Raw genomic sequence first — 102,890 nt, 5'->3', positions numbered from 1 at the left:
AGCGGAGCTGGCGCTTTTTGAACTGCTTGCGCCGTGTGACATATTCGTCGGCAACAGCCTGCACCGATTGGCTGTGCAGTCCCAGGTCTTTGCCGGCCCCGTTGGTGTACTTGTGAATGTCGAACGCTGACAGAAAACGACCACGCTCACGAATCGAGCGACGGCTCAACTCGTTTACGTAGTTCCACACAAAATTCACGGCACGAGAAGCTTCACGCAGCTGCGCTGCGTGCTTGTCTCGCACTCGAACCTTGAGGGTTTTGGTCGCTTTCATTTCAGTCATGACACACAGAATAGGGGCGATTTTTGGGATCTTAACCCCTATGACCGCTTCGCGGTGGCGCTTTCATCCCCCACCTGAAGGAAGGGGCTTTTCGCGCCAGCTTGGTAAACCAGCCGCCCCGCTTTTACAGCGGGGCGGTTCTGCCGCCCACATCCTTATTCTAGAATCTCTTATATCGCCTCCCGGACCTTCTCCGGTAACTGGTCGACGTAGCGACTCGCCGGGTTGGATTTACACCGGGCAATGATATTTGCACGCGCCTCCAGTAACGCCACCACCAGATCCTGACGCTGTGCGTCAGAGAGGTAAGTACGGATCACCGGATCGTGAGACAGGTAGCGCTCAGTCTGTTCAAAAACGCTGGGGTCACTCGAACGGCGAGGCAGCCACCAGGCGTTTCTTTTACGCACTTGTTCGTTGAGCTGATGACAAAGCACCTTCTTGAGCTTGACGTTGTCAGCAAGCGACTGCCGCTGACTTTCCGTCTCCCCATAATTCACAGTGACTCTTACCACCTCGCCCTCTGGCGATGAGGCAGGCGGGGTCCAGGGCTGGAAGCGCCACTGTTCAACGGCCTTGCGGGCAATCGCGATGAACTCCGGATCAGTGCCTTCGACCACTTCGACAAACTGCACCGAGCCATCGCGCCGCACAAGGATGCGAACGGAGATCTGCGCTGGCCAAGGCGCGTCCCGTAGCGATTGGGGACGCTCGAAATCCGGCATATGCAACGGTACGGGCCATGAATTGGCGGCCATGACCTGATTCGCCAACAGGCCGGCAACCATCACAAAAATGCAGACAATCATCTTGCCAGGCATTTACAACCTCTCCTGCGGCTCAGCCGCCGTGACCAGCATCCTTGTGATCGGTAGGGGCAAGTAATCGCCATAACGACGCTCAGGATTACGCCGGCAGCTTCTTATGATCCGGGGAATGGCCGCTTCCAGCTTTTTGAGCATGTTGCGGCGTTCGGCTTCGCTGTGTTGCGAAGCCGCATAGCTGCTGTGCAAGAATTGACCGGTGTACCAGAACAGGTCTATCTGAGTCAGTGACGCATTGGGAAACTGCCGCATCTGGGCCTGGACCTCATAGTTGAGGTAGGCGCAGCGAACATTGCCAAGGCCGATGTTGATCTCGGTATTGAAGCTGGCCAGACCGTGAGAGCCAAAGATCACCGGCAAGGTAAAGGCGACCCGCGCCGGGGCGCCGACGGTGCCGACCCAGGGTCTGAACTGCCAGCGGCTCAGCGCCTGCTGTGCAGCCTGCGCCAGTGCCGGGTGGCTGCTTTCGATCACCTGGACCTCGACCACCGTACCCTGGGCGTTGACCACCATCAGCGCGCGCACCTTGCCAGCGTGCCGCGCCTGGACCATCGGCTGCGGAAAGTCCGGCGCCGGGGTCCGTACCGGCACCAGCAGCCCTGGCGCACCCTCGGCCGTACACGCGAATAAACATACAACCATCATCAGCCATTTCATTTGGGTGCCCGCCAGTCAAGCGCTTGAGCGCAATGCAGGCGATGCTAGGCGCAGCTGGCAGGGGCTAGAAGTTCATGGCTTCCGAGGGTTGTGTAGGAACGCTCTGAAATAACTGGTATGCCAGTGAACAATTCTGCAATAGCCCACCCTACTGAACCCTTGGGTTTGGCTCAGGCCTGGCCGGTAATATTCACAAATGAACGGAAAACATTAGTTTTTTGCGATTTCTTTGTATCAGGATGCTGCTTTTTTCTGTAACGAAAATGTAAGATTCATTTTCGCAAAAGAACAAGAACCGGAGCATCCCCCAATGTTTGCGTTTTTCCGTCCTGCCCCCCACAAGGCCCCGCTGCCTGAAGAACAGATCGACAGCACCTATCGGCGTCTGCGCTGGCAGGTCTTCGCCGGCATTTTCATCGGTTATGCCGGTTACTACCTGCTGCGCAAGAACTTCTCGCTGGCCATGCCCTACCTGATCGAGGAAGGCTACACCCGTGGCCAACTGGGCGTGGCGATGTCGGCCATTGCCATTGCCTATGGTCTTTCCAAGTTCCTCATGGGGCTGGTGTCTGACCGCTCCAACCCACGCTACTTCCTGCCGTTCGGCCTGCTGGTCTCGGCGGGTGTCATGTTCGTGTTCGGTTTCGCACCTTGGGCGACGTCCAGCGTGACGATCATGTTTATCCTGCTGTTCATCAACGGCTGGGCCCAGGGCATGGGCTGGCCGCCCAGCGGGCGGACCATGGTGCACTGGTGGTCGCAGAAAGAACGCGGCGGCGTCGTGTCGTTGTGGAACGTGGCGCACAACGTCGGGGGCGGCCTGATCGGTCCGCTGTTCCTGCTCGGCCTGGGCTGGACCAACGACTGGCATGCGGCGTTCTATGTGCCGGCGGCGGTGGCTCTGCTGGTGGCAGTGTTCGCGTTCGCAACCATGCGCGACACCCCGCAATCGGTAGGTCTGCCGCCGATCGAGCAATACAAGAACGACTACCCCGAAGGCTACGACGCCAGCCATGAACAGGAATTCAGCACCAAGGAAATCTTCGTCAAGTATGTGCTGCGCAACAAACTGCTGTGGTACATCGCCTTGGCCAACGTGTTCGTCTATCTGCTGCGCTATGGCGTACTGGACTGGGCACCGACCTACCTGAAAGAAGCCAAGCACTTCACCGTCGACAAAACCTCGTGGGCCTATTTCCTGTACGAATGGGCGGGTATTCCGGGCACCCTGCTGTGTGGCTGGATGTCAGACAAGATCTTCAAGGGCAATCGCGGCCTGACCGGCATGGTGTTCATGGCGCTGGTGACCGTCGCTACCCTGGTCTATTGGCTGAACCCGCCGGGTAACCCGACCGTAGACATGATCGCTCTGGTCTCGATTGGCTTCCTGATCTACGGCCCGGTCATGCTGATCGGTTTGCAAGCCCTTGAACTGGCGCCCAAGAAAGCTGCCGGTACCGCGGCAGGTTTTACCGGGCTGTTCGGCTATCTGGGCGGTTCGGTCGCAGCCAGTGCCGCGATTGGTTACACCGTGGACCACTACGGCTGGGACGGCGGCTTCGTGCTGTTGATCGGTGCCTGCATCCTGGCCATGGCGTTCCTGGCGCCAACCCTTAAGCACAAACAGGTCGCCAGCACCTCGCGCGAAAGCAAGGCCTGAATCAGCCTGATTCAGGCGCGTGCGGCACAGCGCTTGAGCCGCGCCTCCAGATTAAGATCTGGCATGGCGTGGCTGCGCAGCGCCTGAACGGTCTGCTGCACATAATCGTGAGTCGTTCCTGAGCGCCCACAGGCGCTGGCCAGCACCTGGCTCAGGACGCTGTCGGGCAGATTGCCTGCGTAGCTGGGCAAATGCCGCTCCAGCACAAACCCTAACGCCTTGATCTTGCGACCATCCTCCAGTCGGCAACTGAGCCAGTGCGGACGATAGGAGGGGTAAGGCATCTCGCGCTTCCACAGCGCCAGCAACGACTCTTCCAGACAGTGCTCAGGTAAACGATAGGCAACCCCAGTGCACGAGCCACCACGATCCAGGCCAAATACCAGCCCGGGAGCTGCCGGCGTGCCACGATGCTCGTGGGACCACAGGTACAGCCCGCGGTGATAACCGTGCACCCGCGCGCGCTGACGCTCCACGGTAGAGCATTCCGGACGCCAGATCAGCGAACCATAAGCGAACAGCCAGACCGGCCCGCCCTGGTGCTGTTGCAGCGTGGCGTGCATCGAGGCCAGCAGTTGCTCGTGGGTCAACTGCGGACCGAGGTCAATAACCGGAGGGTAAGTCAGCCCCAGGCCGTCGTGTACGGCTGCGGCGAGATCGTTGATTGGATTGCCCATGTATCCCCCTGGCGGGGTCAGCGCCAGTCATGGCCGGCCTTGCAGTGCGATGAAACGCTTTCTCCAGGCCTGCCGATCGTGCAAAAGCGAGTACCAAACGAATAAGGCGGCCAGCGATGAAACGATTCTGGCCACCGCTTCATACTGGCACGAAGCAATTTTTAATCCAACCGCACGAAGCTGCAAAACAGGTCTATATACACTGCAAACCAAGAACTTTTAGGAATAACTGACCCTGCACCCGTCATATGCCGCACGCCACAGCCTGGCGCCGTCAGCGTGGCGCGTAGGCAAACACATCGGCGCGCATGTGACGGGCATCCATGCCCGCTTCGACCAGCGCATCAAGGGTTGCATAAACCATCGCCGGTGAGCCGCTGGCATACACATAAACACCTGAGAGGTCGGCAATGTCTTCGCGAACAGCCTCGTGCAGCAGCCCGCAGCGCCCGTCCCAGCCACACAGGTCGCTGACCACCTTGTGCAGATACAGGTTGGGCAGGCTCTGCCACTGCTCCCAATGCTCGATACCGTAGAAGTCCTCCGGACGGCGCACCCCCCAGTACAAATGCACCGGATGCTTGAAGCCGTTAGCCCGACAATGCTCGATCAGGCTATGCATCTGCGCCATCCCGGTACCGGCGGCGATCAGCACCAGCGGGCCATCGGGCAGCTCGGCCAGATGGGTGTCACCCAATGGCAGCTCGACACGGGCGATGCCGTCACGCTGCAGTTGCTCAAGCAATGCCCGGGCGCCCGCCTCACGGACCAGTACGTGCAATTGCAGGTCGCGGCCGCTGTGCGGTGCGCTGGCCAGCGAGAACGCCGACTTGCCGCCGCCGTCACGCTCGATCATCAGGTACTGGCCGGCGTGATAGCGCGGCAGTTTGCCCGCCGGCGTGCGCAGGCCGATACGCCAGACATCGCCACCGACCGCAACGCACTCGCTGAGCTGGCAGGCCAGCTTGCGCACCGGCAGTTCGCCCAAGGCCAGCACGCCGTCCCATAACACGATGCAGTCTTCCAGCGGCTCGGCCACACAGGTGTAGATCTCGCCGTGGTCGTGCTCCATGCCCGCCTGCGCGACCCGGCCTTCGACCAGCAGGGCTTCGCAGACATGACAGTTACCGTTGCGGCAACTGTTCGGGCATTCATAGCCCAGCCGCTGGGCCGCCGCCAGAATGGCCTCGCCGGGCAAGGTATCGAGAACGGCGCCCGAAGGCTGCAAGGTTACGCGCATCAATCTATTCCCAGCTGATTCCAGATCTCGTCCACACGGCGTGTGACCGCCTCATCCTTGACGATAACCCGGCCCCACTCGCGACTGGTTTCACCCGGCCATTTGTGCGTGGCATCCAGGCCCATCTTCGAGCCCAGGCCCGAGACCGGCGAGGCGAAGTCCAGGTAATCGATCGGCGTGTTGTCGATCATCACCGTGTCGCGCTTGGGGTCCATGCGCGTGGTGATGGCCCAGATGACGTCGTTCCAGTCTCGCGCATTGATATCGTCGTCGGTCACGATAACGAACTTGGTGTACATGAACTGTCGCAGGAACGACCACACACCCAGCATCACGCGCTTGGCATGGCCGGGGTACTGCTTCTTCATGGTCACCACCGCCATGCGGTACGAGCAGCCTTCAGGCGGCAGATAGAAGTCAGTGATCTCCGGGAACTGCTTTTGCAGGATCGGCACGAATACTTCATTGAGCGCCACCCCGAGAATCGCCGGCTCATCCGGTGGCCGGCCGGTGTAGGTGCTGTGGTAGATCGGCTTTTGCCGATGGGTGATACGCTCGACGGTGAACACCGGGAAACTGTCGACTTCGTTGTAGTAACCGGTGTGATCGCCATACGGGCCTTCGTCGGCCATCTCGCCGGGATGAATCACCCCTTCCAGAACGATTTCGGCAGTGGCCGGCACTTGCAGGTCGTTGCCCCGGCACTTGATCAGTTCAGTACGACTGTCGCGCAGCAGACCGGCGAACGCGTACTCGGACAGGCTGTCCGGTACGGGCGTGACCGCGCCGAGAATGGTGGCCGGGTCTGCACCCAGAGCCACCGACACCGGGAACGGCTGGCCGGGGTTCTTCGCACACCATTCCTTGAAGTCCAGCGCGCCGCCGCGATGGCTGAGCCAGCGCATGATGACCTTGTTGCGGCCGATCACCTGCTGGCGATAGATGCCCAGGTTCTGGCGCTCTTTGTTCGGCCCGCGAGTGACGGTCAGGCCCCAGGTGATCAGCGGCGCGACATCGCCCGGCCAGCAGGTCTGCACCGGCAGCATGCCAAGATCCACGTCATCACCTTCAATGACCACTTCCTGGCAAGGCGCATCCTTGACCACTTTGGGCGCCATGGCGATGACTTTCTTGAAGATCGGCAGCTTGGACCAGGCGTCCTTGAGCCCCTTGGGCGGCTCGGGCTCTTTAAGAAAGGCCAGCAGTTTGCCGATCTCGCGCAGCTCGTCAGTGGACGATGCGCCCATGCCCATGGCGACCCGCTGCGGGGTGCCGAACAGGTTGCCCAGCACCGGAATGTCGAAACCGACGGGCTTTTCGAAGAGCAGGGCCGGGCCCTTGGCTCGCAGGGTGCGATCACAGATCTCGGTCATTTCCAGTACGGGGGAAATGGGCATCTGGATGCGTTTCAACTCTCCGCGCTGCTCAAGCTGCTGCACGAAGTCCCTTAGATCCTTGAATTTCATTGACCCGGCCACTTTTACAAAGAGGTGCACATCGTACCTGCTCTGTGCAGACGCGCCAGCGTGCAGGCAAAAAAAATGGCGCCGCGAGGGCGCCATTTTCGATGAGACTGTCCGTTACTTGCGTTTCATGGACAGGAAGAACTCATCGTTGGTCTTGGTCGTCTTGAGCTTGTCGGTCAAGAACTCGATGGCGGCGATTTCGTCCATCGGGTGCAGCAGCTTGCGCAGAATCCACATGCGTTGCAGTTCGTCGTCGGCGGTCAGCAACTCTTCGCGGCGGGTGCCGGAACGGTTGATGTTGATGGCCGGGAAGACGCGCTTCTCGGCGATCCGACGGTCCAGGGGCAGTTCCATGTTGCCAGTACCCTTGAACTCTTCGTAGATGACTTCGTCCATCTTCGAACCGGTTTCGATCAACGCAGTCGCGATAATGGTCAGCGAACCGCCTTCTTCGATGTTACGTGCAGCACCGAAGAAACGCTTCGGCTTCTCCAGGGCGTGAGCATCGACACCACCGGTCAGGACCTTGCCGGAGCTCGGGATCACGGTGTTGTAGGCACGCGCCAGACGGGTGATGGAGTCGAGCAGGATGACCACATCCTTTTTGTGCTCGACCAGCCGCTTGGCCTTCTCGATCACCATCTCGGCAACCTGCACGTGACGGGTCGGCGGCTCGTCGAAGGTCGAAGCGACGACTTCGCCGCGCACGGTGCGCTGCATTTCGGTCACTTCTTCCGGACGCTCGTCGATCAACAGCACGATCAGGTGGCATTCAGGGTTGTTGCGGGTGATATTGGCCGCGATGTTCTGCAGCATGATGGTCTTGCCCGCTTTTGGCGGAGCGACGATCAGGCCACGCTGACCTTTACCGATGGGTGCGCACAGGTCGATGACCCGGCCGGTCAGGTCTTCGGTGGAACCGTTACCGGCTTCCATTTTCAGGCGCTTGTTCGGGAACAGTGGGGTCAGGTTCTCGAACAGGATCTTGTTCTTGGCGTTTTCCGGGCGGTCGAAGTTGATCGAGTCAACCTTGAGCAGGGCGAAATAACGCTCGCCTTCCTTTGGAGGGCGGATCTTGCCGACAATAGTGTCGCCGGTACGCAGGTTGAAGCGGCGAATCTGGCTTGGCGAGACGTAGATATCGTCCGGGCCGGCCAGATAGGAAGCATCTGCGGAACGCAGGAAACCGAAGCCGTCCTGGAGGATCTCCAGCACACCATCACCGGAGATTTCTTCGCCGCTCTTTGCGTGCTTCTTGAGCAGGGCGAAAATCACATCCTGCTTGCGCGAACGGGCCATATTTTCTATGCCCATCTGTTCGGCCATTTCGAGCAGATCGGTAATCGGCTTTTGCTTGAGTTCAGTCAGGTTCATATGGGAATGAAGTAATCGTATATGAGGGGAAATTAAGCCTCTGGCTTAATGAGACCGCGCCGCAGAGATGGCGAAAGGATCGCGTACTGAATCGAAAGGAGAGCGTCGGCGACGGCTTGCAGGGGGCAACGGAGAAACCGTTGCGGGGCCGAATGTAACACCTGGATTTTCAGGCGTCTAGTGCGCGTCCTGAAAAAAACCCCGCATTTAGCGGGGTCTTGAACAGCCCGGCCTTACAGGTGGGCGTCGAGGAAAGCCGCCAGTTGCGACTTCGACAGGGCGCCAACTTTAGTGGCTTCAACGTTGCCGTTCTTGAACAGCATCAGGGTCGGGATACCACGTACACCGTGCTTGCCAGGGGTATCGGCGTTTTCGTCGATGTTCAGCTTGGCGATGGTCAGCCGGCCTTCATAGGTCGAAGCGATGTCGTCCAGAACCGGAGCGATCATCTTGCAAGGGCCGCACCATTCTGCCCAGTAATCAACCAGCACGGGGCCCTGAGCCTGAAGAACTACTTCTTCGAAGGTGGCGTCAGTGACGTGTTTGATCAGGTCGCTCATGGAATTCTCCGGGTTGCTAGGCTAAAAACGTCGTTCATCATAGCGGGCCTGCTGGCATTCAGGAAGTAATCGATCATTGACTCTGTCTATGATGGCGCATCACTGTGGTTATAGCTCAGCACCTGAGCGCAAGCGTGCTGAACGGATATCCGGCCACTCAGCTTTGTGAAAGCACCGCTTCATGCGGCTTTTGCGGGCCTGACAATTGGACCGGTGACCGGCTTTTTCAGCACGCCATGACGCCGCATCGCACAGCTTCGCGTTGGCGTGCGCCATGGTTCGTGGCAGGATGTTGCGGTCATTGACCGGAATCTCCTGACCATGCCTCACACCAAAGCCAAGAATCTTTCTCTGATCGCTGCCATCGACCTGGGCTCAAACAGCTTCCATATGGTGGTGGCCAAGACCAATCAGGGCGATATCCGCATTCTTGAGCGGCTGGGCGAGAAAGTACAGCTGGCGGCCGGCATTAATGAAGAGCGGCAACTGACCGAAGAGTCGATGCAGCGCGGCCTGGACTGCCTCAAGCGCTTTGCGCAACTGATCAACGGTCTGCCACTGGGCGCGGTCCGGATTGTCGGCACCAACGCCCTGCGTGAAGCCCGCAACCGCAATGAATTCATTCATCGCGCCGAAGCCATTCTCGGCCACCCCGTAGAAGTGATTTCCGGCCGCGAAGAAGCGCGCCTCATTTATCTGGGCGTCTCGCACACCCTGGCCGACACCCCCGGCAAGCGCCTGGTGGCGGATATCGGCGGCGGCAGCACCGAATTCATCATTGGCCAGCGCTTCGAGCCATTGCTGCGCGAGAGCCTGCAGATGGGCTGCGTCAGCTTCACCCAGCGTTATTTCCGCGATGGCAAGATCACCCCGGCGCGCTATGCCCAGGCCTACACTGCAGCTCGTCTGGAGTTGATGAGCATCGAGCAGGGCCTGCACCGCCTGAAATGGGACGAGGCTATCGGCTCTTCCGGTACCATTCGCGCCATCGGCGCGGTACTGAAGGCCAATGGGCATGGTTCCGGCGAGGTCAACGCTGAAGGTCTGGCCTGGCTCAAGCGCCGCCTGTTCAAACTGGGCGATATCGAAAAAATCGACTTCGAAGGCATCAAGCCCGATCGTCTGGCGATCTTCCCCGCCGGGCTGTCCATTCTTGAGGCGATCTTCGATGCCCTGGAACTGCAGCGCATGGATCACTGCGAGGGGGCGCTGCGTGAAGGCGTGCTCTACGACCTGCTGGGCCGCCATCATCACGAAGACGTCCGCGAACGCACCCTCAATTCCCTGATGGAGCGCTATCACGTCGACATGGAGCAGGCTGCACGGGTTGAGCGCAAGGCACTGATGGCGCTGGAACAGGTCGCCGCAGCCTGGGACCTGGAAGACGAAAGCTACGCCGAACTGCTGAGCTGGGGCGCCAAGGTGCATGAAGTGGGGCTGGATATCGCCCACTATCATTACCATAAGCATGGCGCCTACCTGATCGAGCACTCCGACCTGGCAGGTTTCTCCCATGAAGACCAACAGAAGCTGGCCCTGCTGGTACGCGGCCATCGCCGCAACATCCCCAAGGACAAGTTCGCTGAATTCGGTGATGAAGGCATCAAGCTGATTCGCCTGTGCGTGCTGCTGCGCTTCGCCATCCTGTTCCACCACATCCGTGGCACTCAGGAAATGCCGCAGGTGGTGCTGCGCGCCGACGGTCCGAACCTCGACGCGCAGTTCCCGGATGGCTGGCTGGAAAACAACCAGCTGACCCAGGCCGACTTCGCGCTGGAAGCGGAGTGGCTGACCCGGGTCGGGATCGTCTTCAGCTCACGCTGATGATCGGCTTGCTCAGGCGCTCCAGCAGGGTCGCCTGGGCACTGCGGGCATTCTGGTTGCCGGTCGGGCTGGTACGGATGTAACGGCCGTCGGACTGCAGAATCCAGCTATGGGTGTTATCGGTCAGATACAGCTCCAGCTCTTTCTTGACCCGCAAGATCAACTTCTTGCTGTCCACCGGGAAGCAGGTCTCGACGCGCTTGTCGAGGTTACGCTCCATCCAGTCGGCACTGGACAGGAACATCTGCTCATCACCGCCATTGAGGAAGTAATAGACCCGGGTGTGCTCCAGGAAGCGACCGATGATCGAGCGTACCTGAATATTGTGCGACACCCCCGCAATGCCCGGTCGCAGGCAGCACATGCCGCGCACCACCAGATCGATCTTCACCCCGGCCTGGCTGGCCTTGTACAACGCGCGGATGACTTTCGGGTCGGTCAGCGAGTTGAACTTGGCAATGATATGCGCCGGCTTGCCTTCCGCGGCAAACTGGGTTTCCCGGGCAATCATGTCCAGGATGCCCTTCTTGAGGGTGAACGGCGCATGCAGCAGCTTCTTCATGCGCAGGATCTTGCCCATGCCGATCAACTGGCTGAATAGCTTGGACACGTCTTCGCACAGCGCATCATCGGACGTCAGCATGCTGTAGTCGGTATACAGCCGCGCGTTGCCGGCATGGTAGTTACCGGTGCCCATGTGCGCGTAACGCACGATGTCGCCGTTCTCGCGGCGCAGGATCAGCATCATCTTGGAGTGGGTCTTGAAGCCGACCACACCATAGATCACTACCGCACCTGCCGCTTGCAGGCGGCTGGCCAGTTGCAGGTTCGACTCTTCGTCAAAACGTGCCCGCAGCTCAATGACCGCCGTGACTTCCTTGCCGTTGCGCGCCGCATCCACCAGCGCATCGACGATCTCGGAGTTGGCACCACTGCGGTACAGGGTCTGGCGCACAGCCAGCACATGCGGGTCTTTGGCGGCCTGGCGCAGCAGGTCAACAACCGGCGTGAAGGACTCGAACGGGTGCAACAGCAGGATGTCCTGCTTGCGGATCACGCTGAACAGGTTTTCGCTGTTCTGCAGCAATTTGGGAATCGCCGGGGTGAACGGCGGGTATTGCAGCTCTGGATGACTGTCCAGACCGGTAATGCTGAACAGGCGCGTCAGGTTGACCGGGCCGTTGACCTGATACAGCTCCGACTCGTTCAGGCTGAACTGCTTGAGCAGGTAGTCCGACAGGTGTTTCGGGCAGGTATCGGCCACCTCCAGGCGTACCGCGTCACCGTAACGACGCGAGAACAGCTCGCCGCGCAGGGCACGGGCCAGGTCTTCGACGTCCTCGGAGTCCAGCGCCAGGTCGGCGTTACGGGTCAACCGGAACTGATAGCAGCCCTTGACCTTCATGCCCTGGAACAGGTCATCGGCGTGGGCGTGAATCATCGACGACAGGAACACAAAGTTGTCGCCAGGCCCACCGACCTCTTCCGGAACCTTGATGACCCGTGGCAACAAGCGCGGTGCCGGGATGATCGCCAGACCCGAATCGCGACCGAAAGCGTCGACGCCTTCAAGCTCGACGATGAAGTTCAGGCTCTTGTTGACCAGCAGCGGGAACGGGTGGGTCGGGTCCAGGCCGATCGGAGTGATGATCGGTGCGATCTCATCACGGAAATAGCGGCGTACCCAGGTCTTGAGCTTGACCGTCCAGTAACGGCGACGAATGAAGCGCACCTGATGCTTTTCAAGCTCCGGCAACAGGATGTCGTTGAGGATCGCGTACTGGCGATCCACCTGCTCGTGGACCTGCTCGCTGATACGCGCCAGCGCCTGGTGCGGCTGCAAACCATCGGCGCCGGCCAGCTCACGGGCAAAATTGATCTGTTTCTTGAGGCCCGCCACGCGGATCTCGAAGAATTCATCCAGGTTGCTGGAAAAAATCAGCAGGAACTTCAGCCGCTCCAGCAGCGGATAGGACTCATCCAGCGCCTGTTCCAGCACCCGGATGTTGAACTGCAACTGGGCCAGTTCACGGTGGATGTACAGGCTGCTGTCGTCCAGGTTGGTAACGACAACTGCAGGAGCCGCGGCAACAGGGGCCTCGACGACCTGCTCAGGCTCAATGGCAGGCTCAACCACAGGTGTAGCCTCCTGAACACTGACTTCTACGGTGGCTTGGGTGAGTCCTTCGGTATTCATGAACGTTCCTGTGAGGGAGGCTATTGCCCTTTTAAAAGTTGAGCGGCACGCACGGCAAAGTAAGTCAGGATACCGTCGGCACCGGCACGTTTGAACGCGGTGAGCGATTCGAGAATCACGCCCTCGCTCAGCCAGCCATTCTGGATCGCAGCCATGTGCATCGCGTATTCGCCGCTGACCTGATAAACAAAAGTCGGAACCTTGAACTCGTCCTTGACCCGGTAAAGGATGTCCAGATACGGCATGCCCGGTTTGACCATCACCATGTCGGCACCTTCAGCCAGGTCCGCTGCCACTTCATGCAGCGCCTCATGGCTGTTGGCCGGGTCCATCTGGTAAGAGGCCTTGTTGGCCTTGCCCAGATTGGATGCCGAACCGACCGCATCGCGGAACGGACCATAATAGGCGCTGGCGTACTTGGCCGAGTAAGCCATGATCCGCACATTGACATGCCCGGCCAGCTCCAGCGCTTCACGGATCGCCTGGATCCGGCCATCCATCATGTCGGACGGGGCAACCACCTGAGCGCCGGCAGCGGCATGCGACAGTGCCTGTTTCACCAGTGCATCAACGGTAATGTCGTTCTGCACATAGCCCTCGTCATCGAGGATGCCGTCCTGACCATGGGTGGTGAAAGGGTCCAGTGCCACATCGGTGATGACGCCCAACTCCGGAAACCGGTCACGCAGGGCGCGGGTGGCGCGCTGGGCGATACCGTCGGGGCTCCACGCCTCGGCAGCATCGAGGGACTTTTTCTCGGCCGGGGTAACCGGAAACAGAGCCAGCGCAGGAATACCCAGCTCCACCCAGTGTTCGGCTTGCTTGAGCAGCAGGTCAATCGACAGCCGCTCGACACCCGGCATCGAAGCCACTGACTCACGACGGTTTTCACCGTCGAGGACAAACACCGGAAGAATCAGGTCGTCGACGGTCAGAACGTTTTCACGTACCAGCCGTCGGGAAAAATCGTCGCGCCGGTTACGACGCAGGCGAGTGAGGGGGAACAGGCGGTTTGCGGGGGTAAAACTCACGGCAATACTCCTGAGCCCGCATACGCGGGCAAGCGCGACAGTTATAAGCCGCCATTATGACCAAAGTGTGACAATTTAAGTGCAGTCTGCGACCCGAGGCCGCAGCAGAGCCTCTGGCGCGATTTTCAGCGCTGTGGTTGTAACATTCTTTAACGCTGCGACGCACATGGGTGCTTTCCAGTTTCTCCTGCGCGAGTTAGGCTGCGGTCCTCATTTCGCCAGCATCCAGACAATGCTCCAGAATTTTCTAAACGACTTCGGCTATCTGGCCCTGTTCATCGGCACCTTCTTTGAAGGCGAGACCATTCTGGTGCTTGCCGGATTCCTGGCGTTCCGTGGATACATGGACCTTAACATGGTCATGCTGGTCGCATTTTGCGGCAGCTATGCAGGCGACCAGCTCTGGTACTTCATGGGGCGCCGGCATGGCCGCAAGCTGCTGGCCCGCAAACCGCGCTGGCAGGCGATGGGCGACCGGGCGTTGCGCCTGGTGCGCAAGCATCCCGACCTCTGGGTGCTGAGCTTCCGCTTCGTCTACGGCCTGCGCACCGTGATGCCAGTGGCCATCGGCCTGTCCGGCTATCCGCCGGCGCGCTACCTGATCCTCAACGGCATCGGTGCAGCAGTCTGGGCCGTGGCCCTGGCCTCGGCGTCCTACCACTTCGGCTCGGTCATGGAAGGCCTGCTGGGCAATATCAAGAAGTACGAACTGTGGGTCCTCGGCGGTCTGCTGGTGATCGGTCTGGCACTCTGGGCGCGCCGCCGCTTCAAGAACGCCCGCCTGGCCCGGGAAGAGAAACTCGCTGCCGTCTCCGCCGGCGAAGCGCCTCTGGATCCGGCCGACAAGAAAGCCGACTGACCCCGCACCCGGTCCGGGCAGCCAGTGCCCGGACTGCATTGAACATCGCGCTCCTGCTACGATCCGATCTTTTGCATGCCCGCTGATTTTCAGCGCGGCAGGCACAGGCATACCCGGCGCCCGACCGGGTTCATGATGGAGAGTGTTCGACATGCACAAAAAAGTAGCCGTTATCCTGTCTGGCTGCGGCGTCTACGATGGCGCCGAGATCCATGAAAGCGTCCTGACCCTGCTGCGCCTGGATCAACGCGGCGTGCAGGTGCAATGCTTCGCACCGGATATCGCGCAACTGCATGTCATCAACCACCTCACCGGTGAAGTCAGCGCAGAGTCGCGCAACGTACTGGTGGAGTCGGCACGCATCGCCCGCGGCGCCGTCCAGGACGTCCGCGAAGCCCGCGCCGAAGACTTTGACGCGATCATCGTGCCTGGCGGCTTCGGCTCGGCCAAGAACCTCTCGAACCTGGCCAGCGAAGGGGCCGCCTGCCAGGTGCAGGAAGACGTGCTGGCGCTGCTCAAGGCCTTTGTCGAGGCAGGCAAGCCGGTCGGGCTGATCTGCATCACCCCCGCACTGGCCGCGAAAATCTACGGCCCGGGCGTCATCAGTACCATCGGCAACGACCCGGACACCGCCGCAGCGATCATCCAGATGGGCGGCGTGCACCAGGACAGCCATGTCGAGGACATCGTCGAAGACGCCGAGCGCAAACTGGTCAGCACCCCGGCCTACATGCTCGCCCGCAGCATCAGCGAGGCCGCTGCAGGGATCAACAAGCTGGTTGACCGGGTCATTGAGCTGACCCATGAGGACGATGCGGCCTGATAGCCGCGATCAGCCTGCGGCGCGGCGCTCCTGCAAACGGCTGCGCCCGTACAGCAAGGCAATCGCCAGCAACGCCACTGCCTGAGCGCTCAGCGACCAGGCATCGGCATGCACACCCAGCCAGTCGAACTCGAAGAAATTCACCGGATGGGTGCCGAAGATGCCGGCTTCCTGCAGCGCTTTGACACCATGTCCGGCGAACACCACCGACAGTGCGCACAGCAATCCAGCATTGATCGAGAAGAACAGCGCCAGCGGCAGTTTCGCCGAGCCGCGCAGGATGATCCAGGCCAGCCCCAGCAACAGCACCAGCGCGGTGCCCGCCCCTGCCAGGACGGCGTTATGCCCGGCGGGACCGGCCTGCAGCCACAGGGTCTCGTAAAACAGGATGACCTCGAACAACTCGCGATACACCGAGAAGAATGCCAGCACAGCAAAGCCGAAACGGCCGCCACCACTGACCAGGCTGCTCTTCACATAATCCTGCCAGGCGGCGGCGTGGCGGCGATCATGCATCCAGACCCCGAGCCACAGCACCATGACACTGGCAAACAATGCCGTGGCGCCTTCGAGCAGTTCACGCTGGGCACCGCTGACATCAATCACATAAGCCGCCAGCGCCCAGGTCGCCAGCCCCGCCAGCAATGCCAGGCCCCAACCAACGTTGACGCTGCGCACCGCCGATTCCTGACCCGTGTTGCGCAAGAACGCCAGGATCGCCGCCAGCACCAGAATCGCTTCCAGCCCTTCACGCAACAGAATCAGCAGGCCGGAAATGTAGCTCAGGGACATGCTCAGGCCATCACCGCCCAACGCCTCGGCAGACGCCTTGAGCTTGACCTTGGCCACGTCCAGACGCTGAGCCACCTGCTCCTGAGGCAGGTTGTCCTGCACCGCTTGGCGATACGCCATCAACGACTTTTCGGTGTCCTTGCGCAGCGCGGTATCGACGTTGTCCAACGAGCTTTCGACCAGTTCGAAACCTTCCAGATAAGCGGCAACCGACAGGTCGTAGGCCTGGTCGCGGTCACCTGCCGCATAAGCGGCCAGGCTCTTGTCCAGGGTGCTGCGAGTGTAATCGAGCAACTGCGCGGGACCCCGCTGGACCTGCGGCGGCTTGGCGCGCTGGGCCCGGAAGGCGGCGGCCGCTTGCGGCCCCTCGGCAGCCTCGACCTCTGCGGGGGTCATACGCGCCAGGTCGGCCAGGTGCCAGGTCTTGTCCGAGCTGGCCCCAGGCTGGGCGGTAAAGCCTGCGATATAAACCGCCAGGTCCCAACGCTGACGCTCATCGAGCAGTTCACCGAAGGCCGGCATGTCGGTGCCCGCCACGCCAAGCCCGAGGGTGTTGTAGATGCCGTACAGGCTTAACCGATCGAGGCGTACCGCATCGCGCAGATTGGCCGGTGGCGGCTCCAGGCCGATACCGGCCGGCCCGTCGCCGGCGCCGCTGGCGCCATGGCACACCGAGCAGACCTGCGCATACAGCGGTGCGCCACGGGCCGGGTCCGGGGTAATCAACGGTGCCTGGCTGACCTCGTAAGCGGCGGCCAGGCTGGCGCCCAACTGGCGGGCCTGACGGGCCACGGCGCTGCCCTCATCGCGGCGCTGCACCGCGCTCAACAACTGCTCAACACCGTGCTCCAGACTGTCGCGCCCGGCCCGCTGTGGCAAACCGACCACCAGCCCCTGTAACGCACCGAGGAATTCGACCTGCTCGCGGTACTCGCCATCATCGATGACCTTGCCGTCGGCCACCGTCGCCGGGTAGTCGGCAGCAATGTAGTCGAGCAAGTGCAGCGCCTGGGCGGCGCCTTCAACAGGCTCGGCCAACAGCACAGAGCTGCACAGCAGCAGTACAGGCATGAGCAGCCAGCTCAGAACACGGGCAAGGGAAGGCATGAAACGATTCTCAACAGACTACAAAGCCGTGCATTGTTCCCTCACACCATCACAGGCTCAATACTCAAAGCGGAAATTTGTGACAAAAAATTACATTTTATTTTAGAAAGTAACACCTGCCTGAGCCATCGCTGCAGCATCACCCTTCCACAGCCGATTGGCGCGACAAAGAGGTGCGCAAGTTGGCAATTTGCGTGCCCCATTGCGCATGTGTGCTGGAACAACGGCAAATATCCGTTGTCATCGCCGCCTTCGGCCTTATAATTTCGCGCCCTCCGCACATACCGGGACATACTTTTCCCACCGGATGGACTCATTCAGGCAGCCCGCAGCGCCTGGCCATTGGACTGGCATAGCGGGTTATCCCTGAGACCCGAACAGACTTCAGGGAATGGAACGCACATGTCTTCTCGTGCCTTGACCGCGCTCACGCTGGTCGCTGCCGTACAACTGGCCGGCTGCTCCGCCTTTCGCAGCTACGACAACGAGCTCAAGGAAACCAACCAGCATATGACCTCCGGCAACATTGTCGGGGCGTTGGCCACGCTGGAAAAAAACAATACCAGTGCCGACAAGGACCTCCTCTACTACTTCGAGAAGGGCGAACTGCTGCGTGCCAGCGGTGACCTGGACGGCAGCCAGACCGCCTGGCGCTCGGCCGATAAAGTCATTTACACCTGGGAAGAGTCGGTCAAGCTCGATACCGACAAGTACCTGGCCCAGTTCGGCAGCTTCCTGGTCAACGACAAGGTGCGTCGCTACGAAGGCTACGACTACGAAAAAGTCATGCTGACCACCCAGATGGCCTTGAACCTGCTGGCGCGCAACGACTTCGACGGCGCCCGGACCGAAATCAAAAAGACCCATGAACGCGAAGCGGTCATTGCCGATCTGCGTGACAAGGAATACCTCAAGAGCGAGCAGGAAGCTCAGGAGAAAGGCGTCAAGACCCAGTTCAAAGACCTGCAAGGCTACCCGGTGGCCTCGCTGGATGCGCCCGAAGTGGTCGGCCTGAAAAACAGCTATCAGAGTGCTTTCAGTCACTATCTGTCTGGCTTCGTGTATGAAGCGCTGGGCGAGAAGGGTCTGGCCGCGCCGGGTTATCGCAAGGCGGTAGAGCTGCGTCCGAATACGCCGCTGCTTGAAGACGCACTGAAAAAACTCGATGGCGACGCCAGCAAAAGCGGCGAAAGCGAAGTGCTGCTGGTGATCCAGAGCGGCTTTGCGCCGGCCCGTGACTCGGTGCGCATTCCATTGCCACTGCCAATCAGCGGTAACCTGGTCATCACCCCGCTGTCGTTCCCGGTGATCCGCGCCGACACCAGCACCGCCTCGTTCAATCAGGTGACCCTGGACGGTAAAGCGGTCAACCTGACCCTGCTCAACAGCACCACTGACATGTCGCGTCGTGCACTGCGCGATGACATGCCCGGCATCATCCTGCGCACCACCGTGCGCGCCATTACCCGAGGCGTGGCGCAGAAGCAGCTCAACGACGTCAACCCGCTGGCCGGCCTGGCCGTCGGGATCGCTTCGGCGGTCACCGAAGGTGCTGACACCCGCACCTGGCGCACCTTGCCTGACCGCACCCTGGTTGCCCGCATTCGCCTGCCACAGGGCCAGCATCTGGTAAGCCTGCCCAACACCTTGGGTAGCTCGCAGGTGCAGTTCAAGGTTGATAAGCCCTACCAGGTCGTATCCGTACGCGCGCTGGGCAACCAGGTGTTCGCCGACGGCCAGATGGCCCAGGTCATTCCGACCGGTGTGCCCCAAGCGATTGCCACTTCTGCAACTGCCAAATGACCCTTTGACGGAGATTCTGTAATGCGTATCAAGATTCTCGGCGCCCTGGCCCTGGCCCTGCTCGCCGGCTGTGCCACCCCACCGCCACCGGCTCCCGGCAGCGCAGCCAGCAAGATCGTGCAGATGGGCGATTTCAAGAACATCGAGGTCGGCGCCATTCGGGTCGCCCGCGAGAACGGTTTCCTGACCGTCAAAGCCCAGCTGAGCAACACCAGCAGCCGTAACAAGACCCTGTACTACCGCTTCGCCTGGCTGGGCAACGACGGTTTCCCGGTGGCCGATGAAGAAACCTGGAAAACCCTGCCCCTGTATGGCTCGCAGAGCACCGTGCTGTCAGGTATCGCGCCGGTCCCCAAGGCCACCGACTTCCGGATTGAAGTCAATACGCCCTGAGTGCAGCGTTGATCCGTTTTCCTTTTTGCCAAGTTAAAGAGAACCCCTGTATGTCCTTTATCCGTCTTTGCTCCATCGCTGCCATCGCTGTACTGGCCACCGGTTGCGCCAACAACTCGCCGACCCTGGGCAGCAAGAACATCAGCTACGGCGACACCAAGGCCGTGGAAACCGTCACCAACGAGTTCGGCTCCACCGACCTGCAGATGATCGCCGAGAGCATGACCCGCTCGCTGGCCCAGTCCGGCATCCTGCAAGGCCGTCCAGTGGTTCAGGTCTACGACGTGAAGAACAAGACCAGCGAGTACATCGATACCCGCGAAATCACCACCTCGATCAAGACCCAGCTGATGAAGAGCGGCACCGCCCGTTTCGCCAGCGACAATACCCAGATGCAAAGCCAGGTCGACCAGCTCAAGCTGCAAAACCAGAGCGGTCTGTACAAGAACTCCACCGTCGCCAAGACCGGCAACATGATCGCTGCCAAATACCGCCTGGAAGGCGCGATCAGCTCGATCGTCAAGCGCAGCAGCGACTACAAGGACGTCTACTACAAATTCAGCCTGCAACTGATCGACGTTGAAAGCGGTCTGGCCGAGTGGATGGACGAGAAAGAAATCCGCAAGACCACGGAGCGCTAAGCAATGCGTGCATGGATCGGCATCATCGGCCTGCTGTGCGCCTTCGGCGTGCAGGCCGCCCCCAAGGTGGCCGTAGCAGACATGGCGTTCCAGCAGCGCGTCGAGCAGTACATCCGTATTGTCTCGGCCCGCGCCAGCGAAAGCGCCCATGCCAATGCCTACAGCGCAGGCTATCAGGGCTCGGCCAGCTACGACTCCTATGAGTCGCGCAACAGCTACATCGAGCAGGGCGAGCTGCGCAAGTTCAGCGGCGACATCAAGGGCGAGATTCTCAAGTCCGGCATGTTCCAGCTGGTTCAGGGCACGCCCTACACCTCCAGCTCCAAGGAGGATGTCTACGACGTGATCCGCCGGATCAAGAATGGCAGCTTCAAGGGTGCTGACTACGTGTTGTTCGGCACGGTGTCGGATATCGACTTCCGCGAAGACATCAACGAGCTGGCCCATACCGATAGCTATTCGGCGGTCATGGGTATCACCCTGGTGGCCGACTTCAGCCTGATCAACACCCGTACCTTCGAGATCACCTCGGCGTTCACGGCGATGGGCGAAGGCCAGGACACCAAGCTGGTCAACAGCCGTGACATCAAGGTCTCGCTCAACCGCGGCCGGGTGGTGCGTGAAGTGTCCAAGTCGATCGGCGTGGATGTCAGCCGCCAGTTGCGCGAGCAACTGCGTGGCGAGGTGGAATGGGTTGAACAACCCGTACAGCACAACAACCTGCCCCGCGACGAGGCTCCGCGCATCCTGCGCTGAGTCTTGGCTTGCGAGCCGTGCCGACTTGACTGATCGGTACGGCCTGCTCGCGACGCTCTTTCGAGTGATGGAAAATCCCTAATCGAGTTGTCTGAGCCGCAGGTTTCGCCCTGCTGGGCGACCCGATTTTGTCTTGGCAAAACCGGGGAAAACCGCTTGCTCCTGGTTTGGGTCCGCCCTGCGGGCAGACTTCCCTCCGTCCGGCGCCGATTCGGGGGCCGGCGCGATGGGCATCCCTGCCCAGCGCACCTGAAACTGGCTTCCCTGCCAGTTTCTCCCCCGAATCGACGCCTACCCTCGGCCTGCACCCAAGTCGCGTTCGGCGTCGTCTGTACCATCTCGGCTCAAAGATCAAAAGCAACGGCAACTGATGAGCCAACTCTCTTGACTGATCGGTATTACCCCGTAGGAGCTGCTTCAGCAGCGAATCCCGTTCGCTGCTGAAGCAGCTCCTACGGCGGGCAAGCCATCGGGTGTCAGGCAGTGCCGCGATGCAGGGTCGCAAGAAAGCCCGCAGCACCGACGAACAGGCTGGCAAAGGTGCGATTCAGGCGCTTTTGCTGACGTGGGGTCTTGAGCGCGCGCAAGACGCGAGAGGCCAGCCCGGTGTAGCCAGCCATCACGGTCAGGTCCACCGCCACCATGGTCAGGGTGATGATCACGTATTGCGCCAGTAACGGCGCGCTCGGGTCGATGAACTGCGGCAGGATCGCCAGCATGAACACCAGCGACTTGGGGTTGCTCATGTTCACCAGAAAGCCACGCAGCACCAGGCTCAGCGGCTTGCCGATCGGGCGCATGGCCGGGTCTTCGCTCAGCTCAGTAGGCTGCGCACGCCATTGCTTGACGCCCAGGTAGATCAGGTACAACACACCGAACCATTTGATCACCGAGAACGCCAGGTCCGAGGTCGCCAGTACCGCACCGAGCCCCGCCGCAACAATGCCGATCTGCGCCACCAGTGCCAGTTGCAGGCCCAGAGCGTTCCAGTAGCCACGCCAGAAGCCGTATTGCAGACCGCAGGACATCGAGGCGATCGCCCCGGCACCCGGTGACAGACTGATTACCCAGCACGCGGCAAAAAATGCCAGCCATGTTTCAAACGCCATCGCACACCTCGAATTGATTCAACTGGGCGTTACGGTATGCGTTATCTCCAAATGTGACCAGATGGGCACCTCTAAAAACTACCTGCGTTGCCATCGCTGCGTTGAAAACAGGCTCAAAATGCTCATTTACAACTTGTAAACTGCGCTTTTTCGCCGGTTTTCGCCTTGCGCTGGCTGCCTCGCCTACGTTTTTTGAGATACCCAGATGTTTATCGAGGCGTGGCCGGTCGGGGCAAATCCACCGCCGGAAAACGCTCCCAACTGCGACGATCAATCACATCGGCGCTGTCCAGCAACCAGCGCAGCACCCGTTGGGTCAGGTGCTGCTCGACCGCAGCATGCTCGGTGCGCCCGGCCAGGTTGTGCTGTTCATGAGGGTCGCTGGAACGGTGATACAGCTCGGCGGGTTCGTACAGGCGCCAGATGTAGGTCCATTCACGGTTGCGCAAGGCGACGACCTTGCCCACCAGGTCAGTGCGTTCGTGTTGCAACTGGCTCTTGATGTCGTAAGGAAACGGCCCGCGCTCCAGCAGGTCGGCTTCTTCGAGGCGAAAGCCGCCCTCGCTGAACGCTTCGTCGCGATGCTGCGCCGTCGGGTCATACAGGCAGGCCGTGAAGCTGCGGCCGAAATGCGCATGCTCCACGGGCGCGTCGGCCAGCTCCAGCAAGGTCGGGAACACGTCGATCAGTTCCACCAGCGCATCACTGTACCCGCCACCGGCCAGCCCCGGCCCCGAGACAATCAACGGGGTGCGTACCAGGCACTCATCGACGCCGGCCGGCCATTTTTCCAGCAGGCCGAAGTCGCCCAGGTATTCGCCATGGTCGGCAAAGAAGGTGACGTAGGTGTTGCCTGCACTGCCATTGGCTTGCAGGCCATCGAGCAAGCGCCCGACCTGGCTGTCCAGCCGCGAGATCATGCCGTAATACACCGCGCGTATCTCGCGCCACTGCTCATCGCTTAACCGGTCCCAGCCATGCCGGCGAGCCAGTTCGCGGTAGTAACCGGCGCGTGGTCCCGTGAATTCACGCGGTGCCTGCACATCCGCACGCGGGTACATCGAGAACCAGGGTTGCTCGACGGCAAACGGCGGATGCGGGAACACCAGCGGGATGTAAAGCACCCAGGGTTTGTCCGGCGGCTGCCTGAGCCATTGTTCAGCGGTGCTGATGGTCGCCTCGTCAAAGTCCATGACACCCTCGGCGCGCTCACCCCGGTAGTGCGCACGCGCCATCAGATCGTCGGCCTGACCATGATTGCGGCCGATGAAGTCCGCAAAGGTAGTGAGCGCCGGGTCGGCAAACCCGTGCTCATCCAGCGCCAGCTCGGCGGCACCGGCGGCGAAGGTATCGCCCCGGGCACCGGCATGGACCACGTGATAACCGTTGTCTTTGAAGCAGCGCAGAAAGTTGGGCTGCTGCGGGTCGAGCAGGTATTGCAAAAAGCGATGGCCATTCACGTGCGGGTAACGCCCGGACAGAAATGACACCCGCGACGGCGAGCACACACTGTGCTGGGTAAACGCCTCGCCAAAGCGCACTCCGCCCGCCGCCAGACGCTCCAGATGCGGCGTGCGCACCGGGCTGGCCGGGTTGAAGCCGGGCAGGCAATCGACCCGCAACTGGTCGGCGACGATCACCACGAAATTGGGCCGGCTCATCAGAAGTCCTTGCGCAATTGCACGCCGAAATAGCGCTGGTCATCACGCGGCACCATGCGATTGATGCCGTTGGTGCTGGACATCAGCAGCGGTGCATAGGAGCGGTCGGTGAGGTTGCGCGCCAGTAACGCGACCCGCCAGCCTTCGCTGTAATCGGCCAGGGCCACACTGGCATTCCAGATACCGTAGGCGCCCTGTTTGGTGTCGACGTTCTGGTCGAGGCTGTACTGCACTTCGCTCTGCCAGCTGTAATCGGTGCTCAGCTCGATATCCAGGCCGTTTTCCAACGGGATGCTGTAGTCGGCGCGCACGTAGCTTTTCCAGTCCGGGGAAAACGGCAGCGGCTTGCCATTGATGTTGCAACTGGCGGCCGCGCCCGGTGGGCATTGAAAATCCTCGACCCGTGCGCGGGTGTAGGCCAGCGCGGCACTGAGTTTGAGTTGCCGGGTGGCCTGCAGGCTCAGGTCCAGCTCGGCACCTTCGCTGCGCACCGAGCCTGCGTTGATCAGGCGGGTGACCGGCGAGCCGCCGACCTGATCGAAGAAGTTGGCCTGATAGTTGTCGTAATCGCTACGGAACAGCGCCAGGTTGGCGGTCAGTCGCTGGTCCAGCGCCGTGCTTTTGAGACCGACTTCCCAACTGTTGGAGGTTTCCGGGTCCAGTGCCTGAGTGTCCAGCTCATACATCTGGAAATACACGTTGTACGCCGGGCCTTTGTAGCCCCGCGAATAGGTCACGTAGCCGGTCAGGTGGTCATTGAAGTCGTGTTGCAGGCCCAGCCGGCCCGACACCCCGGTATCGCTGTGCGAGCCGCTGGAGGCAAAGGACGGGCGCATCGAGCGCAAGGTCAGCGGCGAGCTCGAAACCCGCTGGTGATCGTATTCCAGTTCATCGCGGGTAAAGCGCAGGCCGACGATGCCGCGCCAGTCATCGGTGAAGTTCAGCGTGCTTTCACCGAACAGCGCATAGCTGTCGTTGGTGGCGCTGAATTTGCCACGCGCCGACTGGGCATCGCCGAGCGTTACCAGTTGGCGCTGATAAGCTTCTTTCGATTCGCCGTGATACAGGTAAGCGCCCACCACATACTCAAAAAACTGCCCGGTAGGGGACGCCAGCCGTACTTCCTGGCTGAACTGGTCGTAATCGACCTGACCGGCATCGTGCAAGGCATCCACCGGCAGACCGGCCAGCCGATCCTGATCCTGATACTGCTGGTTATCCCAGCCGCGCCAAGCAGTGATCGAGGTCAGGGTATGCCCGCCGAGGCGCCAGTCGACCTGGGCCGACAACCCCTTGTGGGTATCTTCGGCATAGGTGCGGTAGTCGTTTTCCACATCACGGTTGCTGGTGGCGGCCCGGTTCGGCGCAAAGGCGCTGGAAAACGCGGCGTTGGTTTTATACGGCACACCATTGGGATTGGTGTTGCCCGATTCGCTGTAATCACCGATCAGGGTAATGCGCAGGTCTTCGTTAGGGTCGAACTGCAGCTTGCCGCGCAGGCCCTTGGTGTCGTAACCGTTGACCTTGTTGCCGTTGAAGGTATTGCGCACATTGCCGTCGTAGTCGCCCCACAGGGTGCTGAGCGAGCCTTTGAGGTTGTCAGTCAGCGCGCCGCCGATGCCGAACCGCAGGCGCTGTTCGTTACCTTTGCCGAACAACGAATAATCCGCATAGCCACGGGTCTGCCCGGGAATCTCGCGGCTGACCACGTTCAGCACCCCGGCCGAGGCGTTACGGCCGAACAGCGTCCCCTGCGGGCCGCGCAATACTTCAACCCGCTCGACTTCCATCAAATCCAGGGTGGCCTGGCCTGGACGCCCATAGACCACACCGTCGATCACCGTCGAAACACTCGGCTCGACGCCCGGCGAGGTCGAGATCGTACCGACCCCGCGCACGAACAATGAGGTGTCCTTGCTCGATGCTGCGGTCCGAAAATTCAGGGTCGGCACACGCTGGGCGATGCTGGCGACACCGTTGCGGTTTTCCCGCTCCAGTTGCTCGCCGTCGATCACCGACACGGCAACCGGCACTTTCTGCAGGCTCGCTTCACGGCGGGTGGCCGTAACAGTCACGGTCTTGAGCGCAGTGTCGGCCTGGGCCTCACGCGGCGGGCTGGAGGCGTCAGCGTCGGCCTGGCAAACCAGCGGCAACAGGCTCAGAGCAGCAAGGGGGAGTAACGAAAAAGGCGGTTTCATGGCGAAGGCTCGTGCAGTGCGTCGGCGAAACCTCCAGCGGTGGTGGTGGCGGAGCGTGTGGCCCGGACGCGGCTAAGGTTATTCGTTTTTGGTCTTTTGGCACTGACGGTTAGAACCGGATAATGCAGAGCCTTTGTAGCAATCGGCATCGGCAGCGGGAAATTCATTAATCGCATCACAGACATGACTCAAAGGTCTGACCCATGGATTTACGCCAACTCCGGCATTTCCTGGCCTTGGCCAGGCACTTGAACTTCACGCGCGCCGCCGAAGCCGCCTGCATCACTCAGTCGGCGTTCAGCCGCAGCATTCAGGGCCTGGAAAGCGAACTCGGCGGGCCACTGGTCGAGCGTGGCAGCCGTGGCGTGCTGCTGACTGCCAAGGGCGAAGCGCTGCGGGTGCGCGCCAGCCGTTTGCTGGATGAGGCCAGCAACCTGCGCGACGAGATGGCCGCCGAGCAACCGAGCGTCACCAGCAGCCGCCTCAGCTTTGGCGTCGGGCCGCTGGTCGCGGCGCGCCTGGTGCCTGAGGCGCTGGCCGTCTTCGTCGGGGATTTTGCGCATACCGCGCTGGACGTGCGGGTCGGCAAGCCTTCGGAACTGCTGGAGCTGCTCGATGAAGGCGAGATCAGCTTTCTGGTCGCCGATCTGCGGCACATGGACATTGGCACCCGCTATCTGGTCAAACCGCTGCGCTTTCGCCGCTTTGGTCTGGTCTGTCGCAGCGGCCACCCGTTGCTACAACAGGCAAAGCCCCATTTCCGGCAACTGGTGGATTACCCGCGAGTCAGCGCCATGCTGCCGCTGGAACTGCGCGGACTGCTGCAGGAACACTGGAGCGAGCGCGGGCCGGCACTGAATCTGGAGACCCAGCATAATGACCTGTTACCGACCCTGATGGCCGGTTCGGACAGCATCGGCGTATTGCAGCTCGAAGTCATTGACACCCTGACCCGCAACGGTGAATTCCAGCGCCTGCGCTGCTGCGACGAGCCCGCCCTGCTGCGTGATGGCGGCGCCTGCTTTGTGATTGTGCAACGCGCCGACCAGTTGCTGAGCCCGCAAGCACGCAGCATGATCGAGACCCTGGAGCAGATCGACGAGCCGGCCCGCGCGCAGCCTCAGGGCAACGCCTTGCCCTGTGCATCGTAAAGCGGCCAGGCTGATGCCCCATGGCGGCTGACCGCCTGCTCGACGAAACGCGGTTCCAGCCATTGTTCGACATCGAACGGCTTGCGAATCAGGCGCAGCTCGCTGGCCTGACGCTGGCTCTCCTGCAGGCTTGAACTCAGGAACGGGTCCAGGCGCGGCGAGAAACGAAAACGCAGGTCCATGCCCTTGCTCTCTTCCCTGGCCAGGGCAACCGGGATACCGCTGGCCTGCTCCTGCGCCACCAGGTACTGCTCGTAGCTGGCCGGGTCGATCAGGCTGGCGGAGTTGTCCACCAGTGTGTCGACCAGCTTCTGCACGGCCTGCGGGTACTGATCAATGAACGCCTGAGTCGCCAGCAAGGTGCCTTGGGTGGTGGCCTGCAATGACAGGGTCTGGGTACTCAGGGCAATGCTCATGCCCTTGTCGCGCAAAGTCAGCACGTTGTAGTTCGACCAGGTGGCATCAATCTGCCCGGCCAGCAGCGCCGAGGCCGCGGCGGTCCAGTCCAGGCTGATGACCTTCACATCCTGCTCACGCAATCCGGCACCCGCCAACAGCCGGCCGAACGACAGCTGGTCGGCGGTCCCACGGTACACCGCCACGCGCTTGCCCTTGAGGTCTTCGACTTTGTGAATAGCCGCCTCAGGACGGCTGGCAAGGAACATGTTGGTGCCCCGCGAGCCCATCAGCACCCGGGTCTGCAAGCCGCTCGAGCGGCCGATGATTGCCGCCAGGTCACCCAGGCCGACCACGTCCAGTTGATCGTTGGCCAAGGCTTCGTTGATCGCCGGGCCCGCGCCCCGGAAGAAATGCCACTCGACCCGTGTAGCGCTGCCGGCAAAGGCCTTTTCCAGTTGCTGCTGACGCTGAGCCACGCCCAGCGCACCGGGCGCATAAGGCTTGTTGCGGGTACTGAGGTCAGGCACCCCGATGCGGATGACCTGCGGGGCGGTTTCAGCCTGGGCGCTGCCGATCCCAAGCCAGACTGTCAGCGCCAGCAGTGTGGCACTCAAGGCTCGCGAGAATACAGTCATTGGGCGGTTTCCTTGTCAGGGTGAGCGGGTGTCGGGCGTTGTTCTTCCAGCACTGCAGCGCGGCGTACCCGGCGAATCGCCGGAAAGTAATCGGATACTGCCAGGTGCTGGGTGCTGCGATTATCCCAGATCGCCACATAACCGGCCTGCCAGCGCCAGCGCAACTGGAATGCCGGGTTTTCCAGATGCAGGAACAACAACTCCAGCAACGCTTTGGACTCGGCAGGTGTCAGGCCGACGATGTGTGCGGTAAAGGCCCGGTTGACGAACAGCGACGGCCGTCCCGACACCGGATGCCGACGCACCACCGGGTGACGGGTGGGGTCCGGCAGTTTAAGCAGGTTGTCGAGCAGACCGGGCTGTTCGAGCCGATTGACGTAGTCCAGCGCCGGGAACACGCTGTGCACCGCCTCCAGACCGTCGAGCAGCGCCCGCAGCGGCGCGGACAGCGCCTGATAGGCCGCCTCCGCGTCGACCCACAGGGTATCGCCACCGACCTCGGGAATCGTTTCGGCATGCAGCACACCGTACTTGAGCGGCCGCTCGGCGAAGGTTACGTCAGCATGCCAGGTGTCGTTGGCGCCCTTGCGGGTTTCGTCGTAGTTGAAGACCACCAGTTCCTGGGTATCGGCATGGGCCTGAAAGGTGGGATGTACATGCAACTCGCCCAGCCGCGCAGCGAAATCACGTTGCTGCAGGGCAGTCCATTGCTGCTCGGGGAAGAACAGCACCTTGTGCCGGACCAGCTCGGCCTCAAGCTGCGTCAGTTGCGCGTCATCCAGGTCATGCAACTGAATGCCGTCGATTCGCCCGCCCAGCAACGGGCCGAGGCGCACGGTCTCGGGAAAAAGATGACGCTGAGTCAGCGCAGACTGCATGGGTAGCCCTCTCGAAGCAGAAACAGAGGGCTACGACTCTAGGCAGGCACAGGCTTGAGCGACCAATGCTTTGCAGGTCTGGCCGCCATGCAGCGGCCGACTGACGTTTTACCAGGCTGTTACTTGCCTTCACTGGCCGGCTTGTCGGCAAGGATCTGGGGAAGCACATCAGTGCCGCGCCAGCGCCGCACGGCCTTCTGGAAGAACTGGCTGTTGGGCACCTGCACCAGCGCACCGCCCTGCTCGGGCAGCTCGATCAAGGTGGTGAACATCAGGTTGATGGCCGTGACCCGGCCTTTGACCCCGGGTTTGTCGAGCGTATCGACCAGTTCCACCACATCACCGATGCGAAACGGCCCGATGGTGAAGATCATCACCGCGCACAAGAGGTTCGACAGCACACTCCACATGGCAAAGAACGCCACCGCGGCCACCGCCACGAAGCCTGACAGGGCCGTCCACAACACCGTGGCCGAGACGCCCAGGCGGCCCAGCACGATGACGAAGGCGCTGCCCATGATGAACCAGCGCAAACCGCCACGCACCGGCATCAACAGCTCTGGTGGCAACGGGTAACGCTCGCCCAGGCGGGTCAGAAAACGTCCTACCACACGCTGGATCAGGTAACCCGCCAGCAGGATCAACAGCACTTGCACGCCCAGCCAGATCGGTTCGATCCAGTGGGCTGCCAGTGTCACGCCTAATACGTCCATCAACCTTTGCACCTTTACGACAACGCTTCGAGCTCGGCCTGCATGGTTTCCAGCACCTCCAGTGCCTCCATCCAGCCCTCTTCGAGCTCACCCTCACGGGTTTTCAGCCTGGCCTGTTCAGACAACAGCTCACGCAGTTTGTCCTTGCTGGCGGCTTCGTAGATGGCGCTGTCAGCCAGACCGTGCTCGATTCTGGCGAGTTTTTCCTGCACCTCACCCAGTTCACGCTCAAGCTTTTCAGCCTGTTTCTTGTGCGGCGCCAGTTGCTGACGCAAGGCCGCGGCCTGCTGGCGCTGGGCCTTTTTGTCGGTCTTGTCGGCATTGACCGGGGTGTTGCTGACCGGCGCGTTGCGCTGACGATAGTCGGCCAGCCAGCGGGTGTAGTCGTCCAGGTCGCCATCAAACTCCTCGACCCGGCCGTCGGCCACCAGCATGAAGTTGTCGGTGGTGCTCTTGAGCAAATGCCGGTCGTGAGACACCACCAGCACCGCACCGCTGAACTCCTGCAAGGCCATGGTCAGCGCCAGGCGCATTTCCAGGTCAAGGTGGTTGGTCGGTTCGTCGAGCAGCAGCAGGTTGGGCTTTTCCCAGGCAATCAGGGCCAGGGCCAGGCGGGCCTTTTCGCCACCGGAGAAATTCACCACCGGTTCATCGAGGCGCGCGCCACGGAAGTCGAAACCGCCGAGGAAGTCGCGCAGGGTCTGCTCGCGTTCAGTGGGCGCCAGACGCTGCAGGTGCAACAAGGGGTTGGCTTTGGCGTCCAGCGAGTCGAGCTGATGCTGGGCAAAGTAGCCCACCGAGAGGTTTTCACCGCGTTGCAAGCGCCCGGCCAACGGTTGCAGCTCACCGGACAGGTTCTTGATCAGGGTCGACTTGCCCGCCCCGTTGGGGCCGAGCAGGCCGATGCGCGCGCCTGGGGTCAGTTGCAGCTTGACCTTCTCCAGGATGGTCTTGTCGCCATAACCCAGACGGGCATCAGACAGGTCCAGCAACGGGCTGGAGATCTTCTCCGACTCGCGGAAAGTGAAGTTGAACGGTGAGTCGACGTGGGCCGCCGACAGCTCTTCCATGCGCTCCAGGGCCTTGATCCGGCTCTGCGCCTGGCGGGCCTTGGTGGCCTGGGCCTTGAAGCGGGCGATGTACTTTTCCATGTGCGCGCGCTGCGCCTGCTGCTTTTCGTAGGCCTGTTGCTGCTGGGCCAGACGCTCGGCACGGGCGCGCTCGAAGGCACTGTAGCCACCGCGGTAGAGAATGATCTTGCGCTGCTCGACGTGCGCCACATGATCGACCACGGCATCGAGAAAATCGCGGTCGTGGGAAATCAGCAACAGGGTGCCCGGATAACCCTTGAGCCAGTCTTCGAGCCACAGGATCGCGTCGAGGTCCAGGTGGTTGGTCGGTTCGTCGAGCAACAGCAGGTCGGAAGGGCACATCAGCGCCTGGGCCAGGTTCAGGCGCATCCGCCAGCCACCGGAGAAACTGCCGACCTGACGCTCCATCTGCTCATTGCTGAAGCCAAGGCCGGCCAGCAGCTTGCGCGCCCGGGCATCGGCGGTGTAGCCATCGGCGCTGTCGAGTTCGGCGTGCAGACGCGCCAGAGCGGTGCCATCGTGGGCCGTTTCAGCTTCAGCCAACTGACGCTGGACATCGCGCAAATGCACGTCGCCATCGAGCACATAGTCCACAGCCAGACGTTCGAGGGTATCGACTTCCTGGCGCATGTGCGCAATCCGCCAGTCGGCGGGCAGGCGGCAGTCACCGGAGTCCGGATGCAGCTCGCCGCGCAGCAACGCGAACAGGCTGGATTTGCCGGCGCCGTTGGCACCGATGAGGCCGGCTTTCTGGCCGGCGTGCAAGGTCAATTCAGCATCTTCTAGCAGACGCTGCGGACCACGCTGTAAGGTGAGGTTTTCAATTCGAATCATGATGGCGGCGGAGTCTACCAGCTTCGTCCCGGACAGGTGGACCACTATGCCTGCGGATCTATGGAGTTTCACCCTCGATTTCTATGCCCGGCCCGGTATCGAGCAGGCCTGCCTGCGCCTGCAGGACCAGGGTGCGGATGTGTGCATGCTGCTATGCGGAGTCTGGCTGGGCGCGCGCGGGGTGGCTTGCCATCCGGCGCGGGTCGAAGCAATCAGCGCGCTGGCCCGGCCTTGGCAGGCAGACGTGGTCACTCCACTGCGTGCGCTACGCATTCAATGGCGTAGCAACGCAAAAGCAGATGCGGGGTTGGCGACGCTGCGCAATCAGCTCAAGAAACTGGAGCTGGATGCCGAACAGGCTCTGCTGCAACGCTTGCAGGCCCTGGTTCTGCAATGGCCTGAAGAGCAGGCAAACGAGACCGGACTATGGCTCAAGACGCTGGCCCCAGAAGTGGCGGGGCTGGACCGCGACGCACTGCAAGTGCTGTGCGACGCGGCCAGTGACGCCGGCAAGCAGCTTAGGAAGCGCTGCTCGGGTTGACGCTGTTGGCAACTGCTGGCGCTGTAGCCGGGGCGGCTGGCGCAGCAGGTGCCGACGTGCTTGCAGTTGCAGCCGGGGCGGCTTCAGGTTTGGCGGCGGCTGGTTTGGCTGGGGCCTTGGCAGCAGCAGGCTTGGCAGCGGCTGGTTTGGCCGGGGCCTTGGCAGCAGCAGGCTTGGCGGCGGCTGGTTTGGCTGGGGCCTTGGCGGCAGCGGGCTTGGCAGCGGCTGGTTTGGCCGGGGCCTTGGCAGCAGCAGGCTTGGCGGCGGCTGGTTTGGCCGGGGCCTTGGCGGCAGCGGGCTTGGCAGCGGCTGGTTTGGCCGGGGCCTTGGCGGCAACAGGCTTGGCGGCGGCTGGTTTGGCCGGGGCCTTGGCGGCAGCAGGCTTGGCGGCGGCTGGTTTAGCGGCGGCGGCCTTGGCTGGTGCTTTGGCAGCAGCAGGTTTGGCGGCTGGTGCCTTGCTGGCAGCGGGCTTGGCTGCGGCTGGCGCCTTGGCAGCAGCGGGTTTGGCAGCTGGCTTGGCGGCAGCAGGTTTGGCAGCGGCGGTTTTCGCTGGCGCCTTGGCAGCGGCAGATTTGGCAGCCGGCTTGGCTTCGCGCGAGCTCAACACTTTACTGACAGCTTCGCCTACGCGGCCCACGCCTTGGGCCAGCTTGAGGCTTTCCTGCACATCACGCTTGAGTTGCTGAATGTAGTTGCGCGTCTCGGTCTGACGATCTTTGAGGGTGTCGAGCAGCGTTTCAAGTTCTTCGACAGCGGTCTTGGCTTTGGCCTGAGCCTTGGTTTTTCCGGAGGCAGCAGCGTCCTGAATGCGGGTGCGCGACTTGTGCAGTTTTTCCTGGGCCTTGACCCGTTGTTTTTCCAGCTTGGCGAGCAGTTTCTCGGCATCGGCCTGAGCTTGAGTGCAGGCGTCTTCCAGATGCTCGAGCAAGCTGCTCGACAGTTGTTGGAGCAAATGCAATGGGGTATTTACTGGCTTCTTTTTGGCCGACATGATTTACCTCCTGGCTGACGAAATTGCGGCCCATACTAGCCCTCTGCCCGAAGCGCCGCTAGCGCATCTTGACAGCATTGCAAGCCCGCTGTTGCATCATCACCCGCAAGATTGTGCAAGTTCATGGCCTGTCTGAAAAATTTCACCTCTACAGGTTGCTCATCCAGCCCGCCAGCACTGGCATAATCTTCAGGCTTTTTCATTACTGGCCGGAGAGCAGCCATGTCGCGCTACCTGTTAATGTCGTTGGTTCTGGTTGTGCAACTGGCCCAGGCCAGTGAGCCCCCGGCGTCCAGCGATACCCGTGATCTGGCCTACAGCCTGGGCGCCAGCCTGGGTGAACGGATGCGCCAGGAGGTCCCGGACCTTGATCTGGATGCGTTGGTCGAGGGTTTGAAGCAGTCCTATCAGGGCAAGCCGCTGGCACTCAAACAAGCACGCATCGACAAGATCCTCGCCGACCACGATGCGGCCATGACCCAGGCAGAAGCCGCCGGCACCGATTCGCAGACCGAAGCCGCACTGGCTGCGGAGCGGCGTTTCATGGACGCGGAAAAAGCCAAGCCGGGCGTCAAGGTTCTGGCTGACGGAATCCTCATGAGCGAACTGGTCGCCGGCAGCGGCCCTCGACCCGACCCCAATGGCCGGGTCGAGGTGCGTTACACCGGGCGTCTGCCAGACGGCACGGTGTTCGATCAAAGCAGCCAGCCCCAGTGGTTCCGCCTCGACAGCGTGATCAGCGGCTGGACTACCGCCCTGCAAGGGATGCCGGTCGGAGCCAAATGGCGTCTGGTGATTCCATCGGCACAAGCCTATGGCGCCGAAGGCGCAGGTGACCTGATTGACCCGTTCACGCCGCTGGTGTTCGAAATCGAGTTACTGGCTGTTTCGCACTGAACGAAAAAAGGGTGCCGAAGCACCCTTTTTCACAACGCTCTGATAACTCTTTTTAAAAGCTCAGGCTTCAGCGCTGGCCTCTTCCTTGTGCGAGTTGTGCAGCACCTCGATCAGGCAGTCTTCGAGTTCGAAGCGCTCGTGCAGCAGCCCGCCAAGTTTCTTGAACTCAGTGGCGCAATCTGAAGATTCATTCTTGTCGCAGCGATCATTGAACGCCAGAGCAAACTGGGTGATGACCTCCAGACGCGGGAACAGTGTGTCGGCCAACTCAAGACCCCGCTCGTCGTTAAACGCCCGGGCTTCATCGCTGAGTTGCTCATAGACTTCGAAGTGACCGGCAGAGACATAGTCGACCAGCAACTGGCAGAAGCGTTGCTTTGCCTTGCGCTCGCCAAGCGATTGCGGAGAACCGCCAAGGGCATCATAGGCCCGGATCAGTTCATGACGTTCGAGGAGCCAACGATCAATCAGCAGGTTGACCCCACCCCAACGCTCCTGAGCACTCTCGCAGCTTTCCAGCATGATGTTCTCTCTTCCCTTAAGGGCATGCGGTCCTGTAGCGGCCTCAAGGCACGAAACAGGCCAGGTGAACCGAGCCTGACGGCGTCATGAGAGCCGAGTTTCTCGACGCTTGCGAGCCAGATTATGCCCGCAGGATAAGCCCATCAAGTCAAGAAAACGAGAAAGTTCATACAAGTGTTTGATCCTGATCCTGACCAATGCCCCGGATCCTGCGGCCTATCTGGCCTGACAAGGGATACAGTGCCAATAGCATCAGCCCTGCAAAACACAAAAGACTCCACTCCGGCAGGCTGATGCCGAACAGCGACCAGTTGATCTCGGCGCACAATCGTGCTTCGCCTTGCAGCAGGTCACCCCAGGCATCCAGCGCCAGATTATCGAAGCTACGCTCCAGCGCATTGGTGACCGCCAGAAATTGTTCGGGCGATGAGGTCTGCAACCAGACCTGAGCCCCGGCCACACCAGCCCCCGCAACAGCCGCAAGCAGAAGGCACCCCGCATAACGGCGCCAGCCGCGCACCGAAGGGCCGTGTAAAGCGGCTGCCAGGCAGATCAGACCGGCAAGCGCCAGCAAGACCCGTTGCCAGCGGCAGAGCAGGCATGGCTCGAGGTTAAAGCCATGCTGCAGCCAGAGCGCCGCCCCCAGGGACAATGCGCATGCAATGAACGCCATGAGAAAGAGAACGCGTGTGCGGGCCAGATGCATGGCAAATCCGTAACAGAAAACGAAGGCCGCTACGGTAGAGGAAAGCGCCTTACGCTTTCAAGGCGCTAACCTTCCGATGTTTCGCTGAAAACAAAAGGAAAAATACACACACAAATGCAGGATTTTTACCTTATAGCGTAGGAATATTCCTGGACGCATTTCTGTCAACCACGCAACACCACTGAAAAATGCGGTCAATCGCCGCAGGAGCCCGCCATCGGCCCCTGCATGACGCATTTTCAGGCGCGACTCAATGCGGGCAACGGCCGGGCCAGCAGGCGCTCATCGAGCATGCCCAGACCTTGCTGAAACAACTGGTTGCTGCGCTCGGTTTCACCCAACTGAGCCAACAGCCGCGCCAGTTCAGCGCAGGTCTCCGGATTGGGCTCAAAGCGCAGGCTGCTTTCCAGATAATCCCGCGCCTTGCCCCATAGGCGCCCTTGCAGGCAAATGCGCCCCAGGGTCAGCAGCAGGCTGGGATCTTCGGGGTGCTGTTTCAGCCAGCCTTCGGCTGCCTGCAACTGCTTGCCGTTGTCGGCGCCACGCACCAGACCATACAGACGGGCCAGATGGCTGTTGTAGTCGCGCTTGAGCGCGGTGCGCAATACATCTTCGGCCTGAGCCTCGGCATTCAGACGTCGCAACTGCTCGGCGTAGGCCAACACCAGGGCCGGTTCCTGACGCTGCGCAGAACTGAGCGCCTTCCAGGCCTGGTCCAGCGACGCCAGGCCACTGGCGCTGGCGTTGTCGGTTTCACGCCAGGCTGCCAGGCTGAGGTTTTCGCCCCAGGCACGGCGCTCCAGCTCGGCCAGCTCGGCCGCCGGCAGCACTTTGTCTTTGCGCAACTCAGGCATCAGACGCACCAGTTCGGACCAGTCGCCGCGCAGCAGGTACAGACGTTGCAACTGACGCAGCACCTGCGGGTTATGCCGGTGACGCTCCTGCATCGCCTGCAGGGTCACCAGCGCACCATCGGTATCGCCACGGTCCTGCTGCAACTGGGCATGACTCAGGGCCACTGCCAGTTCGGCTTGCGGCTGACGCTGCAAGGCACGCTCGAGCAGACTGTCGCAGTCCTCGTAACGGCCTTGCTCATTGGCGGCGCGGGCAGCCCCGAGGTAATAGAGCAGCGGCTGCGGATCAGCCTCTGCGGCGCGATGCAGATGACGCTGGGCGCTGGCCCAGCGGCCTTCAGCCAGGTCCATCTGGCCCTGTTCGACCGCGATCTGCACCCGGCGGCTGCGGTTGTGTCGCGACCAGGGATTGACCAGGCCGCTGGAGGCGCTGACCAACCCGATCAACAAACGCGCAACCAGCAGCACCAGCCAGAGCGCCAGCAACAGACCCAGGGCCGCCCAGAGGCTCGATTCGTAACGGAAGTTCTGATAGGAAATCAGTACATAGCCAGCGTGCTCGGCCATGGCGACCCCGATCAGGGCCGCGACAGCAATGGCAATAAAGAGCAGGATGTAAAAGCGCTTCATGGGCTGGTCCCCCGCTGCGTTTCAGCCGGCTGTGGCGACATCTGGCGACGCTCCAGGTAAGCCTGTACCGCGCTGAGGCTTTGCGCCAGGTCCGGGGTCAGCACCGACACCTGCTGGCCGGCCAGGGCCGCCAGACGCTCGGCGATGACCTTGCTCTGCGGATTGTCTTTGTTGAAGTTGGTATCCAGCACGCTGCGCGCCTCGCCAATCGACTTGGCGTAGACCTGCGGCTCGCCATTGAGCGCAGCCCACTGCGCCTGCTCCAACGCCAGGGTCAGGGCCAGACGCACCTGCGCCAGGCTCTGCCCGGCGAGCAGCGGGCGAATGTCCTTGTCGGCATTGAAGTCGATGCGGATGTAGTGGGAAATCTGCTTCCACCAGCGGCTCCAGTAGCTGTCTTCGCTCTGGCTGGAGGTCAGGCCGAACAGCGACTCGCCCTTGTCCTGGTACTCCGGCGCCAGCGCGTTGAGCTGCAAGGCCTGCTCACGCAGCGCCGACAGTTGCAGGAACAGGCCGGTACGGTCAGGTTGCTCGACACTGCGCAGCGCCGTCATGCTCCGCGCCAGTTGCTCGCGGGCAGCGAAAGCCCCCGGATCATCCTGCTCACGCAGGATTTCGTCGGCACCCTGGACCAGCGCGCGGGCACTGTTGATGTCCTGCAACGCCGACAGACGCAGGCTGGCCAGACGCAGCAGATGCTCGGCCTCAGCCAGACGCCAGTCTTTGCGGCTGGCACCGAGTACGGTTTCCAGGCGCTGGCTCAGGCGTTGCTGGTCACCCTGCAACTGCGCCACCAAGCGGCGGTTGTCTTCAAGCTGGGCGGCCGGCGGAAACTGCGCCAGACGCGCGTTCAGTTGCTGGTCAGTACGCGCCAGAGCCAGGGTCTGCTCGGCGATATCCTGCACCTGACTGCGCTGCTGCAGATGGCCCGCCTGGAGCATGCGTAATTGCCATACTCCCCAACCGGCTACACCGACACCGGCAATCCCCAGCAACAGGGCCAGAACCGCCAGACCACTGCCTCGGTTACCGCTGCGCTTGGGGGCGGGAGTTGCTGGCGAAGTCTTCGACAACGCTTCTTCGTCTTTGGGCAAGGCTGTTTCGCTCACGTGTCCATCCTTTGCAGTTAGGCGTCGTTTTCCACAACGCTTGATCGATCAGGGCGCCGCCACCGCGGGTTCAGGGGTTGCCTGTACGGCTTGTAACAAGGCCGCAGTACTGGCACCACGGCAATCGACGACAATACGGGCACCGGCATCACGTGCCAGCTCCGCGACCCGGGGGCTCGGTACGAATAACGGCAGACCCGCCAATTCAGGCCAGCAGTCTCCCGCCATCTGCAGCAAATGCTCAAGACCCTGCCCACTGCTGACCACCAGCCCGTTCAAGCGTTCCCCCGCCACGCGCTGTGGCAACGCAGCGACGGGGTAATCGGGCCTGAAGCGGCGGTACAATGGCAGGTAGTCGACCCGCACACCCGACTCGCGCAACCGCTCGGCCATCCACTCGCGTCCGTCTTCACCGCGCATGATTAACACACGACTTCCCGGTATGGCGATGGCCTGATGCAATTGCGGCAAATCGAGCAAGGCTTCGCTGTCGTCACCCTGCACTGGCCAGGTCACATCCAGCAGACCGTAATCAAGCAAGATCTGCCCGGTGCCGCGGCCTACGCAAAACCACGGCTGGATGGGCGGCTGCGGCCAGATTTCATCCAGCAGTTCGACGACCAGACGCGCTGCCGGCTTGCTGACCACGATCACCGCCTGGTAGTGCATCAATTCGAAGATCTTTGCGCGCTGCGCGTCATCGAGCACAAGCGGCTCGGTCTCCAGCAGCGGCAGGCTGCTGGAAAAGATCCCTGCTGCGGCCAGCTCATGCGCCACCTGCGCCGATTCTTCGGCAGGCCGGGTCAGCAACAGGCGCCAGGCGCTCATCACTCTGCGGCCTGACCATAAATGGCGTGCAGAATGCGCTCTGCGCCCTGCGCCAGCAGGTCCTCGGCCACCTGCACACCCAACGCCTGGGCCGCGTCCCGGGAGGCACGTGCCTCAGCGCGCAGCAGCACACCGCCAGCCGGCTCGCCGACCAGGCCGCGCAACCACAACTGTTCGCCTTCAAGCACCGCATAACAGGCGATCGGCACCTGGCAGCCGCCGTTGAGGTGACGATTGAGCGCACGCTCAGCACTCACCCGAGCCGCCGTGTCGGCGTGGTGCAGCGGCGCCAGCAACGCATGGATTTGCGCATCGGCGCTGCGGCATTCAATGCCCACCGCGCCCTGGCCGCCGGCAGGCAGGCTGTTTTCGATACTCAGGTTGGCGGTGATACGCGCCTCGAAGCCCAGCCGTATCAAACCGGCAGCGGCGAGGATAATCGCGTCGTACTCACCCGCATCAAGCTTGGCCAGGCGCGTATTGACGTTGCCGCGCAAGAACTGAATCTTCAGGTCAGGACGCAAGGCCAGCAACTGGGCCTGACGGCGCAGGCTTGAAGTGCCCACCACACTGCCCGGCGGCAGCGCATCAAGACTGACAAAATGGTTGGAAACGAACGCATCACGCGGGTCTTCACGCTCACAGATGCAAAACAGGCCCAACCCCTCGGGGAAGTCCATGGGCACGTCTTTCATTGAGTGCACAGCGATATCGGCCTGATTTTCCAGCAGCGCCGTTTCCAGCTCTTTGACGAACAGGCCTTTGCCACCGATTTTCGACAGCGGTGAGTCGAGCAGTTTGTCGCCACGGCTGACCATCGGCACCAAGGTCACGATCAGCCCCGGATGGGCCTGTTCCAGGCGGGCTTTGACATACTCGGCCTGCCACAGGGCCAGTGCGCTTTTGCGGGTAGCGATGCGGATCTCGCGAATGGACATGGATCAATCCGTACAGGGTAAAGACCGCCGATGATAACAGTTCGGCCGCGTGCGCTTGGAGTGCTGCCGGTGAACTCCCGGCAGGTCACTGACACGAATCAACGAAAACACTGCCCATACCCGTCCGGGGCCGCGTTTTGGCGAGGCCAGTGACGATAGTCGTCCTGCGCACAGTCTGCTTTGTCGAAAACAGCGTCGAAATGTCCATTTACGCCAGACAGGTACGGACGAGCCGCGAATCGTCCGTCCTGAAGAACGTCAAAGCTGCTGCATCATCTTGCGCACGCCGGCCACATGCCGACGACTGACCACCAGGGCATCGCCGTTGAGACCCTTGAGGTACAACTGAAAATGCCCAAGGGGCGTTCGCTGCAGGCGCTCGATTCGCTCACGGGCCACCAGAGCATTGCGGTGGATGCGCACGAATCGGTCGCCGAACTCGTCCTCAAGCGCCTTGAGCGGCTCATCGAGCAAGACCTCTCCCCCCTCATGGCGCAGGGTGACGTACTTGTGGTCGGCGATGAAATAGATCACCTGCTCCAGGGGAATCAGCTCGATTCCCTTGCGGGTCCGGGCACTGATATGCGTGCGCGGACCGTTGCCACTCTCGGCGGCAGGGCGGGTCATCGCGGCCAGTTGCACGCGATTGGGTCGTTCGGCTTTTTTCAGCGCTTCGGCCAGGTGCTCGGGGCGCACCGGCTTGACCAGGTAGCCGACCGCGCTGACCTGAAACGCATCCAGGGCAAATTCACCGTGTGCGGTGCAGAATACAACGGCGGGCGGGGTTTCCCGCTCGCACAGTCTGGCAGCGACCTGCAGGCCATCTAGGCCTGGCATAAGGATGTCGAGCAGCACGATATCGGGCTTGTGGCTTTCAATCAGCGCCAGGGCTTCTTCGCCATTGGCAGCGCTGGGTTCAAGAACCCGGTAGCCTTCGATTTCACCGACCAGGCGGCTCAATCGTTCGCGGGCCAGGGGTTCGTCATCAACGATCAGGACATTCATATTGCTTTGGCTTCCTGCGTGAGTCTCGCACAAGGATAGCGTAGACAGGTGTAGTGACGACCGTCACGGCGCTCCACGCTCAGACTGGCATGAGGACCAAAAAGTGCCGTAATTCGCGCACCTATGTTCAACAAAGCCTGCTGGGTGCCGTTGGACGTCTGCCGCGGGGCAACTTCGTCATAAGGATTGCTGACACACAATATGAACTCTCCCCCTTCGTAATCTGCCTCGACCCTGACCACCCCTCCATCAACACGAGGAGCAATGCCATAGGTCAAAGCGTTTTCCAGCAACGGTTGCAAGGTTAGCTGGGGAATCGGCAAGTCATCCGCGATTGCACTTACCGCCCAATCCAACTGTAGACGCTCGCCAAGACGATATTGTTCGATCGACAAATATCTTCTCGCCAGTTCCAGTTCCTCACCCCAGGTCACCAGCGTGCCCGGCCGGGCCAGGCTGGCACGAAACAGGTCAGACAGATCCAGCACCGCCTGCTCAGCCTTGACCGGGTTGCTCACCACCAGGCTGGCGATACTGTTGAGCGTATTGAACAGAAAGTGCGGCCGGATACGCGCCTGGAGCGCCTCGATCCTGGCCAGAGACTCGGCCTGTTGCTGCTTGCGCCACTGACTCTGTAGATAAAAATAGCGCAACATCAGCGCCGACATGATCAAGGCAATCACCGAATAACGAATATAGCGCTCGACCATGCCCTCCAGGCTGATCCGCCCCGACAACTGACAGACATCGGTGATCACGGTACACAGCAGCGTCAACCCCACCACCATCAGGCACCCCGACAGCCCGGCCAGACCGCTTGGCAAGCGTGCCAGCCAGGGACGCAGGCCGCACAGCAGCGCCGCCGAGAGCAGCACGATCCACTGCACGAACAACGACATCAGGGCCAGCCGCACCCATGGAAAGCCGTCAGGGATCGGCTCGACCAGTATCAGTGCCAGCACCAGCAGCTCGGCCAGCAGTATCAGTACCAGCAGCGTCTGGGGCAGGCACAGTTCGGGTAAAAAGAAGTCCTGTTGCGCCGCGGATTGATCGTTTTCGGTTTTCATAGGGCCCTCACGCATGGCGTCCAGTCTCTGCCCGGCACATGACGGCAGCAAGCGCTGCAAGGATAAAAACACACCATCCTGCTATGATCGACGCACTTCGTAACCAAAAGCAGAGCAACGAGCGAAATCATGAGCACCGACAAGACCAACCAGTCCTGGGGCGGCCGTTTCAGTGAGCCCGTCGACGCGTTCGTCGCGCGATTCACCGCCTCCGTCAACTTTGACCAGCGCCTGTATCGTCATGACATCATGGGTTCTGTCGCCCATGCCACCATGCTGGCCAAGGTCGGCGTGTTGAGCGATGCCGAACGCGACACCATCATCGACGGCCTGACGACCATCCAGGGTGAAATCGAGGCTGGCCAGTTCGAATGGCGCGTCGACCTGGAAGACGTGCACATGAACATCGAAGCCCGCCTGACCGACCGCATCGGCATCACCGGTAAAAAGCTGCACACCGGGCGGAGCCGTAACGACCAGGTGGCCACCGACATCCGCCTGTGGCTGCGCGATGAAATCGACCTGATCCTCGGCGAAATCACCCGCCTGCAACAAGGTTTGCTGGAGCAGGCCGAGCGCGAAGCCGACACCATCATGCCCGGCTTCACGCACCTGCAGACCGCTCAGCCAGTGACCTTTGGCCACCATCTGCTGGCCTGGTTCGAGATGCTCAGCCGCGACCATGAGCGCCTGGTCGACTGCCGCAAGCGCACCAATCGCATGCCGCTGGGCAGCGCTGCGCTGGCGGGCACCACCTACCCGATCGACCGTGAGCTGACCTGCCAGTTGCTGGGTTTCGAAGCGGTCAGCGGCAACTCGCTGGACGGCGTGTCGGACCGCGATTTCGCTATCGAATTCTGCGCCGCCGCATCGCTGGCGATGATGCACCTGTCGCGCTTCTCGGAAGAGTTGGTGCTGTGGACCAGCGCCCAGTTCCAGTTCATTGACCTGCCGGATCGTTTCTGCACCGGCAGCTCGATCATGCCGCAGAAGAAAAACCCTGACGTACCTGAGCTGGTGCGCGGCAAGAGCGGCCGCGTGTTCGGCGCCCTGACCGGCCTGCTGACGTTGATGAAAGGCCAGCCACTGGCCTACAACAAGGACAACCAGGAAGACAAGGAACCGCTGTTCGACGCCGCCGACACCCTGCGCGACTCGCTGCGGGCGTTTGCCGACATGATCCCGGCGATCAAGCCGCGTCACGCCATCATGCGCGAAGCCGCGTTGCGCGGGTTCTCCACTGCCACCGACCTGGCCGACTATCTGGTGCGCCGCGGCCTGCCGTTTCGCGACTGCCACGAAATCGTCGGGCATGCCGTGAAGTACGGCGTCGAAACCGGCAAGGATCTGGCTGAAATGAGCCTGGACGAACTGCGCCAGTTCAGTGACCAGATCGAGCAGGACGTGTTCGCGGTACTGACCCTGGAAGGTTCGGTCAACGCCCGTAACCATATCGGCGGGACCGCACCGGCCCAGGTTCGCGCCGCCGTAGCCCGCGGCCAGGCGCTGCTGGCTGCACGCTGAGCTATCGCCACCCGGTCGCCGTGGGAGCGAAGCTTGCTCCCACGAGCGCCTTCAGCCGCGATGCTTCACAGGAGAACCTCCATGAGCAACACCCCCGAACACGACATCGATGCCGATGACGAAGAGCAGTTCGCCGCTTCGACCCTGATCCAGGCCATCGAAAACCAGCTTGAGTCCGACAATCCGCCGGCCGCCAAGGCGGTGTACAACAAGCTGACCCTGGTGGGTTATGAACGTGACGACATTCTCGAAATGATGGCCCATGTACTGGCCGTCGAGATCGACGCCATGCTTGAAGCCGACCGACCCTTCGACAGCCAGTGGTACGAGACCTCCTTGCGCGCCTTGCCGGAGCTCCCGCCACAAGACTGATAGGCAAAGCTCCAGAACCGGGACTACACTGCCAAGGCCCCCTGCCACGGTCTGTTCGAGGGGCTACGCTTGAAGATACCCACTATAAAAAGTCTGGAGCGCCTATGTCTTATACCCCTGAGCTGGTTGCTGAACTGGAAATCCTTGCCCTGTTCAACCTGGACAACACCCTTGAAGGCCTCAAGATCCATCACGTGGCAGCCCCCAGTGCGATTGCCGCTGCGCAGCGACTCAATGAAAAAGGCCTGACCACCCAGGTCGACGGTGGCTATCTGACCAGCCTGGGACTGGAAGCTGCACGCCACGCCCAGGCCCTGCTGACCATTCTCGACGTTTCCCGCAAGGCAGCCTGATTCGCGGCAGCCATCAGAGCCTGGCGATAAAAAAGCTTGCCGGGCTCTTCACCTGAACCTCCCGAAGCGCTATAAAATTGGCGTCATTTTTCAATTACGCCGTTCAAGCCCAGCGCATCAGCCCGTTCGGGGTAACGGCATCAATACTTACAACAAAACCTGAACCGGGTTTGAGTGGCGATGACGCACCCATTTGAAATTCGCCCCGACCTTGATCAGGGCATTGACCGCAAAGTCCTCAGCCAACTCAAAGACCGCTTCCTGAGCCTCAACGAGCGCCGTCTGGCACGCGCCATGGAAGGACTTTCCTCACGCCAGCAAAGCGTCCTGACCCTGCTGCCGCTGCTGTTTCACGTCAATCACCCGCTATTGCCCGGTTATGTATCCGGCAATACGCCAGCCGGTGTGTCGAATTACGAGCCGGCGGCCCCGGTCCTGGCCGAAGCACAACGGCTGACCCGGTCTTTCTCGCACAAGCCACGCCATGGTCATGCGGTGCAGCCAATCCACGGACTGTTCCTGATGGGCAGCCTGGGGACGCTGGCACAGGCCGAGCAAAGCGATATGGACGTCTGGGTCTGCCACGACAGCGAACTGACACCCGAAGCCATTGCCGAGCTGCGCAAGAAATGCCAGGCACTGGAAGCCTGGGCCGCCACCCAAGGCGCCGAAGCGCACTTCTTTCTGGTCGACCCACAACGCTTTCGCGAGGGCGAACGCGAGACGCAACTGAGTTCAGACGATTGCGGCACCACCCAGCACTACCTGTTGCTCGATGAGTTCTACCGCACCGCCATCTGGCTTGCCGGGCGCATTCCACTGTGGTGGCTGGTGCCAGCCTACGAAGAAGCCCGTTACGAGCAGTATTCGCACACCCTGCTGTCCAAGCGCTTCATCCGCGCCGATGAAGTGCTCGACCTGGGCAATATGGCCCACATTCCGGCGGGTGAGTTCGTCGGCGCCGGGCTCTGGCAGTTGTACAAGGGCATCGAGTCACCTTACAAGTCGGTGCTCAAGCTCTTGCTGATCGAGGTCTATGCCAGCGAGTACCCGCATGTTCAGTGCCTGAGCCTGCGTTACAAACAAGAGGTGTTCGCCCACCGCCTCGACCCGGACGAACTCGACCCCTACATCGTGGCGTACCGACGCATCGAAGAGCACCTGCTGGCCCGCAACGAGCCCGAACGTCTGGAACTGGTGCGGCATAGCCTGTACTTGAAGGTCAATAAAAAGCTGACCGGCCGGCAGCGCAGCAGCGGCTGGCAACGCCAGTTGCTGGAACATCTGACCCGTCAATGGGGTTGGAGTGAACAGCAACTGACCCTGCTCGACAACCGTAACCACTGGAAAGTCCGGCAAGTCAGTCACGAACGTCGCGCGCTGGTCAACGAACTCAATTACAGCTACCGCTTCCTGACCCAGTTTGCCCGCACCCGGCAGGTCGCCAACTCGATCAATACCAGGGACATGAGCGTGCTGGGCCGTCGCCTGTATGCCGCTTTCGAGCGTAAAGCGGGCAAGATCGAGTTCATCAACCCCGGTATCGCTCCGGATCTGGCCGAGGACACCCTGACCCTGATCCACCTGCCCAACCCGCGTGAGCCGGGCAAACACCAGTGGAGCCTGTACAACGGCAATCTCGGCGTGCAGGAGTATGAAAACCATGCGCCGATCAAACGCAGCCGCGAGCTGATCGAGCTGCTGACCTGGTGTCATCGTAACGGCGTCATCGACAGCACAACGCGCCTGGCACTGCATCCCGGCAGCAGCGATCTGAGCGAGATTGAGCTGTTCAACCTGATCGGCGCCTTGCAGCAGAGCATCCCGCTACCGTTGCCGAGCGTCAGCGACGAGCAACTGTTGCAACCCAGCGAGCCTGCGCAAATTCTCTTGCTGGTCAATGTCGGGGTCGACCCACTGCGCCATCACCGCGACCTGAATATCCTGATGACCACTGAGCGTACCGACTCGCTGAGCTATGCCGGGACGCGCGAAAACCTGGTGCTGACCCTCGACCAGGTGACCCTCAATAGCTGGAACGAGACGCTGGTCAGCCGCTATGAGGGGCCGCACGCGCTGCTCGACTGCCTGACCGAATTGCTCGGCAGCCTGCCCGACGGCGGCACGCAGCCGCGCATCCAGGTGCGCTGCTTCTGCCATAACCGCGCACCGGCCATTGCCCAACGAGTCGAGGAAATCATCGATACCGCCCGCTTGTTGCAGGCCCGTCGCCTGAACCACCGCTACCTGTTCCAGGTCCAGCAGCAGTACCACGTTCTGGCCTTGCTGCCCGACCAGACAACCCAGGTGGTGGTCAACAGTGTGGCGGGGCTGTTCACCTATCTGGGCGAAGAACTGCCTTGCTACAGCCCGCTGTATCTGGACCCGCATGCCCTGGACGATCAAGACCTGCCGTTGATCATGCCCTACGGTCAGCCAGAATGCCTGCAGGTGTTCTATCGGGTTATCGACCGTTACGCCGACCTTTATGTGCTCGACGAGCACAACGCACTCTGGCATCAGCGCCTGCCATGGCACGACGAGCAAAGCCTGTTAATGCCCTTGCAGCGTTTCTTCCACTCACTCATTTACCGGCGCGGCGCCTCGCTGCCCCTGGATAATCCGCACGAGCCGGTGTCGCTTGAGGTGCTGTATTACCAGATCCTGCCTTCAGGCAGCGGCCATGCCCGCAGCATCGAACCGCGTCAGGCGCCGACCACAGCGGACAAGCCGTTCTATGACGTGCAGGCGATTATCGAAGAGGCTTCACCGGGGCAGATGAACGTCTCGCTGTACTGCAATAACCGGGAGTTCACCGAACTGGAGCATGGCGACCAGCTGTACGCCGTGGTCGCCCGGCAGATCCTTGCCCAGCGTCAGGAACCGGAGCGCTACCGCTGCTACATCACCGACCTGGACTTGTCAGGGCTGCTCGATGACGGCCACGGCCAGAGCATCCTTTACCTGCGCCACAAGGCGCGGCTGGAAAAGCTGCTGAATGAGGCGATGGATCAGGCCTGAGCCTGCAGCCTGCGCTGCTCGGCGGCATGACGGATCTGCCGGCGCCGCTCGTCATCGGCCGAGCGCCACTCGCGAATGTCTTCCACATGCCGGAAACAGCCCAGGCAGACCTTGTCTTCATCCAGCCGGCAGAGGCTGACGCACGGCGAAGCAACAGCCGGGCTGACGTTGCTGTACAGCGGTTTGGGAGGTCGTGGAGCGGCGCCGGTGGTCATCATCAGATCTCGTCGAATTCCAGTTCGACGCCCGCCTGCTCAAGAGTGATGCGCGGCAGCATTTCGCTCAGCAGTTCATCACTGGTATCACAGACCCAGCGATTTTCTTCCTGGTCGTAGTCGAAGTGATAACCGCCTGAGCGCGCCGCCAGCCACAGCTGACGCAGGGGTTCCTGACGGCTGAAGATCAGTTGCGAGCCATTTTCGAACTTGACGGTCAGCACGCCGGCCGAATTTTCCAGATCAAGGTCCAGATCGCTCTCGTCGAAGATGTCCTCCAGGGCCTGCTGGGTGGCATCGACCAGATCGTGAAAACGCGCTTCGGTCAAACTCATGGGGGAACCTCGCAAAAGTGGTCAGGCATCACATGCCGCGCACGATACGGGCGCAGCCGGGCAAATGCAAAGCCTGGCCGCCTGCTTGTTCGTCAGGCGTCGATAATCCGCCATTTTTCTGACCCGGCCAGTCATTGCCGCGCTGGCAGGCCGTTGAAAAACATTGGCGAGGCAGCCAGTGCAAGGCAAAAACAGACGAGAAAGCGCAGTTTACGGGCTGTAAATGAGCATTGTGAGCCTGTTTTTAACGCCGCAATGGCAACGCAGGCAGTTTTTCAACAGCCTGCCAACCCCGCCAGACGGGAGGCGCGCTGCATAGGCAAGCCGTCAGGTGGCCGGTATACTCGGGCCCAATCAAAGCTTATACAAAGGATTTCGCCATGAAGCGCCTGATCTCTTCGCTTGCTGCGCTCGTCGCGGTTGCCTGTCTTGTCACCGCCTGCGGCCAGAAAGGCCCGCTGTACCTGCCTGACGACACCAAGTCTGCCGACGAACAAGCCAAGTCGCACTCGCACAAGCACAACTAAGGGACCTCAATGGACGCTTTCAACTACCGCGACGGCGAGCTGTTCGCGGAAGGCGTGGCGCTGTCTGCCATCGCCGAACGTTTCGGCACACCGACCTACGTTTATTCGCGCGCGCACATCGAGGCGCAGTACAACGCCTATGCCGACGCCCTGAACGGCATGCCGCACCTGGTCTGCTTTGCAGTCAAAGCCAACTCCAACCTGGGCGTGCTCAACGTGCTGGCCCGCCTGGGCGCCGGCTTCGACATCGTTTCGCGCGGTGAACTCGAACGCGTTCTGGCGGCGGGCGGGCGGGCTGACAAGATCGTCTTCTCCGGCGTGGGCAAGAGCCGCGACGACATGCGCCGGGCGCTGGAAGTCGGCGTGCACTGCTTCAACGTCGAGTCTACTGAAGAGCTGGAGCGCCTCCAGCTGGTGGCCGCCGAGCTGGGCGTACGCGCGCCGGTATCGCTGCGGGTCAACCCGGACGTCGACGCGGGCACCCACCCTTACATTTCCACTGGCCTGAAAGAGAACAAGTTCGGCATTGATATTGTTCAGGCCGAAGACGTTTACGTCCGCGCCTCGCAGTTGCCGAACCTGGAAGTGGTCGGCGTCGACTGCCATATCGGCTCGCAGCTGACCACTCTGGAACCGTTCATCGACGCGCTGGACCGCCTGCTGGATCTGGTCGACCGGCTGGGTGATTGCGGTATCCACTTGCGCCATATCGACCTGGGCGGCGGCCTGGGCGTGCGTTACCGCGATGAAGAGCCGCCTCTGGCTCAGGATTATATCCAGGCGGTGCGCAAGCGCCTTGAAGGCCGCGACCTGGGCCTGGTATTCGAGCCGGGCCGTTTCATTGTCGCCAACGCCGGCGCCTTGCTGACCCGTGTCGAGTACCTCAAGCACACCGAGCACAAGGACTTTGCCATTGTCGATGCGGCAATGAACGACTTGATCCGCCCGGCCCTGTATCAGGCCTGGATGGACGTTTCGGCGGTGCAGCCGCGTGACAGCGCGACCCGCCCTTACGACATCGTCGGCCCGATCTGCGAAACCGGCGACTTCCTCGCCAAAGACCGCGAGCTGGCCCTGGCTGAAGGCGACCTGCTGGCCGTACGCTCGGCGGGCGCCTATGGTTTTGTCATGAGCTCGAACTACAACACCCGTGGCCGCGCCGCCGAGGTGCTGGTCGATGGCAATCAGGCCCATGAAGTGCGCCGCCGCGAAACCCTGACCGAGTTGTTCGCCGGCGAAAGCCTGCTGCCGGAGTAATCCATGCTGCTGCGTTTTACCAAAATGCACGGGCTGGGCAATGACTTCATGGTTCTGGACCTGGTCAGTCAGCACGCGCACATCCAGCCCAAGCACGCCAAGCAATGGGGTGACCGGCATACCGGCATCGGCTTCGATCAACTGCTGATCGTCGAGGCACCGAGCAACCCGGACGTGGACTTTCGTTACCGGATCTTCAACTCCGATGGTTCCGAGGTCGAGCAGTGCGGCAACGGTGCGCGCTGCTTCGCGCGCTTCGTGCTGGACAAGCGCCTGACCGCCAAACGCAAGATCCGCGTCGAGACCAAGAGCGGGGTCATCGAGCTGGACGTCCGCAATGACGGCCAGATCAGCGTCGACATGGGCCCGCCACGGCTGGTTCCCGAGCAGATCCCGTTCCAGGCGCCGCAACAGGCCAGCAGTTATGATCTGCAGGTCGACGGCCAGACCGTGCAACTGGCGGCCATATCAATGGGCAACCCGCACGCGGTACTTCGCGTTGAAGACATCAACAAGGCCCCGGTGCATGAGCTGGGACCGAAGATCGAACACCACCCGCGCTTCCCGGCCAGGGTCAATGTTGGTTTCCTGCATGTCGTAGACCGCCAGCGCGCGCAGTTGCGCGTCTGGGAGCGTGGCGCCGGGGAAACCCAGGCCTGCGGTACCGGTGCCTGTGCAGCCGCCGTCGCAGCCATCAGTCAGGGCTGGATGGATTCACCGGTCATGATTGACCTGCCCGGTGGCCGCCTGAGTATCGAATGGGCCGGGCCGGGCCAACCGGTGTTGATGACCGGGCCGGCGGTACGGGTCTACGAGGGTCAGGTTCGTCTATGAGTGAGCAAATGCGATGACCGATCAGCCTCCAGCTTCAACCCTAGTCGAGCAGCCATCCACTGCGGATGCGCGGCTCAATCCTGAAGCGGAGGCGGTCATCGCCTACCTGCTTCAGCACCCGGAGTTTTTCTCCGAGCACGACGAACTGCTGGTAAGCATGCGCATCCCGCACCAGCGCGGCGACAGCGTGTCGCTGGTCGAACGCCAGCTCAAGCTGCTGCGCGAACGCAACATCGAGATGCGTCACCGGCTGTCACAGTTGATGGATGTCGCCCGCGACAACGACCGGCTATTTGAAAAGACCCGACGCCTGAACCTGACGCTGATGGACGCCGGCAGCCTCGAAGAGCTGATCATGGCCGTCGAAGACAGCCTGCGCCACGACTTCCAGGTGCCCTTTGTCAGCCTGATCCTGTTTGGCGACAACGGCATGCCGGTCGGCCGCTGGATCAGCAGCAGCGAAGCGCAGAAGGCCATCGGCGGGCTGATGGGCGACAAGGCTGTGTGCGGCGCACTGCGCGATCACGAGCTGGCATTTCTGTTCGGTGCCGAACCCGCCAAAGAAGTCGGCTCTACCGCGCTGGTGACCCTCAATCATCAGGGCCTGCATGGCGTGCTGGCCATCGGCAGCCGTGACCCGCAGCACTACAAGAGTTCCGTGGGCACGCTGTTTCTAGGCTATATCGGCGAAGTGCTGAGCCGTCTGCTGCCGCGCTTCACTCATGCCTTGCGCTCGGTGCGCTGAGATTGGAGCAGCAACTGCAAGCCTACTGCGAGCATTTGCGCAGTGAGCGTCAGGTGTCACCGCACACCCTGCTGGCTTATCGCCGCGACCTGGGCAAGGTCCTGGCCTTCTGCCAGAAACAGGCGCTCGGCGACTGGAGCGCTCTGGACATTGCGTTGCTGCGCAGTTTTATCGCCCGCCAGCATCAGCAGGGCCAGTCTTCGCGCAGCCTGGCGCGCCTGCTGTCAGCCGTGCGCGGGCTGTATCAGTATCTGAACCGTGAAGGCCTGTGCCAGCACGACCCGGCAGGCGGCCTGGCGCCCCCCAAAGGCGAACGGCGACTGCCCAAGACCCTCGACACCGACCGTACAGCGCAACTGCTCGATGGCGCGGTGGAAGACGATTTTCTGGCCCGTCGCGATCAGGCCATCATGGAGTTGTTCTACTCCTCAGGCCTGCGCCTCTCGGAGTTGACCGGCCTGGACACCGACCAGCTGGACCTTGCCGATGGCCTGGTACAAGTGCTGGGCAAAGGCAGCAAGACCCGGGTTCTGCCAATCGGCAGCAAGGCGCGTCAGGCGCTGGAAGAGTGGCTCAAGCTGCGTGCCCTGGCCAACCCGCGCGACAACGCGGTATTCATCAGCCAACAGGGCAAACGCCTGGGCCAGCGCGCGGTGCAGGTGCGCCTCAAGGCCGCCGGCGAGCGCGAACTGGGCCAGAACTTGCACCCGCACATGCTGCGCCACTCCTTCGCCAGCCACGTGCTGGAGTCCTCCCAGGACCTGCGTGCGGTGCAGGAGCTACTCGGCCATGCCGATATCAGCACCACGCAAATCTACACTCATCTGGACTTCCAGCACCTGGCCACCGTGTACGACAGCGCCCATCCACGGGCCAAACGCAAAGGCAATGCCCATGATTAAGCTGATCACCTTCGACCTGGACGACACGCTCTGGGATAACGCCCCGGCCATTGCCGGCGCCGAAACCCTGCTGCGCGACTGGCTGATTGAACACGCACCCCGCCTTGGGCCAGTACCGGTCGAGCACCTGTGGGAAATCCGCACCCGGCTGATCAATGCCGAGCCCGGCCTCAAGCACCGGATCAGCGCCCTGCGCCGCAAAGTGCTGTTTCATGCCCTGCGCGACGTCGGTTACGACGAAGACCAGGCACTGGACCTGGCCGAGCGCAGTTTCGAAGCGTTTCTCCATGGCCGCCATCAGGTGCAGGTGTTCCCGGAGGTCCAGCCGACCCTGGAAATCCTTGCCAAGACCTATGCACTGGGCGTGATCACCAACGGCAACGCCGATGTGCGGCGCCTGGGCCTGGCCGACTACTTCAGGTTTGTGCTGTGCGCCGAGGACCTGGGCATCGGCAAACCCGACCCCGCGCCGTTTCGCGAGGCGCTGCGCCGCGCCAACTGCGAGGCAGACCACGCCGTGCATATCGGTGACCACCCGGAAGATGACATTGGCGGCGCCCAGCGCGCCGGGCTCAAAACCATCTGGTTCAACCCGCAGGGCAAGGTCTGGGAAGCCACCCATCGCCCGGATGCAGAGATCCATAACCTGTCGCAATTGCCCGAGGTGCTGGCACGCTGGGGCTGACGAATCAACGCCGCCGCGTCACAACCGCGATTGCACGAGGGGCTGGGCGACGCTGCGCTTTAGTGGCGGCTTCGCAGCAAAAGCCAATACTGTTCAGATAAGCACTGCGGACCCGGTGGGAGCGAGCTCTGCTCGCGAAGAGGCCAGTAAAAACACTACATCTGCTGCGAATGTGCCGCCCTCTTCGCGACCAAGGTCGCTCCTACAAAGGCATGCAGTACTTAACTGAACAGTATTGCAGCTAAAGCTGCTCCTGCGAGGGCCATGCGCCGGATCACAGGCAAGAAAAAGCCCGCAGCGACAGCGGGCTTTTTCTTTACGCTCAAGACGCCTCAGATAGGGCGGCTGCCGTACTTGTTGTCCGGCTTCTTGGGCGGGTCGGCCACCACATTGGCCTCGACTTCCTGCACTTTGCCGCCACGAGAGAGAAACTCTTCCATGGCGCGTGCCAGAGCGTCGCGATCCTTTTGTTTGGCCTCGATGCTGGGCAGTTCATCGACCGATACTGCAGCCTTGGACTTGCCTTTGGCAGGCGCGGCCGTAACTTCGCCGCCATCATCAGCATCAGGAGCGTCGTCTTCAGGCGCTGCGCTGAGCTCCTCGCCTTCGTCCTCGCCTTCCAGGTCGTCTACCAGATCATCGTTATCGTTGTCGTCGTCGCTCATGTTCTACCTCATGACTTGCGAAAGCAGATTAGTTATAGCTCAGCAACCCGGAAAATCGAGCCGCCGTGAGAACCAGCAGCCGCTCAAACCAGCGGCTATTCCCGCTCACCCTGAAGGGTGGCCAGGACCCGGCGAGCACCACCGCGATCACGATGCTCACCGAGATAAACACCTTGCCATGTACCCAGCGCCAAACGTCCGGCCGTCACCGGCAAAATCAACTGGCAGCCTAGCAAACTGGCCTTGAAGTGCGCCGGCAGGTCATCAGGACCTTCATCGTTGTGTTCGAAGCCCGCCACACCCTGAGGCACCAGGCGGTTGAAAAATCGCTCGAAGTCACGACGCACAGCCGGGTCGGCGTTTTCGTTGACGGTCAACGACGCCGAGGTATGTTGCAACCACAGATGCAGCAATCCAACCCGACACTCCCGTAGCCCGGACACGCCGGCAACGATCTCATCGGTGACCAGGTGAAACCCGCGCGACCGCTCTCGCAGGGTGACCACTGATTGCTGCCACATACCGTTCTCCACACGTTCGGCGCGCATTCTAACTCGCCTGAGAAAAAAGCAAAGCGCCATAAACCTACATTACTGTCAGCAATAGCCGTTGCTGGCAAAAGTGCCGTCGAGACCGGCGCAAACGATCTATAACACTGCGTGATGCACAATCAATGACAGCATCGCAGCGCGGGTGATCCATAAATTTCAGACAAAAAAAATGCCCGGCTAGCCGGGCATTTTTCGCAGAAGGCTTACAGGTTGTAGCCGCGCTCGTTGTGTTGCGCAAGGTCCAGACCAACGACTTCTTCTTCTTCGTTGACCCGCAGCCCCATGACCACATCCAGCACCTTGAGGATCACGTAGGTCACGATTGCGGTGTACACCACGGTGAAGGCGACACCCTTGAACTGCACCCAGACCTGGGCGCCGATGTCAGTCACGGTGCCGAAGCCGCCCAGCGCAGGGGCTGCGAACACACCGGTGAGGATCGCCCCGACGATACCGCCGACACCGTGCACGCCGAAGGCATCCAGCGAGTCGTCGTAGCCCAGCTTGCGCTTGAGGCTGGTGGCGCAGAAGAAGCACACCACACCCGAGACCAGGCCGATCACCAGAGCGCCCATCGGGCCTGCGGTACCGGCGGCCGGGGTGATTGCCACCAGGCCTGCCACCACACCCGAGGCGATGCCCAGAGCACTTGGCTTGCCGTGGGTCAGCCACTCGGCGAACATCCAGCCCAGCGCCGCAGCCGCGGTTGCGATCTGGGTGACCAGCATCGCCATGCCAGCGGTGCCATTGGCGGCGGCAGCGGAGCCGGCGTTGAAGCCGAACCAGCCGATCCACAGCATGGCCGCGCCGATCAGGGTGTAACCCAGGTTGTGCGGAGCCATTGGCGTGGTCGGGTAGCCTTTACGCTTGCCCAGCACCAGGCAAGCCACCAGGCCCGCGATACCGGCGTTGATGTGGACCACGGTGCCACCGGCAAAGTCCAGTACGCCCCAGTCCCACATCAGGCCGCCAACACCGCCCCAGACCATGTGGGCGATCGGTGCGTAGACCAGGGTGAACCAGATGGCCATGAACACCAGCATCGCGGAGAACTTCATGCGCTCGGCGAAGGCACCGACGATCAACGCCGGCGTGATGATCGCGAAGGTCATCTGGAAGGTAATGAATACCGCCTCAGGGAACAGCGCAGCAGCGCCAGTCAGGCTCGAAGGGGTCAGGCCCGCCAGGAAGGCTTTCTCGAAGCCGCCGACAAACGAACTGAAGTTGACCACGCCTTCTTCCATGCCGGTAGTGTCAAACGCCAGGCTATAGCCGTAGACCACCCACAGGATGCTGATAAGACCGGTAATGGCAAAGCACTGCATCATCACCGAGAGAACGTTTTTCGAGCGAACCATGCCGCTGTAGAACAGTGCCAGGCCCGGAATGGTCATGAACAGGACCAGCGCGGTGGCGGTCAGCATCCATGCGGTGTCACCGGAATTGAGTACAGGTTCTGCAGCAGGCTCAGCCGCCAGGGCCAGACCAGGTAAAGCGAGGGACAACAGGGCTCCAAGCCCTGCGAATTGACGCAGAGTCATAGTGTTTCTCCTGGGGCTTTAGGGGGGGTGGCGGCTTAGATCGCGTCGGTATCGGTTTCGCCGGTACGGATGCGGATCGCCTGTTCCAGATTCACGACGAAAATCTTGCCGTCGCCAATCTTGCCGGTGTTGGCAGCCTTGGTAATGGCTTCGATAACCCGGTCCAGATCCTTGTCGTCAATGGCGACATCGATCTTCACCTTGGGAAGGAAGTCGACAACGTATTCAGCACCGCGATACAGCTCAGTGTGACCTTTCTGACGTCCGAAGCCTTTGACCTCAGTGACAGTGATGCCCTGCACGCCGATCTCGGACAACGATTCGCGTACGTCATCGAGTTTGAACGGCTTGATGATTGCAGTGACTAGTTTCATGAAACTCTCTCCCGAATTGGTGGACTTGCCCCAGGAAAACAAACCCGTCTCAAGTCTAAGCTCAGTGCCTGGCTTTGTAACGTGTCGGTCGCCTGTTCAGGTCGACACCGACGCCAGATAAACGCATCTGACGATCTACTTCTCCGTTGTGCCTGCCGCACTGCATTTGTCACGTCGACTGCATCAGTGCAGGGGTCACGAAGGTCTATTGCAGAAAGCTTGCCATGTCGGAAAAAGTCACTGAATTCAGGTCGTTGCTGCCTTGCAGGCCTGCAACACCGGGCACAGGCGGCCGCCGCCCGCACAATAACGGTGCGTACGTGCACACCCTTGTGCGCAATAAACGTGCATCTGACCGAGGGAAAATGCCCCACAGCAGCTCGTGCTACACTGCCAGCCCTCTTGAGTCCGGGAATTGATCATGCTCGCCCCCAAAGCCCTCCTCGATGCCCTGAGCGACCACGCTTCGCGCCTGTTCAATGGCGAGACGCCGCTGCCGCGCAGCGAGTTCGAAAGCCAGTTCAAGATTGTGCTGCAAAGTGCTTTCAGCAAACTCGATCTGGTCAGCCGGGAAGAGTTCGACAGCCAGATGGCCGTCCTCGCCCGCACGCGTGCGCGCCTTGAAGCACTGGAAGCCAAAGTTGCGCAACTGGAAAGCAAAATCAGCCCGGCCACGCCGGACTGATCGGGGTCATGGTGCCCTTTGACACATGCCGGATAACGGCATGTTCGTCACCATCAACACGCTAATTGCCAAGACCCTATCTATTAGAGGTCTTTATTACGGGCGTTTTCGTCTAAAATGCCCGGCTGAATCGTTCAGGCCTTGTTTCTGACGCCTCTAAAGCGCGCAGCACAGACTGCGACAGCCTGACGAAAGGGACTCGTGATCCACTGATGGGTGTGAGTTAAACAGGCTTGCCCTGGCGCCACGACGCCAGCCAGACCTGAGCAGACAAGTGTCATCGAAGTCGCTGAAGCCAACAACTTATAAGAAGTCAGCACGGGAGGGACATAACAATGAGGTCGATCGTTATCGATCTGGTGAGTCGCCCTTCCAGTCTTGTTGAGGACGGGTCCGGCCCCAATGGCATCTGATATGCCTGCGGCCAGGCCAGTCTCAGCCCAAGAATGGTGGGAGGACGGCATTAATCCTAGGAACTACAACATGTTTAAGAAAGTGAACACGGCCTTGCTGGGCTTGGCACTCTCGGCGGGTTTCATGTCTGCCCATGCTGCCGAAGCCAAAAAAGTGGATGTACTGCTGGTCGGCGGCGGCATCATGAGTTCGACCCTGGGTATCTGGCTTAACGAGCTGGAGCCAGGCTGGTCGATCGAAATGGTCGAGCGCCTCGACGCGGTAGCCGAAGAAAGCTCCAACGGCTGGAACAACGCCGGTACCGGCCACTCCGCCCTGGCCGAGCTGAACTACACGCCAGAAGGCAAAGACGGCAAGATCGACATCTCCAAGGCGATCGAGATCAACGAGTCGTTCCAGATCTCCCGTCAGTTCTGGGCCTGGCAGGTCAAGAGCGGCGTGCTCAAGGACCCTCGCTCGTTCATCAACTACACACCGCACATGAGCTTTGTCTGGGGCGACGAGAACATCGAGTTCCTGAAAAAGCGCTATGAAGCGCTCAAAGCCAGCCCGCTGTTCAGCGGCATGGAATACTCCGAAGATCCGGCGCAGATCAAACAGTGGGTTCCACTGATGATGGAAGGCCGCGACCCGAGCCAGAAGATCGCTGCCACCTGGAGCCCGATCGGTACGGACATGAACTTCGGCGAGATCACTCGCCAGTTCGTCGGCCACCTGAAAACCAAGCCTAACTTCGACCTCAAGCTGTCCAGCGAAGTCGAAGAGATCAAGCGCAATGCCGACGGCACCTGGCGCGTGACCTACAAGAACCTCAAAGACGGCACCGAGAACTCGACCGACGCCAAGTTCCTGTTCATCGGCGCCGGCGGTGGTGCCCTGCACCTGCTGCAGGCATCCGGTATTCCTGAAGCCCAGGAATACGCTGGCTTCCCGGTGGGTGGCTCGTTCCTGGTGACCGAAAATACCGAAATCGCGGCAGCCCACCTGGCCAAGGCCTACGGCAAGGCTTCGGTCGGTGCACCACCGATGTCGGTTCCGCACCTGGACACCCGCGTGCTCGATGGCAAGCGCGTCATCCTGTTTGGCCCATTCGCGACCTTCTCGACCAAGTTCCTGAAGAACGGCTCGTACCTGGACCTGCTGACCAGCACCAACACCCACAACATCTGGCCAATGACCAAGGTCGGCATCAAAGAGTACCCGCTGATCGAGTACCTCGCCGGCCAGGTCATGCTGTCTGACGAAGATCGCCTGGAAGCCCTGCGCGAATACTTCCCGAACGCCAAGCAAGAAGACTGGCGTCTGTGGCAAGCCGGCCAGCGCGTACAGATCATCAAGCGTGATGAAGAAAAAGGCGGCGTGCTGAAACTCGGCACCGAGATCGTTGCATCCAAAGACGGCAGCATCGCCGGCCTGCTGGGCGCATCGCCAGGTGCTTCGACTGCGGCGCCAATCATGCTGAGCGTGCTGGAGAAGGTCTTCAAAGACAAAGTCGCCACCCCGGCCTGGCAGGAAAAGCTGCACCAGATCGTGCCTAGCTATGGCACCAAGCTCAACAGCAGCCCTGAAGCGGTTGCCAAAGAGTGGGCCTACACCGCTGAAGTGCTGCAACTGCCAACCCCGCCGGCAGTGAACGGCAACACTGCAGTTGCCCCGGCAGCAGCACCGGCCAAGCCACGTGAGAGCAACGCAGCGACCGATATGGCACTGTAAGGCTGCACGTTGTTGCAACAGCTACATCCCGAGCCCCGTCAGGCCTTGCCTGGCGGGGCTTCTTTATTACCGCAAACGTTGCCAGGGCCGGCAGCCGAAAAAATGTTACAGCCGCCGTTACCCGGTAACGGTCGTACAATGTGCAGCCAACGCCAATCACGATGACACGCTCGAACTAGAGCGGACAAAGCCCAACTAAGCAAACCTCATCACACAACAGTAGAAAAGTTACCATTCTACTCACGCACTAATCCGCCACGATTCAGTCCCTCGCCAACAAAACCTTTAAAGCCAACAAACAGACTCATTAACCCACTGAGTTAACTGGCTTTATTATAAAACCTGACTATCTATGGGCGCTCTCTCAGGCTCTTTGGTGCGCGCACTTAGGCACTATCAACCATGAACGGGATAGCGTGAAAGAGTGCTCACTTTTGCCAAAAAAGTCATACGACAACACACCAATAAACTGCTAGGCTGCTTCTCGCAGCGGACGTTATTCGCTGCCAGAAGGCGATAAGGACGTCCGCTCGAGCAACGTGTCGGTTACCCGGTGCGTTAAATACTCAAGTTAATCAAGGATCCGATTACTTATGACCAAGTCTGCAACTTTCACTGCCAGCAAATTGGCGAGCGCTGTTGTCGCCTCGCTGTTGTTCACCAGCCTGGCTGCCCAGGCCGATATCGCAACCGACGTCGCCACCACCGGCTGGGCCACCCAGAACGGCGGCACCAAAGGCGGCTCGCGTGCGGCGGCCAACAATATCTACACCGTCAAAAACGCCGCCGAACTGAAAACCGCGCTGAGCGCCTCGGTTGGCAGCAATGGCCGGATCATCAAGATCAACGGCGTCATCGACGTCAGCGAAGGCAAGGCCTACACCACCACCGCAGACATGAAAAAACGCGGCCGCCTGGACATTCCGGGCAAGACCACCATCGTCGGCATCACCAACAATGCCGAAATCCGCGAAGGCTTCTTCTACGCCAAAGAAAACGACGTGATCATCCGCAACATCACCATCGAGAACCCATGGGATCCCGAGCCGATCTGGGATGCCGATGACGGCAGTGCAGGCAACTGGAACTCCGAATACGATGGCCTGACCATCGAAGGTGCCAACAACGTGTGGGTGGACCACGTGACCTTCACCGATGGTCGCCGCACCGATGACCAGAACGGCACCGCCAATGGTCGTCCCAAGCAGCATCACGACGGTGCGCTGGACGTCAAGAATGGCGCCAACTACGTCACCATCTCCTACACGGCGTTCAAGTCCCACGAAAAGAACAACCTCATCGGCTCCAGCGACAGCCGCACCACCGATGACGGCAAACTCAAGGTCACCATTCATAACAGCCTGTTCGAGAACATCTCGGCCCGCGCACCACGGGTGCGGTTCGGCCAGGTGCATCTGTACAACAACTACCATGTGGGCAGCACCAGCCATAAGGTCTACCCGTTCAGCTATGCCCATGGCGTTGGCAAGAACTCGAAGATCTATTCCGAGAAGAACGCCTTTGAAATCTCCGGTATCAGCGGCTGCAGCAAGATCGCCGGCGACTACGGTGGCAGCGTCTACCGCGACCAGGGTTCGACCCTCAATGGCAGCACGCTGAGCTGCTCCTGGAGTTCGAACATCGGCTGGACCCCGCCCTACAGCTACAACCCGTTGAACGCCGACAAAGTGGCCGCCGACGTCAAAGCCAAGGCCGGTGCCGGCAAGCTCTGACCCAGCCCGGTGAGCCGCGCATGAAGAACCCTCGGCAACGAGGGTTTTTTATTGCGCCTGACGCGTCACTGCACCAGCTGGTTGATCTCGATGATCGGTAGCAGCACGGCCATGACGATCAGCAGCACCACCGCGCCCATGACCACGATCATCAACGGCTCCAGCAGCGCGGTCATGCCCATTGCCCGGCGTTCGATATCCCGCGACAGGGTCTGCGCCGCACGGTCGAGCATGGGCGGCAGCGAGCCGGTTTTCTCACCGCTGGCGATCAGGTGAATCAGCAGCGGCGGGAATACATTCTCCATGCGCAGCGCGGTGGCCAGATTCACACCTTCACGCACTTTGGCAGTGGCTTCGCTGACGCTCAGGCTCAACCGGTCGTTGGACAAGGTCTGACGCGCCGCCTCCAGCGCCCTTAACAGCGGCACCCCGGCGCCGCCAAGGATCGCCAGGGTCGAGGCGAAACGCGCGGTGTTCAGGCCCAGTACGAAGCGGCCAAACAGCGGTAGCCGCAGCACCCGGCGATGCCAGCTCAAGCGCGCCGCCGGCCGGCGCAGGTACAGCCGCCAGGCCCAGAAGCCACCGGCCAGCATCGTGGCGCACAGCCAGCCCCAGGCGCGGATGAAATCGCTCGCTTCGAGCATCGCCACGGTCAGCCCCGGCAGGTCCTGGCGCGCCTGGGAAAACGCACTGACCACCTGCGGCACCACATAGCTGAGCAGAAAGATCACGATGCCGACCGACAGCAGCCCGACCACACCGGGATAGATGAACGCGGTGAGAATCTTGCTGCGCAGGTTGTTGCGCTCTTCGATGTAGTCGGCCAGCCGCTCCATGACCTGGGCCAGGTCGCCGGACTCTTCACCGGCCGCAATCAGTGCTCGGTAGATGTCCGGAAAATCCTGGGGCCGCGCCGCCAGCGCGTCGGCCAGGCGCATACCGCCGCGCACATCAGTGCGCACCGCGCTGAGGGTCTGGGCGACGTGCTTGCGTTCAGCCTGCTCGACGGTGGCGCTCAGGGCGGCTTCCAGCGGCAGGCTGGCACCGAGCAGGCTTGCCAGTTGGCGGGTGGCCCAGGCCAGATCGTTGTCGGTCAGCCGCGCGCTGAACAGTCCTGCACCGCCGTTGCTGGCCGTGCTGTCTTGCTGTTGCACCGACAACGCCGTCAGGCCGCGGCTGCGCAGAATGCCAAGCGCCGCGCTCTGGCTGTCAGCGTCCAACAGCCCGGACTCGAGCTTGCCATTGGCGTCGGCGGCTTCAAACCGGTAGCGATTCATCAGACGTCCCGTGTCACGCGCAGGATTTCCTGGGGCGCGGTAGTGCCGTTGCGGATCCAGCGTTCGCCATCGTCACGCATGCTGAGCATGCCGTTACGCTGCGCCGCGGCACGCAGAGCCAGTTCACCCGCGCCCTGATGGATCAGGCTGTGGATATCGTCATCAATGCAAAACAACTCATGAATCCCGGTACGGCCGCTGTAGCCGGTGTGGTTGCACTCAACGCAGCCCAGCGGCCGCCAGGTGCCGGGCGCAGCCGGGTCTGGTTGCCGGCAATGCACGCACAGGCAGCGCACCAGACGCTGGGCCAGCACACCGAGCATGGATGAGGCGAGCAGAAAAGGCTCGACGCCCATGTCAATCAGACGGTTGACCGCCGACACCGCATCGTTGGTGTGCAGGGTGGCCAGCACCAGGTGGCCGGTGAGCGAGGCCTGGACCGCGATCTGCGCCGTTTCCAGGTCGCGGATTTCGCCGATCATGATGATGTCCGGGTCCTGGCGCAGGATGGCGCGTAACGCCAGGGCAAAGGTCATGTCGATTTTGGCGTTGACCTGGATCTGGCTGATGCCCGGCAAGTCATATTCGACCGGGTCTTCCACGGTGATGATGTTACTGATGGTCGCATCAAGCCGGGCCAGCGCGGCGTACAGGCTGGTGGTCTTGCCGCTGCCGGTGGGGCCGGTGACCAGCACGATGCCGTGGGGCTGGCGGATCAGCGTATCGAGCCGGGCCAGCAACTGTGGGTCCATGCCCAGGCTTTCCAGGTGCAGACGCCCGGCCTGTTTGTCGAGCAGGCGCATCACCACCCGCTCACCGTGGCCGGTGGGCACGGTCGAAACGCGAATATCGATCGGCCGCCCGGCGACCCGCAAGGCAATGCGGCCGTCCTGAGGCAGGCGTTTCTCGGCAATGTCGAGCTGGGCCATGATCTTGATCCGCGACACCAGCGCGCCGTGCAGCGCCTTGCGCGGCGAAACCACCTCGCGCAGCGTGCCATCGACCCGATAGCGCACCACCGAATGAGTTTCGAACGGCTCGATGTGCACGTCGCTTGCCTGGTCACGCGCCGCCTGGCTCAGCAGGGCATTGATCATGCGGATCACCGGCGCGCCGTCCTGGGTGTCGAGCAGGTCGGTGATTTCCGGCATGTCCTGTATCAGCCGGTCGAGATCGACTTCATTTTCCGCCGCACCGACCACTGCCGCCGCGCTGCCGGTATCGGCGTAGGCACTGGCCAGCAAACCGTCAAGCTCGTCATCGCGTACCCGCTGCAAGCGCGCCGGGCCGAACTGGCGCCGCACCTCGCTGATCGACCAGCCCGGGGTCGACGGGCAAACCGTCAGTACCGCCCCATCCGGGTCTGCGCTGAGCAAAATGCGCTGGGCCTTGGCCCAGGCATAGGGCAAGGCGCTCATAACGCTGGCGTTCCTTGCACGGGCAGCGCACTGCCACGCGGCGCCGGCACACCCAACGCGGCAGGCGGTAACTGCGGTGCCTGCATATCCGGCATTGCCCAGTTGCGCTCCGGTTGCAGCGCGCTCTGGGCACGGCGGATGAAGTCATAACGATTGAGCGTGATGCTGCGTCCTGCCGCGCTGTCGCGGATGATGTAAGGGCGCAGGAACACCATCAGGTTGGTCTTGTTGAGCGAGCGCCGCTCATTGCGAAACAGCGCGCCGACGCCCGGCAGGCTGCCCAGCCACGGCACCGCTTCGTTGCTCTGGCTGTAGCCATCCTGCAGCAGGCCGCCCAGCACCATGATCTGTCCGTCATCGAGCAGGATGCTGGTATCAATGGCGCGCTTGTTGGTGACAATGCCTGCGGAACTGGAGGTCGACGACGCACGCTCGTCGATGCTGCTGACCTCCTGATAGATGTCGAGCTTGACCGTGCCGCCTTCGGAAATTTGCGGCCTTACATTGAGTTTCAGGCCGACCTCTTCGCGGGTCACGGTCTGGAACGGGTTGTTGCTGGTGCCACCGCCACCGGTCACGTAACTGCCACTGACAAACGGAATGGTCTGGCCGACGAAAATACTCGCCACCTCGTTATCCAGGGTCAGCAGGTTAGGCGTCGACAACACGTTGGAGCCGCCCTTGCTCTTCAAGGCGCGGGCCAGCACCTTGAGGTCGAGGATCCGGCCAATACCTGGGATCTCCACGGTGCCATTGACGTAGCCCAGGTTCAGCCCCTGGGGCAGCACATCGACACTGCTCTGGCCATTGAGGTTGAGCCCCGAGCCGCCCAGGTTGGCACCGCCGATCACCCCATTGCCATTGAGGTTGCCGGTCTGCCATTGCACACCGAATTCGTTGGCGTCGTCCTCGGCCACCTCGACGATCAGGCTCTCGATCACCACCTGTGCGCGGCGTTGGTCGAGCAGATCGATGACCTCGCGCAGGTTGCGGTACAGCGGCTCCGGCGCGGAAATCAGCAAGGTATTGGTGGTGGTATCGGCCTGGATGGTCACGCCACCGGCGCTGAACGCGACGTTCTGCTCGCCTGCCGCCGCGTTGCCCTGGCCGTAAGCAGCGCCGCTGGACTGGCCAAAACCACTGGTCACGGTGCTGCTCGACGCACTGGCTGACGCTGCACTGCTGCTGCCGGATGAGCTCTGGCTTTGCCCGTTCTGCCCGGAGTTGCTGCCCATCGAGCTGAGGATCGAGCGCGCCGGGTCACCATTGCCGCTGTCACTCTCGCCGGTCAGCAGACCGCGCAGCGCTTGCGCCAGTTTGCTGGCTTGGGCATTGCGCAGGTAAACCACATGCAGATTGCTCGGGTTACTTTGCGCATTGTCGAGCTTGTAAATCAGGTTGCGCGCCAGGTGCGTGCGTTCGGGGCTGCCGGCGCGCAGGATGATGGTGTTGGAGCGCGCATCGCCGATCACCGAAATCTTCTGGGTCGGGTCACCACCCGGTACATCAAGCAGCTCGGCCACCAATGGCGCAATGTCCACGGCAATGCCGTTCTGGATCTGCACGACATCGGTGTCAATGGCGCTGGGGGTGTCGATCTGCTCGATCAGTTGCGCGACCCGCGCCAGGTTATCGGCCTCGTCAGTGATGACGATGGTGTTGTTGCCGGGGTAAGCGTTGATCGGGTTGTTGGGGGCCACGATCGGGCGCAGCACCGGAATCAGGTTCACCGCGTTTTCATAACGCAGCCGGAAGGTGCGGGTGATCATGCCGTTGCCGGCCGGTTTGTCGGCACTGTAGATCGGCCCGCCGAGCAGCTTGGCATCGGCTTCCGGCACCACCTGCGCGACCCCGCCGACATCCACCACACTAAAGCCCTGCATGCGCAGCGCCGCCAGCAGAATGCTGTAAGCCTGACGCGCCGGCACCTGGCCTTCGGAAACCAGGGTCAGGTTGCCCTTGACCCGCGGGTCGACCAGAAACTGCTGGCCGGTGGCGCGCGACAGCGCACGCACCACAGCCTGAATATCGGCCTCGACAAAGTTCAGCGTCACCGGCTGTTCGCCCAACCCCAGGCCAGCCGCTGATCGGCTACCGATGCTGGCGGCGGTACGGCCGCGCTCGCTGATGTTATGCAGTTGCCGTGGCGCAGGCCGCGCTTGCTGTTGCGCACGCTGGCGATCAAGCAGCGCATCGCCGCTGCGCGGGGTATCGGCCAGCGGCCGGCCCAGCTCGCTGTCGACCAGCAAAGGCGGCTGGTGCGGCGCGCGGCTGCTGGCGCAGCCGCTCAATGCCAGCAACAACAGCAGCGGCAATACCCTGCGTCCTGCCTTGGATTGTGACCCCTTCATGAAGCTTCCTTAGCGCCCTGCGCCTGATCCATGCGAACAGTGCCAGACAAAGTCCCGGCGCTGTCATCGGTAGCGTTATCGCCGGCCCGTTGCAGGTGCGCTTCGACGATCGGCAGCGCGCCGGGCCGTTGCCGCCCCAGCAGCCAATCGATCAGCGCATCGGCCGGGGCCGCATCGAACGTCAACTGCCAGCCGCCATCGGGCCCGGCCTGCAACTGGTAATGCCCGGCCAGCCCGTAAGCCTCCAGGCCCTGCCGGAGCGCTTGCTCGGTGTCGCCGCCAGCGGCCTGCACACCGGCTTCGCGCAGCAAGTTCTCCAAAGCCTGGGCCTGGCCTTGCAGCTTGGGCGTTTGCGCTTGCCAGTAGGCAATAGTCTTGAGCGGTGGCTGAATCAACAGTGCCCACAACAACAGCCCGACCAGCAGCAGCGCCCCACCCGTCAGCACCCGCTGTTCGCGCAGCGACAGTGCCTGCCAGGCCGCCTGACCGCGCGTGCGCCAGCGCAGCCAGTGGGCGCGAATAATGGCCGGCGACAGCTTACTCATCGATGTCCTCCAGCGGCTGGTCATGAATGTCCGCCGTGGCTGGCGCCGCATTCAGGGTCCAGATCCGGTCAGTGCGCGCGGCGCTGAGCCCCGCCTGGGCCAAGGTTGCCTGCACGGTCTGGTCAGGCGCCAGTGCCGCACTGTCCGCCGCCAGCTCCAACTGCAATTGGCCGTTGCTGAAGCTCAGCCGCTGGACGCTGCCGACCAGTGCCGGCAGCGCCTCGCCGGCCTGCCGCAGCATGGGCACAAAGCTCTGCGCCGGCAGGTGCCCCGAGCCGCCCTGCCGCGCCGTCAACTGCTGGCGGGCTTGCTGTAGCGGGTTGAGAATCACCGGCAGTTCCGGGAAGGCCTGGCGGACTTGCGCACTCATCTGCGCCTTGAGTTGCTGGCCGTGCTGCGCTTCACGCGCGGCGTACAGATTCAGGCCCAGCAACCACACCGTGATCGCCAGCGCGCAACAGGCCAGCGCCTTGCCCCAGCCCGGTGTCGAAGCGCCTGCACGGCTTGGCGAACCCTGCAGCCCCCAGCCCGGCACCGGCCCCGACCAGCGCTGTTCGGGCGCCGTGTGTGCTTGCGCACCTTGCGGGGCCGGCGCACCGATCCAGTGCACAAGGCTGCCGCGCAACGCCAACGGTTCCAGATGATCCTCAAGCATCGGCTCGACCGCCGCGTGATCCAGGCCATGACGTACCAGCAGGTGCCCGTCTTCGACGCTGGCGCTGATCGACCCTTGCGGGGCCAACGCCAGCCGGTACGGCGCCGGATACAAGCCAGCCAGCTTCAGACGGTGCTGGGTCAATGCCAGGTTCAGACGCTGCAGGTCGGCCTTGGCCAGCCATGCGACCTGCACCTGCCCGTCATCGCCGCGGCGGCCATGGGCGACCTGCAGCGCCTGACGGCTGCCCAGCATCATCGTCTCGACGGCGCACGCCACGGCAGCACCGAGCCGGGCGGCCGAGAGCGGCGGTAACGGTAGACGGGTGAGCACGGTGTCGGAGGGGTGCAAAAAACACTCGACGCTGGCCGGCCCGGTGCTGCCCAACTGCCGGACTGTGCCGTGGGCAGCTTCCAGCAACTGCCCATGACGATCGAGGCGGGCAAACTCCAGCGGGCTGTCGGGGGTCAGCTCACGCAACGGCGGCAGGGCAATGCGCAGTCGGCTCATACCCCAGGCCTCGCCCAGATCACTCGCGGCATCTCGTGCTGCGTACGATACAGCAAGGCTTCCAGCGAACTGCGCCGACGCTCTTGGCGGGTCTGGCCCTGATACAGAAACCATTCGCTGGTGGTGCCGACATTCAGGCTGTCGATCGACACCTGTGCAAGCCCCAGGCGGTTGACGAAGTCACCACGGTTGATGAACCACTGGCCACGATCACGCGCCTGCACCAGCGCCCTGGCCTGGTCCAGCGCCAGCCCCGGCACCACGGCCGCCAGTACTTCGGCACTGGCCGTGTTGCTGTTGACCCAGGTATTGCCCGGAATGATGCTGACGTAACGGCCCAGTCGCTCCAGCACCGCCTCATCAATACCCGCAATACTGCGCAGGTCGCTCAACTGACTGAGTATTGGCAAGCTTGCCGGCACTGGCCGGCGCGCCGCATCAAGCCGATTGGAAAAACCGCCCGAATCGCGCCCCGTGGCCAGGCTGTCAGCGCCCTCAGGATAATGCGGGAAAGACGCAATGACCCTGGCACTGATGCGCCGCGCCAGGCCGGGGTCGATATCAATCATTGCGCACAACCGCTCGAAACTGCGCAGTTGACCGCTGTCGAGCCGTTCGTTAAGCAACAGATTATGCAGGTTGAACTTGCCCTGCTGGTCTTGCAGGCGCGCCTCAAGCGCCTGGCCGGCATTGCCGGGGCCGTACTGCCCGAGCGGCTGATTCCAGAGTTGATCGGGCCGGGTGACCGAATTTTGCTGGCCGGCAACCCACAACAAGCGGCGGCCCGCCTCCAGGCCGCCCAGCAGCACCTGGCTGCCCTGCACCCGGAACTGCTCGGCCTCAAGGGTGCGGGTGAACACCCCTTGGCGCGCCAGCATGCCGGCGGCAATCACCGCCACTACGGTGACAATCAGCAAGGCGCTGATAATCGCGACGCCGCGCTGGCGGGTGGGCAGATGAGGGCTCACGGCGGCGCTTACAGCTGCCAGGAACCGATATCGGCATTTACGCCGTCGCCGTCAGGCTGCCCGTCGGCGCCCAGCGAGAAGACATCGATCTCACCATTGGCACCGGGGTTGAGGTAATAGTAAGGACGCCCCCAAGGGTCGTTGGGCAGACGTTCAAGGTAGGCGCGCCAGTTATTGTTTCTGGCATTGGCGGGGCGCTCGACCAGCGCCTTGAGGCTCTGGTTCTGGCTCGGGTAGCTGCCGTTATCCAGGCGGTAAAGCTTCAGCGCCTGCATCAGGCCGGCAATGTCCTGCTTCGCGGCGGTGGCTCTGGCCTGGTCTGGCCGGTCAAGCACCTTGGGCACCACGACGGCGGCAAGAATGCCCAGGATCACCACCACCACCATGATCTCGATGAGGGTGAAACCACGTTGACGACCACGGCCTGACGGCGTGGATTTGAGGCACGCGAAATCCATTTCACTCTTCCTTGACTTGTTTCAATCCTGCACGCAGTGTAACAAAACTAACACTGTTGAATAGCCCAATACCCAGCCCCTCAGGCCAGGCCGATACGCTGTTGATCCGCCGCCTGTTTCGAGCAAGAGTCAGCCATGGAGCGGTTGCGCAAGGAGCGAGGTTTTACCCTGATCGAGGTGCTGGTCGCCCTGGCGATCATTGCCGTGGCGATGTCAGCGGCCGTGCGCGTCGCCGGCCTGATGACCCAGAGCAACAGCCTGCTGCACGACCGCGCCATTGCCCTGCTGGCGGCCCAGAGCCGTATCGCCGAGTTGCGTCTGGAAAACCGCCTGCTGCGTGGTGTGCGCAGCGTGCGTTGCGATCAGGGGCGCCTGCAATTGCGCTGCGAACAAAGCATTGCTGCCACGCCTGACGGGCAATTGCTGCACGTTCAGTTACGGGTACTGGATAACCAGCGCCAGGCACCGCCGCTGGCCAGGCTCGAAACCCTGCTCAACCCGCCGCAGGGCACCCCGCAATGAACCGCTCAGGGCCGGGTCAGACGCGACAGCGCAGGCGTCTGGGGCAATGGCGTGATATACAGCCGGGTCTGCTCCGCACCCCGCTCGATGAGCACCGCGCCCGCTTCGATGGCCGCCAGGCGCACCCCTTGGGTCAGTGCTTCACCGGCCCGGAAACTGCGCGGCGGGCCGCCATTGATGGCGAGAATTGCGAACGCGCCCTGCGCGCCGGCCATGACCCCGGAGACGCGGATGTCCACTGCCGCCGGCTGGTTGGAAAACCACTGCAACGCAGGATTGTCGGAGCGCGCCAGCGGCGCGGGGCTATCAATGACCGGCGTACGCGATTGGGCCGGCGTCAGAAACACCGAGGACCACACCAGCACGCCGGCCAGCGCGGCCAGCAGCGCCGTGGCCTGGACCAGTTGCGGCGCCGATAAACGAAAGGCAAATGCCACGGGTAAACCTCCTTGTTGTCCGGTATGGCAGTCTACAGGGCACCTCTAAAAACTACCTACGTTGCCATTGCTGCCTCGCTTACGTTTTTAGAAGTACCCTACAAGACGCCTGTATCTTGGCCGAACCAGCAAGGACGTCAAGTTATCCACACAGGAATGCCGCATTCATGGACAGAGACAGGCAACAGGGTTTTAGCATGATCGAGCTGATGGTCGTGCTGGTGATCGTCGGCATTCTCAGCGCCACGATCAGCCTGAGCATCAAACCCGCCCCGCAGGAACGGCTGCGCAAGGATGCCCAACGGCTGGTGCAACTGCTGCAGATCGCCCAGGCCGAAGCCCGCGCCGACGGCCGCCCGATCAGCTGGCAGGCAGACAGCCAGGGCTTTGGCTTCAGCCGCCTGAACGACGCAGGCAGCGGCACTGAGCACTTTGCCGAAGATCCACAACTACGGCCACGCAGCTGGGACTCGGCGCCCGTCAAGGTGCGCACCACCCCTACACCCAGACTGGTACTGGGCAGCGAATGGATCAGCACACCCTGGCAAGTGCAGTTGTCTGACGGCCAGCACCGGGTCAGCATCCGGCGCTCCGCGACCGGGCAGATGCAGGTGGTCAACGAATCATGAACCCGCGCCAGCACGGCTTTACCCTGATCGAAGTCATGGTGGCAATCATGCTGATGGCCATCGTCAGCCTGATCGCCTGGCGCGGCCTGGATAGCGTCAGCCGCGCCGACAGCCATCTGCAGGCCAGCATGACCCAGACCGAAGAACTCCTGCGCACCTTCAACCAGCTCGAACGCGACCTGGCCTCCCAGGCCAGCAGCGCGCTGGGCGAACCCGAATTGGGCGACCAGGCCGCAGACCGCGAACCGCGCATGGGCGCGCCTGCGGCCATCAGCGTACGCAGCGCCGATGACCAGACCTTCGAGCTGGACGTGATCCGCCACGCACCCGCCCCGGACCACGGCCTGCAACGGGTCCGCTGGTGGCTCAAGGGCCAGACCCTGTACCGCGCCGCCGCCGCACCGCGCAACCGCTACCCGCTGCCGGCACCAGACAACGGGGTGGCGGTGCTGAGCCGGATCAAAGACTTGCAGATCCGGGTCTGGGACCGGGAGCAGGGCTGGCGGCAATTGAGCGGCAATCGGCTGCAACAGCCGGTGGGGCTGGAACTGCGACTGACGCGGATGACTGAGCGGGGGGATGAGCATTACCGGCAGGTTTGGGGGCCGTTTTATTAGGGGTGAGTGCCGTCAGAATGGATACATTTGGTAAGGCTTGCGGGCACCCTGTAGCGATTGATTTGCCTGCCGATCTTGTAAATCCCCCACGATCTCCCTTCCCGCTTCATCAAGGAAGATCGGATGTCCCTCGCCATCGTTCATAGCCGCGCTCAGGTCGGCGTACAAGCACCTGCCGTCACCGTTGAAACCCACTTGTCCAATGGCCTGCCGACCCTGACCCTGGTCGGCCTGCCCGAAGGTGCAGTCAAGGAAAGCAAGGACCGGGTGCGCAGTGCCATCGTCAATTCCGGGCTGAAGTTTCCCGACCGGCGCATCACCCTCAACCTCGCCCCGGCCGATCTGCCCAAGGACGGCGGGCGCTTCGACCTGGCCATTGCCCTGGGCCTGCTGGGTGCCAACGGCCAGATTCCGCTCACTGCGCTGCAAGACATCGAGTGCCTGGGTGAGCTGGCGTTGTCTGGCGCGGTGCGGCCGGTGCAGGGCGTTCTGCCCGCTGCGCTGGCGGCCCGTGAGGCGCAGCGGACGCTGATCGTCCCGGCCGCCAATGCCGAGGAAGCCTGCCTGGCCTCCGGGCTGACGGTGATTGCGGTCAATCACCTGCGCGAGCTGGTCGCGCATTTCAATGGTCAGACGCCGATGACGCCCTATCGCGCCAATGGCCTGTTGCCCCAGGCCCAGCCGTACCCGGACCTCAGTGAGGTTCAGGGGCAACTGGCGGCCAAACGGGCGTTGGTGGTGGCGGCAGCGGGCGGGCATAACCTGCTGTTCAGCGGCCCGCCGGGCACCGGCAAGACCTTGTTGGCCAGCCGTTTACCAGGGCTGTTGCCGCCGCTGGATGAGCGCGAAGCGCTGGAGGTGGCGGCGATTCATTCGGTGGCCAGCCAGGTGCCGTTGAACAGCTGGCCGCTCAGGCCGTTTCGCCAGCCCCATCACTCGGCATCCGGGCCGGCACTGGTCGGCGGTGGCAGCCGCCCACAACCTGGCGAGATAACCTTGGCACACCACGGAATCTTGTTTCTTGACGAGCTGCCGGAGTTCGACCGCCGGGTGCTGGAGGTACTGCGCGAGCCGCTGGAATCAGGCCATATCGTGGTGTCCCGCGCCCGCGACCGGGTGCGCTTCCCGGCGCGTTTTCAACTGGTGGCGGCAATGAACCCCTGCCCTTGTGGATACCTTGGCGAGCCCAGTGGTCGCTGCCGCTGCTCCACCGATCAGATCCAGCGTTATCGCAACAAGCTGTCCGGCCCGTTGCTGGACCGTATCGACCTGCACCTGACCGTGGCCCGCGAAGCCACCAGCCTCACCGCCTTGCCAGCAAGCGGCGAAACCACCGCCAGCGCGGCAGCCAAGGTGGCCGCAGCGCGGGACCGCCAGTTGCAGCGTCAGGGCTGCGCCAACGCCTTTCTCGACCTGCCCGGCCTGCGCAGCCACTGCACGTTATCCACAGCCGATGAAAGATGGCTGGAGACCGCCTGCGAGCGCCTGACCCTGTCACTGCGTGCGGCGCACCGTTTGTTGAAAGTGGCGCGCACCCTGGCTGATCTGGAACACAAAGACGCGATTGAACGTAGCCATGTGGCCGAGGCGTTGCAGTATCGGCCGGCGAGCAAGTAGACCGCTATTGACATCCTCCCCGGCCTGAAGGCCGGAGATTCCTACGGCGCTCAGGCGCGGCACCGAGCCGCCCCCGAGTCGCTTCGGTGGGTTCCTGCTGCTGGCGCCATGACCTCTGCGCTCACTTCACAGGCTAACCGGGCGTGTCCCGCCCTTAGTACATTGATCGCCCCGACCACATCGGCGTTGCCTTCGAAACCACATCCCACGCACCTGAACAGCGCTTGCGTCTGGCGGTTGGCCGCCGACACATGGCCGCAACAAGGGCACCTGCGGCTGGTATTTTGCGGCGGCACGGCAATCAGCCAGCCGCCGCGCCACGCCAGCTTGTAGTCCAGTTGGCGGCGGAACTCGAACCAGCCCTGATCGAGGATGGCCCTGTTCAGGCCAGACTTGGCCCGAACGTTTCTTCCCGGTGCCTCTGCCGTGCCTGCCGCCGACCTGGACATATTGCGTACCTGCAAGTCCTCGATACACACCATCGCGTGGTTTTGGCTGATCGTGGTGGAGCACTTGTGCAGGTAGTCGCGGCGGGCATTGCCAATGCGCGAGTGAATGCGCTGGACGCAGGCTTTTGCCTTGTTCCAGTTGCGGCTGAATCTGACCTTGCGGCTCATCGCCTGCTGCGCTTTGCACAGCGCGGTTTCATGGCGTTTGAAGCTGTTGAGGGGTGCGTAGAACGAGCCATCCGAAAGCGTGGCGAACCGGGCAATGCCCATGTCGATGCCGACTGCCGCACCCTGCGCCGTGGGCTGCTCATCGATCTCGCGTTCAGTCTGGATGCTCACGAACCACTTGCCACACGACTGGCTCACGGTGATGTTCTTCACCGTGCCAGGCACCTCGCGGCTGTTGCGGTAGCGCAGCCAGCCCAGCTTGGGCAAGAACAGGCGGCTGTTGGTCTGGTCAAGCTTGATCTGTTTCGGGTCGGGATAGCGCAAGCTGTTGTTCTGCCCCTTCTTCTTGAACCGGGGAAAGTCGGCTCGCTTGGCGAAGAAATTGGTGTAGGCCCGTTCCAGATCCTTGAGGCTCTGTTGCAATGGGTGAACAGGCGCATCGGCCAGCCATGCGGTTTGCGGGCTATGGCGCCACTCGGTCAGCAACTTGCATAGGCCCGCATAGCCGAGCTTGTTCTCGCCTTGCTCGTGGCGCACCTTCTGCAACGCCAGCGCCTTGTTGAAGACGAAGCGACAGGAACCCGCAAAGCGGCGCATTTGCCGCTCCTGCCGGCCGTCTGGCATGAGTTCGTACTTGAAGGCTTGAAGTCGTTGCATGCTGCTCTTGAGCCATGAGCAATGGAGACGACATTAGGCGCGGACGGCACGGTGTTTTCAAGGTGCATGCCCACGGGGTCTTTGTAACGAAATACCGCCGTAGAAGGGCATCTGTGTCGCCGTGTTACTTCAACCGGGGACGGCTACGCCGTCCGCGCTATCCTTCCCCGCCCTGAACGGCGGGGCTTGTCGCGCCCAGATGGTCAGGCCAGCAGTCTTGCACCACTCGGACAATCAAAAATCCTCTGCCCGACTGCGTGCCAGACGTACCCTTCTGTCGCTGTTGGCTTCCAGCTCTTCGGTCTCGAACACCGGGTCTTCCTGCAGTGCCTGGAACACCCGATCCGAAACCCCGACGGTGAACAAGACCAGCATGAAATCACGCAGCGAAACTCCATCGGCCTTACCCGCTTCGATATGGCGGATCGTGCGTAGCGAGATATCGGCCCTCTGAGCAAGATCGATCTGTCTCATGGCCATACGCAGGCGTGCCTGTTTGACCAGAAGACCGATCCGGTACAGCAGCGTGGTGCTCTGGACGGGAAAATAGCCTTTCATAAGGTTTAACCAGATGATACCTAATGACACTTAAGCTATCACAAAGAGACACCATAAAGTGTCAGTCCAGGCCCTGCGGTCACTTGTCTATAATCACTCTATAGTTCTCTATAAATAGCTATAAACTGCCTGCGCACGCCTTTCTATAATTGCTCTATAATCGCTCTATAATTCCCTATAGAGCAGCATTGAGAGGTTGGTGATGTCTACTGAAATCCTCTACCACCGCCCGGCCCTGGCGCAGCGACTTGCCAAATTGATCATGCAGGTTGCTGTTGGCAGTGCGGCAAGCTCAGGGGTATTTCTTGCGGCCCCCAGGCGTACGGGCAAGTCGACCTTCGCGCGAGAAGATCTGCGTCCCGCGCTTGAGGCAGCCGGCGCCATCGTGCTGTACGCCGACCTGTGGAAAGACCTGACCAAGGACCCTGGGGTCGTCATCGTCGATGCCGTACGTGAAACCATTGGCCGTAACCAGGGCTACATCACCCGCCTGGCGAAGGCCAGCGGCATGGATAAAGTCACCGTGGGCGGATTGAGTTTCAGCCTGGACAAGATAGGCATGGGCAAAGACATTGACCTGACCACGGCACTCACCGCGCTCTCGGATGAATCCAGGCAGATGATTGTGCTGATGATCGATGAGGCCCAGCACGCGATCACCACCGACGAAGGCGTAGCTGCCCTTTTTGCGCTCAAAGCCGCCAGGGATGAGCTCAACAGCTCGAAACACCATGGCCTGCGGGTGGTTTGCACCGGGTCGAACCGTGACAAGCTGGCCATGTTGCGCAATAGCAAGGACCAGGCGTTCTTTGGCGCCGCGATGGTGCCGTTCCCGACACTGGACAGGGACTTCGTTGAGTGGTTTTGCACTCATGTGGATCTGCCCCAGCCACTCGATCCCGCCAATGTTTTTGTGCTGTTTCAGGAAAGTGGCTATCGCCCGGAATTGCTCGGCGCCGCTGCCGATGAAATTCGCTTCGATCTGATGCTGGCCCCGGAAAACGTCCCGGAGCGCTTTGCAGAGCTGGTACGCGCTCAGGCAGAGGAGCTCAATGCCAACCTCAAGAAAGTCATCCACAGCCTCACGCCTATCCAGTCTGCAGTGATTCGTGTGATGAGCGCCAAGGGCGAAGACTATGCGCCCTTTGAAGCACCAACCATGGAGCTGTATGCCAAGGCGATGCAGCGAGCAGGCATTGATCCAGCCGAGATAAGGGTCGAAGTACCCGGTGTCCAGCAGGCGCTTATTGCCCTGCAAGAGAAGAAGCTGGTCTGGAAAGCATCCAGAGGCGTGTACGCGGTCGACGAAAACGTGATTGTCGATCTGCTGCGCGGGGACGGCCTGCTGGAGGGCCTCGACTGAGACCCGCCAGCGCCATTGACTCAACCCATCGACTTACCTGAAGCGATCCACCTCGCCCAGCAATTCAGCCGCCAGGTCGTTGAGTTCCTTGGCGGTCACGGCCAGGTTGGCAACCACTTCACGCTGTTCGCCGTTGGTCATGGCGATGCTTTGCAGGTTGCCGCTCAGCGCCGTGGCGGTGCTGCTTTGCTCCTGCGTAGCGGTGGTAATGGCGGCGAACTGCTGGCCGGCCGAGCGGCTTTGTTCGTCGATCTGAGCCAGGGCTTCGGCGACCTTGGCGTTACGCGCCAGGCCGTCCTGCATCAGCGAGTTGCCTTGCTGCATGGTGTTGATGGCCACGCCGGTTTCCTGCTGGATGCTGGCGATCATGGTCGAGATTTCGTCGGTGGCCTGACGGGTGCGCGAAGCCAGGCTGCGCACTTCATCGGCGACCACGGCGAAACCGCGCCCCTGCTCACCGGCACGTGCCGCTTCGATGGCCGCGTTCAGTGCCAGCAGGTTGGTCTGCTCGGCGATCGAGGTGATCACCCCGACGATGCTGCCGATTTCCTGAGACCGCTGCCCCAGGGTATCGACCACCTTGGCGGTGCTGTTCAAGGATGCCGCGATCTGTTGCAGCGAAGCCGAGGCTTCGTCCATTGAGCTGCGCCCAATGCGGGTCTGGCGAGCGTTTTCCTGGGCCATGCGCTCGGTGTCTTTCATGTTGTCGGCGATGTTCAGCGAGGTGGCGCTGAACTCTTCCACCGCACCGGCCATGCTGGTGATTTCCCCGGACTGCTGCTCCATGCCGGCGTAGGCACCGCTGGACAGCCCAGAAAGGGCATGGGCACGGTCGCTGACCTGCCGCGACGCGGTACGAATGTGCTCGACCATGTTCGACAGGGCTTCACCCATGGTGTTGAAGCTGCCGGCCAGCAGGCCGATTTCATCGTGGCTGGTCACCGCCAGACGCACCTTCAGGTTGCCCGACCCCAGCGCTTCGGCCTGGCGTACCAGTTCCGACAGCGGCCGCAGTTTGCTGCGCAGCAGCCAGATTGCACCGCCCACCGCAATCAGCATGGCCAGCAGGCTGCCGATTGCCAGTTGGGTGCCGACGCTCCAGGTCACCGAGGCGATCTCGTCCTTAGGCATGCTCGCCACCACTGTCCAGGGCCCACCGCTGAAAGGAGCGCCAACGCTGTAGAAGGTCTCGTCGGTGTCTTGCCAGTACTGCCCCTTGCCAGGCTGCTTGACGGCTTCGGCCACTGCCTTGCCGGCCTGTTCCGCCGCCTTGACGCCGGCCGGCGGCACCAGCCATTTGCCTTGATCATCGAGCAGCGCCAGCGAGCCGGTCTTGCCGATACGGAAGTTCTTCAGGTCTTCGAACTGGGCGTTCTGCGCATCGGTGTAGTCAAAGCCGACGAACAGCGCGGCGATGATCTTGCCACTGCTGTCGCGCACCGGGCTGTACTGGGTCATGTAGTAACGGCCAAACAACACGGCCTTGCCCACATATTCCTGACCGGCCATCAACCGTGCATAGGCCTGGCCCTGACGGTCGAGCAAGGTGCCGATGGCGCGGGAACCGTCCTGCTTCATCAGCGAGGTGCTGATCCGCGCGAAATCATCGCCGCTGCGCACGAACACCGTCGCCACACCCGCCGTGAGGCGGCGGAAGTCATCGACTTCACTGAACTCGTTGTTCAGTGGCTGACCATCGAGAAACAGACCCGGAGTTTGCGTGCCGGCCACTGTGTAGGTGGTGCCGGTCTGCAAGGTCAGACCCGAGGAAAAGCGCTTTTCGAACAGGCCCGCCAGACGCTGGGTACTGTCACGAAGCGTGGTATGAAAGGTGTTGAGCTGGTCAGACAGCAAGCGTGATTCGCTGGCCAGGTGTTCTTCGCGGATGACCAGGTTGGCAGCATCGAGCGAGCGCAGGGCAAAAAGGGTGCTGCAACTGATCACCACCGCGAGGATGATGGTCAGGGCAATACCTAACTGAGAGGCAATCCGGGCACGAGGCTTGGACATGGCAACTCCATACTGAAGCGTCCGACTACCCATCCGGGGCAGCGCCGTCCAGCAATATTATGTTGAAGGGAATATTTCCTTGAGATCGACAGCTCCATGCAATGGATTCGGCCTCGCGGGCACATACTTGAGCGGGCCGCGCGGATAATCGCAAACGATTGCGTATCTGTCTGTAACTGTTGAAGATTTAGTTGCATGGCTAGTTGCACAGTCGCTTCAGCCTCACAGGCCACCTGGAGGTTCAAGCGGGCAGAGGAACGAACTTATTAGTTGGTGTCCAAACGCCATACTGCCCAGAATAGGCAGCGTTTATCCTTTTATCGAATCGAGCCTGAAAAAATATGCAGCCGGCTGCCCTCAAGGAACTCTGGACCATCCTGCGCCTGGCAGGGCCGCTGATCGCCTCGCAATTGGCGCACATGCTGATGGTCTTCACCGACACGGTGATGATGGGCAAACTCGGCCCCGACGCGCTGGCCGGCGGCGGTCTGGGCGCGGCGACCTATAACTTCGTGACCTTTTTCTGCATCGGGGTGATGGCGGCGGTCGGCACGCTGGTCGCGATCCGCCAGGGCGCCGGCGACACCGAGGGCGCCACCCGGCTGACCCAGGCCGGGCTGTGGCTGGCCTGGGGCATGGCGGTAGTGGCGGCCGTGGTGCTGTGGAACCTCGAACCGCTGCTGCTGCATTTCGGCCAGACCCCGAACAACGTGCACATGGCCATGCAGTTCCTCAGCACCTTGCCGCTGGCGCTGCCGGGCCTGCTCAGTTTCATGGCCCTGCGCGGTTTTACCAGCGCGCTGGGCCGGGCCGGGCCGGTGATGGTCATCAGCCTGGTGGGCGCTGCGGCCAACTTTGTTCTCAACTACGCGCTGATCGAAGGCTGGTTCGGCTTGCCGCATCTTGGCCTGTGGGGTATCGGGCTGGTCACTGCGGTGGTCACCAACGCCATGGCCATTGCCCTGGCGCTGCACATCCGTCGGCATCCGGCCTATGACGCCTACCCGATCCGGGCCGGCCTCGGCACATTGTCGCGCAGCCATCTGAGCGAGCTATGGCGCCTGGGCCTGCCGATTGGCGGCACTTATGCGGTGGAGGTCGGGCTGTTCACCTTCGCCGCCTTTTGTATGGGCGCGCTGGGCACCACCCAGATGGCCGCGCACCAGATCGCCCTGCAGACCATTTCCATGGCCTTCATGATTCCGGTAGGGATTTCCTATGCGGTGACCATGCGCATCGGCAAGCACTACGGCGCCGGTGATTTGCTCATGGCACGCACGGCTGGCCGGGTGGGCATCGGGTTCGGCGGCGCATTGATGCTGCTGTTTGCCCTGCTGTTCTGGCTGGCCCCCCGCACCATCGTCGGACTGTTTCTGGACATCAACGATCCGGCTTTCAATGACATCGTGGTCCTGGCGGTGAAATTGCTGGCGATTGCTGCCTGGTTCGAACTGTTCGATGGCACCCAGACCATCGCCATGGGCGCGATTCGCGGTCTCAAGGACGCCAAGACCACCTTCCTGATTGGCCTGGGCTGTTATTGGCTGATTGCCGCGCCGGCGGCCTGGCTGTTGGGCTTCCAGAGCCCGGCCGGCGCCGAAGGTGTGTGGTGGGGGCTGGCGCTGGGGCTGTTGTGCGCGGCGGCGACCCTGACCTGGGCGTTCGAGCGGCGTATGGCCAAGATGCTGCGCAGGGCTGACAGGCAACCGGCAAAGGCCGCCTGAACATCAAACCCCGCCGAGCACCGTCCGGCCTTGGTCGGCCAATAGATAATCGGTCAGTTGCAGAATAGGCAGCGGCCGCTGAATCAGAAACCCTTGGGCCTGATCGCAGCCGAACTCGCGCAGCAGGGCCAGTTGCGCCGGGGTTTCGATGCCCTCGGCGACCACTTCAAGCCCCAGGTTGTGCGCCAGGTTAATCATCGCGTGGACCAGCTTGCGATTCTCTTCGCGCTGTTCCATTTCACCGACGAAGCTGCGGTCGATTTTGAGCAGGGTAATCGGCAGGCTGTTGAGGTGCACAAAAGATGAGAAGCCAGTGCCGAAGTCGTCCAGCGAAAAACGCACACCCAGCACGCGCAAGGCATCCATGGTCTTGCTGACCAGATCACTGCGGCGCATCACTGCGGTTTCGGTCAGTTCGAACTCCAGCCAGCGGGCATCGATGCCTTGCTCGGCAATCAGGCGGCTGAGGGTGTCGAGCAACTGGCTGTCCTGGAACTGGCGAAACGACAGATTGACCGCCATGTGCAACGGCTCGATGCCCTGCTCGCGCAGGACGCGCATGTCACGCAGGGCCCGGAAGATCACCCAGTACCCCAACGGCACGATCAGGCCGCTCTGCTCGGCCAGCGGCACGAACTCACTGGGCGGCAACAACCCGCGCTCGTGATGGCGCCAGCGCACCAGCGCTTCGAGGCCGACAATCCGCCCGCTGGTCATGCACAGCCGCGGCTGGTAGTGCAGCTCCAGCTCGTCGCGGCGCAACGCACGGCGCAGTTCGGCTTCGAGGTCGGCCAGGCTGCGGGCATTGCGGTTGATGTGTTCGTCAAACTGATGCCAGGTACAGCCCTGCCGACTCTTGGCCTGGCGCATGGCGATATGCGCGTGCCACATCAAAGGGTCGGCACCGAAACCGCTGCGGGCGTGAGCAACCCCCAGGCTGCAGCCGATCAGCAGGCTTTCGCCATCGACCCAGTAGGGTTCGGACAACGCCTCGATAATCCGCTCGGCCACTTGCGCGGCGCGTTGCGGTGCGTCGCGGGTGTCGATCAGCAAGGCGAACTCGTCGCTGCCCAGGCGGGCGACCTGGTCGTTGACGTCCAGTTGCCGCTTGAGCCGTGTCACCACTTGCAGAATCAGCCGGTCGCCGGCCTGATGGCCCAGCGCATCGTTGGCACGGCGGAAATTGTCGAGGTCCAGATGCCCGAGCGCCAGCCCGGCGCTGCCCGATTCAGCCAAGCGGGCCGTCAGCAGAGTCTGGAAGCCCTGACGGTTGGCGATGCCGGTCAACGGGTCCTGTTCCGCCAGACGCTGTAGCGTGTCCTCCAGGTGCGCGCGTTCACCAACGTGGCGCAGGCAGCGGCGCAGTGCATCGGGGCTCAGGCTGTCGCCCACCAGCCAGTCGCTGACACCCGCCAGCGGGGCATCGGGCTCGACATCCAGCAGCATCACGATCGGGACGTTGCAGGTGCCGGCCGCCGGTTGCAGCTCTGGGGTGGTCAGCAGCACCGTATGACGCTCGCCAGCGTAGCTGGCGCCGTCAACCTGCCAGTCTGCGATCTGCTGCAACACGATATCGCTGGGCAACGCCGCAACGCAGGAATTCAGCCGTACCAGCCAGGCTGGTTCATGAACCAGCAGCAGTAACCGCAAGGGCTCGACAGGCGTTGACAAGCTGACTCCCTATTCCGAAGAAAAACAAGGGGGCGACGCACCTCGACATGAGGTGTCGGCTGCACGTAATTGAGTGCTATGCGCAAATGTAACAAAACCAAGAAATTAAGATAGGCCATCGGTGCAAAACGCTTGAAGGTCGCTGCACATTGCCGCGAGCCTGTTAAAATGCCCGGCCATTCGTCCATGACCCGTCCTATCTCTCATGTCCCGACTCAACCCCCGGCAGCAGGAAGCCGTGAACTACGTCGGCGGGCCGCTTCTGGTGCTCGCCGGGGCAGGTTCCGGCAAGACCAGCGTGATTACGCGCAAGATTGCCCATCTGATCCAGAACTGCGGCGTGCGTGCCCAGTACATCGTGGCCATGACCTTTACCAACAAGGCCGCCCGAGAGATGAAAGAGCGGGTCGGCACCTTGCTGCGCAAGGGCGAAGGCCGCGGCCTGACGGTCTCGACCTTCCATAACCTGGGCCTGAACATCATCCGCAAGGAGCATTCGCGGCTGGGTTACAAGCCGGGCTTCTCGATCTTCGATGAAGGCGACATCAAGGCCCTGCTGACTGACATCATGCAGAAGGAGTACGCCGGCGACGACGGCGTCGACGAAATCAAGAACGTCATCGGCTCGTGGAAGAACGACCTGATTCTGCCCGAAGAAGCCCTGGCCAATGCCCGCGGCCCCAAGGAGCAGACCGCCGCCATCGTCTACGCCCACTACCAGCGCACCCTCAAGGCTTACAACGCGGTGGACTTCGACGACCTGATCCTGCTGCCGGTCAAGCTGTTCCAGGAGCACGCCGACATTCTGGAGAAATGGCAGAACCGCGTGCGCTACCTGCTGGTGGACGAATACCAGGACACCAACGCCAGCCAGTACCTGCTGGTGAAAATGCTGATCGGCACGCGCAACCAGTTCACCGTGGTCGGCGACGACGATCAGTCGATCTATGCCTGGCGCGGCGCACGGCCGGAAAACCTGATGCTGCTCAAGGACGACTACCCGTCGCTCAAGGTGGTGATGCTTGAGCAGAACTACCGCTCTACCAGTCGCATTCTGCGCTGCGCCAACGTGCTGATCGCCAACAACCCGCACGCCTTCGAGAAGCAACTGTGGTCGGAGATGGGGCACGGCGATGAAATCCGCGTGATCCGCTGCCGCAACGAAGAGGCCGAGGCTGAACGGGTGGCGATGGAAATCCTTACCCTGCACCTGCGCACCGAACGGCCCTACAGCGATTTCGCGATTCTGTATCGCGGCAACTACCAGGCCAAGCTGATCGAGCTGAAGCTGCAACACCACCAGGTGCCGTATCGTCTGTCCGGCGGCACCAGCTTTTTCAGCCGCCAGGAAGTGAAGGACCTGATGTCCTACTTCCGCCTGCTGGTCAACCCCGACGACGACAACGCCTTCTTGCGGGTGATCAACGTGCCGCGTCGGGAAATCGGCTCCACAACCCTGGAAAAGCTCGGCAACTACGCCACCGAACGCAAGATTTCGATGTACGCCGCCACCGATGAAATGGGCCTTGGCGAACACCTCGACAGCCGCTACACCGACCGCCTGCAACGCTTCAAACGCTGGATGGACGGCGTGCGCCAGCAGTGCGCACAAAACGACCCCATCGCCGCCCTGCGCAGCATGGTCATGGACATCGACTACGAGAACTGGATTCGCCAGAACAGCTCCAGTGACAAGGCCGCCGACTACCGCATGGGTAACGTGTGGTTTTTGATCGAGGCGCTGAAGAACACCCTGGAAAAAGACGAAGATGGCGAGATGACCATCGAAGAGGCGATCGGCAAGCTGGTGCTGCGCGACATGCTCGAACGCCAGCAGGAAGAAGAAGACGGCGCTGAAGGCGTGCAGATGATGACCCTGCATGCTTCCAAGGGCCTGGAGTTTCCTTACGTGTTCATCATGGGCATGGAAGAAGAAATTCTTCCGCACCGCTCCAGCATCGAAGCCGACACCATCGAAGAAGAGCGCCGCCTGGCTTATGTGGGCATCACCCGCGCCCGCCAGACCCTGGCCTTCACTTTTGCCGCCAAGCGCAAGCAATACGGCGAAATCATCGACTGCACGCCCAGCCGCTTCCTCGACGAACTGCCGCCGGACGACCTCGCCTGGGAAGGCCAGGAAGAACAGCCGGTAGAGGTCAAGGCCGCACGGGGCAACAACGCCCTGGCGGATATCCGGGCAATGCTCAAGCGCTAGCGGCAGTACAGTACGAAATCTCTATGGGATCAGCCGGCCGGGGACATAAAGCACTAAACTGAACAGTATTGCGGCTAAAGCCAATACTGGTCACTTAAGCACTGTATGCCCACAGTGGGAGCGAGCTCTGCTCGCGAAGAGGCCAGTAAAAACACTACATCTGCTGCGAATGTGCCGCCCTCTTCGCGACCAAGGTCGCTCCCACCGGGGGCATACAGTGCCTAAGTGGACAGTATTGCGGCTAAAGCCCCTCATGCGAGGTTGCGTGTTGGCCGCGCACTCAGTCCGGGCGCTGGATGACCTTCAGGCGTTCGGCAGACGAGGCGCTGAAAATCTCGGCATAGCGCAGGGTGGCGTTGGCGTGCTCACGCATCAGCGCTTCGGCCCGCGCCCCCTGGCGGCTGATCAGGGCATCGACGATTGCGTGATGCTGCATGTGCGCGTAGTTGAAGCGCCGGTATTCGCGGGCCATGTCGTTACGGTCCACCGCCAGGGCGCTGACCGAGGCAAACGGCAGGTGGTCGTTGCGGGCCAATGCGTCGGCAATCGCCGGGTTGCCGCTGCCTTCGACGATGACCTGGTGAAAGCGCATGTTCAGGTCGTGATAGACCTCCAGATCCTGCTCGGTCACGTAGCCCTTGTCGAACAGTGCGTCCCCCTCGGCCAGGCACCTCTGCAACTGCTCGCACGCCTGTGGAGTCAGGCCGCGTTCGGCGCTTTGCCGGGCAGCCAGGCCCTCGAGCACACCGCGCACTTCAACTGCACCGGCAATGTCCTGGGTACTGACCGAGCGCACCTGAAAGCCGCGCCCGCCATGGCGGACCAGCAAGCCCTCCTGCTCCAGGGTCCGAAACGCCATGCGCACCGGCATGCGTGATACGCCGAACAACTCGGCGGTGGGCACTTCCATCAGCCGTTCGCCGGCTGGCAGCTCGCCTGAGGCGATCATCTTGCGCAACGCAACCAATACCGTTTGGCCAGGCTTGCTCATCCAGGCAGCTTCCGTGAGTCGAGAGGCGGCTATGGTAGCTCAGCTGGCAGTGCCCAGAAACGGCAACGGGCTGCGCGCACTGTAGAGCCCGGCCAGATGCCGGTCGGCTTCGGGCAGCAGCCAGGTGAAAAAGAACTGCGCGGTTTGCAGCTTGGCGCTGCGTTGCGGGTCGCTGGCGGGCAGGTTCTGCGCCACCCGCGCCGCACGGCACCAGGCAAACGCCAGCAGGGTCAGGCCGCACAGCTTCAGGAAGTCGCCGGCGGCGCGGTAAGGGTATTCGGCGTCCTCGGCGCTGTGCTGCACGACGCCATGCCAGGCCTGCGTCAGGCTCTCAGCCCGCCGCTGCAACTCGACACCCAGCGCGTTGCATGGGGGTACGGCGATCGCCAGTCGCGCTTCTTCATCCAGGATGTGCAACCACTGTTGCAGCGCCTCGCCGTGATCGCCAAGTACTTTGCGCAGCAGCAGGTCGTTGGCCTGAATCTCGTTGGTGCCTTCGTAAATCATGGCGATGCGGCTGTCGCGCAGGGTCTGCTCGATCGCAAACTCCGCCACATAGCCGTAGCCACCAAACACCTGTAACGCCTGACTGGCCTGGCGAAACCCCTGTTCGGTGAAGTACGCCTTGATGATCGGCGTCAGCAGCCCGCTCAGTTGCGCCGCCTGGGCGCGGGCTTGCGCTTCGCTGGCCTGTTCGGCCTGATCGAGCAGATGCGCGGCCCAATAGCCGGCCGCCCGCAAGCCTTCGCTGATCGCGCGCAGCTCCAGCAGGGTGCGGCGCATCGCCGGGTGGTAGTGCAAGGGGTCGGCGGCACTGGCCGCCACCCCGTCCGGACGTTGTGGTGCACGCATTTGCCGGCGTTCGCCGGCGTACTGCAAGGCGTTCTGCCAGGCCGCCTCGGTATGCCCCAGGCCTTGCAGGCCGACATGCAGGCGGGCCGAGTTCATCATCACGAACATCGCCGCCAGCCCCTGATGCGGCTGGCCGATCAGCCAGCCTTGGGCCTCTTCGAAGACCAATGAACAAGTGGCACTGCCTTTGATGCCCATTTTGTGTTCGATGCCGTCACAGCGCACCCCGTTGAGTCGGCCGTCATCCAGTTGCCGGGGCACCAGAAACAGCGAAATGCCCCGGCTGCCGGCCGCTGCGTCTGGCAAACGGGCCAGCACTAGGTGCAGGATGTTGCCGCTCAGGTCCTGCTCGCCACCGGAGATGAACAGCTTGTTGCCGCTCAGCGCATGGCTGCCATCAGCCTGGGGTAGGGCGCGGCAACGCAGCAGGCCGACGTCGCTGCCAGCCTGTGGCTCGGTCAGGCACATGGTCGCCAGTGCCTGCCCGCTGACGATATCCGGCAGGTAGCGGCTCTGGACCCACTGCGGGGCGTGATGCTTGAGGCACAGGTAGGCGCCATGGGCGATGCCGGTGTACATCGCCCAGGCGTGATTGCTGGCGTAGAGCATTTCCTGCAGCGCCGCCTCCAGAACCTGCGGCAGCCCTTGGCCGCCCAGCTCTGCAGCGCACGCCAAGGCCGGCCAGCCGCCTTCGACATAAGCGCGATAGGCCTGGGCAAAACCGTCCGGGGTCTGCACCTTGCCGTCCGTGAAGCGGCAGCCCTGGCGGTCGCCGCTGGCATTGAGTGGCGCCAGCACCTCACTGCAGAACAGCCCGGCCTGCTCCAGCACCTGCATGGCCAGTGGTGTATCGAGCCCGTCGAAAGCGGCGCTCTGGCGCCAGGCCTGTGGGGCATCGAGCCAGTGTTCAAGGACGAACTGCATGTCGCGCAGTGGGGCCTGGTAAGTCCACATGGCAATCTCCTTTGCCGGTCATGTTCTCAGTGTTGCCAATCCGGGTTTTCGATCAGCACCGCCATGCCCTGCCCGCCGCCGACACAGGCCGCGGCAATGCCATAGCGCAGGTTGTTGTCGCGCAGTTGCCGGGCCAGGCTCAGCACCAGGCGCAAGCCGCTGGCGGCTAACGGATGGCCGAGGCCGATGGCGCCACCCCGGCAGTTGAGCCGTTCGCCGTCCAGTTCCAGCTCACGGGCCACGGCCAGTACCTGGGCGGCCTGGGCTTCGTTGATTTCCAGCAAGCCGATGTCATGCAGTTGCAGGCCGCTGCGCTGCAACAGCAGGCGGATCGCCGGCGCAGGACCGATGCCCATGTATTCAGGGGCTACGCCGACCACCGCACTGGCGCGCAGCCAGGCCAATGCTGGGCGGCGGGCAGCCGATGCAGGGCCAACCAATGCAGCCGCCGCGCCATCGACCACCGCGCAGCTATTGCCAGCGGTCTGCACCCCGCCCTCATGCACCGCCCGCAGCCGTGCCAGGGCGGCCAGTTCGGTGCTGCGCGGGTGGCTGTCCTGGCTGACGCTCTCGACTCCGCGCGGCAAGCGGATGCCGCGTGGCTGATAGCCGGCCAGCTCGAAGCATTCGTTGCTGACCGGCAGAATTTCTTCCGCCAGCCAGCCGCTGGCCTGTGCTTGCAGCGTCAGTTGGTGACTTTGCAAGGCGTAGCTGTCTACCGCCTCGCGCGCCAGCTCATAGCGCACAGCGAGACGATCAGCGGTGGCGATCATATCGATGCCCGGTGCCGGATCGTGCAACGCCTCCCAGAGAAAGTCCTTGAACCCCACTTCGCCGCCCAGACGAAAGCCGTCGCGGTGGGTGTAGGCGGCAATCGGGTTGCGCGACATCGATTCGGCCGCCACGCACAGCGCCAATTGCGCGCCTTCGCCCACTTGTATGGCCGCCTGGCGCAGCAGTTCGAAACCGGTGGCACAGATCCGCTGCACCGCCAGTGCCGGAACCTGCTGCGGCACGCCGCTGTACAGGCCGATATGCCGGGGCAGCAGGTAGGCATCAAAGCTGGCCTGGGCCATGGAGCCGGCCAGCACGCTGTCGACATCGGCTGCCTGCAAGCCGGCCTGCGCCAGTACACCGCGACCGACCTTGATCCCCAGATCGATCGGTGACACTTGAGCCAGCGCACCGCCCAGGTCTGCCCAGGGGGTGCGCAAGGCAGCGAAAATCGCCACGTCGGAAAACGCCGAGTACTGGCCGGCGCGGTTCATGCCGGTGTGCCTGGCAGCAGCGCTTCGGCGCGCAGGATCGAGGCGTCTTCACCCCGGTACAGCGCCTCGACCAGGCTGGCGCGCCACTGCAGCACGGCACGCTGGTTGATCGTGCCCTTGTCGGTGATTTCGCCACGGTCAATCGAAGGCGCTTCGGCCAGCAGTGCGACCCACTCCAGGCGGCTGGCATTGCCGCTGGCGTCTTTGTTCAGGCGCCTTAGCCAGGCCGCAAACCACTGGCGCACGGCGGGGCTGGCCAGCACCTGAGCATCGCTGGCGCTGGCGTCCAGGCCGGCCAGCTGCCGGCACTCATGCAGGCGCGGGAATACCAGTGCGCCAAGGCATTCGCGGTCGGGGGCGGTGACCACGATGTCCTGCACATAGGGCGAGCCTTCCAGCACGGCCCGATTGCGCAGCGGCCCGACGCTGACAAACACCCCCGACGACAGCTTGAAGTCTTCGGCAATCCGCCCGTCGAACATCAGGCCCAGTTGCGGGTCGGCAGGGTCAGCGAGTTTCAGGGCGTCGCCCGAGCAATAGAAGCCTTGCTCATCGAAGGCCTCGGCGGTCTGCTGCGCCGAGCGCCAGTAGCCGGGCATGATGTGCGGGCCGCGAAAGCGCCCTTCCAGCTTGCCGTCCACCGGCACCAGCCGCACTTCGCAACCCGGCGCCGGCAAACCGATGTAGCCGGCCTGGGACAGCGGTCCGGTGGTGAAGGTGCAAGACGGCGAGGCTTCGGTCATGCCCAGCCCGGCCATCATGCGGATCCGCTCGCCGCAGTGCTGTTCCGCGACCCGGTCCAGGCGGTCCCAGATGCTCTGCGACAACCCGGCGGCGGCGAAGAAGAACAGTTTCATGCGGGCAAAGAACCGCTCACGCAATTCCGCGTCTTGTTCCAGTGCATTGACCAACTCCTCCCAACCCTTGGGTACGGTCAGGTAGGCGGTGGGCGAGATTTCCTTGAGGTTGCGCAGGGTCTCGGCAAAGCCCTGGGCGGTAGGCTTGCCGTTATCCAGGTAAAAGGTCCCGCCGTTGTACAGCACGATGCCCAGGTTATGGCTGCCACCGAAGGTGTGGTTCCACGGCAACCAGTCGACCAGCACCGGCGGCTCTTCGCCGAACACCGGAAAGGTCTGCAACAGCATCTGCTGGTTGGCGCAGAGCATGCGCTGGGTGGTAATCACCGCCTTGGGCAGCTTGGTGGAGCCTGAGGTGAACAGGAACTTGGCAATGCTGTCTGGCCCGGTGGCAGCAAACGCGGCATCGGCTTCGGCACCGCCAGGCTGTTCAAGCAGGCTGGCGAAGCGGATGCCGACCCTGCCAGCGACCTCGCCGCGCACGCTGATGACCGGCACATCCGCTGCCAGCACCGCGTCGATGGCCTTCTGGTAGGGCGCGCTGTCGCTGACGAATACCAGACCGGGCTGCAACACTTCACAGACATGCCGCAGCTTGGCGAAATCCTGGGACAGCAGCGAATAGGCCGGCGACACCGGGCAGTAAGGAACGCCGGCATACATGGCGCCCAAGGCAATCTTCAGGTGTTCGATATCGTTGCCTGACAGCAGCGCCAGCGGTCGCTCGGCGCTCAGGCCATAGCCCAACAGGCTCTGGGCGATGGCGCGTACGTCAGCCAGCATCTGTGCATAACTGACGTGCTGCCATTGGCCTTGCGCATCGCGGGCGGCAATAAAGGTTTGCTGGCCGCGCACATCGGCCCAGTGCAGCAGACGGTCGAGCAGCCGTGCGGGACGGTCGGCCAAAGCTTCCAGGGTGCGGATATGCACCACGCCCTGGCTCTGGGTGACCTCTACTTCGGGGTGCCCGATAGACACCTGGCGATAGCGTGCCTGGGCGGGCCGGGCAGTTGCGGGTTGCGGATTCACTTGCTGTTCCTCCATCGAGGCCGGCGGGCGTCTTGTTTTTGTCAGGGGCGCACGATCGGGTGCCTGTTGGCGCTAGATCGGGTAATGCCGTGGGCCGTTCTGCAGGGTGACCCAGCGCAACTGGGTAAAGAAATCCACCGAGGCGCTGGCGCCGAAACTGCCGTAGCCGCTGGACTTGACCCCGCCGAACGGCATTTGCGCTTCGTCGTGCACGGTCGGGCCGTTGATATGGCAGATCCCCGACTCGACCCGCTGGGCCAGCGCCAGGGCACGGCTGGTGTCGCGGCTGAAGATCGCCGCCGACAAGCCGAACTCCGAGTCGTTGGCCAGACGCAGCAACGCTTCGTCGCCCTCTGCGCGCAGCACCACCGCCACCGGGCCGAAAGACTCTTCGCGGTACAGGCGCATGCTGTCGGTCACCCGATCGAGCAGGGTCGGCTGCATGATGCTGCCGCTGCACTGCCCGCCCGCCACCAGGGTGGCGCCCTGACTGAGGGCATCATTGACGAGGCCAAGAATGCGTTCACCGGCACTGACGTCGACCAGCGACCCGAGTACCGAAGCCGGATCATCCGGGTTGCCGGCGCGCAGGGTGGCGATCTTGGCGGCCAGCTTGTCGACAAAGGTGTCGGCGACCGTGCTGTCGACAATCAGCCGCTCGGTAGACATGCAGATCTGCCCCTGATTGAAGTAGGCGCCAAACGCGGCAGCCTCCACAGCGGCATCCAGGTCGGCGTCATCGAGCACCAGTAATGGCGCCTTGCCGCCCAGCTCCAGCAGCGCAGGCTTGAGATGGCGGGCTGCCAGCTCGCCGACGATCCGCCCGACATGGGTCGAGCCGGTGAAGTTGACCCGGCGTACGGCGGGGTTGGCGATCAGCCGTTCGACGATTGCCGGGGCGTCGGCCGGCGCGTTGCTGATGACGTTGACCACGCCATCGCCGAGCCCGGCTTCATGGAGGATCTGGCCGATCAGCCGGTGCACCGCCGGGCTCAGTTCCGAGGCCTTGAGCACCACGGTATTGCCGCAGGCCAGCGGCATGGCGATGGCCCGCGTGGCGAGAATCACCGGGGCGTTCCAGGGGGCGATACCCAGCACCACACCGCATGGCTGACGCAAGGCCATGGCGAAGCTGCCCGGTACATCCGAGGGGATGACCTGACCGTTGATCTGGGTGGTCATCGAGGCGGCTTCGCGCAGGATATTGGAAGCCAGCTTGACGTTGAAGCCATACCAGTTGGCCATGGCCCCGGTTTCGCCAGCGGCCGCGATAAAGCGTGCGCTGTTGGCCTGAAGCTGGTCAGCCGCCTTGAGCAAGCGGCTGCGGCGCTCGTTGGGCGCCAGGGCAGACCAGCCAGGAAACGCCGCCTGGGCGGCGGCGACCGCCGCGTCGGCGTCTTCCAGAGTGGCGGCGGCAACCCTGGAGACCAGCTCGCCGGTCACCGGATTACGGCGTTCGAAGGTGCGACCGTCACGCGCGGGCAATGACTGCCCGCCAATCAGCAAAGGCACGTCCAGCATGGTGATTCCTCTTTATTGTCTTTATCGGGAACACATGTCGATTCGGTGTAGCGCCGAGAATCTCAGCGCTTGTAGGCTTGCAGGCCCGGCTTGATGCTTTTTTCGTCGAGGAACTGCTTCATACCCTGCTCGCGACCGCCTTCGGTGTCCAGCAGGCGCGACTGATCGAGCTTGGCGTACAGGTAGTCTTCGTTCTGCTCCCAGGTCAGCTCGCGGCAACGCTTGAAGCCATGCTTGGCGGCGCGCAGCACCACCGGGTTCTTTTCCAGCAGGTTGCGGGCCAGTTCGATGGTGGTTTCGCGCAGTTGCGCCAGCGGCACGCTTTCGTTGACCAGGCCCATTTCAGCGGCTTTTTTACCGCCGAAGGTCTTGCCGGTCATGATGTAGTACAGCGACTGGCGGTGGCCTACGGTGTCGGCCATGGCCTTGCTGACCAGGTTACCCGGCGGGATGCCCCAGTTGATTTCCGACAGGCCGAAGGTCGCTTCGTCAGCACAGATCGCCAGATCACAGGCCACCAGCGGGCTGAAACCACCGCCGAAGCACCAGCCATTGACCATGGCGATGGTCGGCTTGGAGTACATGCGCAGCAACTTCCACTGCCATTGCGAGGCCTCACGGCGGATCTTTTCCTGGAGAATTTCCGGGCCGGCGTCGGTTTCACGGAAGTATTCCTTGAGGTCCATGCCGGCGGTCCACGACTCACCGGCACCGGTCAGCACCAGCACACCGGCGTCGGCATCCTGCTCCAGAGTTTCCAGCACGTCGATCATTTCCCGGTTCAGGGTCGGGCTCATGGCATTGCGTTTTTCCGGGCGATTGAGAATGACCCAGGCGATGCCTTCTTCGATCTCGACCTTGACGGTGCTCCAGCGGCCTTCGTAGTTGCTCATGTCGGTTGCTCTCTTGTTCTGGGTGGGGGCTTGTTCTGAACGGCGGCGTGTTCCGGGAGTGCCGATGAGCAGAAATTAGCCCGGCAAATTAGTTATGTCAATTAACTATTAATCCAGTTAACCGAAAAAGCTCAACGGTCAGTGGATGTCAGATCACCTCATGCGGGTAGTAAGCAGTAGCCTTCACCAGGCGATCACGGCAAACTGCATAGCCTTGTTAACTGAAGATCAGGACCTTTTACCATGGCCAAGCCCTCCACAGCACCGCTGCACCGCGATGCGGCGCCTGACGATGCGGGCGCCCCGGCGGCGCTGGATGCCGCGCTGGACGACCTGATCGGTTACGCCCTGCGCCGCGCCCAGCTCAAGCTGTTCCAGAACCTGATCGGCCGCCTGGCGGTGCATGACCTGCGCCCGGCGCAGTTTTCCGCGCTGGCGATCATCGATCAGAACCCCGGGCTGATGCAGGCCGACCTGGCCCGCGCCCTGGCCATCGAGCCGCCGCAGGTGGTGCCGCTGCTCAACAAGCTTGAAAGCCGTGCGCTGGCGGTACGGGTGCGCTGTAAGCCGGACAAACGCTCTTACGGCATTTTCCTGAGCAAGGGCGGTGAAGCCCTGCTCAAGGAATTGAAGCAGATCGCCGCGCAGAGCGACCTGGACTCGACCTCGGCACTGGATGACGCCGAGCGCGAGCAGTTGCTGCATCTGCTGCGCAAGGTCTATCAAGACTGACCAGGCGCCTCACCACAGCGGCAAGGTGTAGGTGGCCAGAAAGCGGGTCTGGTTTTCATCACGAAAGGCCGCCCCGACCGGGAAGTCGTTGCGGTAGATCGCCTTGCGCACCACAAAGCCCAGTTGCTTGAGCGGCCCGCTCTGGATCACGTAACCCAGCTCCATCTGGAATTCCCGTTCCTTGCGGTCATCGGCGTTCAGTGAGGCCAGCTCGATGTTGTCACCACGCACGTAGCGCAGCCGGCTCTTGAGCCCCGGCACGCCGAGGGCGGCGAAGTCGTAGTCATAGATGGCTTGCCAGGTACGTTCTTTGGCATTGAGAAAGTCCGAAGCCATGGTCAGCTCGCTCATCCCCATCAGTTCGGTGCCCGACACATAGGGCGTAGCCGTGTCGCCGCTCGAATGCATGTAGCCCACGCTGACCTTGTGCCCGCCAAAGCGATAACCCAGCAAGGCCGAGGCGTTGATGTTGTCGACCTTGCCAGCCTTGGCGCTGCCGGCCTCTTCGCTGAAGAAACTGCGCAGGTCGGTGGTCAGCACGCCGTCGCCCAGCGGCTGGTTGTGCAGCAGCGCCAGGGTGCTCTGCCGGTACAGGTCGTCGACCTCGGCATGGTAGAGGCGGATACCCAGGTCTTTGCTGAACTGGTAGTCACCGCCCAGATAACTCATGTGCGAAGTGGTCGCCGCGCCTCTGAAGCGGCCGTTGGGCGAAGCAATGCCCATCGCCTGATAGGAGGTGGAGTCGCGCCGGTTGATGCGGTCGATGTAGCCGGCGTTGAAGGTCAGCCCGTCGATATCTTTGGAGGTCAGGATGGTGCCGCGAAAAGTCTGTGGCAGCAGGCGCGACGGGCTGGCAAAGGCGAACGGCAGGAAGATCGACACATCGCCGGTCTTCACCGTGGTCTGGCCCCAGCGCAGCTTGCCGGTCAGGGCCAGCCGCGAGTAATCATCCGGCGCGCGCCTGTCACTGGCCGATACCGGTAGCAGCTCGGTGCCGCTGCGCTCTGGCGAGGAGTCGAGCTTGATCCCCACCAGGGCGCGGGCGTCCAGGCCAAGGCCCAGTTTGCCAGGGGTGTAGCCCGACTCCAGGTTGAGGATGAAACCCTGCGCCCACTCTCGAGCTGCGGTCTTCGCCCCGTCATCCTTGTAGTCACGGTCCAGATAATAGTTGCGCAGGGTCAACGTACCGTGGCTGTCTTCCAGCAGCCCTTCGGCATGCAGGCCGGGGCTGCACAGGCCCAGCAGAAGCAGAGGATAAGCACCCAGTCGGGCGCCATTGATCATCGGATGAGTGTCTGGCATGTCCGTGGTCCATTTATTGTTGTTGTACTGGAACGCTGTCGGCCGCCTCAGGGGCGGCCTGCGGAGCAAGAATGAAAATGCGCGAGGCGCCCGTCAACGGAAACCATCCGATAATCGAACATTAATTTTGTTATCTATTTTTACCACTGCACCGCTCTTTTTGTTAAGTCCATGTTTTAAAAGCCTTAGTCGGATAGCAAGCATTCACAGCCGACCCTTTGCTTTTTAGTTATCTTTGTTAATCTTATTTCAAGCCGCCCCCAGGTCTGCGTTTACAACAAAAACAAGAACGAGGTTATCCATGGACAGTTCACTGCGCCGCCCGGCGCCCACTATTGTGCTTTGCTTCATCGTTGCGCTGATCGAAGGCTTTGACCTGCAGGCTGCCGGCACCGCGGCGGCGGGACTGCGACACACCTTCGAGCTGGACCCGAAAATGCTCGGCTGGGTGTTCAGTGCCGGGATCATCGGCCTGCTGCCTGGTGCATTCTTCGGCGGCTGGATCGCTGACCGGATCGGTCGCAAGAAAATCCTCATCGCAGCCGTGCTGCTGTTCGGGGTGTTCTCGCTGGCCACCGCCTACGTGCAGAGCCTTACGGCATTGCTGCTGGTGCGTTTCCTGACCGGCCTGGGTCTGGGCGCCGCGCTGCCCAACCTGATTGCCTTGTGCGCTGAGGCGGTTGGCGAAGAGCGCCGCGGTACGGCGATCAGCATCATGTATGCCGGCGTACCGCTGGGCGGCGCGCTGGCGGCGGTGGTCGCCATGCTGGGCGGTGATCACTGGCAAATGACCTTCATCATCGGTGGCCTGGCGCCGCTGCTGGTGGTGCCGCTGATGATGGTCCTGCTGCCTGAATCAACGGTGTTCCGCCAGGAGGTCGATGCAAGCTCGCGGGTTTCGACCCCGCAGGCGCTGTTTGGCGAAGGCCGGGCGCGGATTACCCTGGCGCTGTGGATAAGTTATTTCTTTACCCTTACCGTGATGTACATGCTGCTCAACTGGCTGCCGTCGCTGCTGATGGGCCAGGGTTTCAGCAAGCCGGAAGCGAGCCTGGTACAGATGCTGTTCAACATCGGCGGCGCGCTGGGTTCGCTGTTCGGTGGCCTGCTGCTCGACCGCTTCAATGGCGTGAAAGTGGTGATTGGCGTGTACCTGGGGTTGCTGGCGTCGCTGATTGGCGTCGGACTCTCGGTGGGGATCGTGCCCATGGCCATCGCCGGCTTCTCGGTAGGTGTATTCGTGATGGCCGCGCAGCTGGTGCTGTACGCCATGGCCCCGCCCTCCTACCCGACTGCCGTGCGCGCTACCGGAGTGGGCGCCGCGGTGGCCATCGGCCGCCTTGGGTCAGTGGCCGGTCCTTTGGCCGCCGGGCAGATTCTCGCCGCCGGGGCCGGCACCAGCGGCGTGCTGCTGGCGACCTCGCCGGGGCTGGTGATTGCCGCGCTGGCGATCATCACCGTAGTCGCCCGACCGGGCCTGGCAACGCGAGCGCCACTGAAGACAGCCAATTAAGGGCTGAATGCAAAACGCCCCCGACAGATACCTGTCGGGGGCGTTTTTATTGCTTGGGCAATTTAGTGAGCGAACTGCGCCGCCAGCTCGCGCAGCATCACTTCAGCATCCAGCACCTTGCGCACCGACTCTTCAGCTTTCTCGCGGCTGATGTTCAGGCGCTCGAACAGCTCGTCAGGGATGCTCTCGACCGGACCGGAGCCGATCCCGTGTTGCCGCAGCAGTTGCACCGCCAGATACACCAGGTTGGCATATTCGCAGTGCTCGCCCGCGTATTGCGGGTCGTGCTGGAAGCGCAGTGCAGTGGCCAGTTCATCCGGCATGTCCCAGGAACGCATCAGCCAGGCACCGATCTGCTCGCGGCTGATGCCCAGCAGATGCTGTTCGACGTAGCTGTGATGCAGGTGCGGATTGACCTCCAGCTGGCGGCAGATCAGCGAGAAATGTGGCGGGAACACATGGGCCAGCAACAGGTAGCCAAAGTTGTGCAGCAGGCCGGCCAGGTAAGTCAGGCCCGCTTCAGGACGCTTGGCGCGCGGGATGGCGCGGGTCAGCCCTTCGATGACCGCCGCGGTGTAGATCGACTGCTGCCAGTACGGGGTGGTCTGCTGCGGGTGATCCTTGGGCAGGCTCAGGGTCTTGCCCAGTGCCAGACCCAGCGCCAGATTGATCACCAGATCGAAGCCCAGCACCCGAACAATCGCGTCTTCCACCGAACGGATCTTGCCGGTCGAGGCGTAGTAAGGCGAAGCCGCCCAACTGACCACCTGCGCGGCCAGGGCCGGGTCGGTTTCCACGACACCGGTGATGTCATCGATGGTGGCATCGGGGTCGACCCGCAGCTTGATGATTTTCTGCGCAGTACCAGCCAGCGGCGGGATTTCCAGGGTCGCTTCCAGGCGCTGCTGAATGCGTCGTGCGGTGAACGCATGAACGGCCTGGGTGATTTCTTCGCGGTCGTCGTCAGGACGGTCGAAGTTGGGCTGAACCAGAGCAACCAGTTGCCCGAAGTTGGCCGCGCTGGCCTTGCTCAGCATGCCCTTGAAATCATCACTGGCGATTTCCAGCAGCAGGCCCGGCTCACCGGACCCCACCAGCAGCGACGATTGCTGCAGCAACCGTTCGTCGTACAGGCACGGCGAGCTGGTCAGTGCCGGCAGGCCGGGCAGGCTTTGCAGGTTGTGTTTGACCAGCATGCGCGACAGGCGCTCATAAGAGACCGCCTTGAGTTCGCGGCCGGTCAACTCGGTGATGCGGTTCAAATCGAGCAGTTGGTTCTGCGGGAACAGAATCAGCAGCGCGCCGACGGCGTCTTCGACGAGTACGGCTTGCACCTTGCGCTCGACAGGTAACGTGACATCGTCCACGACTTCCTGGTAGCGGATGGACAATTTTTCCAACAACTGCCGGATTACGGACGGGGTGTGGAGAGAGTCATCGACGTGGGCTACTTCTGTCATGGTCTGAGTCCAATTCCTACATTTTGTGCAGTATAACCAGCTTATCGAGCCTCAGCCCGGCGAGCATGTAAAAGCGTTGTCTACATCACACCTGACCATATTGCTGGCCGTGACGCAACCAGCGGTCAAGCAATGGGCTGACATGTTGCGGCCAGCGTTCCAGCAGCGCCTGGGCTGCATCGCGCACCGCCGGGAGCAGGTCGGCATCGCGCATCAGATCAGCGACCTTGAATTGCAGCAGGCCGGTCTGGCGGGTGCCGAGCATCTCGCCGGGGCCACGAATTTCCAGGTCTTTTTCGGCGATCACGAAGCCGTCGTTGGTCTCACGCATGATGCCCAGACGTTGACGGCCGATTTGTGACAACGGTGGATGATAGAGCAACACGCAGTGACTGACCGCACTGCCGCGCCCTACCCGACCGCGCAACTGATGCAGTTGAGCCAGGCCCAGACGCTCGGGGTTCTCGATGATCATCAGGCTGGCGTTAGGCACGTCTACGCCGACTTCAATGACAGTAGTGGCAACCAGCAGCTGAACGGTTCCCTGTTTGAACTCGGCCATGATCGCGGCCTTCTCGGCAGGCTTCATCCGTCCGTGGATCAGGCCGACGCGCAATTCGCCCAGGGCCATGCTCAATTCTTCGAAGGACGTCTCGGCCGCCTTGCAGGTCAGCTCTTCGGATTCTTCAATCAGGGTGCAGACCCAATAGGCCTGGCGACCTTCGGCGCAGGCGGCGCGCACCCGCTCAATGACTTCTACGCGTCGACTGTCGGCGACCAGAACGGTATTGACCGGCGTACGGCCAGGCGGCAATTCGTCTAGGATCGAAGTATCCAGGTCGGCATAAGCGCTCATCGCCAGGGTGCGCGGGATCGGGGTCGCGGTCATGATCAACTGGTGCGGGCACATCCGCCCGCCGACACCTTTGCTACGCAGGGCCAGACGCTGCTGGACACCGAAGCGGTGCTGTTCGTCGATGATCACCAAGGCAAGGTTCTTGAACTGCACCTCGTCCTGAAACAACGCATGGGTGCCGACCACCATGGGTGCGCCGCCAGCGATCTGCTCCAGCGCCGAGACCCGGGCCTTGCCCTTGAGCTTGCCAGCCAGCCAGGCAACCTCGATGCCCAGCGGCTCCAGCCAGCGCTGGAAATTGAAGTAGTGCTGTTCGGCAAGGATCTCGGTGGGCGCCATCAACGCCACCTGATAGCCCGCCTCGATAGCCTGCAGCGCGGCCAGCGCCGCCACCACGGTCTTGCCCGCGCCAACATCGCCCTGAATCAGGCGCAGCATCGGCTCGGACAGGCTGAGGTCGTAGGCAACCTCTTTACCGACCCGCTGCTGGGCGCCGGTCGGGACAAAGCCCAGATTGCCCAGAAACAGTCCAGGCAAGCGTGTGGCAGGCGGCATGGCCGGTGCCTGCTGGGCACGCAGGCTCTCGCGCAGACGCTGTTGCGACAACTGGTGAGTCAGCAGCTCTTCAAAGGCCAGCCGATGCTGTGCCCAGTGGTGCCCCAGGGCCAGCTCTTCGACATCGGCGTCGGCCGGCGGATGATGCAGGTAACGGATGGCGTCATCCAGTGGTGCCAGTTGGTAGTCGCTGATCAGTTCTTTGGGCAGCCAGTCCGGCAGGCTTTGCGGGCCGAGCATGGCCAGGCTCTGCTGGCTGAGCTGACGCAGGCGCTGTTGGGTCAGGCCTTCGGTAGTCGGGTAGATCGGTGTCAGGGTCTGCTCTACCGGCGGTGCTTCATCGCCGCTCAGGGCGCGGTATTCGGGGTGGTAAATCTCCAGACCCGAAGCGCCGGGGCGGGCCTCACCGAAACAGCGCAGCGGCGTGCCGCGCTTGAGGCCTTCTTTCTGGGCATTGCTGAAGTGGTAGAAGCGCAGGCTGACCGTACCACTGCCGTCGCCCAGGCGCACCAGCAGGCTGCGGCGCTTGCCCATCACCACATCGGCGCCGCTGACCACGCCCTCGATGACCGCATCCTGGCCGGGCCGCAACTGGCCGATAGGCACCACCCGGGTGCGGTCCTGGTAGCGCAGCGGCAGGTGGAACAGCACATCCTGCAGGTTCTCCAGCCCTACCCTGGCGAGTTTTTCAGCCATCGCCTCACCGACACCCTTGAGTGCCGTGACCGGGACCTGAGAAAGCTCGTTCATCGCTAGACTGCCTGGCCCGCTTCTGCCTTGGGACGGGCCACGGAACACAAACGCACCGAGTCAGCCAGAATTTCGATGGCTTTAGGCCGCGGGAAGCTGGCACGCCAGGCGATGGCGACAGTGCGAAATGGGGTTGGTGGCGTCAACGGACGGACCTCGATCACGCCTGGCGCATAGTGATGGCTGTGGACCGCCGACAGCGGCAGGATCGATACGCCAAGCCCTGAGGCAACCATGTGCCGAATGGTTTCCAGCGAGCTGGACTCGACGGTGGTGTGCCGGGCGCCTTCGCTGTTCTTGGTCAGTGTCGGGCACGCTTCCAGAACCTGATCGCGGAAACAATGGCCTTCGCCAAGCAGCAACAGGCTCTTGTCGTTCAACGCGGAGGAGTCGATGGTCTGCTTGCGTGTCCAGGGGTGCTCGGCCGGCATCAGCACGTAGAACGGCTCGTCGTACAGCGGCAGCGTCAGCACGTCTGCTTCGTTGAACGGCAACGCGATGATCACGGCGTCCAGCTCGCCGTTACGCAGCTTGTCGCGCAGCACGTGGGTGAAGTTTTCTTCGATGTACAACGGCATCTGCGGGGCAACCCGGTGCAGTTGTGGAATCAGGTGCGGGAACAGGTATGGACCGACGGTGTAGATGGCGCCGACCTTGAGCGGAGCAGTCAGCTGGTTCTTGCCGGCCTGGGCCAGTTCGCGGATGCCCTGGGCCTGTTCGAGGACTTTCTGGGCCTGGGCGACAATGCCCTCACCGACCGGAGTCAGGCGTACTGCACTCTTGCTGCGTTCGAAGATCAGTACACCGAGCTCGTCTTCGAGCTTTTTCACGCCGACCGACAGCGTAGGCTGGCTGACATGGCAACGTTCGGCAGCATGGCCGAAGTGCTGCTCTTGAGCGAGCGTGACGATATAGCGCAATTCTGTAAGGGTCATAACGTGCGTCCATGTGGTTGCGCGCCCAGCATAGCGGCTGCAATCAATAGACGCACGTTATCAAAGGCGCATCTGTGTATCAAAAAACCGATTCAGGAGCGGTACGCAAAGCGGCGGCCGTCATGGCCCGCCAACTTTGCGTCTGGCCTGTCAGCGTTTATCCAGGGAATAAACGAAGGGTGCCAGAATCTCGATCGAACCGTTGTTCAGTACTTCAGCCGGAGGCTTGGGTACCGGTTGCGCACGGCGGATCATCTCCAGTGTGGCGCGGTCCAGTGACGGGCTGCCGGAACTGCTGGCGATCTCGAAGGACAACACGTTGCCCTGCGCATCGACCACGAAGCGCAGTCTGGCCACCCCTTGCATGCCACGACGACGGGCATCCTCAGGGTACTTCTTGTACTTGGCCAGGTGCCGCAGCAGGTCGCTCTGCCAGCTTGGCAGCGCGTTGCTCGGTGGCGACGGCGGGCTAGGCGGCGTCGTCGGCGCGGCAGCCTTGTCAACCTTGGCCGGAGTTGGCGGTGTATCCACCGGTTTCTCGTCGGCCGGTTCTTCCTTGGGCGGCTCAGGCTTCTTCTCGATCGGCTTTTTCGGCTGAGGTTTGGGCTTGGGCTTTTCCACTTTCTTGGGCACGACGATTTCCGGCTTCGGCGCCTCGGCGACCTCAGGCATCGGAATCTCTTCTTCCGGTGCAGGTGGCGTCGGTGGCTGCACGACCGCTGGAGGCGGTGGCGGCAGTGGCTCGGGCAGTGGTGGAAGCTCGATCATCATCGCAGGCGGCGGCAGTTCGATTGCCTGGGAGGCCGGCCAGCGCAGTGCCAGATACACTGCAACGGCATGCACGACCAGCACCAACAACAGACTACCGCTATAGCGCGTCAGTGTTTGGCGCATGCTGGTCATTTTTTCCCAACCGTCTCAAGGCCTACCAGGCCGACCTTCAGATAACCGGCAGCGCGCAGGGTGTTCATGACTTCCATCAGGTCGCCGTAATCCACGCCCTTGTCAGCCTGGAAGAAGATGGTGGTGTCCTTCTTGCCCTTGGTGCGCTGGTCCAGCACCTGGCCGATCTGCTCGCGAGGAATCTGATCGTTGCCCAGGTACAGGTTCTTGTCAGCCTTGACGCTGAGGAACACCGGCTTTTCCGGTCGCGGTTGCGGCTGTGCGGTTGAGGCCGGCAGGTCAACCTTGATGTCCACGGTGGCCAGCGGGGCGGCCACCATGAAGATGATCAACAGAACCAGCATGACGTCGATGAACGGCGTCACGTTGATTTCATGGTTCTCGGCGAGATCGTCGCCGCCTTCATTCAGATGCAGACCCACGTGTCAGCCCACCTTGGACATTTGCGGTTGCTGTTGGCTGCGCTCGCTTGGCTCTGGCAGGTGGTCCAGGTCACGGCTGACCAGCAGCAGCACCTGAGCCGATGCGTCGGAGACCTGCGCCTTGTAACCGGCGATGGAGCGGGCGAAGACGTTGTAGATCACCACCGCTGGAATCGCTGCGACCAGACCGATGGCCGTGGCCAGCAGGGCTTCGGCAATACCAGGGGCCACGACCGCCAGGTTGGTGGTCTGGGTCTTGGCGATACCGATGAAGCTGTTCATGATGCCCCATACGGTACCGAACAGACCGACGAACGGCGCGGTGGAACCGATGGTCGCCAGTACCCCGGTGCCGGTGCTCATGGTCCGGCCACTGTTGGCCACAATACGCTCCAGACGGAAGCTGACACGCTCTTTGATGCCTTCGCGTTCACGGCTATTGGCCGATAGACGCATCTCTTCGAGGGCGTCGTGCACCAGAACATGTGCCAGCGTGCCTTCGGCACGGTTCAGCTCGGCGGCTTCGCTGAGGGTACGGGCCTTTTTCAGGCTCGGCACTTCATTGCGCAGGCGACGTTTGGCGCCCAGCAGCTCAAGGCCCTTGGCGATCCAGATGGTCCAGGTGATGATCGAGGCCAGGGCCAGACCGATCATGACGGCCTTCACCACGATGTCGGCGTTCTGGTACATGCCCCACGGCGACAGGTCATGCGCGGACATGCCCAGGCTGTTCTCGCCCTCAAGTGCCAGCGAATCGTCAGCCGCCACGGGCGTTACGGCCGGGGTGGCGCTCGGCGCTGCAGTGGCATTGCCCGCTGGCGCCGGGGCGCTGGCCGCCGCTGGTGCTGCGCTATTGGCGGTCGGTGCGGCCTGATCGGCAAAGGCTGCCGGGGCGAGCGTCAGGCTCAACACAAGTGCGGCTGCCGCGCGCCAGGCGCGAGACATGCCGAAAAGCGTGGTTAGCGAGGCGGGTGATGGAGTGCGTGTCATGCTGGCCGGACCTGAATGTATATAGAACATAATGCGCAATCATGAAGAAACTGCGCAGGTGCGTTAACAAAGGGCGGCCATTATTGCAAATCGTTCTTGTTAACTAAAGTAATAATGTATCTTTTTTTGCCACAAATTTGGCTACAGCATTAAATTTTGTGAAATTTCATGGATTTACTGCCGAGCTTGAGAGGAGAAATCTGATGTCTACCCCGAAGGTGGTGATCGCTGGCTGTGGTGATGTGGGCTCGCGTCTGGCTATTGAATTACAAGCACTTGGCTGGGATGTACAGGGGCTACGCCGCAATATTGCCGCGCTGCCGGAAGGTATTTCCGGTATCGCGGCAGATTTGTTTGCAGCGGCTCTGCCCAAGGGCTGGCCAAGCGGCAGCATTGACTATCTGGTGTATTGCGCAACGCCTTCGCAACGCGATGAGGCCGGCTATCGACAGGCGTATGTCGAAGGCCTGCAACATACACTGAGCTGGGTGCGCCAGTCGGGCCAACAGCCGCGCCGCGTTGTCTTTGTTTCCAGCACCGGGGTGTACGGCCAACAGCAAGGCGAATGGATCGACGAAACATCAGCCACTGAGGCTGAGCGGTTTTCCGGCCAGGTCTTGCTGGAGGCCGAGCGCGTGGCACTCGATTGCGGCTGGCCAGCCAGTGTCGTGCGCCTGGCCGGGATCTACGGTCCAGGCCGCAGCGATCTGTCGGGCAAGGTGCGCGAGGGCTATCGGGTAGCGATTGATCCGCCAGTGTATGCCAACCGTATTCACGCCGACGATGCCGCAGGCTTGCTGGCGCATCTGCTCAAGGCCGACGCCGAGGGTGTGGTGCTACAGGATTGCTATCTGGGGGTCGATGACGAGCCGGCAGCGCTGGCCGAGGTGGTGGCCTGGATGCGCGAGTATCTGGGGGTTAGCCAATGGTCCGAGCAGCAGGTGTTGCGCCGGGCCGGCAGCAAGCGCTGCAGCAATGCCCGGGCGCGGGCACTGGGCTGGACGCCGCGCTACCCGGATTATCGCGCCGGGTATGCGGCGTTGCTGGGTTGATCAACGGTCGGCGCAGCGGCGACATCTTCGCCGCTAAAGCGGCTCCTACTGTTGCTCAAGCAGCCA

General features: G+C 62.1%; 92 protein-coding genes and 2 pseudogenes (1 of these 94 cut by a window edge). 35 read left to right on the top strand and 59 right to left on the bottom strand.

From position 1 onward, the window contains the following. The 3 genes and pseudogenes from NJC38_RS10490 to NJC38_RS10480 form a co-directional block, all read right to left on the bottom strand. A pseudogene (locus NJC38_RS10490) lies at positions 1-274 on the bottom strand (RNA-guided endonuclease TnpB family protein); the annotation flags it as partial. Between the two features lie 179 nt (positions 275-453). After that, entirely contained in the window at positions 454-1,104 is a 651-nt protein-coding gene (locus NJC38_RS10485) for an energy transducer TonB (protein WP_253114203.1), read from the bottom strand. Next, on the bottom strand, positions 1,105-1,752 hold the full coding sequence (locus NJC38_RS10480) for a TonB family protein (protein WP_253114200.1): 648 nt from the start codon (positions 1,750-1,752) through the stop codon (positions 1,105-1,107). A 322-nt stretch (positions 1,753-2,074) separates the two neighbouring features. Here NJC38_RS10480 and glpT point away from each other — a divergent pair, with 322 nt between their 5' ends. Further along, positions 2,075-3,424: a glycerol-3-phosphate transporter gene (glpT, locus tag NJC38_RS10475; RefSeq protein ID WP_253114198.1), complete on the top strand. Its 1,350-nt coding sequence runs from the start codon at positions 2,075-2,077 to the stop codon at positions 3,422-3,424. Positions 3,425-3,435: 11 nt separating this feature from the next. Here the strand turns inward: glpT and NJC38_RS10470 are convergent, their stop codons facing one another. The 5 genes from NJC38_RS10470 to trxA form a co-directional block, all read right to left on the bottom strand. Next, complete coding sequence (locus NJC38_RS10470; RefSeq protein WP_045484797.1) at positions 3,436-4,101, bottom strand: gamma-glutamylcyclotransferase; 666 nt, start codon at positions 4,099-4,101, stop codon at positions 3,436-3,438. A gap of 274 nt (positions 4,102-4,375) precedes the next feature. Then, positions 4,376-5,341, bottom strand: a complete 966-nt coding sequence (locus tag NJC38_RS10465; protein ID WP_253114195.1) for a CDP-6-deoxy-delta-3,4-glucoseen reductase — start codon at positions 5,339-5,341, stop codon at positions 4,376-4,378. Further along, a complete protein-coding gene (ubiD, locus tag NJC38_RS10460; protein WP_253114184.1) occupies positions 5,341-6,807 on the bottom strand; it encodes a 4-hydroxy-3-polyprenylbenzoate decarboxylase in 1,467 nt (488 codons plus the stop codon). Before ubiD ends, NJC38_RS10465 begins: the two co-directional genes overlap by 1 nt. A 114-nt stretch (positions 6,808-6,921) precedes the next feature. After that, positions 6,922-8,181 carry a transcription termination factor Rho gene (gene rho / locus NJC38_RS10455; protein ID WP_045484805.1) on the bottom strand — a complete coding sequence of 420 codons (1,260 nt, stop codon included), beginning with the start codon at positions 8,179-8,181 and terminating at the stop codon, positions 6,922-6,924. Positions 8,182-8,414: 233 nt separating this feature from the next. After that, complete coding sequence (trxA, locus tag NJC38_RS10450; protein WP_045484807.1) at positions 8,415-8,741, bottom strand: thioredoxin TrxA; 327 nt, start codon at positions 8,739-8,741, stop codon at positions 8,415-8,417. Between the two features lie 321 nt (positions 8,742-9,062). On the opposite strand from trxA, the gene ppx reads away from it, so the two are divergent. Continuing rightward, on the top strand, positions 9,063-10,565 hold the full coding sequence (gene ppx, locus NJC38_RS10445) for an exopolyphosphatase (protein ID WP_045484809.1): 1,503 nt from the start codon (positions 9,063-9,065) through the stop codon (positions 10,563-10,565). Here ppx and ppk1 read toward each other — a convergent pair. Together ppk1 and hemB are read right to left on the bottom strand one after the other, a co-directional pair. Beyond that, on the bottom strand, positions 10,552-12,762 hold the full coding sequence (gene ppk1, locus NJC38_RS10440) for a polyphosphate kinase 1 (protein ID WP_253114183.1): 2,211 nt from the start codon (positions 12,760-12,762) through the stop codon (positions 10,552-10,554). The two genes, ppx and ppk1, sit on opposite strands and share 14 nt — an antisense overlap. Positions 12,763-12,782: 20 nt before the next feature. Next, positions 12,783-13,793 (bottom strand): porphobilinogen synthase, encoded by a 1,011-nt coding sequence (gene hemB, locus NJC38_RS10435; protein ID WP_253114179.1) that lies wholly within the window; start codon positions 13,791-13,793, stop codon positions 12,783-12,785. A 232-nt stretch (positions 13,794-14,025) separates the two neighbouring features. Between hemB and NJC38_RS10430 the strand changes: the two genes are divergently transcribed. Both NJC38_RS10430 and elbB read left to right on the top strand, forming a co-directional pair. Continuing rightward, positions 14,026-14,652 carry a DedA family protein gene (locus NJC38_RS10430; protein WP_253114176.1) on the top strand — a complete coding sequence of 209 codons (627 nt, stop codon included), beginning with the start codon at positions 14,026-14,028 and terminating at the stop codon, positions 14,650-14,652. Between the two features lie 151 nt (positions 14,653-14,803). Next, positions 14,804-15,475, top strand: coding sequence for an isoprenoid biosynthesis glyoxalase ElbB (gene elbB, locus NJC38_RS10425; RefSeq protein WP_253114173.1), 672 nt, complete (start codon positions 14,804-14,806; stop codon positions 15,473-15,475). Positions 15,476-15,484: 9 nt separating this feature from the next. On the opposite strand, the gene NJC38_RS10420 is transcribed toward elbB, so the two are convergent. Beyond that, positions 15,485-17,374: a cytochrome c/FTR1 family iron permease gene (locus NJC38_RS10420; RefSeq protein ID WP_253114171.1), complete on the bottom strand. Its 1,890-nt coding sequence runs from the start codon at positions 17,372-17,374 to the stop codon at positions 15,485-15,487. A gap of 402 nt (positions 17,375-17,776) precedes the next feature. Here NJC38_RS10420 and NJC38_RS10415 point away from each other — a divergent pair, with 402 nt between their 5' ends. From NJC38_RS10415 to NJC38_RS10400, 4 genes are read left to right on the top strand one after another with little or no spacing between them, the layout of a single operon-like run. After that, the gene (locus NJC38_RS10415) at positions 17,777-19,177 is read left to right on the top strand and encodes a COG3014 family protein (protein ID WP_045484821.1); all 1,401 of its coding nucleotides are present in this window, start codon (positions 17,777-17,779) and stop codon (positions 19,175-19,177) included. Between the two features lie 21 nt (positions 19,178-19,198). Then, positions 19,199-19,570 (top strand): YcfL family protein, encoded by a 372-nt coding sequence (locus tag NJC38_RS10410; RefSeq protein WP_045484823.1) that lies wholly within the window; start codon positions 19,199-19,201, stop codon positions 19,568-19,570. A gap of 50 nt (positions 19,571-19,620) precedes the next feature. Beyond that, entirely contained in the window at positions 19,621-20,211 is a 591-nt protein-coding gene (lpoB, locus tag NJC38_RS10405) for a penicillin-binding protein activator LpoB (protein WP_253114168.1), read from the top strand. A gap of 3 nt (positions 20,212-20,214) precedes the next feature. Further along, a complete protein-coding gene (locus NJC38_RS10400) occupies positions 20,215-20,967 on the top strand; it encodes a hypothetical protein (RefSeq protein ID WP_045484827.1) in 753 nt (250 codons plus the stop codon). Between the two features lie 476 nt (positions 20,968-21,443). On the opposite strand, the gene NJC38_RS10395 is transcribed toward NJC38_RS10400, so the two are convergent. From NJC38_RS10395 to NJC38_RS10385, 3 genes are all read right to left on the bottom strand, one after another. Then, positions 21,444-22,076: a LysE family transporter gene (locus NJC38_RS10395; protein ID WP_045484829.1), complete on the bottom strand. Its 633-nt coding sequence runs from the start codon at positions 22,074-22,076 to the stop codon at positions 21,444-21,446. 209 nt (positions 22,077-22,285) lie between these two features. Then, on the bottom strand, positions 22,286-23,737 hold the full coding sequence (locus NJC38_RS10390) for a sulfatase-like hydrolase/transferase (RefSeq protein WP_253114166.1): 1,452 nt from the start codon (positions 23,735-23,737) through the stop codon (positions 22,286-22,288). Further along, positions 23,737-25,935 (bottom strand): TonB-dependent receptor, encoded by a 2,199-nt coding sequence (locus NJC38_RS10385; RefSeq protein WP_253114164.1) that lies wholly within the window; start codon positions 25,933-25,935, stop codon positions 23,737-23,739. Before NJC38_RS10385 ends, NJC38_RS10390 begins: the two co-directional genes overlap by 1 nt. Before the next feature lie 203 nt (positions 25,936-26,138). Here NJC38_RS10385 and NJC38_RS10380 point away from each other — a divergent pair, with 203 nt between their 5' ends. Continuing rightward, positions 26,139-27,086 (top strand): LysR family transcriptional regulator, encoded by a 948-nt coding sequence (locus NJC38_RS10380; RefSeq protein WP_253114162.1) that lies wholly within the window; start codon positions 26,139-26,141, stop codon positions 27,084-27,086. On the opposite strand, the gene NJC38_RS10375 is transcribed toward NJC38_RS10380, so the two are convergent. The 4 genes from NJC38_RS10375 to NJC38_RS10360 all read right to left on the bottom strand — a co-directional run bounded on the left by NJC38_RS10375 (position 27,056) and on the right by NJC38_RS10360 (position 31,636). Continuing rightward, positions 27,056-28,120 (bottom strand): ABC transporter substrate-binding protein, encoded by a 1,065-nt coding sequence (locus NJC38_RS10375; RefSeq protein WP_253114160.1) that lies wholly within the window; start codon positions 28,118-28,120, stop codon positions 27,056-27,058. The two genes, NJC38_RS10380 and NJC38_RS10375, sit on opposite strands and share 31 nt — an antisense overlap. Further along, the gene (locus NJC38_RS10370; protein ID WP_253114157.1) at positions 28,117-28,998 is read right to left on the bottom strand and encodes a TauD/TfdA family dioxygenase; all 882 of its coding nucleotides are present in this window, start codon (positions 28,996-28,998) and stop codon (positions 28,117-28,119) included. The genes NJC38_RS10375 and NJC38_RS10370 overlap by 4 nt, the downstream gene beginning before the upstream one ends. 119 nt (positions 28,999-29,117) lie before the next feature. Further along, on the bottom strand, positions 29,118-29,711 hold the full coding sequence (locus NJC38_RS10365; protein WP_253114155.1) for a mechanosensitive ion channel family protein: 594 nt from the start codon (positions 29,709-29,711) through the stop codon (positions 29,118-29,120). Positions 29,712-29,725: 14 nt separating this feature from the next. After that, positions 29,726-31,636 carry an ATP-binding cassette domain-containing protein gene (locus NJC38_RS10360; RefSeq protein WP_253114152.1) on the bottom strand — a complete coding sequence of 637 codons (1,911 nt, stop codon included), beginning with the start codon at positions 31,634-31,636 and terminating at the stop codon, positions 29,726-29,728. 46 nt (positions 31,637-31,682) lie between these two features. Between NJC38_RS10360 and NJC38_RS10355 the strand changes: the two genes are divergently transcribed. Beyond that, the gene (locus NJC38_RS10355; protein WP_045484840.1) at positions 31,683-32,177 is read left to right on the top strand and encodes a TIGR02444 family protein; all 495 of its coding nucleotides are present in this window, start codon (positions 31,683-31,685) and stop codon (positions 32,175-32,177) included. On the opposite strand, the gene NJC38_RS10350 is transcribed toward NJC38_RS10355, so the two are convergent. Then, positions 32,155-33,168, bottom strand: coding sequence for an AlgP family protein (locus tag NJC38_RS10350; RefSeq protein WP_253114149.1), 1,014 nt, complete (start codon positions 33,166-33,168; stop codon positions 32,155-32,157). The genes NJC38_RS10355 and NJC38_RS10350 overlap by 23 nt on opposite strands. A 222-nt stretch (positions 33,169-33,390) precedes the next feature. Here NJC38_RS10350 and NJC38_RS10345 point away from each other — a divergent pair, with 222 nt between their 5' ends. Next, positions 33,391-34,065 (top strand): FKBP-type peptidyl-prolyl cis-trans isomerase, encoded by a 675-nt coding sequence (locus tag NJC38_RS10345; protein ID WP_253114146.1) that lies wholly within the window; start codon positions 33,391-33,393, stop codon positions 34,063-34,065. Between the two features lie 60 nt (positions 34,066-34,125). Here NJC38_RS10345 and NJC38_RS10340 read toward each other — a convergent pair whose 3' ends face one another. The 8 genes from NJC38_RS10340 to NJC38_RS10305 all read right to left on the bottom strand — a co-directional run bounded on the left by NJC38_RS10340 (position 34,126) and on the right by NJC38_RS10305 (position 41,724). Next, complete coding sequence (locus NJC38_RS10340; RefSeq protein ID WP_045484844.1) at positions 34,126-34,587, bottom strand: Rsd/AlgQ family anti-sigma factor; 462 nt, start codon at positions 34,585-34,587, stop codon at positions 34,126-34,128. A 166-nt stretch (positions 34,588-34,753) separates the two neighbouring features. Continuing rightward, positions 34,754-35,293, bottom strand: coding sequence for a disulfide bond formation protein B (locus NJC38_RS10335; protein ID WP_253114143.1), 540 nt, complete (start codon positions 35,291-35,293; stop codon positions 34,754-34,756). A 239-nt stretch (positions 35,294-35,532) separates the two neighbouring features. Further along, positions 35,533-36,777, bottom strand: coding sequence for a heme biosynthesis protein HemY (locus tag NJC38_RS10330; protein ID WP_253114141.1), 1,245 nt, complete (start codon positions 36,775-36,777; stop codon positions 35,533-35,535). Continuing rightward, positions 36,774-37,886 (bottom strand): uroporphyrinogen-III C-methyltransferase, encoded by a 1,113-nt coding sequence (locus NJC38_RS10325; RefSeq protein ID WP_253114138.1) that lies wholly within the window; start codon positions 37,884-37,886, stop codon positions 36,774-36,776. The genes NJC38_RS10330 and NJC38_RS10325 overlap by 4 nt, the downstream gene beginning before the upstream one ends. A 48-nt stretch (positions 37,887-37,934) precedes the next feature. After that, the gene (locus NJC38_RS10320; protein ID WP_045484852.1) at positions 37,935-38,714 is read right to left on the bottom strand and encodes a uroporphyrinogen-III synthase; all 780 of its coding nucleotides are present in this window, start codon (positions 38,712-38,714) and stop codon (positions 37,935-37,937) included. Continuing rightward, positions 38,714-39,652 carry a hydroxymethylbilane synthase gene (hemC, locus tag NJC38_RS10315; RefSeq protein WP_045484855.1) on the bottom strand — a complete coding sequence of 313 codons (939 nt, stop codon included), beginning with the start codon at positions 39,650-39,652 and terminating at the stop codon, positions 38,714-38,716. The genes NJC38_RS10320 and hemC overlap by 1 nt, the downstream gene beginning before the upstream one ends. A gap of 258 nt (positions 39,653-39,910) precedes the next feature. Continuing rightward, positions 39,911-40,657: a LytTR family DNA-binding domain-containing protein gene (locus NJC38_RS10310; protein ID WP_045484858.1), complete on the bottom strand. Its 747-nt coding sequence runs from the start codon at positions 40,655-40,657 to the stop codon at positions 39,911-39,913. Beyond that, positions 40,654-41,724: a sensor histidine kinase gene (locus NJC38_RS10305; protein WP_144403212.1), complete on the bottom strand. Its 1,071-nt coding sequence runs from the start codon at positions 41,722-41,724 to the stop codon at positions 40,654-40,656. The genes NJC38_RS10310 and NJC38_RS10305 overlap by 4 nt, the downstream gene beginning before the upstream one ends. Before the next feature lie 129 nt (positions 41,725-41,853). Here NJC38_RS10305 and argH point away from each other — a divergent pair, with 129 nt between their 5' ends. The 4 genes from argH (at position 41,854) to NJC38_RS10285 (ending at position 46,994) form a co-directional block, all read left to right on the top strand. Then, the gene (gene argH, locus NJC38_RS10300; protein WP_045484861.1) at positions 41,854-43,248 is read left to right on the top strand and encodes an argininosuccinate lyase; all 1,395 of its coding nucleotides are present in this window, start codon (positions 41,854-41,856) and stop codon (positions 43,246-43,248) included. A gap of 81 nt (positions 43,249-43,329) precedes the next feature. After that, positions 43,330-43,620, top strand: coding sequence for a hypothetical protein (locus NJC38_RS10295; RefSeq protein ID WP_253114134.1), 291 nt, complete (start codon positions 43,330-43,332; stop codon positions 43,618-43,620). Between the two features lie 104 nt (positions 43,621-43,724). Further along, positions 43,725-43,973 carry a TIGR02647 family protein gene (locus tag NJC38_RS10290; protein WP_253114132.1) on the top strand — a complete coding sequence of 83 codons (249 nt, stop codon included), beginning with the start codon at positions 43,725-43,727 and terminating at the stop codon, positions 43,971-43,973. Positions 43,974-44,153: 180 nt separating this feature from the next. Beyond that, positions 44,154-46,994, top strand: a complete 2,841-nt coding sequence (locus tag NJC38_RS10285) for a class I adenylate cyclase (protein ID WP_253114130.1) — start codon at positions 44,154-44,156, stop codon at positions 46,992-46,994. On the opposite strand, the gene NJC38_RS10280 is transcribed toward NJC38_RS10285, so the two are convergent. Together NJC38_RS10280 and cyaY are read right to left on the bottom strand one after the other, a co-directional pair. Then, positions 46,985-47,209 (bottom strand): DUF1289 domain-containing protein, encoded by a 225-nt coding sequence (locus NJC38_RS10280; RefSeq protein ID WP_045493993.1) that lies wholly within the window; start codon positions 47,207-47,209, stop codon positions 46,985-46,987. The genes NJC38_RS10285 and NJC38_RS10280 overlap by 10 nt on opposite strands. A gap of 2 nt (positions 47,210-47,211) precedes the next feature. Then, positions 47,212-47,544 (bottom strand): iron donor protein CyaY, encoded by a 333-nt coding sequence (cyaY, locus tag NJC38_RS10275; RefSeq protein WP_045484869.1) that lies wholly within the window; start codon positions 47,542-47,544, stop codon positions 47,212-47,214. 380 nt (positions 47,545-47,924) lie between these two features. Between cyaY and NJC38_RS10270 the strand changes: the two genes are divergently transcribed. From NJC38_RS10270 to NJC38_RS10245, 6 genes are read left to right on the top strand one after another with little or no spacing between them, the layout of a single operon-like run. Next, positions 47,925-48,071, top strand: a complete 147-nt coding sequence (locus NJC38_RS10270) for a lipoprotein (RefSeq protein WP_045484871.1) — start codon at positions 47,925-47,927, stop codon at positions 48,069-48,071. A 9-nt stretch (positions 48,072-48,080) separates the two neighbouring features. Continuing rightward, positions 48,081-49,328: a diaminopimelate decarboxylase gene (lysA, locus tag NJC38_RS10265; RefSeq protein ID WP_045484873.1), complete on the top strand. Its 1,248-nt coding sequence runs from the start codon at positions 48,081-48,083 to the stop codon at positions 49,326-49,328. Positions 49,329-49,331: 3 nt separating this feature from the next. Further along, complete coding sequence (gene dapF, locus NJC38_RS10260; RefSeq protein WP_253114125.1) at positions 49,332-50,162, top strand: diaminopimelate epimerase; 831 nt, start codon at positions 49,332-49,334, stop codon at positions 50,160-50,162. Positions 50,163-50,175: 13 nt separating this feature from the next. Next, a complete protein-coding gene (locus NJC38_RS10255) occupies positions 50,176-50,907 on the top strand; it encodes a DUF484 family protein (RefSeq protein WP_045484875.1) in 732 nt (243 codons plus the stop codon). Between the two features lie 2 nt (positions 50,908-50,909). Next, complete coding sequence (gene xerC, locus NJC38_RS10250) at positions 50,910-51,809, top strand: tyrosine recombinase XerC (protein ID WP_253114113.1); 900 nt, start codon at positions 50,910-50,912, stop codon at positions 51,807-51,809. Beyond that, on the top strand, positions 51,802-52,494 hold the full coding sequence (locus tag NJC38_RS10245) for an HAD family hydrolase (protein ID WP_253114111.1): 693 nt from the start codon (positions 51,802-51,804) through the stop codon (positions 52,492-52,494). The genes xerC and NJC38_RS10245 overlap by 8 nt, the downstream gene beginning before the upstream one ends. 332 nt (positions 52,495-52,826) lie before the next feature. Here NJC38_RS10245 and sutA read toward each other — a convergent pair whose 3' ends face one another. The 4 genes from sutA to glnK form a co-directional block, all read right to left on the bottom strand. Next, a complete protein-coding gene (gene sutA / locus NJC38_RS10240; RefSeq protein ID WP_045484878.1) occupies positions 52,827-53,159 on the bottom strand; it encodes a transcriptional regulator SutA in 333 nt (110 codons plus the stop codon). A gap of 95 nt (positions 53,160-53,254) precedes the next feature. After that, positions 53,255-53,680: a secondary thiamine-phosphate synthase enzyme YjbQ gene (locus NJC38_RS10235; protein WP_045493996.1), complete on the bottom strand. Its 426-nt coding sequence runs from the start codon at positions 53,678-53,680 to the stop codon at positions 53,255-53,257. 233 nt (positions 53,681-53,913) lie between these two features. After that, positions 53,914-55,251: an ammonium transporter gene (locus tag NJC38_RS10230; protein ID WP_253114109.1), complete on the bottom strand. Its 1,338-nt coding sequence runs from the start codon at positions 55,249-55,251 to the stop codon at positions 53,914-53,916. Between the two features lie 35 nt (positions 55,252-55,286). Continuing rightward, positions 55,287-55,625, bottom strand: coding sequence for a P-II family nitrogen regulator (gene glnK, locus NJC38_RS10225; protein WP_002555808.1), 339 nt, complete (start codon positions 55,623-55,625; stop codon positions 55,287-55,289). A gap of 421 nt (positions 55,626-56,046) precedes the next feature. Between glnK and NJC38_RS10220 the strand changes: the two genes are divergently transcribed. From NJC38_RS10220 to NJC38_RS10210, 3 genes are all read left to right on the top strand, one after another. After that, on the top strand, positions 56,047-56,310 hold the full coding sequence (locus NJC38_RS10220; RefSeq protein ID WP_253114106.1) for an accessory factor UbiK family protein: 264 nt from the start codon (positions 56,047-56,049) through the stop codon (positions 56,308-56,310). 483 nt (positions 56,311-56,793) lie between these two features. Continuing rightward, positions 56,794-58,437 carry a malate dehydrogenase (quinone) gene (gene mqo, locus NJC38_RS10215; protein WP_253114104.1) on the top strand — a complete coding sequence of 548 codons (1,644 nt, stop codon included), beginning with the start codon at positions 56,794-56,796 and terminating at the stop codon, positions 58,435-58,437. Between the two features lie 593 nt (positions 58,438-59,030). After that, a complete protein-coding gene (locus NJC38_RS10210; protein ID WP_253114102.1) occupies positions 59,031-60,170 on the top strand; it encodes a pectate lyase in 1,140 nt (379 codons plus the stop codon). 65 nt (positions 60,171-60,235) lie between these two features. On the opposite strand, the gene gspF is transcribed toward NJC38_RS10210, so the two are convergent. From gspF to gspG, 7 genes are read right to left on the bottom strand one after another with little or no spacing between them, the layout of a single operon-like run. After that, on the bottom strand, positions 60,236-61,447 hold the full coding sequence (gspF, locus tag NJC38_RS10205; protein WP_253114100.1) for a type II secretion system inner membrane protein GspF: 1,212 nt from the start codon (positions 61,445-61,447) through the stop codon (positions 60,236-60,238). Continuing rightward, complete coding sequence (gene gspE, locus NJC38_RS10200; protein WP_253114098.1) at positions 61,447-62,865, bottom strand: type II secretion system ATPase GspE; 1,419 nt, start codon at positions 62,863-62,865, stop codon at positions 61,447-61,449. Before gspE ends, gspF begins: the two co-directional genes overlap by 1 nt. Continuing rightward, entirely contained in the window at positions 62,862-65,216 is a 2,355-nt protein-coding gene (gspD, locus tag NJC38_RS10195) for a type II secretion system secretin GspD (RefSeq protein ID WP_253114096.1), read from the bottom strand. Before gspD ends, gspE begins: the two co-directional genes overlap by 4 nt. Beyond that, positions 65,213-65,761: a type II secretion system protein GspM gene (gene gspM, locus NJC38_RS10190; RefSeq protein ID WP_253114088.1), complete on the bottom strand. Its 549-nt coding sequence runs from the start codon at positions 65,759-65,761 to the stop codon at positions 65,213-65,215. The genes gspD and gspM overlap by 4 nt, the downstream gene beginning before the upstream one ends. Then, positions 65,754-66,926 carry a type II secretion system protein GspL gene (gene gspL, locus NJC38_RS10185; RefSeq protein WP_253114080.1) on the bottom strand — a complete coding sequence of 391 codons (1,173 nt, stop codon included), beginning with the start codon at positions 66,924-66,926 and terminating at the stop codon, positions 65,754-65,756. Before gspL ends, gspM begins: the two co-directional genes overlap by 8 nt. Beyond that, positions 66,923-67,894 carry a type II secretion system minor pseudopilin GspK gene (gene gspK, locus NJC38_RS10180; RefSeq protein ID WP_253114077.1) on the bottom strand — a complete coding sequence of 324 codons (972 nt, stop codon included), beginning with the start codon at positions 67,892-67,894 and terminating at the stop codon, positions 66,923-66,925. The genes gspL and gspK overlap by 4 nt, the downstream gene beginning before the upstream one ends. 8 nt (positions 67,895-67,902) lie before the next feature. Then, positions 67,903-68,352 (bottom strand): type II secretion system major pseudopilin GspG, encoded by a 450-nt coding sequence (gene gspG / locus NJC38_RS10175; protein WP_253114074.1) that lies wholly within the window; start codon positions 68,350-68,352, stop codon positions 67,903-67,905. A gap of 135 nt (positions 68,353-68,487) precedes the next feature. Here gspG and gspI point away from each other — a divergent pair, with 135 nt between their 5' ends. Further along, positions 68,488-68,874 carry a type II secretion system minor pseudopilin GspI gene (gene gspI, locus NJC38_RS10170; RefSeq protein WP_253114071.1) on the top strand — a complete coding sequence of 129 codons (387 nt, stop codon included), beginning with the start codon at positions 68,488-68,490 and terminating at the stop codon, positions 68,872-68,874. 5 nt (positions 68,875-68,879) lie between these two features. On the opposite strand, the gene NJC38_RS10165 is transcribed toward gspI, so the two are convergent. After that, positions 68,880-69,311 (bottom strand): type II secretion system protein N, encoded by a 432-nt coding sequence (locus NJC38_RS10165; protein ID WP_253114068.1) that lies wholly within the window; start codon positions 69,309-69,311, stop codon positions 68,880-68,882. A 167-nt stretch (positions 69,312-69,478) separates the two neighbouring features. On the opposite strand from NJC38_RS10165, the gene gspH reads away from it, so the two are divergent. From gspH to NJC38_RS10150, 3 genes are all read left to right on the top strand, one after another. After that, positions 69,479-69,940, top strand: a complete 462-nt coding sequence (gspH, locus tag NJC38_RS10160; RefSeq protein WP_253114065.1) for a type II secretion system minor pseudopilin GspH — start codon at positions 69,479-69,481, stop codon at positions 69,938-69,940. Continuing rightward, positions 69,937-70,557, top strand: coding sequence for a prepilin-type N-terminal cleavage/methylation domain-containing protein (locus tag NJC38_RS10155; RefSeq protein WP_253114063.1), 621 nt, complete (start codon positions 69,937-69,939; stop codon positions 70,555-70,557). The genes gspH and NJC38_RS10155 overlap by 4 nt, the downstream gene beginning before the upstream one ends. Before the next feature lie 123 nt (positions 70,558-70,680). Continuing rightward, positions 70,681-72,174 carry a YifB family Mg chelatase-like AAA ATPase gene (locus NJC38_RS10150; RefSeq protein ID WP_253114062.1) on the top strand — a complete coding sequence of 498 codons (1,494 nt, stop codon included), beginning with the start codon at positions 70,681-70,683 and terminating at the stop codon, positions 72,172-72,174. A 50-nt stretch (positions 72,175-72,224) separates the two neighbouring features. Here NJC38_RS10150 and NJC38_RS10145 read toward each other — a convergent pair whose 3' ends face one another. After that, a complete protein-coding gene (locus tag NJC38_RS10145) occupies positions 72,225-73,448 on the bottom strand; it encodes a transposase (protein WP_253114060.1) in 1,224 nt (407 codons plus the stop codon). 14 nt (positions 73,449-73,462) lie between these two features. Between NJC38_RS10145 and NJC38_RS10140 the strand changes: the two are divergent. Next, positions 73,463-73,552 (top strand): annotated as a pseudogene (locus tag NJC38_RS10140) (IS200/IS605 family transposase); the annotation flags it as partial. Positions 73,553-73,682: 130 nt separating this feature from the next. Here NJC38_RS10140 and NJC38_RS10135 read toward each other — a convergent pair. Next, the gene (locus NJC38_RS10135; RefSeq protein WP_253114058.1) at positions 73,683-74,006 is read right to left on the bottom strand and encodes a helix-turn-helix domain-containing protein; all 324 of its coding nucleotides are present in this window, start codon (positions 74,004-74,006) and stop codon (positions 73,683-73,685) included. 202 nt (positions 74,007-74,208) lie between these two features. On the opposite strand from NJC38_RS10135, the gene NJC38_RS10130 reads away from it, so the two are divergent. Continuing rightward, positions 74,209-75,369 (top strand): ATP-binding protein, encoded by a 1,161-nt coding sequence (locus tag NJC38_RS10130; protein ID WP_253114056.1) that lies wholly within the window; start codon positions 74,209-74,211, stop codon positions 75,367-75,369. Between the two features lie 33 nt (positions 75,370-75,402). Here the strand turns inward: NJC38_RS10130 and NJC38_RS10125 are convergent, their stop codons facing one another. Beyond that, on the bottom strand, positions 75,403-77,379 hold the full coding sequence (locus NJC38_RS10125; protein ID WP_253114054.1) for a methyl-accepting chemotaxis protein: 1,977 nt from the start codon (positions 77,377-77,379) through the stop codon (positions 75,403-75,405). Between the two features lie 341 nt (positions 77,380-77,720). Between NJC38_RS10125 and NJC38_RS10120 the strand changes: the two genes are divergently transcribed. Then, positions 77,721-79,103 (top strand): NorM family multidrug efflux MATE transporter, encoded by a 1,383-nt coding sequence (locus NJC38_RS10120; RefSeq protein ID WP_045484980.1) that lies wholly within the window; start codon positions 77,721-77,723, stop codon positions 79,101-79,103. Between the two features lie 3 nt (positions 79,104-79,106). Here the strand turns inward: NJC38_RS10120 and NJC38_RS10115 are convergent, their stop codons facing one another. Then, positions 79,107-80,774: a bifunctional diguanylate cyclase/phosphodiesterase gene (locus NJC38_RS10115; protein WP_253114052.1), complete on the bottom strand. Its 1,668-nt coding sequence runs from the start codon at positions 80,772-80,774 to the stop codon at positions 79,107-79,109. Positions 80,775-80,979: 205 nt separating this feature from the next. Between NJC38_RS10115 and rep the strand changes: the two genes are divergently transcribed. Further along, positions 80,980-82,989 carry a DNA helicase Rep gene (gene rep / locus NJC38_RS10110; RefSeq protein ID WP_253114041.1) on the top strand — a complete coding sequence of 670 codons (2,010 nt, stop codon included), beginning with the start codon at positions 80,980-80,982 and terminating at the stop codon, positions 82,987-82,989. A gap of 280 nt (positions 82,990-83,269) precedes the next feature. Here the strand turns inward: rep and NJC38_RS10105 are convergent, their stop codons facing one another. The 6 genes from NJC38_RS10105 to NJC38_RS10080 form a co-directional block, all read right to left on the bottom strand. Further along, positions 83,270-83,980 carry a GntR family transcriptional regulator gene (locus tag NJC38_RS10105; RefSeq protein WP_253114038.1) on the bottom strand — a complete coding sequence of 237 codons (711 nt, stop codon included), beginning with the start codon at positions 83,978-83,980 and terminating at the stop codon, positions 83,270-83,272. A 39-nt stretch (positions 83,981-84,019) separates the two neighbouring features. Then, a complete protein-coding gene (locus NJC38_RS10100) occupies positions 84,020-85,786 on the bottom strand; it encodes an acyl-CoA dehydrogenase (protein ID WP_253114036.1) in 1,767 nt (588 codons plus the stop codon). A 26-nt stretch (positions 85,787-85,812) separates the two neighbouring features. Further along, positions 85,813-87,054 carry a thiolase family protein gene (locus NJC38_RS10095; protein ID WP_253114034.1) on the bottom strand — a complete coding sequence of 414 codons (1,242 nt, stop codon included), beginning with the start codon at positions 87,052-87,054 and terminating at the stop codon, positions 85,813-85,815. Then, positions 87,051-88,940, bottom strand: coding sequence for a feruloyl-CoA synthase (locus NJC38_RS10090; RefSeq protein ID WP_253114031.1), 1,890 nt, complete (start codon positions 88,938-88,940; stop codon positions 87,051-87,053). The genes NJC38_RS10095 and NJC38_RS10090 overlap by 4 nt, the downstream gene beginning before the upstream one ends. A 72-nt stretch (positions 88,941-89,012) precedes the next feature. Beyond that, entirely contained in the window at positions 89,013-90,461 is a 1,449-nt protein-coding gene (locus tag NJC38_RS10085; RefSeq protein ID WP_253114021.1) for an aldehyde dehydrogenase, read from the bottom strand. A gap of 62 nt (positions 90,462-90,523) precedes the next feature. Continuing rightward, on the bottom strand, positions 90,524-91,354 hold the full coding sequence (locus NJC38_RS10080; RefSeq protein ID WP_045484997.1) for a p-hydroxycinnamoyl CoA hydratase/lyase: 831 nt from the start codon (positions 91,352-91,354) through the stop codon (positions 90,524-90,526). A 243-nt stretch (positions 91,355-91,597) separates the two neighbouring features. On the opposite strand from NJC38_RS10080, the gene NJC38_RS10075 reads away from it, so the two are divergent. Continuing rightward, complete coding sequence (locus NJC38_RS10075; RefSeq protein ID WP_253114018.1) at positions 91,598-92,086, top strand: MarR family transcriptional regulator; 489 nt, start codon at positions 91,598-91,600, stop codon at positions 92,084-92,086. 9 nt (positions 92,087-92,095) lie between these two features. On the opposite strand, the gene NJC38_RS10070 is transcribed toward NJC38_RS10075, so the two are convergent. Next, positions 92,096-93,370 (bottom strand): OprD family porin, encoded by a 1,275-nt coding sequence (locus NJC38_RS10070; RefSeq protein WP_253114229.1) that lies wholly within the window; start codon positions 93,368-93,370, stop codon positions 92,096-92,098. Between the two features lie 319 nt (positions 93,371-93,689). Here NJC38_RS10070 and mhpT point away from each other — a divergent pair, with 319 nt between their 5' ends. After that, positions 93,690-94,901, top strand: coding sequence for a 3-(3-hydroxy-phenyl)propionate transporter MhpT (gene mhpT, locus NJC38_RS10065; protein WP_253114005.1), 1,212 nt, complete (start codon positions 93,690-93,692; stop codon positions 94,899-94,901). Positions 94,902-94,963: 62 nt separating this feature from the next. Here mhpT and NJC38_RS10060 read toward each other — a convergent pair whose 3' ends face one another. From NJC38_RS10060 to exbB, 6 genes are all read right to left on the bottom strand, one after another. Continuing rightward, positions 94,964-96,361, bottom strand: coding sequence for an aminoacyl-tRNA deacylase and HDOD domain-containing protein (locus NJC38_RS10060; RefSeq protein WP_045485006.1), 1,398 nt, complete (start codon positions 96,359-96,361; stop codon positions 94,964-94,966). Between the two features lie 85 nt (positions 96,362-96,446). Further along, on the bottom strand, positions 96,447-98,522 hold the full coding sequence (recG, locus tag NJC38_RS10055) for an ATP-dependent DNA helicase RecG (RefSeq protein WP_253113990.1): 2,076 nt from the start codon (positions 98,520-98,522) through the stop codon (positions 96,447-96,449). 2 nt (positions 98,523-98,524) lie between these two features. Then, entirely contained in the window at positions 98,525-99,457 is a 933-nt protein-coding gene (locus NJC38_RS10050) for a hydrogen peroxide-inducible genes activator (protein WP_045485012.1), read from the bottom strand. A gap of 150 nt (positions 99,458-99,607) precedes the next feature. Beyond that, entirely contained in the window at positions 99,608-100,360 is a 753-nt protein-coding gene (locus NJC38_RS10045; protein WP_253113983.1) for an energy transducer TonB, read from the bottom strand. Continuing rightward, positions 100,357-100,782: a TonB system transport protein ExbD gene (gene exbD, locus NJC38_RS10040; protein ID WP_045485015.1), complete on the bottom strand. Its 426-nt coding sequence runs from the start codon at positions 100,780-100,782 to the stop codon at positions 100,357-100,359. The genes NJC38_RS10045 and exbD overlap by 4 nt, the downstream gene beginning before the upstream one ends. Positions 100,783-100,785: 3 nt before the next feature. Further along, positions 100,786-101,772, bottom strand: coding sequence for a tonB-system energizer ExbB (gene exbB / locus NJC38_RS10035; protein WP_253113979.1), 987 nt, complete (start codon positions 101,770-101,772; stop codon positions 100,786-100,788). A 203-nt stretch (positions 101,773-101,975) separates the two neighbouring features. Between exbB and NJC38_RS10030 the strand changes: the two genes are divergently transcribed. Then, on the top strand, positions 101,976-102,824 hold the full coding sequence (locus tag NJC38_RS10030) for an SDR family oxidoreductase (protein ID WP_045485017.1): 849 nt from the start codon (positions 101,976-101,978) through the stop codon (positions 102,822-102,824). A gap of 45 nt (positions 102,825-102,869) precedes the next feature. Here NJC38_RS10030 and NJC38_RS10025 read toward each other — a convergent pair whose 3' ends face one another. Continuing rightward, positions 102,870-102,890: the end of a hypothetical protein gene (locus NJC38_RS10025; RefSeq protein ID WP_253113972.1), read on the bottom strand. Its footprint extends 717 nt past the window's final position; 21 of the gene's 738 nt are visible here — the last part of the coding sequence; its start codon lies beyond the right edge, outside the window; its stop codon occupies positions 102,870-102,872.

Origin of the sequence: Pseudomonas sp. 21LCFQ010 (genome assembly GCF_024129905.1) — a bacterium.
In the GTDB taxonomy this organism is placed as follows: Bacteria; Pseudomonadota; Gammaproteobacteria; order Pseudomonadales; family Pseudomonadaceae; genus Aquipseudomonas.
This window is presented reverse-complemented; position numbering and strand designations above follow the sequence as displayed.

Bases quoted from the DNA above. Each gene is read 5' to 3' on its own strand.
- elbB (WP_253114173.1), top strand. From the start codon at position 14,804: ATGCACAAAAAAGTAGCCGTTATCCTGTCTGGCTGCGGCGTCTACGAT.
- NJC38_RS10210 (WP_253114102.1), top strand. From the start codon at position 59,031: ATGACCAAGTCTGCAACTTTCACTGCCAGCAAATTGGCGAGCGCTGTT.
- NJC38_RS10330 (WP_253114141.1), bottom strand. From the start codon at position 36,777: ATGAAGCGCTTTTACATCCTGCTCTTTATTGCCATTGCTGTCGCGGCC.
- NJC38_RS10120 (WP_045484980.1), top strand. From the start codon at position 77,721: ATGCAGCCGGCTGCCCTCAAGGAACTCTGGACCATCCTGCGCCTGGCA.
- NJC38_RS10145 (WP_253114060.1), bottom strand. From the start codon at position 73,448: ATGCAACGACTTCAAGCCTTCAAGTACGAACTCATGCCAGACGGCCGG.
- NJC38_RS10155 (WP_253114063.1), top strand. From the start codon at position 69,937: ATGAACCCGCGCCAGCACGGCTTTACCCTGATCGAAGTCATGGTGGCA.
- NJC38_RS10030 (WP_045485017.1), top strand. From the start codon at position 101,976: ATGTCTACCCCGAAGGTGGTGATCGCTGGCTGTGGTGATGTGGGCTCG.
- NJC38_RS10485 (WP_253114203.1), bottom strand. From the start codon at position 1,104: ATGCCTGGCAAGATGATTGTCTGCATTTTTGTGATGGTTGCCGGCCTG.
- NJC38_RS10360 (WP_253114152.1), bottom strand. From the start codon at position 31,636: ATGATTCGAATTGAAAACCTCACCTTACAGCGTGGTCCGCAGCGTCTG.
- gspG (WP_253114074.1), bottom strand. From the start codon at position 68,352: ATGGATTTCGCGTGCCTCAAATCCACGCCGTCAGGCCGTGGTCGTCAA.
- rho (WP_045484805.1), bottom strand. From the start codon at position 8,181: ATGAACCTGACTGAACTCAAGCAAAAGCCGATTACCGATCTGCTCGAA.
- gspI (WP_253114071.1), top strand. From the start codon at position 68,488: ATGGAGCGGTTGCGCAAGGAGCGAGGTTTTACCCTGATCGAGGTGCTG.
- NJC38_RS10135 (WP_253114058.1), bottom strand. From the start codon at position 74,006: ATGAAAGGCTATTTTCCCGTCCAGAGCACCACGCTGCTGTACCGGATC.
- lpoB (WP_253114168.1), top strand. From the start codon at position 19,621: ATGTCCTTTATCCGTCTTTGCTCCATCGCTGCCATCGCTGTACTGGCC.
- NJC38_RS10060 (WP_045485006.1), bottom strand. From the start codon at position 96,361: ATGACAGAAGTAGCCCACGTCGATGACTCTCTCCACACCCCGTCCGTA.
- NJC38_RS10340 (WP_045484844.1), bottom strand. From the start codon at position 34,587: ATGCTGGAAAGCTGCGAGAGTGCTCAGGAGCGTTGGGGTGGGGTCAAC.
- NJC38_RS10380 (WP_253114162.1), top strand. From the start codon at position 26,139: ATGGATTTACGCCAACTCCGGCATTTCCTGGCCTTGGCCAGGCACTTG.
- NJC38_RS10255 (WP_045484875.1), top strand. From the start codon at position 50,176: ATGACCGATCAGCCTCCAGCTTCAACCCTAGTCGAGCAGCCATCCACT.
- NJC38_RS10310 (WP_045484858.1), bottom strand. From the start codon at position 40,657: ATGAATGTCCTGATCGTTGATGACGAACCCCTGGCCCGCGAACGATTG.
- gspH (WP_253114065.1), top strand. From the start codon at position 69,479: ATGGACAGAGACAGGCAACAGGGTTTTAGCATGATCGAGCTGATGGTC.
- NJC38_RS10375 (WP_253114160.1), bottom strand. From the start codon at position 28,120: ATGACTGTATTCTCGCGAGCCTTGAGTGCCACACTGCTGGCGCTGACA.
- NJC38_RS10470 (WP_045484797.1), bottom strand. From the start codon at position 4,101: ATGGGCAATCCAATCAACGATCTCGCCGCAGCCGTACACGACGGCCTG.
- glnK (WP_002555808.1), bottom strand. From the start codon at position 55,625: ATGAAACTAGTCACTGCAATCATCAAGCCGTTCAAACTCGATGACGTA.
- mqo (WP_253114104.1), top strand. From the start codon at position 56,794: ATGTTTAAGAAAGTGAACACGGCCTTGCTGGGCTTGGCACTCTCGGCG.
- NJC38_RS10415 (WP_045484821.1), top strand. From the start codon at position 17,777: ATGTCTTCTCGTGCCTTGACCGCGCTCACGCTGGTCGCTGCCGTACAA.
- NJC38_RS10280 (WP_045493993.1), bottom strand. From the start codon at position 47,209: ATGACCACCGGCGCCGCTCCACGACCTCCCAAACCGCTGTACAGCAAC.
- NJC38_RS10130 (WP_253114056.1), top strand. From the start codon at position 74,209: ATGTCTACTGAAATCCTCTACCACCGCCCGGCCCTGGCGCAGCGACTT.
- hemC (WP_045484855.1), bottom strand. From the start codon at position 39,652: ATGTCCATTCGCGAGATCCGCATCGCTACCCGCAAAAGCGCACTGGCC.
- recG (WP_253113990.1), bottom strand. From the start codon at position 98,522: ATGAACGAGCTTTCTCAGGTCCCGGTCACGGCACTCAAGGGTGTCGGT.
- NJC38_RS10085 (WP_253114021.1), bottom strand. From the start codon at position 90,461: ATGCTGGACGTGCCTTTGCTGATTGGCGGGCAGTCATTGCCCGCGCGT.
- gspE (WP_253114098.1), bottom strand. From the start codon at position 62,865: ATGAGCGCCTTGCCCTATGCCTGGGCCAAGGCCCAGCGCATTTTGCTC.
- glpT (WP_253114198.1), top strand. From the start codon at position 2,075: ATGTTTGCGTTTTTCCGTCCTGCCCCCCACAAGGCCCCGCTGCCTGAA.
- ubiD (WP_253114184.1), bottom strand. From the start codon at position 6,807: ATGAAATTCAAGGATCTAAGGGACTTCGTGCAGCAGCTTGAGCAGCGC.
- NJC38_RS10080 (WP_045484997.1), bottom strand. From the start codon at position 91,354: ATGAGCAACTACGAAGGCCGCTGGAGCACCGTCAAGGTCGAGATCGAA.
- NJC38_RS10385 (WP_253114164.1), bottom strand. From the start codon at position 25,935: ATGAAACCGCCTTTTTCGTTACTCCCCCTTGCTGCTCTGAGCCTGTTG.
- sutA (WP_045484878.1), bottom strand. From the start codon at position 53,159: ATGAGCGACGACGACAACGATAACGATGATCTGGTAGACGACCTGGAA.
- NJC38_RS10320 (WP_045484852.1), bottom strand. From the start codon at position 38,714: ATGAGCGCCTGGCGCCTGTTGCTGACCCGGCCTGCCGAAGAATCGGCG.
- argH (WP_045484861.1), top strand. From the start codon at position 41,854: ATGAGCACCGACAAGACCAACCAGTCCTGGGGCGGCCGTTTCAGTGAG.
- NJC38_RS10355 (WP_045484840.1), top strand. From the start codon at position 31,683: ATGCCTGCGGATCTATGGAGTTTCACCCTCGATTTCTATGCCCGGCCC.
- NJC38_RS10220 (WP_253114106.1), top strand. From the start codon at position 56,047: ATGCTCGCCCCCAAAGCCCTCCTCGATGCCCTGAGCGACCACGCTTCG.
- NJC38_RS10125 (WP_253114054.1), bottom strand. From the start codon at position 77,379: ATGTCCAAGCCTCGTGCCCGGATTGCCTCTCAGTTAGGTATTGCCCTG.
- gspM (WP_253114088.1), bottom strand. From the start codon at position 65,761: ATGAGTAAGCTGTCGCCGGCCATTATTCGCGCCCACTGGCTGCGCTGG.
- NJC38_RS10345 (WP_253114146.1), top strand. From the start codon at position 33,391: ATGTCGCGCTACCTGTTAATGTCGTTGGTTCTGGTTGTGCAACTGGCC.
- NJC38_RS10395 (WP_045484829.1), bottom strand. From the start codon at position 22,076: ATGGCGTTTGAAACATGGCTGGCATTTTTTGCCGCGTGCTGGGTAATC.
- NJC38_RS10070 (WP_253114229.1), bottom strand. From the start codon at position 93,370: ATGATCAATGGCGCCCGACTGGGTGCTTATCCTCTGCTTCTGCTGGGC.
- gspF (WP_253114100.1), bottom strand. From the start codon at position 61,447: ATGAATCGCTACCGGTTTGAAGCCGCCGACGCCAATGGCAAGCTCGAG.
- NJC38_RS10270 (WP_045484871.1), top strand. From the start codon at position 47,925: ATGAAGCGCCTGATCTCTTCGCTTGCTGCGCTCGTCGCGGTTGCCTGT.
- NJC38_RS10235 (WP_045493996.1), bottom strand. From the start codon at position 53,680: ATGTGGCAGCAATCAGTGGTCACCCTGCGAGAGCGGTCGCGCGGGTTT.
- NJC38_RS10480 (WP_253114200.1), bottom strand. From the start codon at position 1,752: ATGATGGTTGTATGTTTATTCGCGTGTACGGCCGAGGGTGCGCCAGGG.
- NJC38_RS10285 (WP_253114130.1), top strand. From the start codon at position 44,154: ATGACGCACCCATTTGAAATTCGCCCCGACCTTGATCAGGGCATTGAC.
- NJC38_RS10350 (WP_253114149.1), bottom strand. From the start codon at position 33,168: ATGTCGGCCAAAAAGAAGCCAGTAAATACCCCATTGCATTTGCTCCAA.
- cyaY (WP_045484869.1), bottom strand. From the start codon at position 47,544: ATGAGTTTGACCGAAGCGCGTTTTCACGATCTGGTCGATGCCACCCAG.
- exbB (WP_253113979.1), bottom strand. From the start codon at position 101,772: ATGACACGCACTCCATCACCCGCCTCGCTAACCACGCTTTTCGGCATG.
- NJC38_RS10245 (WP_253114111.1), top strand. From the start codon at position 51,802: ATGATTAAGCTGATCACCTTCGACCTGGACGACACGCTCTGGGATAAC.
- NJC38_RS10230 (WP_253114109.1), bottom strand. From the start codon at position 55,251: ATGACTCTGCGTCAATTCGCAGGGCTTGGAGCCCTGTTGTCCCTCGCT.
- ppx (WP_045484809.1), top strand. From the start codon at position 9,063: ATGCCTCACACCAAAGCCAAGAATCTTTCTCTGATCGCTGCCATCGAC.
- NJC38_RS10150 (WP_253114062.1), top strand. From the start codon at position 70,681: ATGTCCCTCGCCATCGTTCATAGCCGCGCTCAGGTCGGCGTACAAGCA.
- NJC38_RS10365 (WP_253114155.1), bottom strand. From the start codon at position 29,711: ATGGACGTATTAGGCGTGACACTGGCAGCCCACTGGATCGAACCGATC.
- NJC38_RS10370 (WP_253114157.1), bottom strand. From the start codon at position 28,998: ATGCAGTCTGCGCTGACTCAGCGTCATCTTTTTCCCGAGACCGTGCGC.
- trxA (WP_045484807.1), bottom strand. From the start codon at position 8,741: ATGAGCGACCTGATCAAACACGTCACTGACGCCACCTTCGAAGAAGTA.
- rep (WP_253114041.1), top strand. From the start codon at position 80,980: ATGTCCCGACTCAACCCCCGGCAGCAGGAAGCCGTGAACTACGTCGGC.
- gspL (WP_253114080.1), bottom strand. From the start codon at position 66,926: ATGAGCCGACTGCGCATTGCCCTGCCGCCGTTGCGTGAGCTGACCCCC.
- mhpT (WP_253114005.1), top strand. From the start codon at position 93,690: ATGGACAGTTCACTGCGCCGCCCGGCGCCCACTATTGTGCTTTGCTTC.
- NJC38_RS10410 (WP_045484823.1), top strand. From the start codon at position 19,199: ATGCGTATCAAGATTCTCGGCGCCCTGGCCCTGGCCCTGCTCGCCGGC.
- NJC38_RS10100 (WP_253114036.1), bottom strand. From the start codon at position 85,786: ATGTGGACTTACCAGGCCCCACTGCGCGACATGCAGTTCGTCCTTGAA.
- gspD (WP_253114096.1), bottom strand. From the start codon at position 65,216: ATGAAGGGGTCACAATCCAAGGCAGGACGCAGGGTATTGCCGCTGCTG.
- ppk1 (WP_253114183.1), bottom strand. From the start codon at position 12,762: ATGAATACCGAAGGACTCACCCAAGCCACCGTAGAAGTCAGTGTTCAG.
- NJC38_RS10050 (WP_045485012.1), bottom strand. From the start codon at position 99,457: ATGACCCTTACAGAATTGCGCTATATCGTCACGCTCGCTCAAGAGCAG.
- NJC38_RS10105 (WP_253114038.1), bottom strand. From the start codon at position 83,980: ATGAGCAAGCCTGGCCAAACGGTATTGGTTGCGTTGCGCAAGATGATC.
- NJC38_RS10305 (WP_144403212.1), bottom strand. From the start codon at position 41,724: ATGAAAACCGAAAACGATCAATCCGCGGCGCAACAGGACTTCTTTTTA.
- lysA (WP_045484873.1), top strand. From the start codon at position 48,081: ATGGACGCTTTCAACTACCGCGACGGCGAGCTGTTCGCGGAAGGCGTG.
- NJC38_RS10335 (WP_253114143.1), bottom strand. From the start codon at position 35,293: ATGCATCTGGCCCGCACACGCGTTCTCTTTCTCATGGCGTTCATTGCA.
- NJC38_RS10390 (WP_253114166.1), bottom strand. From the start codon at position 23,737: ATGAGCCGGCCCAATTTCGTGGTGATCGTCGCCGACCAGTTGCGGGTC.
- NJC38_RS10465 (WP_253114195.1), bottom strand. From the start codon at position 5,341: ATGCGCGTAACCTTGCAGCCTTCGGGCGCCGTTCTCGATACCTTGCCC.
- NJC38_RS10420 (WP_253114171.1), bottom strand. From the start codon at position 17,374: ATGCCTTCCCTTGCCCGTGTTCTGAGCTGGCTGCTCATGCCTGTACTG.
- NJC38_RS10045 (WP_253113983.1), bottom strand. From the start codon at position 100,360: ATGACCAGCATGCGCCAAACACTGACGCGCTATAGCGGTAGTCTGTTG.
- NJC38_RS10290 (WP_253114132.1), top strand. From the start codon at position 43,725: ATGTCTTATACCCCTGAGCTGGTTGCTGAACTGGAAATCCTTGCCCTG.
- NJC38_RS10075 (WP_253114018.1), top strand. From the start codon at position 91,598: ATGGCCAAGCCCTCCACAGCACCGCTGCACCGCGATGCGGCGCCTGAC.
- NJC38_RS10295 (WP_253114134.1), top strand. From the start codon at position 43,330: ATGAGCAACACCCCCGAACACGACATCGATGCCGATGACGAAGAGCAG.
- NJC38_RS10095 (WP_253114034.1), bottom strand. From the start codon at position 87,054: ATGAACCGCGCCGGCCAGTACTCGGCGTTTTCCGACGTGGCGATTTTC.
- NJC38_RS10400 (WP_045484827.1), top strand. From the start codon at position 20,215: ATGCGTGCATGGATCGGCATCATCGGCCTGCTGTGCGCCTTCGGCGTG.
- NJC38_RS10430 (WP_253114176.1), top strand. From the start codon at position 14,026: ATGCTCCAGAATTTTCTAAACGACTTCGGCTATCTGGCCCTGTTCATC.
- dapF (WP_253114125.1), top strand. From the start codon at position 49,332: ATGCTGCTGCGTTTTACCAAAATGCACGGGCTGGGCAATGACTTCATG.